Origin of the sequence: Haoranjiania flava, from assembly GCF_025631005.1 — a bacterium.
Lineage (GTDB): Bacteria > Bacteroidota > Bacteroidia > Chitinophagales > Chitinophagaceae > Haoranjiania > Haoranjiania flava.
In genome coordinates, this window is record NZ_JAOTPL010000001.1 from 173,014 (window position 1) to 288,356 (window position 115,343).

At 41.8% G+C, this 115,343-nt stretch carries 96 protein-coding genes, 1 tRNA gene and 1 pseudogene (2 of these 98 only partly in view); 37 read left to right on the forward strand and 61 right to left on the reverse strand.

From position 1 onward, the window contains the following. From OD355_RS00805 to OD355_RS00875, 15 genes are all read right to left on the reverse strand, one after another. A protein-coding gene (locus OD355_RS00805; RefSeq protein ID WP_263036536.1) for a hypothetical protein crosses the window boundary here: on the reverse strand, positions 1-55 show its start. 191 nt of this gene lie to the left of the window's left edge; the window shows 55 of its 246 coding nt (coding positions 1-55); its start codon is at positions 53-55; its stop codon lies beyond the left edge, outside the window. Positions 56-94: 39 nt separating this feature from the next. Then, complete coding sequence (locus tag OD355_RS00810; protein WP_263036537.1) at positions 95-1,381, reverse strand: MFS transporter; 1,287 nt, start codon at positions 1,379-1,381, stop codon at positions 95-97. Positions 1,382-1,665: 284 nt separating this feature from the next. Continuing rightward, positions 1,666-2,664: a BT_3987 domain-containing protein gene (locus OD355_RS00815; protein WP_263036538.1), complete on the reverse strand. Its 999-nt coding sequence runs from the start codon at positions 2,662-2,664 to the stop codon at positions 1,666-1,668. A gap of 37 nt (positions 2,665-2,701) precedes the next feature. Beyond that, a complete protein-coding gene (locus OD355_RS00820) occupies positions 2,702-3,877 on the reverse strand; it encodes a DUF1735 and LamG domain-containing protein (protein WP_263036539.1) in 1,176 nt (391 codons plus the stop codon). 25 nt (positions 3,878-3,902) lie between these two features. Next, on the reverse strand, positions 3,903-5,000 hold the full coding sequence (locus OD355_RS00825) for a glycoside hydrolase family 18 (RefSeq protein WP_263036540.1): 1,098 nt from the start codon (positions 4,998-5,000) through the stop codon (positions 3,903-3,905). 19 nt (positions 5,001-5,019) lie between these two features. Then, entirely contained in the window at positions 5,020-6,642 is a 1,623-nt protein-coding gene (locus OD355_RS00830) for a RagB/SusD family nutrient uptake outer membrane protein (RefSeq protein WP_263036541.1), read from the reverse strand. A 16-nt stretch (positions 6,643-6,658) separates the two neighbouring features. Beyond that, positions 6,659-9,715, reverse strand: coding sequence for a SusC/RagA family TonB-linked outer membrane protein (locus tag OD355_RS00835; RefSeq protein WP_263036542.1), 3,057 nt, complete (start codon positions 9,713-9,715; stop codon positions 6,659-6,661). 209 nt (positions 9,716-9,924) lie between these two features. After that, positions 9,925-10,968: a FecR family protein gene (locus OD355_RS00840; protein WP_263036543.1), complete on the reverse strand. Its 1,044-nt coding sequence runs from the start codon at positions 10,966-10,968 to the stop codon at positions 9,925-9,927. 87 nt (positions 10,969-11,055) lie between these two features. Beyond that, positions 11,056-11,589 carry an RNA polymerase sigma factor gene (locus tag OD355_RS00845; protein WP_263036544.1) on the reverse strand — a complete coding sequence of 178 codons (534 nt, stop codon included), beginning with the start codon at positions 11,587-11,589 and terminating at the stop codon, positions 11,056-11,058. A gap of 309 nt (positions 11,590-11,898) precedes the next feature. Further along, entirely contained in the window at positions 11,899-13,119 is a 1,221-nt protein-coding gene (locus OD355_RS00850; RefSeq protein ID WP_263036545.1) for a quinol:cytochrome C oxidoreductase, read from the reverse strand. Between the two features lie 49 nt (positions 13,120-13,168). Beyond that, a complete protein-coding gene (locus OD355_RS00855) occupies positions 13,169-13,840 on the reverse strand; it encodes a c-type cytochrome (RefSeq protein WP_263036546.1) in 672 nt (223 codons plus the stop codon). Positions 13,841-13,998: 158 nt separating this feature from the next. Next, positions 13,999-14,607, reverse strand: coding sequence for a DUF3341 domain-containing protein (locus tag OD355_RS00860; RefSeq protein ID WP_263036547.1), 609 nt, complete (start codon positions 14,605-14,607; stop codon positions 13,999-14,001). 20 nt (positions 14,608-14,627) lie between these two features. Continuing rightward, positions 14,628-16,073 carry an NrfD/PsrC family molybdoenzyme membrane anchor subunit gene (gene nrfD, locus OD355_RS00865; protein WP_263036548.1) on the reverse strand — a complete coding sequence of 482 codons (1,446 nt, stop codon included), beginning with the start codon at positions 16,071-16,073 and terminating at the stop codon, positions 14,628-14,630. Positions 16,074-16,110: 37 nt separating this feature from the next. Continuing rightward, positions 16,111-19,335: a TAT-variant-translocated molybdopterin oxidoreductase gene (locus OD355_RS00870; RefSeq protein WP_263036549.1), complete on the reverse strand. Its 3,225-nt coding sequence runs from the start codon at positions 19,333-19,335 to the stop codon at positions 16,111-16,113. Positions 19,336-19,379: 44 nt separating this feature from the next. Beyond that, a complete protein-coding gene (locus tag OD355_RS00875) occupies positions 19,380-20,636 on the reverse strand; it encodes a c-type cytochrome (protein ID WP_263036550.1) in 1,257 nt (418 codons plus the stop codon). Between the two features lie 510 nt (positions 20,637-21,146). Here OD355_RS00875 and purN point away from each other — a divergent pair. Then, a complete protein-coding gene (purN, locus tag OD355_RS00880) occupies positions 21,147-21,731 on the forward strand; it encodes a phosphoribosylglycinamide formyltransferase (RefSeq protein WP_263036551.1) in 585 nt (194 codons plus the stop codon). Here purN and OD355_RS00885 read toward each other — a convergent pair. Beyond that, entirely contained in the window at positions 21,715-22,374 is a 660-nt protein-coding gene (locus tag OD355_RS00885) for a phosphatidylserine decarboxylase family protein (protein WP_263036552.1), read from the reverse strand. The two genes, purN and OD355_RS00885, sit on opposite strands and share 17 nt — an antisense overlap. A 177-nt stretch (positions 22,375-22,551) precedes the next feature. On the opposite strand from OD355_RS00885, the gene lpxD reads away from it, so the two are divergent. The 6 genes from lpxD to OD355_RS00915 all read left to right on the forward strand — a co-directional run bounded on the left by lpxD (position 22,552) and on the right by OD355_RS00915 (position 28,935). Beyond that, entirely contained in the window at positions 22,552-23,589 is a 1,038-nt protein-coding gene (lpxD, locus tag OD355_RS00890) for a UDP-3-O-(3-hydroxymyristoyl)glucosamine N-acyltransferase (RefSeq protein ID WP_263036553.1), read from the forward strand. A gap of 64 nt (positions 23,590-23,653) precedes the next feature. Further along, positions 23,654-25,060 carry a bifunctional UDP-3-O-[3-hydroxymyristoyl] N-acetylglucosamine deacetylase/3-hydroxyacyl-ACP dehydratase gene (locus OD355_RS00895; RefSeq protein ID WP_263036554.1) on the forward strand — a complete coding sequence of 469 codons (1,407 nt, stop codon included), beginning with the start codon at positions 23,654-23,656 and terminating at the stop codon, positions 25,058-25,060. A 52-nt stretch (positions 25,061-25,112) separates the two neighbouring features. Continuing rightward, entirely contained in the window at positions 25,113-26,006 is an 894-nt protein-coding gene (locus OD355_RS00900; RefSeq protein WP_263036555.1) for a helix-turn-helix domain-containing protein, read from the forward strand. Positions 26,007-26,234: 228 nt separating this feature from the next. Next, a complete protein-coding gene (locus OD355_RS00905; protein ID WP_263036556.1) occupies positions 26,235-26,687 on the forward strand; it encodes an Hsp20/alpha crystallin family protein in 453 nt (150 codons plus the stop codon). A 441-nt stretch (positions 26,688-27,128) separates the two neighbouring features. Next, positions 27,129-28,631 carry a F0F1 ATP synthase subunit beta gene (gene atpD, locus OD355_RS00910; protein WP_263036557.1) on the forward strand — a complete coding sequence of 501 codons (1,503 nt, stop codon included), beginning with the start codon at positions 27,129-27,131 and terminating at the stop codon, positions 28,629-28,631. Positions 28,632-28,686: 55 nt separating this feature from the next. Continuing rightward, on the forward strand, positions 28,687-28,935 hold the full coding sequence (locus OD355_RS00915) for a F0F1 ATP synthase subunit epsilon (RefSeq protein ID WP_263036558.1): 249 nt from the start codon (positions 28,687-28,689) through the stop codon (positions 28,933-28,935). A 651-nt stretch (positions 28,936-29,586) separates the two neighbouring features. Here the strand turns inward: OD355_RS00915 and OD355_RS00920 are convergent. Next, positions 29,587-29,658 (reverse strand) — tRNA-Met (locus OD355_RS00920). 150 nt (positions 29,659-29,808) lie between these two features. On the opposite strand from OD355_RS00920, the gene OD355_RS00925 reads away from it, so the two are divergent. Further along, a complete protein-coding gene (locus tag OD355_RS00925; RefSeq protein ID WP_263036559.1) occupies positions 29,809-30,546 on the forward strand; it encodes a lysophospholipid acyltransferase family protein in 738 nt (245 codons plus the stop codon). Here OD355_RS00925 and OD355_RS00930 read toward each other — a convergent pair. The 3 genes from OD355_RS00930 to queA all read right to left on the reverse strand — a co-directional run bounded on the left by OD355_RS00930 (position 30,543) and on the right by queA (position 33,666). After that, positions 30,543-30,923 (reverse strand): GtrA family protein, encoded by a 381-nt coding sequence (locus tag OD355_RS00930; protein ID WP_263036560.1) that lies wholly within the window; start codon positions 30,921-30,923, stop codon positions 30,543-30,545. The genes OD355_RS00925 and OD355_RS00930 overlap by 4 nt on opposite strands. 29 nt (positions 30,924-30,952) lie before the next feature. After that, on the reverse strand, positions 30,953-32,533 hold the full coding sequence (locus OD355_RS00935; RefSeq protein WP_263036561.1) for a glycosyltransferase family 39 protein: 1,581 nt from the start codon (positions 32,531-32,533) through the stop codon (positions 30,953-30,955). An 83-nt stretch (positions 32,534-32,616) separates the two neighbouring features. Continuing rightward, the gene (gene queA / locus OD355_RS00940; RefSeq protein WP_263036562.1) at positions 32,617-33,666 is read right to left on the reverse strand and encodes a tRNA preQ1(34) S-adenosylmethionine ribosyltransferase-isomerase QueA; all 1,050 of its coding nucleotides are present in this window, start codon (positions 33,664-33,666) and stop codon (positions 32,617-32,619) included. A gap of 210 nt (positions 33,667-33,876) precedes the next feature. Between queA and OD355_RS00945 the strand changes: the two genes are divergently transcribed. After that, a complete protein-coding gene (locus tag OD355_RS00945; protein ID WP_263036563.1) occupies positions 33,877-34,374 on the forward strand; it encodes a copper resistance protein NlpE in 498 nt (165 codons plus the stop codon). On the opposite strand, the gene OD355_RS00950 is transcribed toward OD355_RS00945, so the two are convergent. The 11 genes from OD355_RS00950 to OD355_RS01000 all read right to left on the reverse strand — a co-directional run bounded on the left by OD355_RS00950 (position 34,371) and on the right by OD355_RS01000 (position 49,077). Further along, positions 34,371-36,035, reverse strand: a complete 1,665-nt coding sequence (locus OD355_RS00950; protein ID WP_263036564.1) for an ABC transporter ATP-binding protein — start codon at positions 36,033-36,035, stop codon at positions 34,371-34,373. The genes OD355_RS00945 and OD355_RS00950 overlap by 4 nt on opposite strands. A gap of 31 nt (positions 36,036-36,066) precedes the next feature. Beyond that, the gene (locus OD355_RS00955; RefSeq protein ID WP_263036565.1) at positions 36,067-37,914 is read right to left on the reverse strand and encodes an ABC transporter ATP-binding protein; all 1,848 of its coding nucleotides are present in this window, start codon (positions 37,912-37,914) and stop codon (positions 36,067-36,069) included. A gap of 93 nt (positions 37,915-38,007) precedes the next feature. Beyond that, on the reverse strand, positions 38,008-39,669 hold the full coding sequence (locus OD355_RS00960; protein WP_263036566.1) for a L,D-transpeptidase family protein: 1,662 nt from the start codon (positions 39,667-39,669) through the stop codon (positions 38,008-38,010). Between the two features lie 119 nt (positions 39,670-39,788). Then, a complete protein-coding gene (locus OD355_RS00965) occupies positions 39,789-40,490 on the reverse strand; it encodes an RsmE family RNA methyltransferase (RefSeq protein ID WP_263036567.1) in 702 nt (233 codons plus the stop codon). Between the two features lie 233 nt (positions 40,491-40,723). After that, entirely contained in the window at positions 40,724-41,494 is a 771-nt protein-coding gene (locus tag OD355_RS00970; RefSeq protein ID WP_263036568.1) for an OmpA/MotB family protein, read from the reverse strand. 57 nt (positions 41,495-41,551) lie between these two features. Continuing rightward, positions 41,552-42,535, reverse strand: a complete 984-nt coding sequence (gene fbp / locus OD355_RS00975) for a class 1 fructose-bisphosphatase (RefSeq protein ID WP_263036569.1) — start codon at positions 42,533-42,535, stop codon at positions 41,552-41,554. A gap of 15 nt (positions 42,536-42,550) precedes the next feature. After that, entirely contained in the window at positions 42,551-45,061 is a 2,511-nt protein-coding gene (locus OD355_RS00980; protein WP_263036570.1) for a DNA gyrase/topoisomerase IV subunit A, read from the reverse strand. After that, a complete protein-coding gene (locus OD355_RS00985) occupies positions 45,062-45,973 on the reverse strand; it encodes a DUF1835 domain-containing protein (protein ID WP_263036571.1) in 912 nt (303 codons plus the stop codon). A gap of 43 nt (positions 45,974-46,016) precedes the next feature. Beyond that, the gene (locus tag OD355_RS00990) at positions 46,017-46,535 is read right to left on the reverse strand and encodes an ORF6N domain-containing protein (protein ID WP_263036572.1); all 519 of its coding nucleotides are present in this window, start codon (positions 46,533-46,535) and stop codon (positions 46,017-46,019) included. 35 nt (positions 46,536-46,570) lie between these two features. Further along, the gene (locus OD355_RS00995; RefSeq protein WP_263036573.1) at positions 46,571-48,445 is read right to left on the reverse strand and encodes a DNA topoisomerase IV subunit B; all 1,875 of its coding nucleotides are present in this window, start codon (positions 48,443-48,445) and stop codon (positions 46,571-46,573) included. Positions 48,446-48,558: 113 nt separating this feature from the next. After that, on the reverse strand, positions 48,559-49,077 hold the full coding sequence (locus OD355_RS01000; RefSeq protein WP_263036574.1) for a hypothetical protein: 519 nt from the start codon (positions 49,075-49,077) through the stop codon (positions 48,559-48,561). 86 nt (positions 49,078-49,163) lie between these two features. Between OD355_RS01000 and OD355_RS01005 the strand changes: the two genes are divergently transcribed. Next, on the forward strand, positions 49,164-49,568 hold the full coding sequence (locus OD355_RS01005; RefSeq protein WP_263036575.1) for an RrF2 family transcriptional regulator: 405 nt from the start codon (positions 49,164-49,166) through the stop codon (positions 49,566-49,568). Positions 49,569-49,571: 3 nt separating this feature from the next. Here the strand turns inward: OD355_RS01005 and OD355_RS01010 are convergent, their stop codons facing one another. Next, on the reverse strand, positions 49,572-50,723 hold the full coding sequence (locus tag OD355_RS01010; RefSeq protein WP_263036576.1) for an esterase-like activity of phytase family protein: 1,152 nt from the start codon (positions 50,721-50,723) through the stop codon (positions 49,572-49,574). 78 nt (positions 50,724-50,801) lie between these two features. After that, positions 50,802-53,660, reverse strand: a complete 2,859-nt coding sequence (gene gcvP / locus OD355_RS01015; protein ID WP_263036577.1) for an aminomethyl-transferring glycine dehydrogenase — start codon at positions 53,658-53,660, stop codon at positions 50,802-50,804. A 173-nt stretch (positions 53,661-53,833) separates the two neighbouring features. Between gcvP and OD355_RS01020 the strand changes: the two genes are divergently transcribed. Beyond that, entirely contained in the window at positions 53,834-54,505 is a 672-nt protein-coding gene (locus OD355_RS01020) for a hypothetical protein (protein ID WP_263036578.1), read from the forward strand. Between the two features lie 2 nt (positions 54,506-54,507). Here the strand turns inward: OD355_RS01020 and serA are convergent, their stop codons facing one another. Continuing rightward, positions 54,508-55,728, reverse strand: coding sequence for a phosphoglycerate dehydrogenase (serA, locus tag OD355_RS01025; protein ID WP_263036579.1), 1,221 nt, complete (start codon positions 55,726-55,728; stop codon positions 54,508-54,510). Positions 55,729-56,266: 538 nt separating this feature from the next. Here serA and OD355_RS01030 point away from each other — a divergent pair. The 7 genes from OD355_RS01030 to OD355_RS01060 all read left to right on the forward strand — a co-directional run bounded on the left by OD355_RS01030 (position 56,267) and on the right by OD355_RS01060 (position 66,394). Beyond that, positions 56,267-57,496: a 6-bladed beta-propeller gene (locus OD355_RS01030; RefSeq protein ID WP_263036580.1), complete on the forward strand. Its 1,230-nt coding sequence runs from the start codon at positions 56,267-56,269 to the stop codon at positions 57,494-57,496. 25 nt (positions 57,497-57,521) lie between these two features. Further along, positions 57,522-58,727, forward strand: coding sequence for a 6-bladed beta-propeller (locus OD355_RS01035; protein ID WP_263036581.1), 1,206 nt, complete (start codon positions 57,522-57,524; stop codon positions 58,725-58,727). A gap of 73 nt (positions 58,728-58,800) precedes the next feature. Further along, on the forward strand, positions 58,801-59,241 hold the full coding sequence (locus OD355_RS01040) for a hypothetical protein (protein ID WP_263036582.1): 441 nt from the start codon (positions 58,801-58,803) through the stop codon (positions 59,239-59,241). 89 nt (positions 59,242-59,330) lie between these two features. Next, positions 59,331-60,560, forward strand: coding sequence for a 6-bladed beta-propeller (locus OD355_RS01045; protein WP_263036583.1), 1,230 nt, complete (start codon positions 59,331-59,333; stop codon positions 60,558-60,560). A gap of 68 nt (positions 60,561-60,628) precedes the next feature. After that, a complete protein-coding gene (locus tag OD355_RS01050; RefSeq protein ID WP_263036584.1) occupies positions 60,629-61,093 on the forward strand; it encodes a hypothetical protein in 465 nt (154 codons plus the stop codon). A gap of 92 nt (positions 61,094-61,185) precedes the next feature. Further along, positions 61,186-64,011: an outer membrane beta-barrel protein gene (locus tag OD355_RS01055; protein WP_263036585.1), complete on the forward strand. Its 2,826-nt coding sequence runs from the start codon at positions 61,186-61,188 to the stop codon at positions 64,009-64,011. 196 nt (positions 64,012-64,207) lie between these two features. Beyond that, positions 64,208-66,394, forward strand: coding sequence for a hypothetical protein (locus tag OD355_RS01060; RefSeq protein ID WP_263036586.1), 2,187 nt, complete (start codon positions 64,208-64,210; stop codon positions 66,392-66,394). Positions 66,395-66,399: 5 nt separating this feature from the next. Here the strand turns inward: OD355_RS01060 and tilS are convergent, their stop codons facing one another. The 8 genes from tilS to OD355_RS01095 all read right to left on the reverse strand — a co-directional run bounded on the left by tilS (position 66,400) and on the right by OD355_RS01095 (position 74,371). Then, positions 66,400-67,746 (reverse strand): tRNA lysidine(34) synthetase TilS, encoded by a 1,347-nt coding sequence (gene tilS / locus OD355_RS01065; RefSeq protein ID WP_263036587.1) that lies wholly within the window; start codon positions 67,744-67,746, stop codon positions 66,400-66,402. Positions 67,747-67,757: 11 nt separating this feature from the next. Continuing rightward, entirely contained in the window at positions 67,758-69,419 is a 1,662-nt protein-coding gene (locus OD355_RS01070) for a glutamine--tRNA ligase/YqeY domain fusion protein (RefSeq protein WP_263036588.1), read from the reverse strand. Between the two features lie 186 nt (positions 69,420-69,605). After that, positions 69,606-69,953: a TolC family protein gene (locus OD355_RS01075; RefSeq protein ID WP_263036589.1), complete on the reverse strand. Its 348-nt coding sequence runs from the start codon at positions 69,951-69,953 to the stop codon at positions 69,606-69,608. Positions 69,954-69,991: 38 nt separating this feature from the next. Continuing rightward, complete coding sequence (locus OD355_RS01080; protein WP_263036590.1) at positions 69,992-70,129, reverse strand: hypothetical protein; 138 nt, start codon at positions 70,127-70,129, stop codon at positions 69,992-69,994. 7 nt (positions 70,130-70,136) lie between these two features. Further along, the gene (locus OD355_RS13910) at positions 70,137-70,724 is read right to left on the reverse strand and encodes a CPBP family glutamic-type intramembrane protease (protein WP_396327190.1); all 588 of its coding nucleotides are present in this window, start codon (positions 70,722-70,724) and stop codon (positions 70,137-70,139) included. Positions 70,725-70,780: 56 nt separating this feature from the next. Beyond that, the gene (locus tag OD355_RS01085; RefSeq protein WP_263036591.1) at positions 70,781-72,211 is read right to left on the reverse strand and encodes a type III PLP-dependent enzyme domain-containing protein; all 1,431 of its coding nucleotides are present in this window, start codon (positions 72,209-72,211) and stop codon (positions 70,781-70,783) included. A gap of 143 nt (positions 72,212-72,354) precedes the next feature. Beyond that, complete coding sequence (tig, locus tag OD355_RS01090; protein WP_263036592.1) at positions 72,355-73,728, reverse strand: trigger factor; 1,374 nt, start codon at positions 73,726-73,728, stop codon at positions 72,355-72,357. A gap of 268 nt (positions 73,729-73,996) precedes the next feature. Continuing rightward, positions 73,997-74,371, reverse strand: a complete 375-nt coding sequence (locus OD355_RS01095) for a hypothetical protein (RefSeq protein WP_263036593.1) — start codon at positions 74,369-74,371, stop codon at positions 73,997-73,999. A 295-nt stretch (positions 74,372-74,666) separates the two neighbouring features. On the opposite strand from OD355_RS01095, the gene rny reads away from it, so the two are divergent. From rny to OD355_RS01120, 5 genes are all read left to right on the forward strand, one after another. Beyond that, positions 74,667-76,232, forward strand: a complete 1,566-nt coding sequence (gene rny, locus OD355_RS01100; RefSeq protein ID WP_263036594.1) for a ribonuclease Y — start codon at positions 74,667-74,669, stop codon at positions 76,230-76,232. A 79-nt stretch (positions 76,233-76,311) separates the two neighbouring features. Continuing rightward, positions 76,312-76,668 (forward strand): 50S ribosomal protein L19, encoded by a 357-nt coding sequence (rplS, locus tag OD355_RS01105; RefSeq protein WP_263036595.1) that lies wholly within the window; start codon positions 76,312-76,314, stop codon positions 76,666-76,668. Between the two features lie 164 nt (positions 76,669-76,832). Further along, positions 76,833-77,051: a Sec-independent protein translocase subunit TatA/TatB gene (locus OD355_RS01110; protein WP_263036596.1), complete on the forward strand. Its 219-nt coding sequence runs from the start codon at positions 76,833-76,835 to the stop codon at positions 77,049-77,051. 176 nt (positions 77,052-77,227) lie between these two features. Further along, on the forward strand, positions 77,228-78,253 hold the full coding sequence (locus tag OD355_RS01115) for a lytic transglycosylase domain-containing protein (RefSeq protein WP_263036597.1): 1,026 nt from the start codon (positions 77,228-77,230) through the stop codon (positions 78,251-78,253). A gap of 448 nt (positions 78,254-78,701) precedes the next feature. Then, complete coding sequence (locus OD355_RS01120; RefSeq protein WP_263036598.1) at positions 78,702-79,355, forward strand: hypothetical protein; 654 nt, start codon at positions 78,702-78,704, stop codon at positions 79,353-79,355. A 335-nt stretch (positions 79,356-79,690) separates the two neighbouring features. Here the strand turns inward: OD355_RS01120 and OD355_RS01125 are convergent, their stop codons facing one another. From OD355_RS01125 to OD355_RS01145, 5 genes are all read right to left on the reverse strand, one after another. Beyond that, complete coding sequence (locus OD355_RS01125; protein ID WP_263036599.1) at positions 79,691-81,073, reverse strand: alpha/beta hydrolase family protein; 1,383 nt, start codon at positions 81,071-81,073, stop codon at positions 79,691-79,693. Positions 81,074-81,083: 10 nt separating this feature from the next. Further along, a complete protein-coding gene (locus tag OD355_RS01130; RefSeq protein WP_263036600.1) occupies positions 81,084-81,635 on the reverse strand; it encodes a hypothetical protein in 552 nt (183 codons plus the stop codon). A 3-nt stretch (positions 81,636-81,638) separates the two neighbouring features. Further along, positions 81,639-81,938: a DUF2089 domain-containing protein gene (locus OD355_RS01135; protein ID WP_263036601.1), complete on the reverse strand. Its 300-nt coding sequence runs from the start codon at positions 81,936-81,938 to the stop codon at positions 81,639-81,641. Positions 81,939-82,068: 130 nt separating this feature from the next. Then, positions 82,069-84,477, reverse strand: a complete 2,409-nt coding sequence (locus OD355_RS01140) for a glycoside hydrolase family 2 TIM barrel-domain containing protein (protein ID WP_263036602.1) — start codon at positions 84,475-84,477, stop codon at positions 82,069-82,071. A gap of 5 nt (positions 84,478-84,482) precedes the next feature. After that, complete coding sequence (locus OD355_RS01145; protein ID WP_263036603.1) at positions 84,483-85,478, reverse strand: acyl-CoA reductase; 996 nt, start codon at positions 85,476-85,478, stop codon at positions 84,483-84,485. Positions 85,479-85,525: 47 nt separating this feature from the next. Between OD355_RS01145 and OD355_RS01150 the strand changes: the two genes are divergently transcribed. Beyond that, complete coding sequence (locus tag OD355_RS01150) at positions 85,526-85,873, forward strand: 4Fe-4S dicluster domain-containing protein (protein WP_263036604.1); 348 nt, start codon at positions 85,526-85,528, stop codon at positions 85,871-85,873. A 206-nt stretch (positions 85,874-86,079) separates the two neighbouring features. Here OD355_RS01150 and OD355_RS01155 read toward each other — a convergent pair whose 3' ends face one another. Together OD355_RS01155 and OD355_RS01160 are read right to left on the reverse strand one after the other, a co-directional pair. Then, positions 86,080-87,072, reverse strand: coding sequence for an aspartate-semialdehyde dehydrogenase (locus OD355_RS01155; protein WP_263036605.1), 993 nt, complete (start codon positions 87,070-87,072; stop codon positions 86,080-86,082). 264 nt (positions 87,073-87,336) lie between these two features. After that, positions 87,337-88,080, reverse strand: coding sequence for a DNA-formamidopyrimidine glycosylase family protein (locus OD355_RS01160; RefSeq protein ID WP_263036606.1), 744 nt, complete (start codon positions 88,078-88,080; stop codon positions 87,337-87,339). A gap of 209 nt (positions 88,081-88,289) precedes the next feature. Between OD355_RS01160 and OD355_RS01165 the strand changes: the two genes are divergently transcribed. Then, positions 88,290-89,147 (forward strand): SDR family oxidoreductase, encoded by an 858-nt coding sequence (locus OD355_RS01165; protein WP_263036607.1) that lies wholly within the window; start codon positions 88,290-88,292, stop codon positions 89,145-89,147. 44 nt (positions 89,148-89,191) lie between these two features. Here the strand turns inward: OD355_RS01165 and OD355_RS01170 are convergent, their stop codons facing one another. After that, the gene (locus tag OD355_RS01170) at positions 89,192-90,706 is read right to left on the reverse strand and encodes an NAD(P)H-dependent oxidoreductase (RefSeq protein ID WP_263036608.1); all 1,515 of its coding nucleotides are present in this window, start codon (positions 90,704-90,706) and stop codon (positions 89,192-89,194) included. A 389-nt stretch (positions 90,707-91,095) separates the two neighbouring features. On the opposite strand from OD355_RS01170, the gene OD355_RS01175 reads away from it, so the two are divergent. From OD355_RS01175 to lysS, 5 genes are all read left to right on the forward strand, one after another. Further along, the gene (locus tag OD355_RS01175; protein WP_263036609.1) at positions 91,096-91,815 is read left to right on the forward strand and encodes a DUF72 domain-containing protein; all 720 of its coding nucleotides are present in this window, start codon (positions 91,096-91,098) and stop codon (positions 91,813-91,815) included. Positions 91,816-91,880: 65 nt separating this feature from the next. Next, entirely contained in the window at positions 91,881-92,507 is a 627-nt protein-coding gene (locus OD355_RS01180) for a hypothetical protein (RefSeq protein WP_263036610.1), read from the forward strand. Positions 92,508-92,520: 13 nt separating this feature from the next. Next, positions 92,521-92,814, forward strand: a complete 294-nt coding sequence (locus OD355_RS01185) for a winged helix-turn-helix domain-containing protein (RefSeq protein WP_263036611.1) — start codon at positions 92,521-92,523, stop codon at positions 92,812-92,814. 55 nt (positions 92,815-92,869) lie between these two features. Next, entirely contained in the window at positions 92,870-94,282 is a 1,413-nt protein-coding gene (locus OD355_RS01190; RefSeq protein ID WP_263036612.1) for a DUF4173 domain-containing protein, read from the forward strand. Between the two features lie 41 nt (positions 94,283-94,323). Continuing rightward, complete coding sequence (gene lysS, locus OD355_RS01195) at positions 94,324-95,838, forward strand: lysine--tRNA ligase (protein WP_263036613.1); 1,515 nt, start codon at positions 94,324-94,326, stop codon at positions 95,836-95,838. 254 nt (positions 95,839-96,092) lie between these two features. Here lysS and OD355_RS13875 read toward each other — a convergent pair. From OD355_RS13875 to OD355_RS01220, 4 genes and pseudogenes are all read right to left on the reverse strand, one after another. After that, positions 96,093-96,988, reverse strand: a pseudogene (locus OD355_RS13875) (alpha/beta hydrolase fold domain-containing protein). A 97-nt stretch (positions 96,989-97,085) separates the two neighbouring features. Beyond that, positions 97,086-97,358 (reverse strand): 50S ribosomal protein L27, encoded by a 273-nt coding sequence (rpmA, locus tag OD355_RS01210; protein ID WP_263036616.1) that lies wholly within the window; start codon positions 97,356-97,358, stop codon positions 97,086-97,088. Positions 97,359-97,398: 40 nt separating this feature from the next. Next, positions 97,399-97,704, reverse strand: coding sequence for a 50S ribosomal protein L21 (gene rplU, locus OD355_RS01215; RefSeq protein WP_263036617.1), 306 nt, complete (start codon positions 97,702-97,704; stop codon positions 97,399-97,401). 85 nt (positions 97,705-97,789) lie between these two features. After that, positions 97,790-98,218 carry a hypothetical protein gene (locus tag OD355_RS01220; protein ID WP_263036618.1) on the reverse strand — a complete coding sequence of 143 codons (429 nt, stop codon included), beginning with the start codon at positions 98,216-98,218 and terminating at the stop codon, positions 97,790-97,792. A 116-nt stretch (positions 98,219-98,334) separates the two neighbouring features. On the opposite strand from OD355_RS01220, the gene OD355_RS01225 reads away from it, so the two are divergent. Further along, entirely contained in the window at positions 98,335-99,828 is a 1,494-nt protein-coding gene (locus OD355_RS01225) for a GH3 auxin-responsive promoter family protein (RefSeq protein ID WP_263036619.1), read from the forward strand. 62 nt (positions 99,829-99,890) lie between these two features. Here OD355_RS01225 and OD355_RS01230 read toward each other — a convergent pair whose 3' ends face one another. Next, positions 99,891-100,430, reverse strand: a complete 540-nt coding sequence (locus OD355_RS01230; RefSeq protein ID WP_263036620.1) for a hypothetical protein — start codon at positions 100,428-100,430, stop codon at positions 99,891-99,893. A gap of 158 nt (positions 100,431-100,588) precedes the next feature. Between OD355_RS01230 and OD355_RS01235 the strand changes: the two genes are divergently transcribed. Genes OD355_RS01235 through OD355_RS01250 form a run of 4 tightly spaced genes read left to right on the forward strand, consistent with a single transcriptional unit; the run spans position 100,589 to position 103,947 of the window. Continuing rightward, complete coding sequence (locus OD355_RS01235; RefSeq protein WP_263036621.1) at positions 100,589-101,746, forward strand: 1-deoxy-D-xylulose-5-phosphate reductoisomerase; 1,158 nt, start codon at positions 100,589-100,591, stop codon at positions 101,744-101,746. 41 nt (positions 101,747-101,787) lie between these two features. Continuing rightward, positions 101,788-103,143, forward strand: a complete 1,356-nt coding sequence (rseP, locus tag OD355_RS01240; RefSeq protein WP_263036622.1) for an RIP metalloprotease RseP — start codon at positions 101,788-101,790, stop codon at positions 103,141-103,143. Between the two features lie 24 nt (positions 103,144-103,167). Continuing rightward, on the forward strand, positions 103,168-103,719 hold the full coding sequence (locus OD355_RS01245) for an inorganic diphosphatase (RefSeq protein ID WP_263036623.1): 552 nt from the start codon (positions 103,168-103,170) through the stop codon (positions 103,717-103,719). A gap of 42 nt (positions 103,720-103,761) precedes the next feature. Further along, positions 103,762-103,947 carry a hypothetical protein gene (locus tag OD355_RS01250; RefSeq protein WP_263036624.1) on the forward strand — a complete coding sequence of 62 codons (186 nt, stop codon included), beginning with the start codon at positions 103,762-103,764 and terminating at the stop codon, positions 103,945-103,947. Positions 103,948-104,226: 279 nt separating this feature from the next. Here OD355_RS01250 and OD355_RS01255 read toward each other — a convergent pair whose 3' ends face one another. From OD355_RS01255 to OD355_RS01280, 6 genes are all read right to left on the reverse strand, one after another. Next, the gene (locus OD355_RS01255) at positions 104,227-104,820 is read right to left on the reverse strand and encodes an HmuY family protein (protein ID WP_263036625.1); all 594 of its coding nucleotides are present in this window, start codon (positions 104,818-104,820) and stop codon (positions 104,227-104,229) included. A 32-nt stretch (positions 104,821-104,852) separates the two neighbouring features. After that, complete coding sequence (locus OD355_RS01260) at positions 104,853-107,129, reverse strand: TonB-dependent receptor (protein ID WP_263036626.1); 2,277 nt, start codon at positions 107,127-107,129, stop codon at positions 104,853-104,855. Between the two features lie 51 nt (positions 107,130-107,180). Beyond that, positions 107,181-108,284 carry a PepSY-associated TM helix domain-containing protein gene (locus OD355_RS01265; RefSeq protein WP_263036627.1) on the reverse strand — a complete coding sequence of 368 codons (1,104 nt, stop codon included), beginning with the start codon at positions 108,282-108,284 and terminating at the stop codon, positions 107,181-107,183. Positions 108,285-108,703: 419 nt separating this feature from the next. Beyond that, the gene (locus OD355_RS01270; RefSeq protein WP_263036628.1) at positions 108,704-109,294 is read right to left on the reverse strand and encodes a protein-S-isoprenylcysteine O-methyltransferase; all 591 of its coding nucleotides are present in this window, start codon (positions 109,292-109,294) and stop codon (positions 108,704-108,706) included. Positions 109,295-109,308: 14 nt separating this feature from the next. Beyond that, positions 109,309-109,749 carry a hypothetical protein gene (locus OD355_RS01275; RefSeq protein ID WP_263036629.1) on the reverse strand — a complete coding sequence of 147 codons (441 nt, stop codon included), beginning with the start codon at positions 109,747-109,749 and terminating at the stop codon, positions 109,309-109,311. Between the two features lie 27 nt (positions 109,750-109,776). Continuing rightward, the gene (locus tag OD355_RS01280) at positions 109,777-110,595 is read right to left on the reverse strand and encodes a ZIP family metal transporter (protein ID WP_263036630.1); all 819 of its coding nucleotides are present in this window, start codon (positions 110,593-110,595) and stop codon (positions 109,777-109,779) included. A gap of 297 nt (positions 110,596-110,892) precedes the next feature. Between OD355_RS01280 and OD355_RS01285 the strand changes: the two genes are divergently transcribed. Both OD355_RS01285 and tyrS read left to right on the forward strand, forming a co-directional pair. Continuing rightward, entirely contained in the window at positions 110,893-114,636 is a 3,744-nt protein-coding gene (locus OD355_RS01285) for a DEAD/DEAH box helicase (protein ID WP_263036631.1), read from the forward strand. Positions 114,637-114,777: 141 nt separating this feature from the next. Next, a protein-coding gene (gene tyrS / locus OD355_RS01290; RefSeq protein WP_263036632.1) for a tyrosine--tRNA ligase crosses the window boundary here: on the forward strand, positions 114,778-115,343 show its start. 712 nt of this gene lie beyond the right edge of the window; the window shows 566 of its 1,278 coding nt (coding positions 1-566); its start codon is at positions 114,778-114,780; its stop codon lies beyond the right edge, outside the window.

Consider the following 115,343-nt stretch of genomic DNA (forward strand, 5'->3'; position numbering starts at 1 on the left):
GCTGCAATAAACGCAGGGGCTTTTTATTACAATATTTTATTATTAATTCAGGCATAGGCAAACAAAGTTACAATAAATTATACCATCTGCTTTTTCAGACAGTATCGGCAGTTTTCTCCTTATCCTCATGCGTAAAAGGCACCAGCCTGGTAATGATCAGGGCGGGAATAGTCATGACCATGACTATCATAAAGAATGCTTTATAGCCTAACCAATCGCTCAGGTAGCCACTGATCATGCCTGGAACCATTACGCCTAAATTCATCAGGCTGTTGGCAAAAGCGTAGTGTGCCATCTGGTGTTTGCCGGGGGCAATCTGCTGCATCATAAATAATATTAAACCTACAAAGCCAAAGCCATAACCAAAATATTCACCGACAATACCGGCTGTAATAATTTTAATATCGGCCGGTTGGAATACTGCAAACAACAGGAAAACAATAAAAGGTATGTTGAACGCGCAGGCTAATGAAAACAACACTTTCTTTAGCCCGAAACGAGATATGTAATAGCCCGCAAGGATGGAGCCCACAATAAATGCCACCGTACCAAATGTGCCATAAGCCAGGCCATACTGCTCTTTGGAAAGGCCTATGCCTCCCTTGGCCCTATCGGCCACTAAAAACAAAGGCGCAATTTTCATTGCAAGGCCTTCTGCAAAACGGTACAGGAAGATAAACAACAGGTAAAACCAGATATATTTCTTTTGAAAAAAACTAATCAACACCTGCCAGAGTTCTTTCTTTTTATCTGCAAAACTCTCGTCAGCAACACGTTCCTTTCCTTTGGGCAAAACCATTAAATGATACAAGGCCAGGCCCAGCATGATCGCCGCGCAGATGCCGACAATGATCTGCCAGGATTGTATCTTGTTCATTTGGTAGTGCGTGGTAAGCCAGCCCGCGAGAAATACCAGCCCACCGTTTGTGAGCACTTTGGCCAGGTTGTAAAAAGCGCCCTGCCAGCCTGAATAAACGCTTTGTGTCTGTGTATCTAACTGCTCCATGTAAGTGCCATCGCCGGCTATATCATGCACAGAACCACTGATAGCAATGATACCCATCAGCGCCAGTGCAATGGCAAAAGCATTGGGCAAAGGCAATACAAAAACTATGATGCCAAACATAATGGCCGTAACCATCTCGCTGATGACCACATATTGTTTCTTGGCGCCGTACGCCTCCATAAACAAACTGAATATCGGCTTTAATGACCAGGGCAATATCAGGAACGATGTCCACAAAGCAATTTGTTTATCGTCGGCGCCAAGGTCTTTGAATATCAGCACGGAAACCAGCGATAACGCTACGAATGGCAAACCCATTGCAAAATATACGGACGGCACCCACTTGAGGGGGTTGGAAATTTTATTTGTTTGCATAATCAAGAATGTATATCGTATCAATCAGTCCGCACAAATATCTTCAACATTGGATTAGCAGCCTAATTTTTAAATTTTTTATTTATGTATTTCGCAAAAAAACAGAGGGATGGTTGGAAGAATTTATTGATCAAGATATATTAAATCCATATCGTTATATAACGACAATTAGTTCAATGTTATTTATATTTAAGGTTGTATCTGCTTTTTACTAAAGTAAACAAGAGGCTTAAAAACAAATCTCTGATTGTTAAAGATCAGAGATTTGCAAAAGAACTTTTAAATTATCTCACCAACCTTAATTCTGTAATGTCTGGATCGGGACTTGATTTATTTAGACTATAAAAGTCAGTAAACCGGATCGATTTGGTGGTGACAGGTTTCTTAAATTTAATGTATAAAATAGTGGTGCGTTCTGTAGTAACAAACTCACCATGACCAATAAAAGCTCCATTTTCCTCAACAGATACTTTTACAGATCCGACCTGATAATGAGTATTTACTGTATTAATCACAATTCCTTTTATTGTTTCTTCTTGAGGCAGTTTTGCAGTTAAGTAAATAGAAGCATTATTGGGGTACCAGGTGCTAGCAAATAAACCATCTTTAAGATATTGCAACCCTGAAGATTTATTGGATTCAAAAGTAATAATATCATTAAACAAAGTACCAGCAAAAGGTATATTAGTTGACTCAATATTATCAAATGCGATATTTATTTTGACAAATACAGCATAAGCTATACTACCTGACACTTTCAAACCTTCTACAGGATCTACCAGATCCAATCTCAAAGGCACTAAATATCCAGGAGGTGCATTCAAAGTATTTATACTTTTGAGTGTAAATTTCAAATCCGCTTCTGTACTTCCGGGTGTAATTTCTGCTTCTGAAATAGAAAAATTATCGGCAGGCAACTCTTTGTAATTGGTTTTTACACCTGTATATTCACTAAGTAAAGTATTATCTGCTACTAATTTAACTTTAACTGTTTTATCCAAAGCACGCTTCATTTTAACTTTAAACGGAAAAGAAGTTACATTATCAGTAATAATAGTGGTCTGACCATCAGTTCTTCCATTTAGTGTTATATTCGTTTGCCCCGACAAATACACAATATTAGAAGGGTCAAATTTAAAAGTATCAGGCAAATCTACTTTAAAGTATTGCGCATTGAGCTGATAAGTACTGTCCTGAGTAACTATTTCCACATTGTTCTTTTTACATGAAATAATGCTAATAAGAAACAGCGAAAATAAAAATATAGGGATTAATCTTTTCATTTTATTTTTTTTATTAATAATTAATTTTTTCCAAATATTATTGCTTTATTTCTAATTTAGAAGCAGGAAAAATGACATTATCCACAAAACTTATCCGGGATGCTGATGGAATGGTAACATTCCATTTGTTTGTAAGTTCCGTAAGACCGGCTTCTTTAGTGAAAGGCATGTACATCAACAATCCCGGAGTGGCAGGATCCTGCGGCAGGTACAGTTTATCCATAATTTCAGCTTGGGTAAGGGCTCTGTTCCAAAATCGCACTTCCCTTATATAATCATTATTTTTATAATTACTATTACCTATTGACCAGCCACTTTGCTCGGTATTGCCAAGATATAACGGGGTTGTTTCAAAAGTCTTTTGTAGTTCCCCGTTGACATATACGGACACTTTACTATCTTTATATACATATGAAATATGCAACCAGACATTTGGCGAAAGAGCTTTTTGAGTCCAGGTATCGTCTCCATCTCTTCCATTCTTGATTTGTATGCCGTTAGATGCTGAAATACGGGTGTAAAATTCGCCGCCTCCGCCGCTTGACATAAACGCCGTTGTTAAATTTGATCTGCTAAGATTGCTATATATCATACTCATTTGAAAAGTCCATTCGCTCATGGGCTCGGAATAGGGCGTTTTAGGCTTTAGCTCAATACTACCTGTTAAATTGTTGATCAATGCTATAGAAGTTCTTAATTGCCTGTTTAGCTGTACAATTGTCCATTGCGGTGAGCTTAGCAATCTGTAACCATTAACTTTTTTAATAATCACAGGTATGGCCAGGCGCTTGCTGTAAGGATATTTAGTGGTGTTGATAGAGTCTATTTTGATTTGCACGCTAGATTCAAAGCTTCCCGGAGGTATGGTTACTGTAGCTTCCCCGTGTGTAGTATCCCCATTGCCGGTAATGAACTTAAAGTCTTCCGCAGCCATAGGTTGCAGTTCCAGATTATTTTTTTGATTGTAGTTGCTTAATGTTTTTTCGCCTATTCCAACCGTTATAGTTACTGGCTTATCGGCAAGGTTGGCGAGGCGCGGAGTCACTACTGCTGATCCTCCGACATCAGTTACAGTGATTGAAACCACTCCGGAACTACTCGTGTTGCCCATATAAACAGCATTATCCGGATGAATGTCTAATACATCTTTTTTCTTGCAAGCAGACAATGCGCTTAAAATCATTGCCAGCATTATTATTATATTTTTTTTCATTAATAGCATCTTAAATGTTAATTTATTATTTTATTGGGGGATTCATGGCAGATATAGCTTTGCGAACATTCATATAATTACTAGTGGTAACAGCATCTTCGTTAATATGATAAACCCCTATTCCACCCGCTTCTCCATTTAAATTATTTACAACATATGTTGAATACCTTGAGAAAGAATTTCTGTTGCTGCTATTATTTTCAAAGGTTTCCGTATAAATAATCCTGTCTCTGGTAACGCCTGCGCTAGATAAACGGTTCATCACCCGGTTGGTCCAGGAAGCGTATGTACCATTATAAGACTGTACAGTAAAATAATTAAAATATTTCGCTGACGCAGGGTCCAGCCAGTCAATAGATCCGTTGATATTCAAAATCTTATCATTGCCCAGCATTTCGCGCAAAGTTTTGAAGAACAAATTTTCCAGTTCTTTATTAGAGTTTTGCTGGCAGGAGATCAAAGCTTTATTGGTTGCCCAAGGCGTACTCCAGTCGCCGCAATGATTGCCGGGTTTAAATGGAGAGGCATAAGAAGGTTCATAGTCAATATCGAAGCCGTCGTAGCCATATTTATTTACAGAATCAGTGATGGCTTTAGCGTAGGCCTTTACTGCTTCCTGCTGATCATTGGGCCAGTGGGTTTTATCCCAATCTATCTGATCACCTATATTTTCTATAATCCAGCCTATCACTACTTTTGTACCTTTTGACTGTACTTCCTTTAGTTGCTGCTTCTTTTTCTCGCTCAAATTAAAAGGCCCTCCCCAGATAGAAACTATGTCCATGCTGTCAGGGAGAAGGTTTAGTTGGGAATAAGGTCCTGGAGCGTCGGGATTCCAGCTATTAAACCAGCCGAACATGATGGGATGCTTAGATTTTTTATATGCTTTTAAATCCTCAATGTATAACGCGTAGAGGCGCGCGTTTTCGTTGGCCAGATTGATGGAATCCTGAATATTCTTTTTTCTAATTGAGTCTTCTTTAGCCCATTTTAAAGAATCGCGGCCTGAATACAGCCCTTTTAAGGCGTCATCCTCAATATTTATATTTTCCACTTTAGTACAGGAGTGCACTGCAGCTATGACAAGTATTGCAACAGACACCAATATGCTTATTTTTTTCATATTATATTTTTTATATTTTTTAGTTTTTAGGCTTTTTATCCCACCATAGGTTTGTGGCAGCGTTATCTGTACCGGTCAAATATTTTTGTACAGCGCTTTGCACATTCGCGGTGTTTTGGTCATATTCTGATTGCGGATAAGGCATACGTCTTATTCCGTTTTTGTATCCGTCACTCAATATTACGCCTGAGTTGGTATAGTTAACTGCCGGCGGAACTTGTCTCGGATATCCGGTGCGGCGCCATTCTGACCAGGCTTCTTGTCCATCGGGGTAGATAGCCAGATATTTTTGTGTGATGATTTTTTCTAATTTTCTTTCTTCAGTATCCTTATCATCCCAAGCAACGGTAACAGTACTTGGCGCCCCAGCGCTGTACAAAGCGGTAGATGCAGGGTCTGCGTAAGCTGCCGGCTGCGAAGTATTTGAAAGATAGCTGCCTATTGCCTGAGCATTTTCAGCAAAAGACATTGTAATGCCTTGTTCGTAAAAGTATTTTGGAGTAGCTCCCATATTATATCCTGCCAACGCTCCTTCGGCTTTTAGGAAAAAAACTTCTGAAGCTTTCATCCAATAAGTGGGATCATATTCTCCCGCTATAGGCTTTGATGCTGATTCATACAGATCTGCCGTAGAGGGAATTCCGATACGTACAGCTTTACTTCCGTTGTTATCAAAATAAACGTTTACTCTTGGGTCATTATATCCTTTTAAATAGCACCAAATTGTTGCGCCCATGCGTGTGTCGTTATATTCATCTTTTATCACCTTGAGGGAATTTTTCATTGTCAGGTTAGCCCCGGTAGCCATTTTTGCTATATCAGCCTGGGTATCTATAAGGCCTACAGAATGAGCAACAGCTTTTTCTGCATATTGTTTTGCAAGATTATTATCAGCAAAGCGCACCCGAATGGCTAATCTTAACATTAGTGAATTGGCGAACTTTATCCATTTACGCACATCGCCATTGTAAAGTACATCAGCTGCATTAGGCACTGTAGTGTTTCCCCTGTTAAGAAAATCTGCCAACACCGCTATGGCCTCATCCAGCTCAGCAAAGAATGATTTGTATACATCTTCCTGGGAATCGTATTCCACTTTAAAAGAGCCACTGCCCACTTTGGAATATGGTATAGGACCAAACATATCGGTTGTTCTGTGCAAAGCAGCAATTTTTGTTATTTGCGCTAATGCAAACATTTCTTTATTGGGATTGGTACCGGCTGTATTGATATTCTTGAGTTGTATCCAAGGCGCGAACACATCGGTTATTCTCCAGGAGAAACTATTATTTACCCAGCTTTGAATAAAGAAGCCGGTGGTAAAGTTTTGCCCAGCGTTAAACTTATTATCACGTGGCGACATATACCCTGCCCAGCCGTCGCCGGCCAGGTTTACTACAATCTGGTATTTATTTACATAATTTGTAGCGTCTGAAGCAGCCCCTACGGGTATCACATTTTTTTGCAAAGTAGGCATGTAGGCGCCGTTTAATACACCATCCATTTGCTCCATTTCCTTATCAGGATTTAATGGATTTTTATTAATATTTTCAAAATCTCGAGTACATGAAGCCTGAGCCAATAAAAAGGCGATCGTACCGGTAATGGCTATAGATTTTATTTTTATTTTATAACTTTTCATTTTAATTGTTTTATGGTTACAAAGATACTTTTAAGCTAAAGCCTAAGCTGCGCAAGCTGGGCGGCATGAAATAATCTCCGCGATTGTATGTTCCGGTAGAAGATGTCATTTCAGGATCGTAAGGCGCTTTTCTATAGAAAATAAACAAATTTCGGCCTATTAATCCCACACTTGCATTAGTGAATATATTGCCTAGCCATTTTTTGGGAAGAGAGTAAGAAAGAGACAACTCTTGTAATTTAACAATGGTTGCATCATAGACATAATAGCCGCCAAGCGATTGTCCTCCTACTGTATTATAATAGCGTTCCGGGTTGTATTTAACGCCGTTTATTTCCACACCTCCGTTGTCTCGCGCATCTGCAGATACCTTAGAAACTCCATACGCATCCATGAAAGCTTGAGTTTGCGAAGTAACTACTCCTCCAAATCGACCCGTTACCAGAGCCCCTAATGATACATTTTTAAATGAAAGGTCATTGCGCCATCCCAGAGAAAAATCAGGGTCTACTGAACCTACTTTAATGCGTTGACTACGATCTACTTTGAAACCATTGCCTTCAGGTATTAGATGACCATCCCTGCCTCGTTCCAGTATTCCCTGAACAAAGATATCCGACATACTATAACCCTCTCTTATATAAACTCCGCCAGCTTCCTGTAAAGTGAGCTCGGTAAAAGTTACCAATGAACTATCAATAGGATTTCTGAAATTGTGCACCATTTCAATAATCTTATTCAGGTTCTTTGTGAATGTAAAATTTGTACTATATTCAAAGCCTCCGAAATTATCCTTATAACCTAATGCCATTTCTACCCCGCGGTTCCGTACATTACCTGCCTGTACATAGAAACCCGAATAACCGGAAGCTGCAGACATGCTAGCCAGGAAGGTTTGATTGTATGTATTTGACTGATACAGAGTAGCGTCGAAGCTGATTTTATTGTTTAGGAAACGAGAGTTAATACCAAACTCGTAAGATTTAGTTCTTTCGGGCTTAAAATCAGGATAAGGATAGGTGGAAATGGGTGTGATAGTACCCCCACTCATAGGATCTGTAACGGTGCCGGGTGTAATGCCCACTTGTGATATTGGAGAACCGACTTCGGTGTAAGAACCACGAGCTTTAAGATATGATATAAAATCAGGCATATCAATCATATCGGAAAGTATGCCTGACAGACCAATAGAAGGATAAAAGATAGGCGTAGTTTTTCCATTGCTTACTAACTGTGAGGCCCAGTCTGTTCGTCCGGTCGTAGTTAAGAATAGTCTGTTTTTCCAGCCCAATTCAGCACTGGCAAAAGCTGCTATATTGCGCGTTCTCAGGTATGTTTCCCCGGCTCCCGGTTGAGACGGGTCAAAGTTATTGGCAGAAAATAAGTTGGGTACTGTAAATAATCTTCCGCCAATATTTACGCCTGTGGTGTAGTGATCTTCAAAGCTGCTGCCCACGTTTGCCGTTAATGAAATTCCCCCGGTAAATCTTTTATTGATATTGAGCATAACATCCGCATAGGTCTGTTTATAAGTTTCATCAGTCTTATGATAACTTCCCTTCGAAGAGTTGGTAAACAACTGAAGAGTAGAAGCATACAACTTTCTTTGGATTACAGAATTCGTGTTATCTACCCTGACGCGTCCGGCTATATTCATCCAGCTAAGTATATCGTATTGAGCCCTGGCATGGAGCATATAACGTGTTTTATCACTTATAAACATTTCCCTGTTCACCGTCCAGTAAGGGTTTTCGAAACTCAAACCTTGGTCCCCATATGGCCAGTACTGAACCGGAAATCTTCTTTCGGCATCATAGCGTTCAAATATTTTTACATTTTCAAAATCTTCGCCGCGAGGAAATAAATACAAAGGCAGTAACGGGTTGAAGTACCGGCCCTGCGATAACATATTTTGATCTCCCTGCAATATATAACTTGCCCCAAAGTCGGTATGTAATTTATCATTAAGCATAGTAGCCGTATTCCTTATGGTGAAATTGTATCTGTAATATTCATTGTTTGGAATAATGCCTTGGGAATTCGTAGAAGCTACTGAAAAAAAAGTTTGATTGGTTGTAGTGCCAGTAGACAAATTCAACGAGTTAATAGTATTGTAACCTCTTCGGAAAAAGTCTTTTGGATTAAAAGAAGATGGAGTAACTAAACTGTCGCCCCAGCTTCTGTACTCGCCTGCCCTGTTTCCGTATTTATTTTGAAACTCTGGCATAATGAGAGGGCTGAGGAATTCATTATTACTTGAAAAATTTACTCTTAATCTGCCTTCTGCACCTCTTCTTGTATTTATAAGCATAACTCCATTAGCCGCCGCGGCGCCATATAAAGCTGCTGCGGAAGGTCCTGTAAGCACAGAAATGCTTTCTATATCTTCGGGGTTGAGGTCAGAAATACCTTCACCGCCCGCCGGACCGGAAAACTCGCTACTTACATCCCCTCTAGATGAATTACCTACAGGCATCCCATCTATTACATACAATACATTGTTATTACCAACAATAGACTTTGTTCCTCTCATTACCACTTTTGTAGCGCCGCCAATACCCGATGAGCTACGGTTAATGGTTACCCCTGCCACCTTACCGTTCAGGCTGTTTACGAAGTTCGCATCCTTCACCGTTGTAAGTTCATCCTGCTTTATCTGTTGAACATTGTAACTCAGCGCCTTTTCAGATCTTTTTATCCCTAATGCAGTAACAACAATATCGCCGAGTGCAGAACTTGCGTCCGGCCGCATTCTTATCAACAATGCACTGTTCTCTGTTTGAGAAAATGAAAGATTCATCAAGGAATCCTTCTCGTAACCCACATGCTCAAAAAACAGGTTGTATTTCTGGCTCGGGACCAATCCGCCAATTGTAAAAACACCTATAGAATCAGAAATTGTGTGTGTGACCGCACCTGTATTTACATTCACAACCGTGATTGTAGTACTTTCAAGCTGTGTTCCGTCTTCTGACAGCACCTTGCCTGTTGTGCTTACCCTTTGCTGGGCATAGAGGCTTCCTGTTGAAAAAAGTATCAACAAGACAGCCATAAATTGCGTACATTTCTTCATTTGCATATATTTTATTTTACGTTTATTGTTGTGGCGATTATTTTCTGCTGGTATGTTTAAGTTGTATCTGCCTACCTGTAAGTGCCTTACTACATAAAGAATTACAATGTGCTGCTATAAGCAATAGTATTCCTTGCAGCCGGAATAAAAATTATTTTGGCTGCTATAAAAAGCATATCTAATACAAAATGCGGTAAAGTACTGTTAGATTATTTTGTCATGAAAATGGTATCATTCCGTTTTTCATAGTTCAAATTATTAATATCACAAATTGATTTTATAATCACGTCCAGAGAATCAGAATAAAGTATTTTACCGGTAATGGTAGCACGATTGATGATCTGCTGATCTACTACTATGGTTACGTTGTACCGGTTCTCTAATTTACGCAGCACATTATCCAGCTTTGCCTTAGAAAGTTGCAGGTTATTGTTTGTCCACAATACGGTGTTATCAGGCTGTTCTGCTTTTTCTTCTTTATCGATGGTAATTGTTTTTGCGGTTTTCATCTTTTGCTCTACCACCTTTACATGTCCTGTGCGCTTATCGATCCAACATTCCTGGGAAGGCTTCAGGTATACGGAGTCCATCGTAAACTTTTTATCTGTAGACACTACGGCAACTTTACCTGAAGCAAGCTTTACTTTTATGGAGCTTACCGACAGATCATTCTCTACCCAGAACTCAGTTCCTAAAGCAGTAGTCTTAATGCCGTTGGCAAATACATTGAAAGGGCGTAGCGTATCTCTGGCAACAATAAAATAGGCATTACCGCTATCGAGGTGCACACTTCTTATACTGGCAAAATCATTCTGGTAAGTTATTGCGGCCATAGGATCCAATATAAGCTTTGAGCCGTCCGGCAATAATACAAGCATCGTGTCAGTACCTTTATTTGCAATATTTTTGAGTAATACAGCATAAGACTGCTCTTCTTTATCGGTAGATTTATTGTTTGAGTTGTAAGTGAAAAATATGCCCAGCATGGCTGCAATAATGCAGGCTGCGGCAAGGGCTCTTTTCCATATACTAATTCGCCTGGTATTATTTGGCGAGATCTTGTTGTAAATTCTATGCTTAAGCGCGGGAGATAATACAGTTATTTCCTTTTCTCCTGCATCACCAAAAACATCCAGCCTGTCCAGCTCTTCAATATGCGCTTTCAGGTAAGCCGCTATCTCTTCAGCCTCAACATAACTGCACTCGTTCGCCAGAAACTTCTCTATCTTTTCTATGTCAATGGATTTATCCATACACTTATTAGTACGTTTACATTTAAATAATTACCTACTCGCTAAAAAATAAATTTTTATTTTTTTTGACAAAAAATTAATACGTACTTAACTTAACTGGGAGATATAAGTAATTATAACATAAAAAGCAAGTAGTTTTCTTAACTGGTTGAGCGCTTTCAGCACATGGGCATCAACCGTCTTGGTAGAAATGTTAAGTTGATCAGCTATCTCCTTGTGTGAGTAGCCATCGATGTAAGCGAGGGAAAACACTTTTTTTCGCATGGCAGGCAATTGCTCAATGGCAATCTTAAGCGTGTCTGTCAGTTCAAATTTGGTGGAGTGCATTTTTTCCGAGATCTGCTTCATCTCATCCATGATTTTTCGCTGATGCGCTTCCTTGCGCAGCCAGTCTATAAATACCAGCTTTGCTTTGCGAAACAATTGTATTTCGGTAGAGAGCTCAAAAGTATAGGTAGAACGGTACTCCCAGAATTTTAGAAACGTAAGCTGTGTCAGGTCCTGTGCAACATTTGTATCAGTCACTTTCCTTCGAAAGGCAGAAAATATTTTATCAAAGTAAGTATCAAATACTTCTTTAAAAAAAACTTCATCAAATCCCTGACCTTGCATATTTGTCATTCTGCTGCAAATTACAAAAATATTCCTTAGTCAATTCAGCTTAAGCTATTGGGGTAAATCGTAAAGTGTTAAGATTACATTATTTGCTCTATCAACGAACGTACACAAATATACAATATTATAAAATTTGCGGAATATTCATGCCCGCACATCATTTCACCGCCCGTTAAAAACAAAAGAGCATCTACACTACTGTAACGCTGAATTATAAGAAATAAGCAGTATTGGTATCTTTGAGCAATAGAAAATCTCCATCGCTGCCTGATATACAATACTGCTTAGTTTACATCAAAAACTTTATCGCTATGCTTAAGTATGGTGTATAATACTTTCTTTAAGGAAAGGATGATACTTTGGCACCAGCGGCTTCACTGCCAGGAACCTGCTTACAAAGAATATCATTACACCCACAAAAATGGATGCTATTCCAAAATCCCACCAACCAAGTGTTACATGCTCTTTAGATATACTTGCCATCACCATCTGGTAAAAATCTATCCAGTGGCCGAAGATGATCAGCACTGCCATAAAGGTCATAATGGTATAATTCCTTTTTGAATCTCTTGTCATTAAAATAAGGATCGGCGCCACGAAATTGATAATCAGGTTCAGGTAGAATATGCCCCTGTACGGCCCTTGTACCCTGTGCTTGAAGTAGACAGTTTCCTCAGGAATATTGGCATACCAGATCAGCATGTATTGAGAAAACCAAACGTAGGTCCAGAAAATGGAGAAGGCAAACATAAACTTACCCAGGTCATGCAGGTGCTCCTGGTTGGTCAGTTCCAGGTAACCTTTATTTTTCAGGTAAATTACAAATAAAACTATCAGCGCTATACCTGCCACAAAGCTGCTTGCAAAAGTATACCAGCTATACATGGTGCTGTACCAGTGCGCATCAATGCTCATGAGCCACAACCAGGGAGTAACCGAGCCTGCCGTAAGGGCAAACCACACCAGGAAAAGCGAGGCATTTACCGTACTTTTAAAAATATATTTTTTACCGCTTTCCTTGGTTTTCATGCCATTGTCGTTTTCGCCGAGCGTCTTCCTCATTCTTGCTCCCAAGAACCACCATAAAACCACCGTGAGAATAGACCAGATCACGAAGAATGTAGGATTTAAGAATCCTTCTTTGTGCTGTAAAATTTTATCAGAAGCTACTGCTGCAGGGTCGTTCCAGTGGTAAATATGGCTGCCTGAAAATATCAGGTAAAGCAATACAGCTAACAACACGGTACCGAATATAGGCACCATGCGGGAAATAGCTTCTGCCACGCGCACAAACGCGATCTGCCAGGCACCCATTGCCAGCGTAGTGACACAGATAAAGAACATGGCGGCATTACAGATGAGTGTAAAGAATATGCTGTTGTACAAAAGCGTACCCCAGAAATTATCCATGCCGTGTGCATCGCCCGAATGAGTTAAAAACCCGATGACCGTTAATAAAATACCTAAACCAATGACCCCAAAAGACCAGGTTTTAATTTTTGCAGGAACTTCAAATTGTGTTTTTATGGATGCCATTTTTCTACGAAGTTGAAAGTTGAGATATAACTTTTATTTTTTAATCTTACTATTTTGCCGCTATGGCTGCCGAATCTGCTGCCGGTGTAGACGAACTGCTGCCGGTGCCTTTCTGTACCATTTTAATATAATGAATTAACTGCCAGCGCTGTTTAGTGGTAAGCTGAGATGCATAGCTGCCCATGGTATTTTTACCATAGGTAACTGAATAGAACATCTGGCCGTCGGGCATTGCTATCATAGCAGGATCGCCTGCCAGGTTTTTAGGCGCCGCAATGAAAGGCCCGTTACCGCCATTGTACAGCGGGCCGTTACCGTCTAATTTTGCTCCGTGGCAAATGCCGCAATTGATCAGGTACAAGCGGTGCATCTGGTCATATTCTGCCTGGGTAAGCGGAGGCTCCGGATTTTGTACAGCTTTGGAAGCCACGTAGTTGGTACTATCCCCTATAGCATCTTTCGGAATAGGAAAAATGTACTCTCCGGCCCTGGATACTGTGCCTCTTACAGGCAGGTTGTTGTAAAATATTTTTCTCCCCGCCTGGTTGGAATCTGTTGTAAATAAGGTAGAATCCATTTCGACATAGGTCTCGTACGCACGGCTGTAAAACATATCGGGCATATACACTTTTCCGGGATTGCGTTTTATTCCGTTTCCGCATCCGGCAAGTATGGTAATGCCTGAAATGATAAGAACCGCTATGACTGATAATTTTTTCATCCGTATATCTTTAATATTTTCCAATTGCCGGTTGTAACTGTGCATGAGGTAATCCTTCATGCTTCGTTATAGCCGTATATTTTCGCCGTTGCCCGGTTTATTGTTTATTACCGGTAAAATATTTTAATGTAGAATGTTTTAGCATTCTTTCTTGCAAACTAATTTTCCAGGGATGCCCACTCTTTAGGAACTTTAGGCTCTTTAATGATTTGCTGTTCCTTATCATAGCGGCCCCACCACCATCCGGGATTGGCTTCCTGCACTTCCACTTCCACTGTGCCGCTGTTTTTCATTTTTTCTACCAATTCATTTTCTGTAGCTGCATCAGGCGCTTCTAATACCATTACAAAAAGATCATCTGTAGCGCGTGGGTGAAAATGATGTTTTTTCACAAACGGAGCCAACTGGCACAACCAGCAATAGGTAAGTACCATACCTACAGCAGAGAAAAGTACCGTTAATTCAAATGTAATGGGGATGAATGCCGGTAAAGCAAAGTGCGGCTTACCGCCGTATACTTGCGGCCAGTCTTTTACAAATATCCAGCTCATGCCGGCCAGTGCGGTAATCGTTCCGGCAATACCGTAAATAAACCCGGCAGTATGCAGGCTTGTTTGCCTCAGGCCCATAGCATAATCAAGGCCGTGCACAGGATACGGTGTATACACATCGTGCAGCTTATATCCTTCACTGCGTACATTCTTCACCGCTTCAAACAACGGAGCTTCATCATCAAAACAAGCCACTACAAATTTCTTATTTGCCATATGATTGATCTTTCAAAAAATTAATGATGTGCGTATTCGTGAATAAATTTTTCAGGTTCAATTGCTTCTACATGGTTTACATCCAGTTTATGGTTGTCTCCTGAGGTTTTTACGATAGCTTTGATCTCCGCTATTGCAATTACCGGGAAGTATTTTGCAAATAAGAAGAAGCAGGTAAAGAATAAACCAAAGGTGCCTAAATAGAAACCTATTTCCCAAATAGTGGGGCTGTAGTATACAGACCAGGAAGATGGTAAATAATCCCTGTAAATAGAAGTAACGATGATCACGAAACGCTCAAACCACATACCCACATTTACAATAACGCTCATGAAGAAAGTAAACCAGATATTTCTTCTGAGCTTTCTTGACCAGAACAATTGCGGGCTTACCACGTTACAGAACATCATGCCCCAATAGCTCCAGCCGTAAGGGCTGAATAAGTTAGCACGGCTGTAGAAGAATGCATAACCTTCGTACTTATTTGCGCTGTACCATGCCATGAACAATTCCGTGAGATAGGCTACGCCTACGATGGAGCCGGTAAGAACTATTACCTTATTCATAGCTTCAATATGTCCTATGGTAATGTAATCCTGCAGGTTCATCACCTTCCTTACGATAATCAGCAGCGTTTGCACCATAGCAAACCCGGAGAATACCGCACCTGCCACAAAGTACGGCGGGAAAATGGTAGTATGCCAGCCGGGAATTACAGAGGTAGCAAAGTCAAAGGATACAATGGTGTGCACCGAAAGTACCAGCGGGGTAGACAAGCCGGCCAGCACTAACGCAAGGGCTTCATTGCGCTGCCAGTGTTTGGTAGAACCTGTCCAGCCAAAAGCTGTAATACCGTAAAATAATTTTCTCAACTTGGTTTTTGCCCTGTCCCGCACAGTAGCCAGATCGGGAATTAAACCTGTATACCAGAATAATAAAGAAACAGTCAGGTAAGTACTGATTGCAAACACGTCCCACAACAGCGGTGAGTCAAAGTTTGGCCATAGCGGACCTCTTGTGTTGGGGTAAGGCAATGTATAAAATGCCAGCCATACACGGCCCATGTGCCAGATAGGGAACTGGCCCGCACACATTACCGCGAAAATGGTCATAGCCTCAGCGGCACGGTTTACCGCCGTTCTCCAGCCCTGGCGGAAAAGCAGGAGGATAGCTGAAATAAGCGTACCGGCGTGGCCGATACCTACCCACCATACGAAGTTGGTAATATCCCAACCCCATCCTACAGTTTTATTCAGGTTCCACTGTCCTGTACCATAGATCACCTCCACAGTAACGCTTACTACCCCGAAGAGCAGCAAAGCCAGGGAGATAAAGAAACCAATGTACCACAGTTTAGTTGGCTTGGTCTCAATAGGCCTTACAATATCCTCCGTAATTTGAGCATACGTTTTATCACCTCTTACCAGTGGTTCTCTTAGCTCCGATTCGTACTTAAATAATGACATTGAGTATTTTTTATTACCTAATTAATTATTTTTCTTTTTAATGATGAGCTGCCGGCGCCGGTGTTTCATCTTTTTCTACTTCATCTGTGTTTCTCACCTTGGCCAGGTAGTTCACATTGGGCAATACGTGCAATTGCTCCAGTGAATAGAATAAACGCAGGCGGTTCTCCTTTCTCACTTTTGCAATGGAGCTCTGTGTATCGTTGATATTCCCAAAAACGATCGCGTCGCCCGGGCAGGCTTGCTGGCAGGCAGTTTTTACATCGGCTTTTTCCATGTCTGCGCCGGTGTCCAGTTTTCTGCCCTCTTTTTTAGCTTTTAATTTTCCTTCCTGCAGGCGTTGCACACAGAAAGTACATTTTTCCATTACTCCTCTTGAACGTACTGTAACATCGGGGTTCAATACCATTCTTGTTAGGCTGTCATTCATATCAAGCACAGGAGCATCTAATACACCCACTAATTTCTGGTCCTGGTTGTTTTTAAAACTATCTGCACCGTTATAATCTGCCCAATTGAAACGGCGTACTTTGTACGGGCAGTTGTTTGCGCAATACCTGGTACCTATACAACGGTTATAAGCCATCTGGTTCAAACCTTCAGAGTTGTGGTTGGTAGCATTTACCGGGCATACGTTCTCACAGGGAGCGTTATCGCAATGCTGGCACATCAATGGCTGGAACACTACTTTCGGGTTGTCGATATCACCGCTGTAATACCTGTCTATACGCAGCCAGTGCATATCATGGAACCGGGCAACCTCGCTTTTACCTACAATGGGTACGTTGTTTTCAATATTGCACGCTACTACGCAGGCGCCGCAACCGGTACAGGAGTTGGTATCTACGCTCATTCCCCAGTGGATACCGGGTTTATCGTAGTACGGGTATAGCGTACCTTGTTTTTCAAAATTTTCCAGGCCGCCCCAGGGCGCCAGTTCGTGCGCTCTTTCGTTCAATATTTTTTCAGGGCTGTGCTTAAAGGTAGCCAGCGAAAGCTCTTTCATGATCTCTCTTCTCTCGCCGCCCACTTTAGGATCGTAGCGGTCATGTGTCTGTACCTGGGCTACCTGGTAAGTTTTCCCTGTTCTTTCAATTTTTACATCGGGCTGAAGATAAGAAACCGTATTGCCTGTAAAAGAAGCCAGCGGGAAGGCATTCTTTCCATAACCGTCAGCGGCCTTACCCACATGCTTGGTTCTGCCGTAACCAACGGCTATACCTACCACATTCGGGTGAGTGCCCGGCACAATGATGAATGGCAACTCTATTGATTTTCCGTTTACGGTAAGCTTTAAAACTTCTTTTTCCGGGTTTACTTCGTAGGAGTCGGCCTGTCCTTCCTTGCTGATGTCGATATTTAGTTTTCTCCTGGCAAAATCAGGAGAAACAATGATATAGTTGTCCCATGTTGCGCGCGTGATCGGGTCTGGCATTTCCTGTAAAAAAGGATTGCTTGCTCCGCTTCCGTCGCCGATAGCTACAGACTGGTAAAGTAGAAGTTCGGTATCACCACCTTTTTTAGCCGTGCTCAATACACCTGCTGCGGTTACTGCAGAGCCACTGTTGTAGGTAGCAGGCGCAGTTCTTGTGGATGTGAATGCTGCAAGCACTGCACTTGCGGTATCTGAGTTTTTGCCATTTGCTGAAGAGTCGCTTCTGACAAGCGAAGAAGCTGTTGCTCTTCCGCCCGGGTTCAGTACACCTTCCTGTAACAGTTTGTTCCAGCCTGCATCGCCGCCTGCCCTTGCTGACCAGGTAGCTTTTACAAGGTCTGCGTAGGTAGTAGCTTCGCCGGCCCATTTCAACAGGCTGTCCTGCCACTGCCGGGTTTTGAACAATGGGTTGATGGTAGGCTGTATAAAAGAGATATGCCCTGTTTTAGGTTCGGCATCTCCCCAGCTTTCCAGGTAATTATGTGCAGGCACTACAAACTTACAAAGTTGTGTAGTCTCATCATTTTTTTCATTTAGTGCAATGGTGTTCGGCACTTTGGCAAATGCTGCTTTTACGGCTTTCTCATCATGCCACGCATAAGCAGGGTTGGCACCGTGTACAATTAAAGTTTTTACCGCGCCGGCATTCATATCGTTCAGCAACTGAACAAAATCTGCGTCAACACCTTTCTTGGTATTGTTGGTAGCGCTCCAGTCGATTGTAGAGCCGTTGGCGCCTATAGCTTCGTTGATGGCATTTACCACCAATTGCAAATTAGCATCGTTGCTGCCGCAAACAACCAATGCACGGCCTCTGTTTTCGCTCAACGCCTTAGCAGCTTTGGCAATGCCTGCACTCAATGCAGCATCTGAAATACCTGCGGCTGACTGGCCTCCGACTGCACCAAGCAATGCCTGGGCAATGGCTCCCCATTCGGAAGGACGGCAGAGAAAACGTTCGTCTGCGCTGGCGCCTGTTGTGGTTAACACACTCTCAAACTGGAAATGTTTGCTCATGGAAGGATTCTTTTCATCGATCTTCCTGTTGCGGGTGTATTGCCTGGTAAATTCTACGGGAGATATCCAGGTGCCGAGAAAATCAGCGCCTATGCTTACGATTACGTTAGCATTATCAAAACGGTAAGATGGCAATGCCCTTCTTCCGTAAGAAGCTTCATTGGCCATGAGCAGGCCGCTGTAAGAAACCGCATCGTACGTTACGTGGCGGCTGCCGGGATATTTTGCCAGGAACCTGTTGATCACTTCCTGAGAAGTAGGTGAAACGATCGTTGAGGTTAGAATGACTGCCGGTGAGGCTATTGCGCCCTGGATTGATTCGTCTATTTTAGAAAGCGTTACTTCTTTACCGCTGATGGTAGGGAAACGAAGGCGTGCTGTATTGTACAGATCCAATACGGAAGCCTGAGCCCTTGCAGAAGTGCCTCCTTTTGTAATAGGGCATAAAGTATTGCCCTCGATTTTTATGGGCCTGCCGTCGCGCACTTTGGCTACCACGCTCTCTGCATAGCCATCCTGCACAAAGGTTGTGGCATAATACATTGCTTCGCCCGGGTGCACATTCTCTGGCTTAACAGCGAAAGGGATAGCACGGTTTACAGGCGTCTCACAACTTGCGGCTATGGCGGCTGCGGCTGTGCTGAATCCTAAATATTTTAAAAAGTCTCTTCTGGGAGTAGGCGTATCCAGGATACCTTTGCTGTTGTCTTCAAAAGGCAGCTCTTCGCGAAATTCATTTTTAGCCGATTCCCTGTAAGCCTCCGAGTTATTAAACTCTCCAAAACTTTGCCAGTACTTTTTATTATCCATTTATTCGGAATTTGAAACTTTAGATTTAATTGACAATTACTTTTTTAGTAGTGACATTTCTGACATTCTATACCACCGACCATTTCCACTGTCACGCCTTTTGTTGTATCTATTTGTCCGTTCTTTAATTGTTCGTGGTATTTCTCGTACATGCTGTAGTAAGCATTTCCTTTGAAATTAACTTCTGTAGTCCTGTGGCAGTTGATACACCAGCCCATATTCAGGGTGGCAAACTGCTTCACTTCATCCATCTTATTGATCTCGCCGTGGCAGGTCTGACACTGTACGTTGCCCACCATCACGTGTTGTGAGTGGTTGAAATATACGTGGTCAGGAAGTTTGTGTATCCTTACCCAGGGGATTGGTTTTGCTTTGCTTGCATCCCAGGGCTGGCCCGGTGTGTAGCCTGCATATTGATATAATTTTTGTATCTCCTGTGTGCCGTTTACCGTATCGCCATCAGCATTATATAATTTTTCGCCCGTATATTCTGTAATGGCCAGGTGGCAGTTCATACATACATTTACAGAAGGTATCATGGCGCTCTTGCCATCCTGTGTATTGGTATGGCAGAACATACAGTTTACCTGGTTAATGCCTGCGTGCACTTTGTGTGAGAAGAAAATAGGCTGTTCGGGCTGGTAATCTTTCTTTTCCCCCAGGTTAATTGCTCCCTGCACTACCCAGAATCCGCCCAGTATGAACAGCAATATGGTAGCTAAAGCTATAAAGGATTTTTTCCTGTAGAAAGGGATATGTGATACGGGATCGCCTTCTTTGTGCTCGGCAATAACCCTGAGCTTTTTATTGAGCAGCAATAAAACAAAACCTACAATTGCCAGGAGTATGGTGATGATACCATATAATAAGGTATGGTTTGTTTCGGGTTCGGGTGCAGCAGCAGCGGCAGGTGCAGCGGCGGCAGCGGCGGGTGCAGCTTCTTCTTCCTTAATGAAGGCCAGAATGGCATCTATTTCTTCTGTAGAAAGTATACCCTGGAACGCCGTCATCGGTATTTTGTTCCATTTATTGAACATTTCTACGGCATAAGGATCTCCTTTCTGAATTACAGCAGCGCTGTTAAGTATCCAGTCGTGCAGCAGTTGCTTGTCTGCCCACCGGCTTTCAACACCTGCCAGAGCAGGGCCCGTCATGTCTTTGTGTACGTTGTGGCACGCGGCACAGTGCGTCTGGAACAGTGCCTTGCCATCCTGTGCAAATGTCCCTGTGGATATTGTTAATGCGAAAATCAGATGGAATGCTAAGAATAATTTGTTAGCAATTGTTTTATAATTACTCATACTATTTTTCAGTGTTATTTCCGGATAACGAGTTAGCTTGAATGGCAACAAAAGTATGACACTGACTTGACAAAAAGAAAAAATTTGAATAATTTTTTAACAACCGTTATTTATCATTGGAATTAGCGCTGAAAATTTAGAAAAACAGCTGTGCGAATGGGCTAATAATTGTCGTATTACGTATAGCAATGGACGGAAGGCTCTACCGGCAAGATCTAATATATTTGATAGTGATTGCGGAGAAGCAATTTCCATTGAGCGGCAATTGCTTCCAGCTCAGAGCTTTGGGCGTAGGTCGCCTTCAGGCAGGGTGGAATTTGATTTTTTCTGTGGCAATGGCAAAAGAAGCACAAATAAATTGAATCCGGAACTCACCATTCCCATTTGCCATTTATCATTTACCATTCCCTTCTTACTCACCATACACATCACCTTACAACATCCTGCCTGCTAATAAAATATTTTTCCTTGCTGTTTTAATTTCTCAAATTTGCACCAATATTTTATTGCATGCAAACCAACCTGACCATATTTGCCTCCGGAACCGGGAGCAACGCCCAAAAAATAATTGAGTATTTCAAAGCACACCCAAGCATCAGCGTGGGTTTGATTGTCTGCAACAACCCTGCTGCCGGCGTACTGGATATTGCGCGTGACAATAATATTGACACCCTTATAATAGAAAGAAACAGGTTTTTCCAAGGCGATGCATACCTGCCGGAGCTGAAAGATACAGACATCATTATTCTTGCAGGCTTCCTCTGGAAGATACCCGGCGCCCTTATCCGTGCTTTTCCGGATAAGATCATCAATATACACCCTGCTTTATTGCCAAAATACGGAGGCAAAGGCATGTATGGAAGTAATGTACATAAGGCTGTGCTGGAAAACCAGGAAAAAGAAAGTGGTATCACCATACACCTGGTAGATGAGGAGTACGACCATGGCAGGCACTTATTCCAGGCAAAATGTGCAGTGAACCGGGAAGATTGTGCAGACCGTTTAGCGCAAAGAATACACCTCCTGGAGCATAAGCATTTTGCAAAAGTAATTGAAGACTATGTAAAAGAGTTGCAGGCTACCAGCTTGCAATAACGGTAACGCCGCCCTGCACCATATCTCCAAGGCCTACTTGCAATTTGGCATCCAACGGCATCAGCAGGTCTACACGGCTGCCGAATTTTATAAAACCCATTTCCGCGGTTTGCTCTGCTTTTTTTCCAACGCCGGCATAGTTGCATATCCGCCTTGCCACAGCCCCCGCGATCTGTTTCACCAATATTTCACCGTGCCCCTCTTTTCTGATCACAATGCTATGCCGTTCATTGTCTGTGGAAGATTTCGGATCCCAGGCTACCAGGTATTTTCCTTTATGATATTGATTATAAACTACCTCGCCAGACACAGGATACCTGTTTACATGTACATTGAACGGGCTCATAAAAATACTTACCTGCAACCGCTTCGTTTTAAAATACTCATTATCCACTGCTTCTTCAATTACTACCACTTTACCATCTGCCGGCGCTATGATGTTATTTTCACCAGGTGTATGGGTTCTTTTAGGTATCCTGAAAAAAGATACAGTGAACAGGAAAAAGAAAAAAGACAGCGCAGCTACTGCCATATTAACCAGCCACAAGGTTTTTGGCAGGAAGAAAAACAATACGCCGTTGAGGATCAATAAAGCTGTAAATACTACAAAAATGGTAGTGGTTCCCTCTCTGTGAATTTTCATTTTTATATCATTGATTGATTCAGCTTACGCATAAAATTTGTTTAGGAGAAATCTTACTAAGAATTCTGATGCAAAGATACTTAGTAAAATATGGATTTGCACGAAAGTTGATAGATATTTGCTTAAAATACAACTTAAATAAAAAATAAATTCGTTACTTGCATAAAAAAATATCAGATGTTTACAGCCGAACAAATAGCTTCTATCATCAATGCCCGTATTGAGGGCGATGCGAACGCTTCGGTGAGATCTTTCAGCAGAATTGAAGATGCCAAACCCGGGGATTTGAGTTTTTTGGCCAACCCTAAATACGAAGAGTTTTTATATACGTCCAAAGCCTCGGTGATTATCATCAATCAGAATTTTGAATTGAAACAACCTGTGCCAGCTACCTTGTTAAGGGCAGCAGATCCGTATAGCTCTTTTGCCACTCTGCTTAAACTTTACCAGGAACACAAAAATAGCTTGACAATAGGGATTGAAGAAAACGCTTATGTTTCAGAAAAAGCCGAGATAGGGGAAAATGTGTATATAGGCGCTTTTGCCTACATCAGCGATGGCGTGAAAATCGGTAAAAATGCGAAAATATTTCCAGGTGTTTTCCTGGGAAAACAGGTAGAGGTAGGAGAAAATACAGAATTATTCCCCAATGTGGTAATTTATAATGAATGTAAAATAGGCAATAACTGTACAGTACATTCCGGCACCGTTATCGGTGCAGATGGGTTTGGCTTTGCTCCCCAGCAGGACGGTACATTCCAGAAAGTACCGCAGATAGGCAACGTATTGATTGAAGATAACGTGGAAATAGGCGCCAATACTACCATCGACAGGGCTACCATCGGCTCCACCACAATTAAAAGCGGCGCTAAAATAGACAACCTGGTACAGATAGCACACAACGCAGAGATCGGGCCGAATACGGTAATTGCAGCACAGGCAGGCATCAGCGGAAGCACAAAATTAGGCCGCAACATCATGATCGGCGGACAGGCAGGACTGGTAGGCCACATTCATATTGCTGATTTTGTGCGCATCAATGCACAAAGCGGAGTCTCTAAATCCATACTGGAACAGAAAAAAGCCGTAACAGGCACGCCTGCTTTTGATTACAGCGCGGCGCTCAGAAGCCAGTCTGTAGCCAGGAGGCTTCCTGAACTCGAGCAAAGAATTATAGAACTTGAAAAACTGGTGAAGTCTTTAAAAAAGCGTTAGGCTTTTTTAAAAAGGACAAATCCTGTAATTTTGCGCTTTATCATTCATTGTTAGAGAAGAAAACATGCAGGAGAATTTCAACCAGGACAAGCAGCACACCATATCATCCAGGGTTTCTATCAGCGGCGCAGGATTGCATACAGGCAAGCCTGTAGACGTAACGCTTATTCCCGCTAACCCGGGCTTTGGCATTAAATTTCAAAGAGTAGACTTGCCTTCTAAACCTGTAATCAATGCAGACTGCGACCTGGTGACAGATACCAGCCGCGGCACTACTCTGCAGGTGGGTGAAGCGCGTGTATCTACAGTAGAACATTTGCTGGCAGCCATTGTAGGTTGCGGTGTTGACAATATTCTGATAGAGATCAACGGCCCCGAAATACCTATCATGGACGGAAGCGCCATGCCATTTGTAGAATTGCTGGAAGAAGCCGGCATTGAAGAACAGGACGCAGCCAAAGTATGGTACCATATTCACGAAAATATTTTCTTTGAAGATAAAGAGAAGCGCGTAGAAATGGTAGCCATGCCCGGAGATAAATATTCCCTTACAGCGCTTATTGATTTCAACAGCCCCGTACTGGGCACCCAATTTTCCCAGATAAAGTCGCTGGATAAATTCAAAGCAGAGATTGCATCCTGCAGAACTTTCTGTTTCCTGCACGAGCTGGAAATGCTGATTGAGCACAACCTCATTAAAGGCGGCGACCTCAACAACGCAATTGTAGTGGTAGACAAACCTGTATCGGCAGATGAAATGGAGCGCCTCAGCAAATTCTTCAACAAAGAAAAAATTGAAGTAAAAAAAGAAGGCTACCTCAACAACCTGGAACTAAGATTTCCTGATGAGCCTGCACGCCATAAATTGCTGGATATGGTGGGCGACCTGGCATTGATAGGCTACCCCGTGAAAACACGCATTCTTGCCCACAGGCCCGGCCACAGCTCCAACGTAGCTTTTGCCAGGAAAATAAAACAGTATATTAAGAAAAACAAGAACATAAAAGAGGTGCCGGTGTATGACCCTACACAGCCGCCGGTCTATACCATTGAACAAATAGAACAGACACTACCGCACAGGTACCCCTTCCTGCTGATAGATAAAGTGATAGAAATGACTGATACCCATATCATCGGCATCAAGAATGTGACCGCAAACGAACAATACTTTCAAGGCCATTTTCCGGGAAACCCGGTAATGCCGGGCGTATTGCAGGTGGAAGCGCTTGCACAAACAGGCGGTATACTTTGCATTAACGCCAGCCCGAAAGGTGAGTATGATACTTATTTCTTGAAAATAGATAACTGCAAATTTAAAACTATGGTGAAGCCAGGCGATACGCTGATCCTGAAAATGGAATTGATGAGCCCGATCCGCCGGGGCATTTGCGAAATGCACGGAACGGCTTATGTCAACGGCAAAATTGCTACGGAAGCAGACATGGTAGCCCAGATTGTAAAAAGATCGTAATAATAAAATTATACTAAAAATTGGCAGATTGTTTTCTGCAATTTTGTATGGAATGGATCTGAACCAAAACTATTTTCTCTCCCAGGAATTGCTTACAGCTCAGGAACAACAAATTCCGGGCTCACTCAACTACAAGCTCATGCGCTACCGGCTGATCAACACAGACCCGGTGCAGGAGAAAGGCAGTATACATTACCATTACGATAAATCCGAAAATGCCGCCCACAAGTTTGAACTAAAATTCTGTGTGACCGGAAACCGATACTGCATTGTGCCTGACTGCAGCAATTGCCGGATAAGCGCCTACCAGGGCTGCTCAGGCGAGACGGACACCATTGATATCTTTCATTTTAATTTTTCCCCGGGTTTCCTGGCCACGTTTGTTCAGCAGCATAATAGCGATAGAAAAAACCGGGTACTCTCATTTCTTCATACAGAATCGTTTTGTGAAGAGCTGCCGGTTTGCGGCAGGAAGAAAAAATTGCTGAATGCATTGCAGGAAACTTCCTATTGCTCTGCCTTACAGAATGTGACTTTTAACTCTATTGTACAGGAACTTTTTCTGTGCTCCTGCGAGGCACTGGATGACAGCAAGCCCGCAATGTTTTCCTGTAAATTCCTGGCTGATCAATCCGGCATTGAAAAAATGTACCTTGCCCGTGAAATCCTGCTGCAGCATATTGATTCGCTGATTTCCATAAAAGAATTGAGCAGGAAAGTGGCCATTAATGAATGTTACCTGAAAAAAGGGTTTAAAGAAGTCTTCGGACTTACCATATATGATTTTTACCTGCAGCAGAAAATGGAGCATGCAAAGTTCCTGCTCTGCGAAGAGGGCATGACCGTTACCGACGTGGCTGCACTGCTGGGCTACTCCTCTATTTCTCACTTCTCCACTGCTTTTAAAAGGCAAACCGGCCTTAAACCCTGCGATTTGCTGAAATAGATTATTATAGTTGAGTTCCCATTACACAGGCTGTATTGCTTACACTTTACTGTTTTGATTCTTATCACAATCTCAAATATTCCCTTGAAAATCTGTCTATTTATCTGTCATTTTTTAAGTCTAACCGACAATTTTTCATTTAAATACCACAGAAAAACGCATGGCATGGAGGTTGATTTATACATAGTGAAAATTTAATTTATTAACCATTAAAAAAGGAGGTAATTTATGACACTTGTAAAAAGAAATGGAGGCTTATTCAATCCATTACCTACTCTTTTTGATGACTTCTTCAGCCGGGATATGTTCAATTGGGGAAATGCCAATTTCTCTGAAACGAACACAACTGTTCCAGCGGTGAACATCAAAGAAACAGGCGACCATTACGAGGTAGAAGTTGCCGCCCCGGGAATGAATAAAGAAGATTTCAAGATTGAGCTTGATGGCAACACACTTACAATCAGCTCTCAGAAAACACACCAGAAAGAGGATAATAGTGATGAAAGATATTCCCGGAGGGAATTTAGCTACCAGTCTTTCCAGAGAACTTTTACTTTGCACAAAGATGTAATGGATGTGGATAAAATAGAAGCCAGGTATGACAACGGCCTGTTGCAACTTCTGATACCTAAAAAAGAAGAAGCTAAACAGAAGCCTCCAAGAATGATTGAAATTTCATAATGAAAATTTATTAAAAAAAACCGCTCTTTCTCCGGAGGGGTTTTTTTGTTTTTAATGCACTCCCGGCTGCGCTTTATTTCTTTGTACAGGTGTTTGATTGCGTCCTTGCAACACTTCAGCGTTCTCTGCATAAAATAACCAAGTCTATATTCAACAGGAATAATTTATGCTAAGGCAAGATGTATCCTTTGAACCATAAACTTACCGGAGCTAAAAAATTGATTCTTTTCAATTGACTTTATGAGATTTTCAACCTTGCGGATATATGGTAGGACCACCTGTGGCATGCAGCTGAATTATCATCAAAAAACAAAATAATATTCTTTAAAAACCTGTCAAAAAAACTTCTTTACCCTTACCTTTGCCAATAGTGAAAAAATAATTGTATTTTTCCGCTTTATTATTCAAACTAAAGATTATCTAAATCAATTTTTTTATTTTATGGCCAACGTTGGTAAGGTAAAACAGGTGATCGGTGCGGTTGTTGACGTTCAGTTCGCCGATGCTAAAAGTCTGCCCGAAATAGCAAACTCATTGGAAATAACCAGACAAGACGGTAGTAAACTGGTGCTGGAAGTACAGCAACATCTTGGAGAAGACAGTGTACGTACAATTGCAATGGATGCCACAGAAGGTTTAGTGCGTGGCAAAGAGGTTGTAGACACCGGAAACCCTATTAAAATGCCAACAGGAGAAGGCATCAACGGCCGCCTGCTGAATGTGACCGGCGATCCCATCGATGGCTTACCTGCCATTGATAAAACAAATGGCCGTGCCATTCATGCATTGCCTCCTAAATTTGAAGACCTCAGCACGGCAACAGAAGTGTTGTTTACAGGCATTAAAGTTATTGACCTGATTGAGCCTTATGCCAAAGGTGGTAAGATCGGATTGTTTGGTGGTGCGGGTGTAGGCAAAACAGTACTTATCCAGGAATTGATCAACAATATCGCCAAAGGACACGGCGGACTTTCGGTTTTTGCAGGTGTGGGAGAGAGAACAAGAGAAGGAAATGACCTCTTGAGAGAAATGCTCGAATCAGGGATTATCACTTACGGTGAAGAATTTATGCATTCCATGGAATCCGGCGGCTGGGATCTTTCCAAAGCCGATATGGAACAAATGAAAGAATCTAAATGTACTTTTGTTTTCGGCCAGATGAATGAACCTCCGGGTGCCAGAGCCAGAGTAGCGCTTTCCGGGCTTACGGTAGCAGAATACTTCCGCGATGGAGATGGTACTGGCAAAGGCCGCGACATCTTATTTTTCGTAGACAACATTTTCCGTTTCACACAAGCCGGTTCTGAAGTATCTGCCCTTTTGGGGCGTATGCCTTCAGCAGTTGGATACCAGCCTACTTTGGCTACAGAAATGGGACTGATGCAGGAACGCATTACCTCTACCAAAAGCGGTTCCATTACCTCCGTACAAGCCGTTTACGTGCCTGCGGATGACCTTACCGACCCTGCGCCGGCAACTACGTTTGCCCACCTGGATGCCACAACGGTATTGTCCCGTAAAATTGCCGACTTAGGCATCTACCCTGCGGTTGACCCGTTGGATTCCACTTCAAGGATCCTGACTCCCGATATTGTTGGTGAAAAACATTACGAGTGTGCCAACCGTGTAAAATCTATGCTGCAGCGCTATAAAGAACTTCAAGATATTATTGCCATCCTGGGTATGGATGAGTTGAGCGATGAGGATAAATTAACGGTATCACGCGCGCGTAAAGTACAGCGTTTCCTTTCACAGCCCTTCCACGTAGCAGAAGCATTTACCGGCCTGAAAGGCGTGTTTGTAAACATTGATGAAACAATTGACGGCTTTAACTCTATCATGAACGGCGAAGTAGACGAATACCCGGAAGCAGCCTTTAACCTGGTAGGCAACCTGGACGATGCTATTGAAAAAGGCAAAAAAATGATGGAGCAGGCTAAGTAATTTAAATTCAAATTCAAACGTACAAACGCAAAATAAAAAGTAATACCACCCCACCATGCAATTGGAAATATTAACACCTGAGAAAAGACTTTACAGCGGAGAGGTATATGGTGTGCAGCTTCCCGGTGTTGACGGCTTGTTTGAACTGTTGGATAAGCACGCTGCTATTGTAAGCGCTTTGGGTGAAGGTGAAATAAAAATCCTGCCCGAAAAAGACAAGAGTGGCGACAGATACCATATTTCCGGCGGTTTCCTGGAAATGATCAACAACAAAGCCACAGTATTGGTAGAGAAAGTGCTATAAAGTTTATTATGAAATTATAAAGAACAGGCTGCCGGCATTTCGGCAGCCTGTTCTTTATACTGGCTGTGTCTCGCTAAGCATGCCATCCGGTTCTGATCTGCAACCATTCAACTATAATCTCTGCATCTACAAAGCACTATTTGAACATCCCATTTTTTTGATTTATATTTTCACTATGGGGATTGTGGGATTGTAGGATTGTGGGACTGTGGGATTGTAGGATTGTGGGATTGTGGGATTGTGGGATTGTGGGATTGTGGGATTGTGGGATTGTGGGATTGTGGGATTGTGGGATTGTGGGATTGTGGGATTGTGGGATTGTGGGATTGTGGGATTGTGGGATTGTGGGAACGCGCCTCAAGGCGCGTTCCTACCATACCCGGTATCGTCAGGCGATCTTACAATTACAATGTTTTCAATTAGGAAACAGGATTTTTAAACCCGAAATAACTTCTGAATTGATTTTCATATGTGTATAATTAATTTTTTCTGTTTGCCACATGGAATAACCAGCTTTTTAGATTCATACTCATTCACGGTTGATATAGATTCCTAATCTTTATGGTTATTTCATGTGGGAACGCGCCCCGAGGCGCGTTCCTACCATACCTGATAAAAAAACCGCCTCAGAAACTGAGACGGCTTGTTGTGTTGCGAGGGATGGGATCGAACCACCGACCTTCGGGTTATGAGCCCGACGAGCTACCGCTGCTCTACCTCGCGATATAATTAGTTGAAATTGTAATCGCTTTGTCCGTAATGGACTGCAAAGATAATAATTTTAAGCTTACCAGACAAATTATTCAAAGAACTATTTTGAAAATAAAATGTTTCTGGCCTAATAAAAGTAAATTCGCCGTTTAAATTTGTGGCGTGAAAAAAATATTTCAGATAGTATACAGCTTGTATGCAATCCTGGTTTTTGTGTTGCTGATGTTGATGGTAATAGTTTTGGTACTGATCGCATCGGTGTTTGGCAAAGACAAGGGAGGCGATATGGTGTATGTGATTTGCCGGGTGTGGGCAGCAGCCTGGTATTTGCTGATCGGGATACGGCATAAGGTTATTTATGCAGTACCCCATGATGCGCGCAGGCAATATATTTTTACAGGCAATCACCAGTCTTACCAGGATATTCCTGCGTTGTTATTAACTGTAAAGCAAAGAATGCGCGTACTTGGCAAAGCAGAGCTGGCCAAAGTGCCTGTGTTTGGGTTTATCTACAACATGGCTGCCGTACTGGTAGACAGGTCAAGCCCGGAAAACCGCGCACAAAGCGTAAAGCAATTAAAGCATGTGATCAGCCATGGCAAATCTGTCTTTATCTTTCCCGAAGGCACTTTTAATGAGAGCGATGAACCGTTGAAATCATTTTACGACGGCGCATTCCGCATAGCCATAGAAACTCAGACCAACATAAAACCGGTAATTTTCCCGGACACCGCCAGGAGAATGCATTGGAGCAGCATTTTCACCATGTCACCGGGAATAAACAGGGGTATTTACCTGCAAGAAATAGATGTACAGGGCCTTACAGCAGATGATATCAAAACACTGAAAGAGAAGGTTTACCGCATCATGGAAGCGGGCCTGTTGAAGTATAAAAACTAACTCCGGAAGGTAACGAGGTAATTGGCAAAGAAGTTCCAGATCACCACTACGCCGATGGCTATCAGCTTGGCTGCATAAAACTTCACATTCATTTTTTCTGTAAGCAAATAAATGATCAGGTTATTGATCAGCAGACCGATGACGGATACCGTGAAGAAAGAAAAAAATTCAAGTGGAATATTATCTTCATGGCTTTTAAAGGTCCACACCCGGTTGAGGATATAGTTGCTGGTTGCGGCCGTTACAAAGCCTATGCTGTTGGCAATGTATTTATTTACTTTGAGTTTTTCCTTGAATATCCAGGTAAAGCCAAAATCTACGATCATGCCTGACATACCAACAATACCGAACTTTATAAACTTAAGCAATAGATCCATGCGTAGATTTTGTGCCCGCAAAGATAACGTTAATCCGCTGATTTTTCAACCACTGGCAGCGTCAGCAGTAATTCCTTCCTGGCATCCAGCAAATGATAAATAAAAAAATACCGGGTGGTTTTACCTCCGCGTTTGGACGCCAGAACTTTGGAAAGTTTTATCCTGGAAAAATCATTGCCATACAATTCCGCCGGATCTATAAAGTAATTGGAAGATGCAATAAAATAAGCATTTTGTCCCTGCTTTATATTTTCCTTCCCCAGATTCAGCCAGGCAAATTTATGTAAGCGGTTAAGCGAACCAACCGACTTAAAAGGAATATTGTTTCCCTTGTTTACATAAAATAAAATGTGGGCTGCCGGGAACCAGTTTTCCAACAAAACAGGCGTGCCGGGCTTTATAATACCGGAACGGAGATCGGCCTTATACACTTCTTCAAAAGCTTTCCCAAAACTTCTCCAGCCGGACATATCCAATGTAAAGTCGTATTGTCCGTGTTTCTTAATGTCTTTGTTGGGATTAAGCGTACCGGGGTAAAAATTGATAGCAGCCACGCCGGCAACTAACGCCACAACAATTACAGCGGCGCTTATTTTCAATCCTGTGAAATAAAAACTTTTCCTGCGTGCAGCCACAGCATCTGCTACATACGCGGTCATTAACATCAGCGCAATAAATCCCGGGCCGCTCCAGTGCGGCAGTGTACTTCTGAATAATGATACACCCGTGGTGACTATAATGATCGGCAACGAAAACCACAGGAGCATATTACGTATGTTAGCAGGCATACCGCTTTTTTTCAAGCCGAAAAAGGCGGCGGCATACAAGATGATGTTGAGGGGGTTATTGTACAATATCTGGCCAAAAAAAGTCTGTAAAAACGAATTGATATCAACCGCAAACTGCTTTACCTCTACCCTTTCGCCATGAAACCTGAACGTAATAAAATCATACCTTATGTTCCAGAAAAGAACCGGCGACACCACAATACAGCTAATTAAAACAGCAACGTACAGGTAGGGGTTTCGCAACCATTTCCTGTCGTGAAGTAAAATATAAGCACCAAAGCCCAGCCATAAAAATATACCGTGGATCTTGCTTATGATCGTGAGCCCTGCCAGTAAGCCGAACAACAATAGCCACCTGTTGGCTCCGGGCGTTTGCGGCATTTTCACCAGTGCCAGGATGCAATACAAAGCGCCAAGCCAGAAGACTACCTGCGGCGAATCCGGCAGTATGAACAAGCCGGCGATAATACCGGTATAAACCGAAAGATTGTAGAGTATAGCTGCCATCCAGCCGGTGCGCTCATTGCGTATAAGCTTACCACAGCAATATATCAGCCAGGTAGCAATGCCTGCGCACACAATAGCTCCCAGCCGCATAGACAACTCTGAAAGCCAGTGCTGGTTTAAAGTAAAGAAGCGTATGAGCAGCCCTACCATTGGCGGGTGATCAAAATGATTCCAGTCGGGCTGCAAGGCGTAGGTATAGTAATAAACCTCGTCATTGCCCAGCTCCACCATAGCCGCAAGGATGCACCTGGCAATGAAAGTGGCGGCTATAAGCCAAAAGACTTTATGTTTATAAGATGAAGCTTGTAGGTTCATAACTTAAAAATACAAAAGGCTGGCATGCCACCAACCTTTATTTAAAAATATTATCATTGTGTTTTAGCCACCGGCAGTAAGCTTTATAAAATCAGCATTGCATCGCCGTAGGTAAAGAAACGGTATTTGTCTTTAATAGCTTTTTTATAAGCTTCCATAGCCAGGTCATAGCCTGCAAAAGCAGAAGCCATGATCAGCAGGCTGGTTTTAGGCAGGTGGAAGTTAGTCACCATGCTGTCTGCAATGTTGAATTCATAAGGCGGATGAATGAAAATATTGGTCCATCCTTCCCCCGGCTTTAGCTGCTGGGTTGCGGTGTAGCTGCTTTCCATGGCGCGCATAGTGGTTGTACCTATAGAACAGATCCTGTGGCCTTCGGCTTTAGCCTTATTTACAATATTGCAGCATTCCTGGGGTATCTGGTAGTATTCCGCATCCATTTTATGTTTGCTGAGGTCTTCTACTTCTATCGGGCGGAAAGTGCCAAGGCTGGTATGTAAAGTAAGCTCAGCAAATCGGATGCCTACGATCTCACAACGTTTGATCAGCTCGCGGCTGAAGTGCAGACCGGCGGTCGGGGCAGCTACTGCACCCTCATGCTTGGCGTATACTGTCTGGTAACGTTCTTTATCATCTTCATCGGGTTTGCGCTTGATGTATTTTGGCAAGGGTGTCTCTCCCATAAACTCCAGCATTTTCCTGAAGCTTTCTTCTGAGTCTTCCCAGAGGAAACGAATGGTACGCCCGCGGGATGTGGTGTTATCGATTACTTCAGCCACCAGTTCATCATTCTCACCAAAGTACAGTTTGTTTCCTACGCGTATTTTACGCGCGGGGTCTACGATCACGTCCCAGAGACGGTTTTGCTTGTTGAGTTCACGCAATAGGAATACCTCGATCTTTGCGCCTGTCTTTTCCTTTCTGCCATACATGCGTGCGGGAAACACTTTGGTATTATTTACTACAAACACATCCTTATCATCAAAATAATCTATGATGTCTTTGAATGTGCGGTTTTCCATATTGCCGGTTTTACGGTCTACAACCATCAGCCGGCTGTCATCACGTTTTTTGGCAGGATTCTGGGCAATAAGATTCAGGGGGAGATCGAAACGGAATTGGGTTAATTTCATTTAAATGTTCGGGGTTTGGTCTATTATAAAATTAATAATAGCCACACATGCAGTCTGTCGACGCCTTACGGGGCGACGGAATGATGTTACGGCATCATTTGAGCGTGCAAAGGTACGAATTTTTTCTGTAATGATAAAACCATCTTAACAAGGCTATATGATTATATGGAATAATATTTGCCTGTTTTAATTAAACTAAAATGTATTCGTATGATTAAAAACATTTTTTGCTTTAGTGCAGCCGCTTTACTTTTTGTAGCTTGCAATAATTCTAATGATGAAAACACTACCGACAGTGTATTGGCAGCTTCTGATACTTCCATGGCGAATGCAATACCAAACGTGGATACTGCCAACCCTGATCCGGCACACAACAGCCAGAACTCAGTTGACTGGGCAGGAACTTATTACGGCGTACTGCCTTGTGCTGATTGCCCCGGCATAGAAACTACAGTTACATTGAAAGACAACCTGACTTACATAAAAGAAACAAGGTACCAGGGAGATAAAGCCAAAGGAATGACACCCGAGAAAGAAGAAGGCAGTTTTATGTGGGATGCAGACGGGCAAAAGATTATCCTGAATGGTATTAAAGATGCCAGCAATCAATATTTTGTGGGGGAAAACGTACTGTACACACTGGATATGAACGGTAAAAGAGTTACAGGGCCCATGGAAAAAAACTATACCCTGAAGAAGAAAAATTAAAAGTTTGGCTGTGGCAATGCGTCCAACAGCATTTTAGTGTACGAAGACCGGGGATGAAAATATACATCTTCGGTCTTTCCTATTTCTTCCATATTTCCTTTGTTCATCACCACGATCCTGTCTGCCACATACTTTACCACTGCCAGGTCGTGTGAAATAAAAATAGCCGTGAAGCCCAGTTCACGCTTCAGGTCATTTAACAAATTGAGTACCTGTGCCTGCACACTTACATCCAGGGCAGACACACTTTCATCGCAGATCACAAAAGAGGGTTGCAGGGCCAGGGCGCGCGCGATCACTATTCTCTGGCGTTGCCCGCCGCTAAACTCATGCGGATAACGGTCGTAAAAAGCCGGGGGCAAGCCCACTTTATACAGCCAGTCTTTGACTACGTTTTTCACGGAAGATTTAGTGTACACTTTATTCAGCAACAAAGGTTCGGCAATAGCATCCCCGATTTTTATGCGCGGGTTTAGAGAAGAATACGGGTCCTGGAAAATGAATTGTATGTCTTTGGAACAGGTTTTTTGTTGTGCAGCAGATTTCTCAAGCAAATTTTCACCGTTAAAAAATATTTCGCCTGTGTATGGCTTTACCAGGCCAATGATAGCGCGGCCCAAGGTAGTTTTTCCGCAACCGGACCCGCCTACCAGGCCAAGAGTTTCGTTTTTGCAGACATCAAATGAGATATTATTTACGGCATTGTTGTACTGCAACACTTTGCCGGTAATACTTTTTTTAACAGGATACCGTACGCTTACATTCCTGACAGATAAAACAACCTCGTCTGATACCGGCAATGGCTGTGCCTGTTTTATATGCACTTCTTGTTCTTCCAAAAAATCTGCTACCACCGGCAGGCGCTGTGTTTTATCGTACAACTGCGGCTGGCATGCAAGCAATGCTTTGGTGTATGCGTGTTGGGGCTGTGTAAAAATATTCTTTGCTGTATCCTGCTCTACAATATTTCCTTTATACAACACGGTGATGTAGTCTGCAATTTCAGCCACCAGGTTCAGATCGTGGGAAATAAATATCACGCTCATGCCATGCGCTTCCTGCAGTTTTTTGATGAGGCTGAGGATCTCTTTCTGCACACTTACATCCAGCGCGGTTGTAGGTTCATCGCAGATAAGCAGGTCGGGATGGCAGCTCATGGCCATGGCAATCATCACACGCTGCTTTTGCCCCCCGCTGATCTCGTGCGGATAACGGTTGTAGAGTTTCTGCGGGTCAGGCAGCCGTACTTCATCAAACAACCGGATGGTGATTTTTTTCGCTGCTGCGCGCGATAATTTTCGATGCAGTATCAGCGCTTCGGCTACCTGTGCACCACAGGTAATTACCGGGTTCAGGCTGGTCATGGGCTCCTGGAAGATCATGGCAATATTATCGCCGCGAAGCTGCTGCAGCTCTTCCTTGCCCAAATCTGTAAGACGAATAATTTTTTGCTTTTTAATAAAATCTATATCACCCTGTACTGTAGCATTGCGCGGCAGCAGTCCAAGCACCGAAAGTGATGTCAGGGATTTTCCCGAGCCAGACTCACCCACTACTGCCACTACTTTGCCTTTCGGTACGTGGATGTTTACGTTGTTCAGCACTTTATTGTCTTTAAAAGAGATGCTGAGGTTTTGTATGTTAAGCAGTGTTTCGGGCATGTTCCGGTAAGATCAAAAATAATATTAAAAACTAAACTTCCGGTTGGTCTTTATTTTTTTTACTGAATACTTTTGCATCGCGGTTTTCAAGCTGCATGGTGTAAAGATTGTAGTACTTACCCTTTAGCTCCATCAGCTCATCGTGAGACCCCATTTCTTTTATTTCTCCTTTATCCAATACAATGATCTTATCCGCTTTCCTGATAGTTGAAAGACGGTGTGCAATTACAATAGATGTGCGGTCGCTGATGAGCTTATCTATGGCATGCTGTACCAGCATTTCACTTTCACTGTCAACGGAGGAAGTGGCTTCATCAAGAATAAGAATAGCGGGATCGAAAAGCAAAGCACGAATGAAAGAGATAAGCTGCCGCTGGCCCATGCTTAAAGTATTGCCTCGCTCGCGTACATTAAAATCATAATTGTCGGGCAACTGCATAATGAAGTCATGGACACCGATGATCTTGGCTACTTCTTCTACCCTTTCACGGGAAATCTTTGGATTGCGCAAAGTAACATTTTCCAGGATAGAGCCGGAGAATAAAAAAACGTCCTGCAATACAACACCCATGTTTTTGCGAAGATTCTTTACATTATAATCTTTGATGTTTACCCCATCTACCAGTATCTCTCCCTCACTGATCTCATACAACCTGTTGAGCAAACTGATGATGGAGCTTTTACCGCTTCCCGTATGGCCTACCAGCGCCACCACTTCTCCCTGCTCAATGTGAAAGCTGATGTCTTTTAAAACATAATTATCATCAACATAAGCAAAAGAAACATGCTTAAAATCAACAACGCCCTTTATTTTATCAGGGGCATAGGCATCCGGTTGCGGTGGCGGCAACGAGTCTTCATTATCCATTACCACAAACACTCTTTCGGCAGCGATCATGCCCATCTGAATGGTATTGAACTTATCGGCTATTACACGCAACGGACGGAATATCTGGTTGATGTATAAAATAAAAGATACCAGCAGGCCGGCTTCCAGTTTTTTATCGGCTACGTACCAAACCACAATGCCCACACTCACGGCGAGAATGATCTCTACCACCGGGAAAAATATTGAGTAAGCCAGGTTGGAGCGAATGTTGGCGTCCCTGTGCACTTTGTTTATATTCCTGAACTTTCTGCCTTCACTATTCTCTGCATCAAACGCCTGCACCACGCTCATGCCGGCTATATGCTCCTGCACAAAAGCATTGAGCGAAGCCACGGCATTACGTACCATGGTAAAACTTTTGTTTACGCTTTCTTTAAAAAAGTAAGTAGCCACTATCAACAAAGGGAATGGGATAAGCGCAATCAATGTAAGCCGCCAGTCAATGTAAAACATTGTAAAGAGTGTAAATACAATTGACAGCATATCGGCAATAATAGGTATAAAGCCATCTGAAAAAATATTGTTGATACTCTCAATATCATTCACAGAGCGGGTGGTAAGCGTGCCGATGGGTGTACGGTCAAACTGCCGCAGGTTTAAAGAGATGATCCTGTCGAAAATATTCTTCCGCAGATCGCGCACTACCGTCTGACCCAGCCAGGAAGTGATAAACGAAAAAGAAAAACGGAGGATAGATTCCAGGATAAGAAAACCCAGCTGAAAGACGGTGATGGTAACCAGGAACTTTGTAACATCCGTCATCTGCTCCTGTGTGAAAAATATTTTTACAAAACCCGGCAGGTCTACCATTTTACCGGTAGCCTTATCAATGGTACGCTGGATAAGTAATGGCCTCACAGGAGCAAAGAAGGCTAAGACAACAGAAAGCAGTACGCTCACGTAAAAATGCATCCTGTATGGCCTTACGTAGCTGAAAAGTCTCCTGACCAGAGAGGCGCTTATTTTTACTTTCGTTCCGTCTTTTCCCATTTGCATGGCAAAGTTAACTGATTAGCGGCTTACAGCAAAAAGACACAGGTTGCGAATATCCTGTGTCTTTTGTTAAAAAATATTTTTACCGGTTTAAATAAACAATTTGGCTTCCATTTCTTTGTCGTGGTTATAAATATCATCGCGCATCATCAGCCTGCCGTCATCTGCCACCCATGAAGTAAAATATACCAGGTATACCGGGAACTGGTATTCTTTGTTTATTTTAATATGCGTCTCCTTGGTATTTTTATGCATCATAGAGTCTATGTAGGCAGCACTGTATTTTTGAGGGTTGTACCTAAGCACCCACTGGGCAAATTTTGCCGGCTGCTCCAGCCTGATGCAGCCGTGGCTCAGGTCCCTGTTTGAGCGGTTAAAAGCCCATTTGCTTGGCGTATCATGGAAATAAATATCATAGGCATTAGGGAAAAGGAACTTTACCAAACCCAGGCTGTTCTTGGGTCCGGGCTTCTGGCGAATGGTTGGGATGCCTCCGCTGTTCCCGGTGATCTCCATATCATTCCTGGCAAGGTAATTACCATTTCTTTGCATAGCAGGCAGTATTTCTTTCTTCACTATACTTGCGGGCACCCCCCAGTAAGGCGCAAAGACCACATACTCCATGATGTCTGTAAAAATCACGGTATTGTTGGCCTGCGAACCTACTACAACGTTCATATCAAAAACTTTATTTTTATTTTCATAAACATTCAGCTTAAACTCGGGTATGTTTACCCATGCGTATGTTGGCGCCATGTCTACAGGCATCCATTTAGCACGCTCCAGGTTTATCACCAGCTTCTTTAAGATAGAATCAACCGGTGTGTTGACAGAGCGGACAAATGCCTTGTCGGGTACGCCGGTCTCATTTAATCCATACCTCTTCTGGTAAGACTTTACTGCCTGTGTAAAGGCAGAGTCATACACATTATCTACATTACCAGTATAATCGCCGAACAAAGAAAGCCTGCGTTTTACCAGCAAAATACTGGTGGAATCTGCCGGCGTCAGTTGCTTGCCTTTACTGATAGTAACGCTATCCCAGGGTTCTTCTTTAAATTTTTTATACCTGATCAGCTGTTCCTGCAGTTTGCCATAAATAGGATTCATAAACAATTTCTCTGCATTCAGGTTCTTTGCTTTCACGGTAGAGTCAAACAGCACATTGATATCAACCTTCTTTTTAGGGATAAACCAGCCAAGTTTTTCTGCATCTATTTTTCCTTCGTAAGTACTTTGTGCAAATTTAAAGAACTGGCCGGTGAGCCTCAGCTCGGCTTCGAGCACATTTTTTTCAGAGCGTTTTGTACTGTCAACATCAATATTTTTCATCTTTTCAAACATGGTGAACAGCTTTTTATCTCTCAGTGTAGAATCTTTGTGCAAGGCTTCGTTGTTGTTAAGCACATTGATAAAATTGCTTGCCTGCTCAATCATGCCGGTACTGTCAAACCAGGCATACTGGAAATTTCTGGTACGGTAAAAAGCGATCATGTCTGAAACGAACGGCTCAACTTCAGGATTATCAAGCATGAACTGCTTTACGTCTGCACTGTCCAGGAACAAAGTGTTGTAAGCTGTTGTGGAATCAATAGAGCGGTCGATCGGGATAGTATCTGCGCCTTTGAATTTATCTTTTATACTTGCAATAATTTCTTCGGGGGTTAATTGCTTATTTTTGTTTTTACAGGATACTATGGAAAATGAAGTTATCACTACCAACAATAAAAACCATACATTTAATTTCCTCATACTTTTTCAAAAACTTTTTATGTGTTAACGCTTATGTTTTGTCACAGCTTATCAGCTATGGAATGAATAAATTGCTTCACAGGATACAGGTTTCATGCAGCCAACGGCTTTACACTTTATTACAAACTCAGCAGCACTGCACTATACATGGCAGCCGTTTCGGTTCTTAATCTTGTTTCGCCTAATGACACCGGCTGAAAACCTGCATTCAATGCGGCATCAATTTCTGCGGGGGAAAAATCTCCTTCAGGTCCTATCAGCATCAGTGCATTTTCTTTTAACGGACAAAACCCATATAACAATTTCTTTGCCGAACTTTCGCAATGAGCGATAAATTTATTTTCGCTACCTGGCTGATTAATAAACGAGTTGAACTGAACCAGATCCGCTAACTGTGCACGGTAAGCCTGCCTGCTCTGGAGCATGGCAGAAATCAAAATATTTTCAAGCCTGTCTTTCCTGAATTGGTGCTTCTCTGTGCGGTCGCAGATCAATGGTGTAATGGTGTGTACGCCGATCTCAGCCGCTTTTTCCAGGAACCACTCAAAGCGGCCGGGATTTTTTAATAAAGAAACAGCAATATGTACCTGCTTTGCTGGGGGCGCCTGCTGCGTGGTTTCCCATACGCTTACCACTGTGTTTTTTTTATTCACCACCTCTAAAACCACGGTGGCTATTAGCCCATACCCGTTCACCAGCTGAATTTTATCGCCCTCCCGCATGCGCAAAACCTGCGCGCAATGGCGGCTGGTGTTTTCAGATAAAATAAATTGTGTACCGGATGCTGTTACGGATGGTTCATAAAAAAATGGTAGCTGCATGATGTGAAAATGATTTGCGGCAAAAATACATTAATGATCAGAATGAGACAGCAAACCACTTTGATCAATAAATGAACAGTTATAAGCGTACAATTATTTGTATTTTTCTTTTTAGAAATGAAGTTAAAGAGCTGGAAAACTCTGGAAAAAAGGGATAAGAATTAGAACATATCGCTTCAATTGGATATCATAAAAAAGCTGCCCGTAATTTTATAAGAGCAGCTTTTGGTTTTTTATTGCTGTAAGAGCTTATAAAGTTCATCAAGATTGGGTGTGAGGATAATTTCCGTTCTACGGTTTAGCGCCCTGCCCTCGTCTGTGCTGTTAGAAGCTACAGGATTGTATTCGCTATGGCCTGAAGCTATTACGCTGCGCGGGTTTACATTGTATTTCTGTGTAAGCACCCTTACGATTGACAAAGCACGCTCGGTGCTGAGCTCCCAGTTGTCTTTGTATCTTTTGCTGATGGGAATAGAATCCGTGTGGCCTTCCACGTCAATGGAGATATCAGGGTTCAGGTTCAACACGGCAGCCAGTTTTGACAATGCATCAACGCCCTTTTGGTTAAGCACCGCGCTGCCTGAAGGGAACAGAAGATTTTCCTGCATACTTACATACACTTTTCCGTTTTTTTGTGTTACCGTCAATTCATCGGAACTAAATCCTGCTAAGGCATCTGTCATTTTTTTGCGTATCTCTTCAGACTTTGCCTTCTGTGCTTCCAGCAAAGCATTCAGCTGTTGCAATCTTTGCTGCTGCGCCAGCAACACTTTCTGAGTGCTTTCCAGCTCGGAAGATTTATCTGCATTATTCATTGATAAAGATCTGACCTGGTTTTGCAGTTCTTCCACCTTCAGCCGAAGATTATTCCTTTCGTCTGTAAGCCTTGAACTGTCTGCTCTTAAATAAGATATCTGCCGTTCAGCTTCTATCAGGTGTCTTTTAGGTACACATCCTGTGTTAGCAAGTACTACAGCTGCCAACAAGAAAACATATTTATACATAAAGTAGGTTTTTAGTTCAACATATTTAAAACAAATAATATACCACTCTGTACGAACTTACTGGTCCTTACCACTACTGATGATCATATCGCGCGAACCTGCAAAAAACGGCGTAGTCTGGTGAATATGCTTTGGCTGAATATCCAGTATGCGCTGGTCGCCGTCAGAAGCCGCACCACCGGCGAGTTCGGTAATAAAAGCCATGGGGTTGCACTCATACATCAGTCTGAGTTTGCCGTGGGGCCTGCCTTTCACATCGGGGTAGAGAAATACGCCCCCTTTAAGCAGGTTACGATGAATATCAGCTACCATACAGCCGGCATAACGGAAGGACAGCGGGCTAGCTGCAAGATCATTATTGCCCTGCAGGCTGTCATCAATATATTTTCTTACAGAATCATTCACTGCATGATAATATTTGAAATCAAATGAAAAGTTTTTCCCCTTTTTAGGTATCCTAATGTTTTTGTGGCTCAGGTAAAATTCCCCGATATCACTATCCAGCGTAAAGCCGTGCACGCCGCGGCGTGTAGCATAAATAAGCATCGTATAAGCGCCGTAAATAATGTAGCCGGCCGCTATCTGTTCAGACCCTCTCTGTAAAAAATCTTTTTTGGTGCATGGAGTTCCGGTTTCAGTTACTCTTTTATAAATACTGAAAATAGTACCGATAGTTACATCAATATTCCCAGATCCATCCAGCGGATCGAACATCACTACATATTTTGAACGGTTGCTCCTGGCGTCATCAAACACCACAATATCATTATTTTCCTCGGAAGCCACGCCGGCGCAGAACACGCCTTTCTGCAAGGCTTTTATAAAAATATCATCAGCGATCATATCCAGCTTTTGCACCTGCTCGCCAAATGTATTGGTAGTGCCAAGCGAACTGTTTACACCCAGCAGCCCCGATTTTCTTACGGCAGCATTTACCATCTTCCCTGCAAGACCTATACACTGCAGCAGCCCTGACAATTCGCCCGTAGCATGCGGCACTTCTCTCAATTGCTGTATAGTAAACTCATCCAGTGTGATCATTGTTGTATTTTTTAATTAGTCGAATAAAGATGGTTGTTCATCTTTTGATTTTTCCAGCCATTCCATTTCAATGGATTTGCTGTAAGCCATAAGCTTGGTGCCTATTGCCTTCCAGCCCATTACTTCTACAAGGTTAGCTATTTTAAATTTCACGCTGCGCACGCTTGAACCCCTGCCTGTTTGCACATGCAGCACAGGCTCTTCATCTGTAGTTACAGTTTCCAGGTAGTTGCCTTCACCATCTTTAATGAATGTAAATTTATTTTTCAATGTGGTGGTTTCAATCCTGAACCGTTTTACATTGAACTGCTGTTTATCATTGTCGAGGTAGACAGCAGTAATAATTTTTTCAGGATCAAATTTTTCTATGAGCAGGATTTTATCACTGTCAAAGCGTTGCATGATCTCGGTATCCGTAAGCTCGTAACTGCCGTCATTGTATATGACCAGTATATGCTCATCTTCAAAACTGCCGAGGTACTGCCCTTTCTCTTCGGCATTTAACCTGCCGAATTTGTCGTCGAACCAAAGTTTTCTGCCTTCAAGCGTTGATTTTCCTTTCTCTTTAAGTTTTACAGAACGCACCGGGTATTTGGTTACCTGGTTGCCGTTGCTGCCCCTGCCCTTGATGTCGAGCTCTGAAAAATCATAATCCAATTCTTTGATCCTTGCATTGCAGTTGGGGCTAAGCAGTATCTTTACCACCTCAGCCTCGCCGTTAGGGTTTGCCGTAAAATAATGTACCTTACTCTTGTCTGTTCCCTTGGTAAGGTCATATTCCTTGTCGCGGGTAATGCCTGTTACATTGAAACGTTTGGCATAGGTTACGCCGGACTTGCCATCAACATACATCATGTTGTAGGTAGTGCGTTCATCATTTTTCTGAAAAACATTGGCGTACAAAATATCTTTGCCGATGAAAGCTTTATCAGACACGCGCACTATTTTCATAATGCCCGATTTGGTGAAGACAATAATATCATCCAGGTCAGAACATTCACACAAGAATTCATCCTTCTTAAGGCTGGTACCTATGAAGCCCTCACTTCGATTGACATACAGCTTGGTATTGGCAATAACCACGTTCTTCGCCTGAATGGTATCAAACGCACGGATCTCTGTTTTGCGTTCCCTGCCCTTTGAAAATTTCTTAATAAGATTTTCAAAATAAGCTATGGCATAATCGGTGAGATGGTTGAGGTGATGTGTTACCTGTGCAATTTCTTCTTCAATATTTTTTATCTGGTCAATAAGCTCATTGATATCTAAACGGTAAATTCTTCTTACCGGTTTCTCGGTAAGTTTAAGTATATCTTCACGAAAAATTTCTCTTTTCAATTTTTTCTTGAATGGCGTGAAAGCCTTATCAATGGCTGCAATTACATCATCCCAGGTTTTATGTTTCTGCTCAAGTTCTTTATATATTTTCTCCTCGAAAAATATTTTTTCCAAAGAAGTATAATGCCACTTCTCTTCTAATTCACCCAGGCGGATCTGTAGTTCTTTTTGCAGCAGCGATTTGGTATTTTCGGTTGAAACGCCCAACAACTCGCGCACACCGAGAAATTCGGGTTTATCGTTTACTATCACACAGCCATTGGGTGAAATACTGATCTCGCAATCTGTAAATGCGTAAAGCGCATCAATAGTGATATCGGGCGATATGCCGGGTGCCAGATCAATGTGTATGGCTACTTCCGCAGCGGTCTCGTCCGTAACTTTCTTTATTTTGATCTTACCATTATCATTTGCTTTGATGATGCTTTCCACCAGAGAGGAAACCGTAACACCGTAAGGTACACTCCTGATGATAAGGGATTTTTTATCTACTTCCTCGATGATGGCGCGCGCTTTTACTCTGCCGCCGCGTTTTCCATCATTATAATTACTTACATCAATATAGCCCCCGGTTTGAAAATCAGGATATAGTTCAAACTTTTTACCCTTAAGGTATTTAATAGAAGCCTCGCATAATTCTGTAAAATTATGCGGCAGTATTTTTGTTGAGAGCCCAACAGCAATGCCTTCGGCACCCTGTGCCAGCACCAGCGGGAACTTCATCGGCAATGTTATTGGCTCATTTTTTCTGCCATCATAACTTATCTGCCATTCGGTGGTTTTATTGTTAAACGCTATTTCCAACGACAGTTTGGAGAGGCGTGCTTCTATATACCTCGGCGCGGCTGCATCATCTCCTGTGCGCACATCGCCCCAGTTTCCCTGTGTTTCTATCAGCAGGTTTTTCTGTCCCATGTTTACCAATGCATCTCCGATACTCTGATCGCCGTGAGGATGATATTGCATGGTTTGCCCGATGATGTTGGCTACTTTATTGAAACGGCCATCGTCCATTTCCTTCATAGCGTGGAGGATCCTTCGCTGTACCGGCTTCAATCCGTCTTCGATAGCCGGCACAGCGCGCTCTAATATTACATATGATGCATAATCTAAAAACCAGGTTTTATATTGTCCACTGATACCGGTATTTAATTCCAGGTCTACTTCTTTCTTAACTTCTTTACTCATCTACTGATCCTTGTTTTGTTGTTCTTCTTCCACTATTCCGAAAAGCTCACCACTGTTGATCTTCAGAACTATATCTTTTTGTTTTTGCCAGTCGCCGGACATCAGCAGGGTATCATTCATCAGCAGATGTTTTATACGCCACATCCAGAAGGCGGCTGGTTTTTGTATTTTTAATTTAGATGATACATTAGCCAGCAACCTTGGCAGCCTGCAGGACTCTTTGCCCAGTACTTTTAATATCTGCTGATCGTAATAGTTGCCTGGTTGAGATACTATTTTCTTTCCTCCCTCCAATGTCCTTACAAAAGCGTCTTCGACACATAACTTTTTCCATTCTTCTGTATCAAGTTCAAACTCAGCTACAGATACTTCGCGGGTAAGCTTTCTTGCTTTTACAAATTCCCTCGGCAGGATCTCCGCGAGGCGTGCCGGATAGAAAATACCGCCTTTCTCGTTAATGAACGGAAGATTATTGAGATACAGCACATGTACTCTTCCGTATAATGCAGCAAGTTGTGAAATAAGCCAGTAATAGCCGCAAACATCCTGCTCATTCTGCCCCATCCATATCCAGAGATGCAGGTCTGGCTTTTGCTGCATATCTTTCAACAGATTGTGTATGCTCAGTTTGTCTTCCGTCATCGCATCGTTCTCTTCCTCTGTAACCGGAATAGCTTCGTCTATATTTTTCCAGAAATTTCTGCGTTTCTGCCAGCCTTCGGCCTCAAATATATCTGCTATATTTCCTACCGAATAATCTTCTTTTAACACAATTACATTGCCTTTGGCACAATCATCCAGCTCAAAACTTTTTTCCAATGCTTCAGCCGCTTCCTGCTGAAACACCAGGTGAACAATATCTCCTTCCCACAGGAAGCCATTTACGGCGGCAGCGCCTGATTTTTTACCCATAATTTTTATAAATAAACGTGCTATAATCTTTTTTAATCATGGCCTACTCTTCCTCTTTCTTAAAGCCTATTCTTTGCCTTTTGGCAGGTTTAACCTCATTTTGTTTTTCCTGTATCAAATAATTCAGCGCTTCATAAATATCTTTAAACTGCTTATCATACCTGGCTTCCAGGCCTTTAATTTTATCAACCAGTTCTTTATGCGTCAACGTATAGTTGCGCAATTCAATAAATGCGCGCATGATAAGTATATTCATTTGGATGGCTTTCCTGCTTCTGAGCACGCTTGAAAGCATTGCTACGCCATGTTCGGTAAATGCAAAAGGCAGGGCTGGAGAAAACTTAACAGTAGCTGAGAGGCTATCACAATTTGTGATAAGCTCTTTCCACTCTTCTCTCCTTAATTCAAACATAAAGTCTTCCGGGAAGCGGTCCATGTTGCGCTTGACCGCCTGCTTCAGTGTACGTGTTTCCACATCAAACAACATTGCAAGATCAAAATCAAGCATTACCCGCTGTTCGCGCAGGGTGAATATTTTATGATGAATCACCGAAAGCTCCATATTGTAAAAATAAATATTTATTTGTACTTTAGTTTTTACGCAACAGCTTCCTCCACCGCATCAACTTCTATCTTCAGGTTGCCGATAATAAACTCCTGGCGTTGTGGCGTATTTTTTCCCATGTAATAGTCCAGCAGCGCATTGATGTGTTCTCCCTGCTCGATCAGCACAGGCACAGCGCGGATATCGTCGCCGATAAATGCAGCAAACTCTTCGGGAGATATCTCTCCCAGACCTTTAAAGCGCGTGATCTCCGGCTTGCCGCCCAGTTTCCTGATCGCTTTTTGCTTCTCGCTTTCGTCGTAGCAATAAATTGTCTCCTGCTTATTCCTTACCCTGAACAAAGGCGTTTCCAAAACATATACATGCTTTTGTTTTACCAGGTCAGGAAAGAATTGCAAAAAGAAAGTCATGATCAGCAAACGGATATGCATGCCATCTACGTCTGCATCCGTTGCAATAACAATGTTTTTATAACGCAGCCCTTCCAGGCCGTCTTCTATATTTAACGCATGCTGCAGCAGGTTGAACTCTTCATTTTCATACACCACTTTTTTAGTGAGGCCGAAGCTGTTCAGCGGTTTACCGCGTAAGCTAAACACAGCCTGGGTTTCAACGTTCCTGCTTTTGGTAATGCTGCCGCTGGCGCTGTCGCCCTCGGTAATAAAAATGGTAGTTTTATTTTGCAGCTCTACATATTCTTCTTTGTTTTTGCCTGTAGGTTCATCGTTGTAGTGAACACGGCAGTCGCGTAACTTTTTATTGTGCAGGTTGGCTTTTTTGGCCCTTTCATTGGCCAGTTTTTTAATGCCTGAAAGCTCCTTTCTTTCCCGCTCGCTCTGCTCAATTCTTTTCTTTAAAATATCTGCAACCGCGGGGTTTTTATGCAGGTAGTTATCCAGTTCTTTCGACAGGAAATCAAGCACAAAGTTCCTGATGGTAGGCCCTTTTTCAAACATATGCTGTGAGCCCAGCTTTGTTTTTGTCTGGCTCTCAAACACAGGCTCCTGCACGCGTACAGCCAAAGCTGCCACAATACTCTGGCGCACGTCGGCCGAGTCATAATCTTTCTTGAAGAAGTCTCTTACCGTTTTTACAAACGCTTCCCTGAACGCCTGCTGGTGCGTACCGCCCTGCGTGGTGTACTGGCCGTTTACAAAGGAATACAGGTCTTCACCATAGTCATTACCGTGAGATATGGCCACTTCTATATCTTCGCCTTTGAGGTGTATTACAGGATACCGGAGTTCTTCTTCATTGGCCTTGCGCTTCAAGAGATCGAGCAACCCATTTTTGCTGTAGTACTTTTTCCCGTTGTAAATGATGGACAAGCCGGCATTGAGGTAGCAATAATTCCACAACAGGTCGTCCAGGAAATCAAGCTTGAAATGGAAATTTTTAAAGATCGTATCGTCGGGTACGAAGACGATCAGGGTGCCGTTAGGTTCTGAAGATCTTTCTTCTTTCGATGCAGTTGTAAGCTCTCCTTTTGAAAACTCTGCCCATACCGTTTTACCGTCTCTGAAACTCTGCACTTTGAAATAATTGCTCAGCGCATTTACCGCTTTTGTACCCACACCATTTAAACCGATAGATTTCTGAAACGCTTTACTGTCGTACTTTCCACCTGTATTCATCTTACTTACAACATCTACAACCTTGCCTAAAGGAATGCCTCTGCCGTAATCGCGTACAGTAACCGTATTGTCTTTGATAGTGACTTCTATCCTGGCGCCGTGACCCATCATGTGTTCGTCAAGGCTGTTATCCATCACCTCTTTTACCAGCACATAGATGCCATCGTCGGGAGAATTTCCGTCGCCAAGCTTGCCAATGTACATGCCCGGACGCAGGCGTATATGTTCTTTCCAGTCGAGGGTGCGTATATTTTCTTCTCTGTAATCAGACATTATTTAAATAGAATAAAACTAATTTTTTTAGTAATAAAATGCACGCAAATATAAATAAAAATGCCTTTATATTTTATAACAAAGGCACCTGTGTTAATAAAACATACTAAAGATTAAAGTCCCAGGCGGAAGCCTGCCTTAAAGCCTATCCAGGAATTTGCCCCGGCGGGGTCTGTTTTTTTCCTGCCGAAAAACTCATAGTCCAGGGAGAGGTCAAATGTGGTAAGCTTAGCCCCCACGCCTACACTGCCTGTAAAGCGCGTACCATCGGTAAGTTTATTCTTTACTGAAGCAGTACCAAAATCTGCATGTGCAAATAAAATATTCATCGGCAATAAACCCTGCCTTATACCAAGCCTTACCGGTACGTAATGCAGGTCGCCGGGCTGCTGTGCCAGGTTGGCCTTATCGAAAAAGTAAGTGTAACCCAATGTGCCCGTAGCATATGTTTTATTAATGATCTTAATGCCGGCGCCTATTTCTCCGCCAACGCCACCGGCGTATTGCGTACTCAAAGCCTTACCCGAAGGCTGGGCATAGACTACATGCCCGAAGCCAAAGAAGAGCTTCTGTGCTTGTGCCTGGGTGTATACTAAAAACAAAAAGAACAGGAGCGATAATATTTTTTGCATAACATAGTGTTTTTATAAGCAAGTGATTTCTAAGCTAAGCTACAAAATATTTTTGTTTTAGTCTTATATGATGGTAATTTTGAATCATGCTTTCAAAAAAGACACAATATGCATTTAAAGCATTGGTATACCTGGCACAGCAGCAAAACAACCATCCGGTGTTGATATCGGAAATAGCCACAAGAAAAAATATCCCGCTGAAGTTCCTGGAAAATATTTTGCTGGAACTCAAGAACAATGGCATTCTTGCAAGCAAGAAGGGAAAAGGCGGCGGCTATTACCTCAATAAAAGCGCACACGAAATATACCTCTCAAACATACTGCGTCTTGTAGACGGGCCCATAGCATTACTCCCCTGCGTAAGCCTGAACTTCTATAAGAAATGTGAGAACTGCGATGAAGGTAATTGCAAACTACGCGATGTGCTCATTGAAGTGCGCGATGCTACATTAGCTATCTTAGAAAATAAAACAGTGGCAGATATCACTTAGAAATTATTGCATTAGCTGATCCAGGTCTATTTCAAACAACAACAATTGCGTTTTTTGCAATCCTAAAAAATTATTATCAGATACTAAGATTAAAGAACGGCGGCCATTTGGCAATGCTGGGCCCAATGTGATGCCTTCTATATTATCTATTCTTTTTCCGATAACATTTAGGTTGAGCAACAACTTTTTCTTGATAGGATTTTTCCCCTGTTCTTTGAGATAGTCAATATCCTGACTGTTAGCTGCATCGCTCAGTTCAGCTAAATATAATTTTATGGTATTATTTAAATAGCCCATAGAAAAAGAGCGTTCAATCACGATAAGTTTGGTAGGACTTATCGCCAAAATCTCTGAGATGCCGTTTACCGAAAATGCAGAACGCGGTTTAGGTTTTTTGGCTACTTTATCGAGCGGATAAGCATACTGTGCTATCGGCTTCCTTTGCGCATAATCGTATTGCACAATCCTGCACCAGCCTCCGTTTGTGGGCGTAGCCCTTGGGCCATCGTTGTACAAAGGCTCTTCCGTGCTTACAAACAGGGTTTTAAAATTATCGGCGAATGACAAACCTTCGAAAACACCATTGCGGCGAGGCCCGGTTTCTTTCTCCGACATGATGAATTGTTTTGGCACAGGCAATGTCTCTATTTCTTTACCAGACTTATCTGCAATAGTTACCGATGGATTGTACAGGATAGAATTACCTGCCGGATCAACAATTCTCTCGCCTTCACTGCTCCATACAATGCTGCGCTCATCCGGGTTGTAGCGGATACTTTCGGGATCGGGCACATTCATTGCTTTTATTCCGGCATTGGGGTACAGATCACCGTTTTTCATTCTTAAAGAGTCTACTCCAAGAATTTTAAAGTTGGCGATTTTGCTTTGCGTTACATCAAAACTGAAAGTATAAAAACGTGCAGGATTAATATTACTTCTGTCGTCTGAGATCACATAATACACACCCTGCTGCTGATCATAATCAATGCCCGAAAGCCCGCCGACTTTAGTATCCTGAAAAGTGGTTTTGTTCGGGATCACATATTCATCCAGGAAACGGATAGCCGATCGTTGAGCTGCGGGTCTATTCCTTAAAGTGCTACAGGAAGCAAATAGGAGCAATAAGGAGATATATAAAAATTGTTTCGCTTGCATGTTTTCCAATTAAAAAAGAAGCTGTAGCGTGCTTGCAGGATACAGTGCACACATACGGCTTCTTATATACTAAATATGCTATGCCCATTCTTCAGTAGGTGCACAGGTACATACCAGGTTCCTGTCGCCATAAGTATTGTTGATGCGCGATACGGCCGGCCAGAATTTATTTTCCCAAACATAAGGCAGGGGAAAGGCTGCCATCTCGCGTGAGTATGGTTGTTTCCACTCATCTACACAAATTACTTTCTGGGTATGCGGTGCATTTTTCAATACATTGTTTGTGCGGTCATACACATTTTCTTCGATGGTTTTTATTTCCCGGAATATGCTTTCCATAGCATCGCAGAACCGGTCAAGCTCAGCTTTGTCTTCACTTTCGGTTGGCTCAATCATGATGGTACCCGGTACAGGGAAACTCATGGTAGGTGCGTGGAAGCCATAGTCCATCAGCCTTTTGGCAATATCCTCTGCTTCTACGCCCGCAGATTGCTTAAACGGGCGCAGGTCTACAATAAACTCATGCGCACAGTTGCCGTTCCTGCCTGCATACAACACGGGGTAGTTCTTTTCAATCTTCGCTTTCATATAGTTAGCGTTGAGTATAGCGTAGGCTGTAGATTTTTTCAATCCTTCAATGCCCAGCAGCTTAATATATGCATAGCTGATCAGCAGTATGGATGCAGAGCCGTAAGCGGCTGCACTTACTGCATGCGCCTTATTCAAACTGAAATGTCCCGGAAGATGTGGCGCCAGGTGTGCTTTTACGCAAATGGGCCCAACGCCCGGGCCTCCGCCGCCATGTGGAATAGCGAAAGTCTTATGCAGGTTCAGGTGGCAAACATCAGCGCCTATAAAGCCGGGAGAAGTATAGCCTACCTGTGCATTCATATTGGCGCCGTCCATATAAACCTGTCCGCCGTTGTCATGCACTATCCTGCAGATCTCCATAATCTTTTCCTCGAAAATACCGTAGGTGGAAGGATAGGTCACCATCAGGGCCGAAAGGTTTTCTTTGTTTGCTTCGGCCTTCTCACGCAGGTCTTCTACGTCTATCAGGCCTTTTTCATCACTTTTTACTATCACTATCTTCATGCCCGCCATAGCTGCAGATGCAGGGTTGGTGCCGTGTGCAGATACGGGTATCAGTACTACATTACGGTGTTCCTGGTTATTGGCTATATGAAAATTCCTGATGGTCATCAGGCCTGCAAACTCGCCCTGCGCGCCACTGTTGGGCTGCAAGCTGCATGCATCAAAACCCGTGATCACAGAAAGGTATTCGCCCAGTTCTTTGATGATCTTGGCATAGCCCCTCGCCTGCTCTTCCGGCACAAAAGGATGAATGGAAGCAAACTCAGGCCAGCTTAGGGGGATCATTTCAGTAGCTGCATTCAGCTTCATGGTACAACTGCCGAGAGAGATCATACTGGTATTTAAAGCGAGGTCCCTCTTTTCCAGTTTTTTAATGTAGCGCATCATCTGTGTTTCACTGTGGTGTGAATTAAAAACTTCCTGCGTCAGGAATGCTGAAGTTCTTGTTAAGGATTCGGGGATATGATGCAAACTATACTCCTCACTGTCAAACCCAATGGTAGCTTCATCCTGGCCTTTGGCCTCTGCGAATACATATAAAATGTCCAGCGCATCCTGCTGGGTTGTGGTTTCATCTATAGAGATTTGTACAAAACCGTCGTCTGTATACAGGAAATTGATGTTGTTCTTTTCCGCGACCGGCAGTATTACCGCTTTATCAGCTTTTATTCTTATTGTATCAAAGAAAAATTCACTGCCGCTTTCATAGCCAAGCGCTTTCACTTCCTGCAGCACAGTCTGCGCAATCAATGCAATTCGTGCTGCAATATTTTTCAGGCCTTCAGACCCGTGGTATACCGCATACATCGCAGCCATGTTTGCCAGCAACGCCTGCGCAGTGCATATATTTGAAGTGGCTCTTTCTCTTTTAATGTGTTGCTCCCGTGTTTGCAAAGCCATGCGCAAAGCCCTGTTGTTATTGGCGTCTACGCTCACGCCTATGATCCTCCCGGGTATGTCTCTTTTAAAATCATCTCGGGTAGCAAAGAAGCCTGCATGCGGGCCGCCGTAACCCATCGGCACCCCAAGACGCTGGGCAGAGCCTACTGCAACATCTGCACCCAGCTCGCCGGGCGAAGTGAGTAAAGTTAATGCCAAAAGATCTGTAGCCATGATCACGTATGCACCTGATGCATGTACCTTTTCTATAAATGCACGGTAATCTTCCACGGAACCTTTACTGTCTGGATACTGCAACAGTGCCGCAAAGTAGGTGTCATCAATGGTTGCAGCAGCATGATCGCCGTAAACCAGCTCTATACCAAAAGGCTGGCTGCGTGTATTGATCACGTCTTTGGTCTGACGAAAAACATTTTCATCAATAAAGAACTTTGGCTTGCCGGTATGTTTAGGGTTACACTTGTTAAACAGCATGCTCATTGCCTCGGCTGCAGCTGTAGCTTCATCCAACAACGAAGCGTTTGCAAGCGGCAAGCCAGTGAGGTCCGCCACCACCGTCTGATAATTCAATAAACTTTCCAGCCTTCCCTGTGAAATCTCCGCCTGGTAAGGCGTGTAAGATGTATACCAACCGGGGTTTTCAAATACGTTCCTTAAAATCACCGCAGGGGTTATGGTATTGTAGTATCCCTGCCCGATATAGGTTTTATACACCTGGTTCATAGTGGCAGTTTTCCAGATATCCAGCAGGTATTCCTGCTCGCTGATAGAATCCGGCAACCTGAGTTCCTGGTTTAACCTGATCTGGGTAGGAATGGTATTATCAATCAATTCATCAATTGATGCTGCGCCAACGATCTCCAGCATCTGCTTTGTTTCCGCTTCATTTGGCCCGATATGTCTTTTTTGAAATTCTTTAGATTGTGAGAGAAATAAATTCATTTTGAATAAGATTATTATAAATAGGCTGTAAATATACTTTAATTAGAAAATATTTAAAAATTGAAAACTACCCATCCTCCTCACACAACAAAATTGTGCAGGTAAAAATAATTATTTGCAACATTGATGCATTTAATTATTTTTGTAGCAATTAAAAATCAAAATATAGTACTATGAACAAATTAAGCTTATTCATGGCAACAATTGTATTACTGGCAGTATCGTGCAGTAAAAACGATGAGCAACCCGGTCATCCGTTTAAAAAAAATTATATCTCTGGCGCCATCAACGGCAATAAATCTCCTGAAAGGAAGTCGCCGTTTATTGTAGTTTTCAAAGACGCTGTGAAGGCTTCATTTGTGCAGACTACCAAAGATTTTCCGGCTACTTATGCCATTGTGGATGATACCCTGATCGTGAAAACAGATGACAGGGAGAAAATAATAAAGTTCCTGGTAAAAAATCAAACCATAACATTTGCCTCCTATGTAGCGCTGGCCAATGAAGCCAAACCCAATGCGGATTTTACCGTTCATGCTTATCTCGGTAAAGTACCCGGGAAAAATGTGTTTGCCGGCAAAAGTTTTCAAGGCGATCTGTATAAATTTGGTTCAAAAGCTGTGTTTCGGCCGGGCTGCCAGGTAGCATTCAACACGGCAGGAAACAGCTTTGGAGAAAGTGGTGCGGAAAACACGCCAGATGAAAATCAATACAATGCTACCCTATACAACAACGTAGCGTTCCGTTACCAGAAAGGCTCTGTCAGGATCATGGGCGCAATGGTAAAAGATTCGCTGGTGTACTTCAGGGAAAGCGGGCTTTATTATTGGGGTACTTTCCGGTAATACTAATACAGCAGCCTGACCTTAATGGTCTCTTTTACATGCTTTAAGAGATCGAGGGCCTTGTTGGATATCTTTTTATCAATATCCAGCACTACATACCCGATGGTTTCATTGGTCTTTAAATATTGACCTACGATATTAATATCGTGCTTTGATAGTTCAGTGTTGATGGCACTTAACACGCCGGGCATATTTTTATGAATGTGCAATATTCTGTGGGAGTTGGGATGCAATGGCAGGCTTAAAGCCGGTATGGTAATACAGCCGTAAGTTACACCCGATTCTAAAAAGTTAAGCAATTTGCTGCTGACGTCTACACCAATATTGGCCTGTGCTTCTTCGGTGCTGCCGCCTATGTGTGGCGAAAGGAACACGTTTGGCAGCCCCTGCAAAGGCGATGAAAAAGTATCCCCGCTTTTTTCCGGTTCTTCCGGGAAAACGTCCACGGCAGCGCCGCCAACATGGCCTTTCTTTATGGCGTCTGCCAGGGCATCGAGGTCTACAACAGAGCCGCGTGCATAGTTGATCAATATGGCGCCGGGTTTAAAATATTTCAGGTTGCTGCGGTTGATCATGTGTTCGGTATCTTTCTTTTCGGGCACATGCAGCGATACGATGTCTGCTTTTTGCAAAAGCTCTTTCAGCGACTTGCAGGCATTGGCATTGCCTAAGGGCAGTTTGGTCTCAATGTCGTAATAGATCACATGCATGCCTACAGCTTCTGCAAGTACGCTTAACTGTGTGCCGATATTGCCGTAACCTACAATGCCCATAGTTTTCCCGCGCAGCTCATGGCTGTTTTTACTTTCTTTAAGCCATACACCCTCATGCGCCATTTTATTTTTATCTATCAGTCGCCTGATCAGCAGTATAGATGCGCCAATGACCAGTTCTGCCACGCTGCGTGTATTGCTGTAGGGTGCATTAAACACTGCAATCCCTTTTTTCTCAGCAGCCCGCAGATCTACCTGGTTGGTGCCGATACAAAAACACCCGATAGATTGCAGTTTCCTGGCTTCTTTCAATACTTTTTCCGTCAATTGAGTTTTTGAGCGTATGCCTATGATATGTACATTTTGTATGGCTTTCAACAATTCAGCTTCTCCCAAAGCGCCTGTATGCGTTACTACATTGTAACCGTTGTTTTTAAAAGTTTCTACTGCAGTATGACTAAGGTTTTCGAGGAATAAAATATTGATCTTTTCTTTTGGATAACTGGTCATGAAATCTGTGTTAAAAATTTAGGCAAATGTAAGGATTTAAGTTTTTACTTAAGAAGGTTAAGGCTGATGCCCGCATTTGACACAGGCTGTATTAACCAGATAAATAAACCAAACAGGTAAAATTGCAAAGATAATAGCTGAAATAGCAAAGATCCTATTTGTTTTTCCTCTTTAAAAGAAAGAATTTTGTTAATAGCAAACATTCGTTTTAAGTATTTGATAGAATAAACTATTTTAAACTTAAATTTTTTAAATAATACTTATTATGAATCACGCACTTTACGCATCATCTGCTGTTATAATTAAAATGCTATAATGTTCAAAAGATTTTTACCTACTTTATTATTTCTTATAGCCTGTTGTTATATTAACGGGCAAGTTGGAATTAAAGAGATAAGAATAGATCCCAAAGCCGCTCACGGCGGCAACATTTCCGAATATTTCGATTCAATAGAATATATTCCTTTAGAAACGAATAAAGAGAGCCAACCCAAAACACGAAATCAAATCCCGTCATTGTAAAATTGAATTTAAAAGAATGAAGATCATTATCTTTTATTTACTACTGTTGATACCTAGTGCATTTTATGCACAGGAGATACAAAAAATACGCATAGATCCTTCATTAGCTTATGGCGGAAGGGTTTCTGATTATTTTGAAACAGTAGAATTTATTCCATTAGAAACCACGAAGGAGAGTTTGTTTGGAGACAGAGACCAAATGATTGTCACGGACAGTAGTTTCGTAATAAGCGATTTTGACACTAAATCAATATTGTTTTTTACATTGAAAGGAAAATTCTTAGGAAAAAAAAGCTTTCCTAAAAATAAATATCTAAACATACAGGAAGATATACTTTCAAAAAAAATTATTTTACGTATTTACGACCCCGAAGCGTATAAGGCAGAGGCTGAACACTACTCCTTTACAGGCAGGCTTCTCGCTAAAACAAGCATCAAAATGAAAGATTTTCTGGGCACTACTGCATGGGTTCCTTTAGGAAATGATTATTATGCCGTTGGCAGAAACTGTTATATTGAACCAGGCAAAAAACCCCGAGATAGCGCTTTCAACTTAATAGAAATTTATCATCGCGATGTTTTATACAACTCTTTTTTACCTGTTAATCAGTTGAAAAAGATGGGACTGTGTAGGATAAATGGCTTTATAGATATCAGCAAAAGAACGCAACAAGGGTCTGTGTTTGCTGCCACTCCTTTAGAACACGTAATTTATAAGATCAATAAAGATAGTGCCACTCCTATATACAAAATGCTGTTTCCTGCGGATAGAGCGGTTTCAGATAGTATATTATATAGTGTAAATCTGAAGAGAATTGACAGCACAATAAAAAAACTTCAAGATGACCCAAATCTGATAACAAATTTAAGTAATATATTCTTTCATAATAACCTGTTATTCTTCAGAATAAATGCTAATGTATATTTCTCCACTACAAGTTCGGAGAGCGCTGCCCAATATAATTTCTTCTATGATACAGCAAGCAGAAAACTCTCCTCACTCGAAAGAATAAAACCAGACGAGCTAAGTTATTTTTTACCGCTTTCGGACTTTACCACTTCAATGAAAGGGTTCGAATATGACGGTGATTTTGTTTATTCAACCGTTTCGGCGCTGAACATGTTTGCCCAGAGAAAAGCAACAAAAGAAAGAGTATCAAAATTATCTAGCGGACTTGAAAAATTTTTCAATATGGAAAACCGTAAATCTAATTTGATAATTGTAAAAATGAAATTAAAAGAATGAAACTTTCATCTTTTATTTACTACTGTTGACACCTTCTGCTTTCTATGCTCAAGAAGTACAAAAAATTCGTATAGACCCTGCCCAAGCCTTTGGAGGAACAGTGTCAGAATATTTTGATAGCATAGAATACATATTATTGGAAACTACCAAGGAGAGCTTATTTGGCGATATTAATCAAATGGTAATTACTGATAGAAATATTGTAATATATGATATAGATACTAGAACCGTTCTATTCTTTACGATCCATGGAAAATACATTCGTAAAGTTAGTGTAAAAAATGCTGAGTATTTATTTTTATCATATAATAAAGATGGTAATATCAACATTTCTATGGCACTTAAAAACGATAAGGGAAGTAACCTTGTAGAGCATATATATTCAACTAAAGGCTTAAAAATAGAGCAAACAAATTCTTTTAGTTCCAAAGATGGTCTTGTTGAAATAGATAATGATCATTTTTTAGGTTTTAGTAGTTGTAGATTCTCTAAAAGCCAAAACCCCAAAGATAGTACATATTATCTCCTTAATATTTATAAAGGAGACAATATATATAAATCATTTCTACCATACAACCAAAAACGTCAGGCTGGTTTTTGCCGTATTGGAGGGGTAATGAATATGAACCCGAGAAGTTTAAGAATTTTTGATAAGAGTGTTTATATATCAACACCTTATGAGCATCTTGTTTATAAGGTAACTAAGGACACGGCCATAAAAATGTTCCAATTTATTTTTCCTGCTAAAAGAAGTATTTCGAGTGATATATTAAATTCTGATAATCTTCAATTAATAGATAGTGTTGAACAACAAGTAAGTCGTAACGATATTGGAATTATCAATAATGTTATTAATATTGGGTATCATGAAAACAAGCTACTCTTTAAGATAGTGCCTCAAAAATACATTCAAACTCTTGGCTCAACATCTACAAGGCAGTATAATTTTATGTATGACCCAGTATCAACAAAATTGGTTTCCATGGAAAGGCTCACCCCTGATACACAAAATTTTTTTCTGCCAATTATAGGTAACGGAACTATGGTAACATTTGATGGGCTATATTTTTACAAAGGGGTCTTCTATACCCCAATATCATCACTGTCTATGTTTGAAGCTTACGAACAAAATAAATTCCGCAATCCACAATACCCTATATCATTGCAGGAATATTTTAAAACTCAAAATAGTAAGAGTAATCCCGTAATTGTAAAAATGAAATTGAAATAGCAACTCTAATACTCTATTTGAAATTAAGTAGTAATTTGTACAAAAACCAAATAAATTAATAAATACAAGGTATATGAAAAAGTTGTTAACCGTATTTTTCGCTATGTTTTTTATTCAATTATTTGGGCAAAATGTTGTAATAAACTCCAATGGAACGCACTCTACAATTGTTGGCAACGGCAACACAAAGACAATTGTAAATCCAGATGGAACACATTCTACGTTAGTTAATAATATCAATACAAATAAAATAATAAAACAGCCCTTTCAAATAATATCTGCACGCACCATTTCAGTAAACAAAGATTTAAAAATAACGAAGTTCGAAGGGAATGTAACTATTGAAGGTGAAAATTTTTATTTTAAGAATGCGGATAGCATCATTTACCACAGCCAGACTTCTGAGTTTTTGATATACAAGTGTGCGGATTTTGATGCCAGTGGAAGAATCTCAGTAAAAGGCAGCGGGGCATCCAAATTAATAAGATATACCCGCCAAAACGAAGCTCTATAAAGTGTTGGGCACTTGTAATAATTCATTAATCTTGGCATTCCTTAAACCATAAGCCCAATCTCTGTCATCGTAAAAATGAAATTAAAAGAATGAAACTTATCATTTTTTATTTACTACTGTTAACACCTTCTGCTTTCTATGCTCAGGACGTACAAAAAATTTATATAGATCCATCAAAAGCTTACGGCGGCAATGTTTCTGATTACTTTGATAGTGTGGAATATATTCATTTGGAAACAACTAAAGAGAGCACTGTCGGAGATATTTATCAAATGATTGTAACGGATAGTAGCTATGTAATAGCTGACTTAGACACTAAATCCATTTTTTTCTTTTCACTTGATGGAAAATTTATAAAACGAATACCAGATCAATACTCTATTTTTTATGACCAATCTAACAATCAAATTGTCACCTTGAAGTTTTCCGGTGACAAGACAAAGCTTTATTTATCCTATTCATATCTTTCCGGCAAAAAAAAGCAGCATGATGCTATAGTTGACATAAAAAATGCTGACTTGCCGATGATCAGATTCTTCATGACACCACTCGAAAATGATTATTTTTTAAGCTTGAACCAGCATATTTTCAACGATAAAAAAATTTCACCTTCAGACACTTGTTTTTATCTTTCTGTTTACAAAAACGATTCTTTATATAAGCAACTTGTTCCGGTACCAAAAAACATATTGAGAGCAACGCAAAAAATATCAGGTTATGTTCCTCTGCCACGTGTCGTCGAAAAAGGTACTTTTTATTTTTCAACTCCTTTTGATTTTAATCTCTACAAACTAAACAAAGACACAGCTGTCAGGCTATACCAGTTAGTTTTTCCTAGTAACAGGTCGCTGCCGAAAAACATTATTGAATCAGTTAATGATAAACTACTCGATAGCGTAAAAAACAAGATATACACAAGTCGAACAATGATTATGAATATAGAAAATATATTTTTTTCCGGATCTAAATTATTTTTTAAGCTAAGAATTCCATCTTCCGTGCTCGCATACAATACATCTGTTAATGAATATCAATACAATTTTGCATATGATACTATATCAAAAAAACTGGTATCTGTTGACAGGTTAACGCCGGATAATATTTCCGCATTTCTACCTATAATGGGAGAAACTTCTAAAACGAGAGGTATGGTTCCTTTTAAAAATCATCTCTACAGCTATTTGTCTTCTTTGGTTTTATTTACCGCCAAAGAAGCCACCAAATCTAAAAACCCACAATACCCGCTAGTATTGCAGCAGTACTTTAAAACCCAAAACAGGAAATCAAATCCTGTCATTGTAAAAATGAAACTGAAATAGCAACTGTAGTGTTGTATCTAATAATAAAATTAAATGGCAGTAACCACGAAATGCAATAAACATAATATATGAAAAAGCTCTTGATGATATTTTCAACTATGTTTTTCTTCCAAGTATTTGGGCAAAAGGTTGTAATAAACTCCAATGGAACGCACTCTACAATTGTTGGCAACGGCAACACAAAGACAATTGTAAATCCAGATGGAACACATTCTACGTTAGTTAATAATATCAATACAAATAAAATAATAAAACAGCCCTTTCAAATAATATCTGCAGGCACCATTTCAGTAAACAAAGATTTAAAAATAACGAAGTTCGAAGGGAATGTAACTATTGAAGGTGCAAATTTTTATTTTAAGAATGCGGATAGCATCATTTACCACAGCCAGACTTCTGAGTTTTTGATATACAACTGTGCGGATTTTGATGCCAGTGGAAGAATCTCAGTAAAAGGCAGTGGCCCATCCAGCTTTATCCGGTACATCATTACTCGTGAGGCACTATCAAATAAGCCTGATGATAGCTGGTGAAAGGGGGAAATATTTTTTTATAGAATTTTCAAACCCAAAACAGGAAATCAAATCCCGTCATTGTAAAAATGAAACTGAAAGAATTATAAATAATGCAGTCCCGGATACTTTTTACCCTACTTTTTGCTCTGCTTGTTTCAGGCATTTACGCACAAAGCAATACAGGCGCCATAAAAGGCAGGGTAAAAGACTCCACCTATAAGCATGTTTTAAGCAGCGCTACCGTTGCTGTTTATAAAGCTAAGAACAGCGCCCTTTTACAGTTTCGTATCCCGGACAATTTCGGGGAATTTATCATTGATAAGCTTCCGCTCAACGACACGCTGCAGGTACAGATTACACATGTTGGCTACAAAACTTTTAAAAAGAAATTCATTATCCAGCCGGCAAATAATCCGCTTGACTTCGATTGGATCTACATGCACCAGCTGGAAGAAGATGAGAAAGACGTGGTGGTTACTACCTATGCACCTGTACGCATGAATGGCGACACGCTGGAGTTTAACCCGCGCGCGTTTAAGATGGATGAGAATGCTACGGCAGAAGACCTGATGCGCCGGCTGCCCGGCTTTGTGATCTGGAGTGATGGCGACATTACCTTTAACGGCAAAAAGATCTCAGCGCTGTTTGTAGACGGCAAACCTTTCCTCGGCGGCACGGATGTAACCGTGGCTACACAAAACCTGCCCAAAGATGCGCTGGATAAGGTACAGGTATACCAGCAAAGAGATGAAAAAAACCCGCTGGATTCTACGCTGATGGCCAACCTGAAACTGAAAGAAGATAAAAAGATGGGCTACTTCGGGAAAGCCGGTGGCGGGTACGGAACCAAAGAACGCTACGCCGCAGACGCGATGCTCACCGGCTTCAATAAGAAGCTGCAGGTAAGCGCCACTGCAGCCGCAAACAACATCAATAAGATAGCACGAAACGTAGATGAGCTGATCCGCTACAGCTCTTATAAAGGTGAAGGCACTAATATTGATTACCAGCCCGACTTCAACATGGCCGGGCTGAACAAGCCCGTCACCGGCGGCATAAAATTTCAGTACGACTTTATCCCAGATGTGGATTACTGGAAAAGCAACCGCTTAAATGCTGATTATTTCATCAGTCATAACGACCGCTTAACTGACCGGAACACCACAACCCGCACCTTGTTGAAACCAGACAGCATCCTCACCAGGCGGTCGCAAAGCAGGAATGCCAACACGTATACCAACCAGAATTTTAATAGCGTATATAAGAAGAGGGATAAAAACTATGATTTGGGCATCAGCGCAAGAGGCAGCATCCGGTATAATGAATCATCAGGAAGCAGCACAGATGAGCAGGAACGCACCGGAGAAGGTATTGTGAGTAACGGGCAATCGCAAGTTCAGAATAAGAGCCTGGCAAGGTCGGGCATTTTTGCCGCTGAATTCACGAAAGGGCAGGATTATTTTTATACAGGAAGGGAACGCCAGCGCATTCCCACCAACTTTACGATCCGTTATTCCCTCAGCATTTCGGATGAGGAAGGCAGCGGGCACAACAGATCGCTTTACACTTTCTACAAAAATCCAGGTGCCAACAAAGAGTTTGACCGGGTATATGAGCGGATCAGCAGCCGGGATCAAACGCATCATATTTCTGCCTCGTATCCTTTTTTAAAAGAATTGATTTTTGGGAGAAAACGGCTGGGAGACATCAATATACGTTTAGGAGGTAATTTTATTTTTAATAACAATGATCACATCAACGATGTTTTAGATTTAGATACGGCATCAAGGCAATATAAGCAAAACAGCTATCTTACCAATAAGCGGCATGGAGGTTTTAGGGATTTATCACCGGAACTTACTTTTTCAAAGCTTTATACTAAGTCGCTGACCAACCGTTATCACAAAACCTTCAGTGCATCGCTTAGCGCAAGAAAGCAATATTATACGAAATTTCATGAGGCTTCACAGGCAGCGCAGAATTTCAGGTATTACTATGATGAATTTGTACCGCAGGCCTCTATACAGTACACCAACCATCAGTACGGCAGCTATGAAGCAAGGTATAGCCTTGATTTTCAAACCAATATCAATTATCCAACACTTAACCAGATAGCCCCATTGGTTGACAGCAGCAATCTTTACTATATCCCTAAAGGAAACACGGATATACGGCCGGAGCATAATAGAAAGCTTTTATTGCGCTACACCATCGAAAGCCGTAAGTCCAAAAACCCCGCAGGCTTTGAAGTTAATACTGATTATAACCAGGTAAAAGATAAAATATCTGACAGCTCTTTTTATGACGATGCCGGCAGAAGGTTAGTATATAATATAAACGTAACAGGCTTCGAGAACTGGCACCTGGGCTCGAGCTTTAGAAAAGCATACAGCCCTAACAAAAACAACACGTTTGAGTTAACCGCTTGGTATAATATTTACCGGTATATTTCACCCCAGTACATCAACAAGCTGCTGAATGTTTCAAAAACATTTAATCATCAGATTGATTTGCAGCTTGGCTATACTTTTAAAGATATTGTAGCGCTGAAAGCGCAACAGCTAATTTCTTTTTACAATTCCGTTCAGAATGAGGGAGCTGAAAAGTTTAAAAGCAATAACGAATTCACAAGATTAGCGGGTACATTGCAGTTTCCCAAAAACCTTACGTGGAGCACCAACATCACCTACAACAGAAGTGTATCTAACAATCAGCCGGCGGTAGAATACACCATCTGGAATGCCAGCCTTACGTATCGTTTTCTTCAAGGCAACCGCGGTGAGGTAAAGCTTGCCGCTTTAGACCTGCTGCGCCAGAACAAAAGTGTTATCAATAGAATTGACGGCAACGTGCAGGTATTTGGCTATGAAAACGTGCTGCAGCAATATTTTATGCTGAGCCTGGCGTATTATCCGAGGAAGTTTGGAAAGAAATAATTTATAAAAAGTCTGCCGGTTAATTAAATATTTCCATAACTGATGCACAACACAATTTTTTTAAATAAATTCTATGAAACGATCATGAAGAATTTTATACACAAGGAATATAATTAAACGTTCTCCCGATCGCGAAAAGATCGCACTTGAACAAAAATCATCCTCAGCGTCTAAAAATAAACTTTTACGAATGAAAATGAATAATATTTTAAATAGATTTAAAATCTTTACATGCTTTATACTTTTGCTTGTGTCTGCTATTGCTCGCTCTCAAAATGCAAAGTATAATAATCCTGAATATAATCAGGTAGTTAACACGTTCAAACAGGCAAATGAAAATCGCAAAGAATTAGAAAGGGTTTTAACTCATTATAATCAGAATCCCAAAGACTCTCTGAAATTGAGGGCAGCCTATTTCCTGATAAAGAACATGTACTGGGGATACACTGCGACAAGAACTATTAAAACTAATAAAGCCGCAGCAGAAAGAATTGTGCGTTTGACCGATTCATTGTATTACATTCTCGTTAAGGGAAAAAATGAAGAAGACCCTAAAGAGCTTGCTTCTGATGCTGTTGTCAAGGGTATTGGCCAAATTAAAAAAGTTGTGCAGCAAGAGAAGAAAAAACTAAATTTTGAACCTGCTCCTCAAATCATTGAAGAAAAACCCGATGCTGAAGTTATCACTGCTGCTTTTTTAATAGAGCAAATTGATAATGCTTTTTACCAGAAAGAAAACAGTCCGCTGGTGAAAAAGATGAGCTTTGAAGATTTCTGTGAATATACCCTTCCTTACAGATTTATTCCTGGATTTCCTATGCTTAAATCAGGAAAGTTCTTGTTCGGCTTTTTCTCAAAATACATCGGGAAAGTAGAAGACAACCCCGTAAGTATCAGAGATTGTATAAGGAGATACAATGCTACTGTAAGAAATTTCAAGACAATTATCGGTGGCTTTCATTACAGCGAATACGGCTTTGAAGAGATGTTTTTCTTTAACAGCTGGAGTAATTGGGATTGTTTTGACCAGTCAAACTTTGCGGCTGTTATTTTGAATGCTTGCGGCATTCCAGTTGCGGTTGAGAATAATGTGGCTTATAAAAAGTTTTTGAATCATCACGCGAATATATATTTTCATCCGAATGTTCAACTAACATCATTTAGCCCTGAAAATGAATATCCACAAATATCACAGTTCCCAGTGTTCAAAGAAGACGTATTAAATTTTTACAGGTATCATTTTTCTGTTCAGCCCCAAACGCCCTTTTTTCTTAAAAGCAAAAATGAGTATGTGCCGGATGAATTATTGAGCCCCATCATTGAAGATATAAGTAAGAGAACTTTAAAAATTACCTCTATAAAATTAAATTTCTCCCAACAGACAAAAAACAACCTGGCTTATTTAGCTACGTTTAATAGTCAAAATAAATTTGTGGCTACTACTTGGGGGATAATCAACCATAATGAAGAATCAGTTGTTTTCGAAAATGCAGTACTTAATACTATGTATTTCCCTATATACTTTGAAGACACAAACATACAACTTTTTGGTAATCCCTTTTATTTAGCAGAAGATAGTACCAAAGAGGAATCAACGACTAAAATAATTGAGTTGGTTAAAAATAAATTTGTGTTGTTAGATACAACTTATTTACTTCGCAAATTTCCTATTAAGGATAGATCGATAGAAGTTTCTAATAGCCTCATAGGAACAACTATATTAGGGGGCAATGATTCAACTTTTTCGAAGGTTGATACATTGTACATTTTAAATTATGCCCCTCCACCTTATTTTCAGGATATTCACTTAAACGGAAATAAAGCATACAAATATTTTAAGATACAGACCCCCCAGAAAAATCTTAACATGTATTTTGCGGAGGTAGAATATCTTACAGATAAAAAACATCAATACGAAAACACATCATCCCCAACCCCGCTCCCTGTTTTTAATTACGATGAATTAAACAATCATAGGCCTGATAGTTTACTAAAAATCTGGGATGAAAATATAATTGAAACACTTCCTCAATATGATGGCAATGTTGAAACGTGTCCTAAAAATGTCAATGCCATAACTCTATCACTTGCTGAACCGAGAAGAGTAGAAGTAATTAGATTCGCACCTCAAAACGAAAATAATGGGATTATTAAATTCAATGAGTATGTTCTTTTTGAGTGGGAAGAAAATGATTGGATAGAAATCGGACGACAAAATCCCGAATATGAATTTCTTCTTTTCAAAAATTTAAAGACTAACAAACTTTATTGGTTAAAGAACTTGTCTGCAGGAACAGAAGAAATGCCGTTTATTATTAATGACAAAAGAGAGCAAGTGTTTATTTATAGCCATGAATTTAAAGAGTATTTAAAAACTCTTTAACCGATCTATTTTGTACAGAGAATATACGAAATTTTTAAAATCGTACGGGTAGAAGACAGCACCTTCACCCGCTCGTCAATTCTCATGCCCACTATCCATACAATTTTCTTATCCGATTCAATAACATAAATATTTTCTTTGCAGGTAAGCGAAAGTTTATTATCTATAAAAAATCTGGAGAGCTTCTTTTTTTTCTTCATTCCCAACGGATAAAAGTAATCGCCGGGTTTCCATTTTCTCAAGATCAAAGGGAACTTGATGCGGGAGGCGTCAAGCAAGGCTATATTTTTATCAGTCAGAATCCTGTTGTCATTGGCATAATAGGAGAACTTTAATTTACCGCCTGCAAATTTTATTTCAGTATCGTGCTCTTCTACCAATATTATGCCCGCGTTCTGCGTATTCAGCTCGCTTATTACCAGGTGATTCCTGTTCCTGAATATCCTGTGCGATGCTGATGACAGGTAGCTGCCGTTATCGGCCGTAAACAATTTCGCTACTTCTGCAACTTGCCCGGAAGTAAAATGATAGTTCCTGATCACCTCCCACAAGAGCGTAGTATTTGCGGGTGTTTTTTGCCATTTCAATATGGGGAGAAACAATTCTTTGCCACGCACTTCCACCAGCTTTTTTTTGTGCCGCTCAACTGCCTGGGTATACAGTAAATTTATGTCACTGAAGCGTGAAATATTTTGCAGCAGGTTATTTTCCACATTGGGAAAATGTTTTTGGATTGCCGGCAGAATGGTTAACCGGAAAGCATTACGTGTATAATCATCGGAAATATTGGTGATATCTTCTCTCCACGCGAGGCCCTGCTGCTGTGCATAGTTTGTAATTTCTTTTCTCCCCGCAAAAAGCAGCGGCCTTATTATGCGGTTATTTTTTACAGGGATTCCTGTAAGCCCGGCGATGCCTGTGCCACGAAAGAAATTGATCAGCAGGGTTTCAATGTTGTCATTGGCATGATGTGCTGTGGCCAACAATGCAAGGCTGCCATTCGCTTTCATCAACGATGCAAACCAGTCATAGCGCAGGTTGCGCGCGGTTTCTTCAATGCCTGTTTTACGTTCCCTGGCAACTGCATTGGTATCGAATGTGGCAGTATACAGATATTTTTTGTAGCGCGCAGCAAGCTCTGATACAAATACTGCGTCCTTATCGCTGTCTTCTGCACGCAGCTGAAAGTTGCAATGTGCCATTTCAAAATCAATATCAGAACGAAACAACAGATCGGCAAGCGCTACACTGTCTACACCCCCGCTTATTGCCAGCAGGATCTTTTTTTCTTTTGGCAATAAGGAAGCAAATTGCTCCTTCCAGCTTTGCTGAAACTTTTGAAGTAACGACATATGTACGCCCGTTATTTTTTATTTTCCTTTGCCCAGGAATCTTTTAATCCTACCGCCCGGTTAAATACCAGGTGATCGGCATCACCATCTTTATCCAAAGCAAAATAGCCTTTGCGCAGAAACTGGTATCCTTCTCCGAGCTTAGCTTCTTTCAGAGCCGGCTCTGCATAAGCGTTTGGTATGATCTTCAAGGAATCCGGGTTCAGGTAGTCAGTATACTCTCCCGGCACATTGTCCATATCTTCTTCTGTAAACAACCGGTCGTACATGCGCAGCTCTGCACTTACAGCATGCGCTATGCTCACCCAGTGCAGCGTACCTTTGGGCCGCACGCCGGATGTGTCGGCGCCGCTTTTGCTCTCGGGGAGGTAAGAACAATGTATCTCTTTTATTGCTCCCTGTTCATCTTTTACAATGCTATCGCATTGTATTATGTAAGCATATTTTAAACGTACCATCTGCCCGGGCGCCAACCTGAAATATTTTTTAGGCGGGTTTTCCATGAAATCTTCTCTCTCAATGTACAACTCTTTACAGAAGGGCACTTCGCGGTAAGTAATTGTTTCTTCTTCTGGGTTGTTTTCTGCCTGCAGCATCTCAACTTCCCCATCGGGATAATTGCTGATCACTACTTTCACGGGATCAAAAACAACCATTCTGCGGACTGCAGTTTTATTAAGGTCTTCACGTACAAAGTGCTCCAGCAAGCCCAGGTCAACAGAGTTATCTCTTTTTCCAATACCTATCCTGTCGCAAAAATCTCTTATACTTTTGGGTGTATAGCCGCGGCGGCGCATGCCCGAAATGGTGGGCATCCGGGGATCGTCCCAGCCGGCCACGATTTTATTATTCACCAGTTGCAATAATTTTCTTTTGCTCATCACCGTGTAGGTAAGGTTGCGCCTGGCAAACTCGTATTGCCGGGAAGGAAATATCTCTAATTTTTCTATGAGCCAGTCATACACCTCCCTGTGCGGCACAAACTCCATGGTACAGATAGAATGTGTAATGCCCTCAATGGAATCACTTTGCCCGTGAGCAAAATCGTACATGGGGTAAATGCACCATTTGTCTCCCGTGCGGTGATGATGCACGTGCCTGATGCGGTAGAGCAACGGATCGCGCATAAGCATGTTACTGGATTCCATATCTATTTTGGCACGCAGTACTTTTTCGCCGTCTTTATATTTACCGGCACGCATTTCTTCAAAAAGCTGCAGGTTTTCTTCTATGCTTCTTTCCGCAAACCGGTTTCTTCTGCCGGGTTGTGTAGGTGTACCTTTTTGTTCTGCAATCTCTTCGCTGGTGCTGTCATCTACATAGGCAAGCCCTTTGTTTATCAGCCTTACAGCGTATTGGTACAAAGTTTCAAAGTAATCAGAAGCATACAACTCTTTCTCCCACTGGAAGCCGAGCCATTGTATATCTTCTTTAATGCTGTCTACATATTCTGTATCTTCCGTTACGGGGTTTGTATCGTCGAAGCGCAGGTTGGTTTTGCCGCCATATTTTTTAGCTACACCAAAATTCAGGCAAATGCTGGAGGCGTGCCCCATATGCAGGTAGCCGTTCGGCTCCGGCGGAAAACGGGTAAGTATAGATGTATGCCTGCCCTTGGCCAAATCCTGCTCTATAATCTCTTCGATAAAATTTAATGATCTCTCTTCTGACATGAATCTATGTATTAGTAAAATTTCAAATTGCAAATTGCAAATTGCAAATTGCAGATTGCAAAAATATATTGTTTGCCTGCAAATGTAGTGAATAAAAAAATTGCAGATTGCAAATTACAAATTGCAAATTGCAGATTGCAGATTGCAGAAAATTTGTGACAGGCAATTTTAGAAGCAGGCTATGAGTTATTTTGATTCTTTAGAATATATCTCTAATAATTTCTGATAAAACACCCAATTATATTTAGCTTGCAGCATAGCACTTTTTGCTGCTATTAAATTATTTCTTGAATTAGTTACATCGTAAATACTACTTTTGCCTGCTTCATAACTTTTTTGAGCAAATAATGCAGCTATGCCAGCACTTTTAACGGCTTCTGAAGAGGCCAAATAATTTTCATAGCTGCTTTCTATATCAAAAAATAATTTTTCTAAATCCTGTCGTACTATCTGCTTATAAATATTTAATTCATTCTTAGCTAACTCTTCTGCCATTTTAGACTTATACAAAAGAGTATGTTTTGTACTTTTCATAATTCCTTACTTATCGTAAAGGACTAAGGCTAACATAGCTAAGCTTTCGGTACGTCTACTAAAAAACTCCTTAACACTACACCACGCACAGTGGGTTTTCGCACCAAGCTCACAAACCCATCTCCCTCTGAAATTTCTTTCATTTCCTGGTTAGCTAAAATCTCTACTTGTTTCATAATTTTTTTAGGTGCTAGAAAAAAGTGCGAGAGATAAAAAAATCAGATTATAGCTTGCATGATAAATCACTACAGTAGAATATTTTTCATACATTCTTATATAAGTCAGGATTATACCTAATACAAGCTGTGGAACGAACAATAAAAAAGTAGCTAATAACGATAATTGCTTTATTTCATCAATGTTGTAATTTGAAATATGAAAAACAACAAAGAGAATTATGTACACCAAAATAACATAAGGAGGTAATTTCTTCTTTCTATAAAAAAAATATAATACAAAAGAATAAATACTTATTGCTATGGTGAGTAAAAGAATGTACAAAGATACCTGTGAAATAACTGCATCCAATATAAATAAAACTAACGATAGATATACATACCTCTCTCTTACAAGAGGGTATCTAAAAATAAATTCTTCAACAATAGGAGCGAAAATTACCACTAAAAAAAACAACTCCCAAGGTTTAGAAATATATTTCGTTAACGAAGAGATAGGCGAAGCTACATTAAAATAACTTTTTATTAATTCGATAAATATCATTAATACAATGTGTATTAAAAATATTTTAAGTAACTGATGAATATTCATCATTTAATTTTCTCGCATTTATAGCAACTAAAAAAGACAGTTTTCGCTGTTTTGCGCTTTTACTGGTAACCCAGTATCTTCAGCATACTTTGTGCTGTCTGTTCTTTAGCGTAAACCCATTCCGTAAGCTTGCCATTCTTGTCGTATTCAATGATTACATGCTTAGGCGATGGTATCAGGCAATGCTTAATGCCGCCGTATCCGCTGATCTGATCCTGGTATGCACCTGTATGAAAAAAACCTACATACAAAGGCTCTTTATTTTCCGGGTCAGCCTGATCGTCATTTTTTATTTTGGGGAGGAACACTTCATTGATGTGCTCTTCTGAATCGTAATAATCATGCCCGTCGCAGGTAATGCCGCCTAAGACCACACGCCTGTACTCGTTGCTCCATTTATTGATGGGCAGCATTAAAAACTTCTCACCAATACCCCAGGTATCCGGCAATGTAGTGATGAAAGAAGAATCTATCATGTACCAGGTCTCGCGGTCATTCTGTTCTTTCTCACCGATTACGCTGTAGATATGTGCCATGCTCTCTCCTACCGTAAAGCTTCCGAATTCTGTAAATATGTTCGGCATCGGCACTTTGGCTTTTTTGCAGGCAGATTTTATATTGCCTACAATTTCATTGATCATGAACTGGTAATCGTATTCAAACGCCAGGGAGTGCTTGATGGGAAATCCGCCGCCGATGTTGATAGAATCCAATTCGGGGCAGATCTTTTTTAACTGGCAATAAAGTGTGATGCTTTTCCTCAATTCAGACCAATAGTAAATATCATCCTTGATGCCTTTGTTTAAAAAGATGTGCAGCATTTTTAAGTGATACTTATTTTCATTGCCTTTCAGTTCATTTACATAGAACTCCAGCACATCTTTTGCGCGGATACCGAGGCGCGATGTATAGAAAGGGAAGCTTGGTTCTTCCTCGGCTGCAATGCGAATGCCTATTTTAAAAGGCTCTTTAATCTTTATACTGCGCTTATACATAGCCAGCTCTTCCTTATTGTCCAGGATAGGGATCACATTTTTGAAGCCCGAATTGATAAGCCTGGCAATCCTTGATGTGTAAGATTTTTGCTTAAATCCGTTGCAGATAACATATATGTCTTTGGTGATCTTTCTTTTTTTATACAACTGGTTGATGATCTCGATGTCGTACGCATAAGAAGTTTCCAGGTGTATGTTGTGCTTTAGCGCTTCCTCCACTACAAAAGAAAAATGGGAGCTTTTGGTGCAATAACAATAAAAATACTTGCCTTCGTATTTATGCTTTTTAAAAGCCTTATCGAAGTAGGTTTTTGCACGATTGATATTGATTCCAATCTTCGGCAGAAATGTGAGCTTTAAAGGTGTGCCGTGTTTTTCAATGATCGGCTTGAGGTCCAGCCCGTTAAATTCTAAAAAACCATTCTTGTTAAGATCAACGCCTTCCTGGGGGAAGTGAAAGGTCTGTTTAACCAGATCGGTGTAGGTATTATTCATTTCTGCAAAATGATGAATTTGATTTTAAAAATATTTTGGGTGCAAAAATAAATAAATATCTAATGTAAACAGTGTTTTTACAGGTTAAGCCCAAAATAAAAGGAGCGGCGTTGCGCTCCTTGGTTATAATCTTCTTTTTTTAATTAATGGTGGTGATGGCCTTTCAGCTTTTCTGTGAATGCTTCTTCAGTAATATTTTCCTCTTTTGTTTTCACCTCTCCTTCAAGTGCCTGGAACAGTTTGTTGATCCTGATCTGTCCGTGAGCATCTTCAATAAACTTCCTGTCGTTGAGCATCCTGTCGGCGTAATCGTTTACCCAGTCTGAATTGGCATCAGCAGACAGCTGGCCGCCGAGGTATTGCATGAGTTGATTTTTAGCAAAATCTTTCAGCTCTTCAGGCTCTACCTGTATGTTGTTGTCCGCGCTCAGCTTGCTGGAGATCAGCGCCCACTGGAGTTGTTTTACGAAAGCAGGATATTCTTTCTCTACTTCCTCATCGGTCTTTGGCTTCTCAGCGTTCACCTTAAGCCAGCGTTTCAGGAATGCCTCGGGGAAGTCAAGTTTTGTGTGGTCTACCAGTTCATGGTAGATCTGGTCCTGCACCTGCGCACGCGACTGTCCTGCGAAGTATGCTTCTATATCTTTTTTCAGCTCAGCTTTGAAATCATCTTCATTGCTGATTTCCCTGCCGGGAAAAGTTTGCCTGAAAAGCTCTTCGTTCAGTTCCGCCTTTTCCAGTAACCCTATTTTGGTGATCTTACATGATACATAAGTTTTCTTGAGCTCCAGGTCTTCTTCATCCAAACCCAGATCGTGGTATACCCTGTCTAAAATCTCTGGACTGGCGAATGCATCGCTTAATTTTACAACTACGGTATCTTCAACTTTTTTACCCTTAAACAGCTTGGCTGCTTTGGGAGAAAGATCTTTGAAAGTAACCGAGCTATTCCCTTTGTTGGCATCTTCTCCCACATTGCCTTCTTTATCTGCAATAGCCGTCTCCAGGTTCAGGATAGCATCTTCATCTTCTATGGTTTCAGGATTGGTATAGTTGCCTGCTTTGCGCTGCACATTTTCTACTTCCTCATTCAATGTTTTATCTGAAACCTCAATGTTGTAGCGCGTTACAGTAAGGCTGGACGGGTCAACATCTATGGCTGGCTGCAAACCAACCTCGAAATTAAATACATAATCTTCGGGATTGTTTACATCGAAAGTAAAATTAGTGTCTTCCAACGGCAACGGCTGGCCAATGATCTCCAGTTTGTTTTCCCTGATATAATCATTTACTGCCTTGTCTACTGCGGCAAAGATCTGCTCGCTGAAAATGCCCTGGCCGTGCATTTTTTTGATAACGCCTACCGGTACCATACCTTTTCTGAATCCGGGTATGGTAGCATTTTTTGCATATTTCTTCAGGCTTTTTTCAAATTCCGGAAGATAATCTTCTTTGGTAATGGTCACTACCAGTTTATCGTTTAGCGGAGCTATATTTTCTCTCGTTATAGTTGCCATAAAACTCATATCTCAGCCCTTCCTGAGCATTTTTCTGTTTAGTAATACCTTATTTGAGGGTAAATAAGACGGTTTAACCCAAAAAATTGAGTGTGCAAAATTAAGTCAATTATTTAATTTAATAAAATAATCCTGTTTTATATAATTGTAGATTGCAGATTACAAATTCGGAATTATAGACTACAGCTGGCAAACACAAAATAAAAAAACTGCCCGCGGGTGTAGGCAGTAAGTTTTTCACTATAATATTATCTTGTACAATTAATATTTATCTTGTACAGTCGGCTGTCCAAACGTTACCGTTTTTCAGGAATAATATTTTCAAGGTGCTTGCAGTGATCCTGATGTAGTTAGTCTGGCTAGAGCCTATGCTCACCATAGTTTCTCCGTCTTTCTGAAATTCAACGCCAGTAAGATCAGGAATGCCATCAGAAAAAAAGAAGTTATAATTGTTACCGACTTTTAGAACGGTAACTGCTCCCGTAGTTGTAGAAACCTTTTTATCCTGGCCGTCATAGGATATCTTACCATTATACTTACCTGCAAAAACATCACGTTCAGAAGGTGATGTATCTTTGCTGCAGGATGCCAATACAAATACAGATAAAAGTACTACACTCAAAATTTGAATTGTTTTTTTCATATTCTTCAATGTTTTATTGTTTATAAATGCCGCAAATTTGTTTAAAAGATCACCGGTAATCGTCCAAAACAATTGCATTTGCTCATCTTATTAAAACAATTCTTGTACCAATTTTAATTTATGTTGATACAGTTGATGGTGGTATGCGCAATGTATACATAACCAGTAAGCACGGATAATTTTTTGTTTTCTTTTCAAACTTTCTGCAATTTATTTATCTTCGTGCATTAATATCCTCTAAGGATATGCGTTATATTATATATTTATTAATAGAATAAAAAACAATGATTAATTTATGATAACCACAACAGTTGCCGTTATAATAGCGGTTGTTTGTGTTGGTTTAGGTATTGTTTTAGGTAAATTTATTTTTGCAAAAGATACAAAACAACAAATACTCGAAGCGGAAAACCAGGCAAAAACTATAGTAAAAGAAGCAGAACTTACCGCTGAAACAATTAAAAAAGAGAAATTATTAGAAGCAAAAGAAAAATTTGTACAACTTAAATCAGAGCACGACAGGGAAATAAACGACCGCAACCGCAAGATCGGAGACCTCGAAAACAGGGCAAAACAGAGAGAAAGCAACCTTGCTCAAAAAGAATCTACCCTCGATAAGCAGTTGAAAGAAAATGAAACGATTAAAGACAACCTCAAAAAGCAAATTGAGATTGTAAACCAAAAACGTTCTGAACTAGAGAAGCACCAGGAAGAGCACATCAAGCGGCTGGAGAAAATCTCCAACATGTCGCAGGAAGAGGCTAAGGGCCAGCTGATTGAAAGCCTTCAGCAGGAAGCCCGCACACAGGCGCTGGCGCTGCAACAGGAAATTGTGGAAGAGGCTAAGGTGAAAGCCAACAAAGAAGCGCGTAAGATCATTATACAATCTATTCAACGTACGGCAGCAGAGCAGACCATAGAAAATACCGTTACGGTATTTAACCTGGAAACAGATGAGATCAAAGGACAGATCATCGGCCGCGAAGGCCGCAACATCCGTGCAATTGAGGCCGCTACCGGGGTAGACCTGATCGTAGACGACACGCCTGAAGCCATTGTACTATCCTCCTTCGACCCCTTGAGAAGGGAGATCGCCCGCCTTTCACTGCAAAGACTGGTGGCAGACGGACGAATACACCCGGCAAGGATCGAAGAAGTGGTGGACAAAACCCGCAGGCAACTTGAAGAGCAGATCATGGAGATCGGCGAACGGACGGTGATAGAGCTGGGCATCCACGGATTGCACAAGGAACTGGTAAGGATTGTGGGTAAAATGCGGTTCCGGTCGTCTTACGGCCAGAACCTGCTGATGCACAGCCGCGAAGTGGCTAATCTCTGCGCTATTATGGCTTCTGAACTGGGGCTGAACCCCAAGCTGGCAAAGAGAGCCGGGCTGCTGCACGATATAGGCAAAGTGCCGGATGAAGAAACCGAGCTGAGCCATGCATTGCTTGGAGCTAAGCTGGCCGAAAAATACGGCGAAAACCCTGCAGTTGTGAATGCCATAGGTGCGCACCACGATGAAATGGAAATGCAATACGTAATATCCCCCATCATCCAGACCTGCGATGCCATCAGCGGCGCGCGGCCGGGTGCAAGAAGAGAGATCATGCAGCAATACATACAGCGTATCAAAGACCTGGAAGCGCTGGCACAGGGCTACGGCGGCGTGGAAAAAGCTTATGCCATCCAGGCGGGCCGTGAATTACGGGTGATTGTTGAAGCCGACAAAGTTACTGACGGAGACAGCGACAAATTAAGCTTTGACATTGCCCAGAAAATACAGACCGAAATGACGTACCCCGGGCAGATAAAAGTGACAGTGATCCGTGAAAAAAGAGCGGTGAACGTAGCGCGATAATCCTGATAAAAGTTTTTTTAATGATTTATTTTGATAATTTCATTTAAACAAGTACCTTTGCAATCCAAAATTTTGAGATATGAATTTAGCAGCTAAATATGTCCACGAACAGTTAACACCCGCCAAAGAATTGCCAAAATTCAAAGCAGGAGACAATGTTACTGTCAATTATAAAATTGTAGAAGGCGGAAAAGAGCGTATCCAGAGCTTCCGTGGCGATGTGATCAAAATCCAGGGACATGGCGCAACTTCTACCTTTACCGTTCGGAAAATATCTAATGGTATAGGCGTGGAAAGGGCATTTCCTTTCTCTTCTCCTAACGTAGATTCTGTAGAATTGAACAAATCAGGTAAAGTACGCCGGGCTAAATTGTACTTTCTGCGCGAAAGAAGCGGTAAGAGTGCGAGAATTAAAGAAAAACGCTTCTCTCAATAAGCTTACGCCAATTTTCATAGTTTTTAATAATATGTTACGGGAAGAAATGTTAATTTTCTTCCCGTTTTTTATTTGTTTTGATAAATGAGACAAAGTATTTACCTTTACCATGCAGTTCTGTGCAACAAGCAGATTTATTTATAAACCAATTTAAATTTTAGATTATGCCAAATATAGGTGGTATGGAGTGGGTCCTGATTATTCTTGCAATATTGATTCTTTTCGGCGGACGTAAAATTCCTGAATTTATGCGTGGCCTGGGCCGCGGCATCCGTGAGTTCAACGATGCCAAGGACAATGTAAAAAATGAAATTGAAAGCGGGATACACGAAAAAGACAACAAAAAAACTACAGTAACAACTACTACTACCGGCGAAGTGTAACCTGGTATCTAAGAGCGCACGCATGCTCAACCTCATTTATATTTAAACTTCATGGTAAGCTATACTGCTCCGGCCATGAAGTTTTTTTGGCTGATACTCCCTGCTGCAAACGCTTAAACCTCCGGGGAAGCATTTCGTCTAAACAAAGCTGTTTTTTACTAAATTGCTATGCCCTTTTGAACGCAAAAAAGACCATATTATTTTTATCCTTGCTTGTCTGCGGTTTCTGCTCCTTTGCAGGCCCCGGCGATGAACTGAATCTTCCTAAGAAAGACAAGAAAGAAACACCAAAGGGTAAAGAGGGCTTTGTATCGCTTCTGCCTGAAACAGGTATGGAAAACTCCATGCGCAACAAAGGCATGGCCATGAATGTGCATGACGCCGATGTAAGCGCCCACCTGAAAGACTATACCAAACAATACCTCGCCCGCAGGGGCAAATGGTATCACACCATCAAAAATACGCCGCGCTACCAGAACATTTTTGACCTGTACGACAGGATCCTGGGGAAATACGGCATTCCCAAAGAAATAAAATATTTATCCGTTATTGAGAGCGACCTTCAGTCCAATGCAGTGTCTGTTGCCGGCGCTACCGGTCCCTGGCAGATCATGTATGATGAGGCGCGCAGTTATAACCTTATCCGCGGCGGCCGCGACCTCAGAACAGATTACGAGGCCAGCACACATGCTGCCGCCAAACTCATCCGCACGCTTTATAAGCGCTATGGCGACTGGTTGCTGGTGCTCAGCGCCTACAACGCCGGCATGGGCAGGGTGGACAAATCTATCCGGCAGGCTGGTTCTAAAGACTTCTGGCAGGTGCAACGATTTTTGCCCAATGAAACCCGCCACCATGTACGCCGTTTCATTGCCACACACTATTTTTTCGAAGGCAGCGGCGGCATCACCACAGTATCTGCATCCGATGCCCAAAAACTGAAAAGCATAGCCGACAGAAAGACCGGAAAGCTGCCTGCCGGCATGAGCATCCTGCGCATTAAAGGTATTTACCACGGAGGCACTGTGGCCGGTTTCCTGGACATCGACGAAAAGACCTTTAACCAGCACAATCCCGACTTTAACAACATACTCGGTAGCGGCTCGGAATACGATATGCGTATACCCACCGAAAAAGTCCGGCTCTTTACAGAGAACCGTGAAACCATTCTACAGCAGGGAATTGATGAATTGCTGAAGTAAGCATGCTACGCTTCATATAATTTGATAATTTTAGCTGGAATGCAAAAGATAGCAAGTATGAACTTACTAAAGTTTCTGAAAAAGAATATCAAATTTTACTTCCGATTGAAAAGTTACAGGGCACAAGAAACTTTAGTTTTATAATAAATGATAACTATTTAATTCTTCCGGGTTTTATTGATGAAAATGTGGAGCACCAGCCAAATTACAAATACTTCAAAATCGAATAACACCTTTTACAAAGAAGAGCGCTGTTTAAACCTCGCCAGATCAAATCATTCACAATTCATATTGGCGCATTAGTATCATCAAGTACTTTATTTGTCAACTGGAAATATTAATTTATAAAAATTTTTATATAAACTTTTTCATACCTTTATGCTTCAAATCATATCTACCGGCAGCAACCCAACGTATCCTGCAACCAACCACACCCAAACCAAACGACATGAACGCGCGGATTTTCCTCTACACCCTGCTCATTTTTGCGGCATCATGTGAAAGAGATATAGTGCAGCCTGAAAAAAAATATACAGCCAGTGCACAAATTACTGGCAACATCAATGGCATTACAAACACCGGCATAATCTCCGATCATGCAATGATAAAAACATTCTTAGGTATCCATAGCGGCTACTTCTGGTCTCACGATTACCATTATGAAGATCACCTGGAAGTGTCGGTCAATGACAACAAAGGCAAGATGATCTTTGAAGACACCACCATACTTTATGATGTTATCAGAAAAAATGGTGTGCTTTATTTTCAATCGAAAGATACCGTCTGCATTGCAGGCGATATTTCAGCGGACAGGTGGAAATACGCGCCGCTGTATTTTAAAAGAGAAACTGTGGCCGGCACCTTAATGGCTAAATTCCTTCCCTGCTATTACTTTATCGAGGCAGGCAATGAACTGCACATGCCCCTGGTAAGCTTTGTGCAAAAAATATATGTAGATTCAAAATATACCAGCCACAGTGCTTTTGGCAACAGCAATAATACATTCGATCCTGGCTATTTCAGCAGGATAAAACCCAGCGGCCATTATGGCGATACCGTCATCTACCAGAATAATACGCTTGTACTCAAGGGTATTAATTAAAATATATTCAGCAAGCTATCAATTAATTGTCCCGGGGGGAATTTCTGTGATCATGTAATCTATTATTTTAACGGTAGATGTTACATAACCGATAGAACGTTGGAAATATGCACATCATTTTTAACGAAACTTCGGGGGAAGGGCTTATCCGCCAGGATATATGCAATTAACGGCCCACAGCAAAGACGCATGTTAAGTTGAATGTAGCCCAAATGCTGCAACATAAGGTTTAACCGGGATCAATGGATGCCGGGTATACAAGCCCATACTTATTACCAGTCATTCTTCGGGAACTTATTTGCAGAAATACCTTGAAAAGAATCCTAAAAAAAAGACTACTTCCTTTTTGGCAAACTCAGGATCCAACTGCTCATGATATCCAATGCAGCAGGCGAAAAAGTTTCTTCAATTGTGCTGTACTCCGTATGAAGCCCTGTGCCGGCGGTTTGAAATAAATGGTTGAGGCCCGGCAGTTCTATGACTTTAAAGTTTTTGTTGCCCGCTTTTTTCAATGCAGCTTCAATAACAGGTAGGTTTTGTTGTGCATCTACCTGCATATCTTTACTGCCGTTGATGGCAAGCACCGGAATGGTGATCTGTTCCAGCCTTGCTTTAGGTTTGTAAGCAATAAAGTACCTGTACCATGCACTCCCACCCATCTTTTCTATCTCATCTTTCAAAAAACTTTTTTCCTGATCCGGCATGGAGAAGTTGAGTTTCTGCCGTAAAGCTTCAAAATATTTATCGCGCGCTTCACGGGAATTACCACCGTACAAAATTGTATGGTTAAGCAGTGTGTTCATGGCTATGGCATTTTGCACCAGGGAGTCAGACAGGCCAGAAGCCGCGGCTATGCGTGCATTCTGGGTTTTTAAAACTTCCAGCATATCCGCTGCGGGAGCAGCCATCAATATCATAAATTTTACGTGTTTGTTCTTAGCAACTACCATCGGCGCTATGATGCCTCCTTCGCTGTGTCCTGCCAGGCCGATGTTTTGAAAACCTTTGTTGTGAAGGAAGTTAACCGCTTCGCTAATATCGCCGGCAAAATTTTCACTGGTTATGCTTTGCCAGTTGCGCCCGAGGGTAGAGTTACCTGCTCCCCTGTCATCAAGGCGCAATACGCCTATCCCTTTCCTGGCAAAGTTGTCTGCAATCACCAAAAAAGGTTTGTGCCCCATCATTTCCCCATCCCGGTTGGTAGTGCCGGAACCGGATATGAGGATCACTACCGGAAAATTTTTCTTGTTCCGCGGCGTGGTGAGCGTGCCTGCGAGCGTTACACTGTCTGTATGGTTTTGTATGATCACTTCTTCTGCGTGGTAATTGTACGGAGGCTTTGGTTCCTGTGGACGTTTATGGCTGCTTTTGTTTTCTGCCTGCTTTAGTACCAAAAGGAACTTTAAGCCGCCCTGCGTAAAAATGCCGTCAATACTGTCTCCCAGCAGTTTACCTTTATAGTTTGCCATAATTTGAGGCAGTTGCAGGCTCAATTCATTTTGCTCAAAAAATGTATGCGCTACCGGTATATTTTCGGCTCCCTGGGAGGGGCTGTCCATGACGCTGCTGAGGCTGTCGCCGGTTTGTTTAATGTGAAATACCAAAGGTATTTCAGTACCCTGTAGACTGATGTTGCCATACCACGAACCGGTTATGTTTTGCGAGAACAACAGCTGGCAATTAACCAATAAAATAATCAGCAAAAATCTGAAATGCATATTAATGATTTTAAAAGTTTACATAAGGAAGTATAAACCTGGATGCTATGTCTGCTAACACAACAGCTATAGCAAACCAGACATAGTGCAACGGCTTTTTAGCATTGGCTGCAACTTTGAAGCCCTGCACCAGTATTACAATTGAGGCCAGCACCAGCAAAAGACTAGTGAAAGAAAAGATAAACATGGAAGCATCGGGTTGCGGCAACTTGCCGGAAGCAATTGTTGCAACCTGCTCTGAAAGGCTGCCGTTGAGGTTGTATAACGCAAGCAAAAACAAAGGTATACGCGAGATCATGGCTGTATTCAATACATCTACCAACCTGGTTTTGTTATTGAATATTTTCGCGGCCAGAAAAAGGAATAAAAACAGCAGCAGGATGATCACCATAGTTTCAGCCAACAATGCTGCAAAACTTTTGTTCAATACCGTCATATGCAATACGGCATCAAAAGAGCATTGCGTGAAACTCAATATCCATGCGCCTGCAAGCATACACACTATTCCTGTTGTCAATAATTGCTTTTCTGAAAACCTGCTAAATAAATTTAAAGTCCTCATTTTTTATTTTTTTGTTTTATCTGAATGTTTCACTTTCTCTATGATGTCGTCCAGCCTGTTGCGCACAGTCGGGTAGCTGACACCCATATGCTGTGCCATTTGTTTTAGGCTGCCGCTTGAGAGAAAAAACTGCATCACAAAATCCTGTTCTTCCTGTGTAAGCTGCAAAAAAACCGGTATATCGTAATTGCCGCTAATACCCGTGCTGCAATGGTTACAGGTAAGCGCGCTTACTGTAAGCGCATGCCTGCAACTCGGGCAGATAACAGGTAATTTAGGTTGTGGAATTTCTGTTGGTTTCATTTTATTCATTTATACTTAAACAAAGTTAATAAATTGATCAATATTATTTAAATAAGATGAATAAAATATACTAAAAAACCGCTCATACATGTATGAACGGTTTTATATACCTGTCTATAGTTATGCAATATTATTTCACATCAATGGTTACGGTTGACGGTTGCAATCCTTCAGAAGACACCTGCAAACTGATTTTTCCTTTTTGGCCGGAAGCCTGTATTATTGCCAGGCCCAGGCCATTGTAAGCCTTCCGGTAAGAGGTGTTGCTGTAAGGCTCCAGGTCAGCCTGGTAGCCGTTGTCCAAAGCCCTTATTTTTCCTGTGCCCTGCACGCGGTATCGCAGGGTATTATTTGCATCAGGCACCAGGTTGCCGTCTTTATCCACAACGGAGATTTTCACAAAGGGCAGGTCTTCGTGATCCGCGTTGATGGTATTTCTGTCCACCGCTGCTACCAGCCTGTAAGCTTTGCCGGCTGTGCGCTTCACTGTTTGCATCACTACGTTGCCATTTTTCCGGGATACAGCTTTCAGCTCACCGGGTTCAAACTTCAAGCCATTGAAGCGAACAAACAGATCATCTGCCTGCTTTGATTTTTTGCCAACGGATTGATTATTCACGAAAAGCTCTACCTCATCTGCATTATTGAAATAGACATGCACATCAATTACCTGCCCGGGCGTCCAGTTCCAATGCGGCAGCACATGCAACACATTTTCTTTGGTAAAAACACTTTTATACAAATAATACGAATCTTTTGGAAAGCCCGCAATATCTACAATACCGAAATAAGAGCTGCGTGCAGGGAAAGGATAAGGCGTAGGCTCGCCCAGGTAATCAAAACCCGTCCACAGATACATGCCGCTGAGATATGGATATTTCAAGAACAGTTTTAAAGCTTCTTCATTGGTAGAAGCCCAGGGCGCTGAAGCATTTTCATAGGCTGACATCGTATAATCAGGATTCCCGGTTTTGGTTATGTCTTTAATGCCTGCCCATCTCCTGATGCTGTCGGAAGGCATATCGTAATGGCCGCGTGTAGCCAGTGCAGAAGTATTTTCTGCGAGGATATATGGCTTATTGCCGGGGAACAAATTTTTTCCCAGGTCTTCCCATTGTTTGTGGTGGTAGTTGATGCCTAAAATGTCAAGCGCGCCGGAGAGGTAAAGATTGTTATCATTTTGAGTGTAATTCATACCGGCAGTCACAGGCCTGTTGTCCAGGCGTTTTACAATGTTTACAAGTGCACGTGTAATATTCCTGCCCACAGTATCTTTGCCGCCTTGCTGTTCGGGTATTTCATTGCCCACGCTCCACATAAATACGGAAGGATGATTGCGGTCGCGCAGAATATGATCGGTTAAATCTTTTTCATGCCATTCTTTAAAATATAAACTATAGTTGTAAGGTGTATTTTCTTTATCCCGGCTCCAGACATCAAAGGTTTCGTTCATTACAATGAAGCCCATTTTATCACACAGATCCAGCAATTCGGGAGCCGGCGGGTTGTGCGATGTGCGGATGCCGTTCAGGCCCATGCCTTTGAGTATCTGCAACTGGCGCTCCATAGCCCTTACGTTTATAGCTGCGCCTAATGCGCCCAGATCGTGATGCATACAGGCGCCGATAATTTTCACGGGTTTATCATTGAGGAAAAATCCTTTTTGCTGATCAAAATAAAAATGGCGTACACCAAAACTGGTCGTATACCTGTGTTGCTCTTTTCCATTCACCAGCACACGGCTCACTGCTGTGTACAGGTTGGGAGTTTCCACGCTCCAAAGATCAGGATTTGCAAGGGTTACCTGTTGCAATACTGACTGTTCTCCGCTGTTTACAGCAAGAGCCTGCACCAGGGTTTTAATGGCTTTGCCATTCTTATCGTAAATAGTGGTTTGCAGCTCTGTCTGTTGATTGTTTGCATCAACGATCTTTGTTTCTATGTTCACCAAAGCACTGTGTCTGCTCACTTGGGGCGTAGAGATGTACGTACCCCAGTTTTTCACAAAAGTATTGCCTCTCCTATCAAGCCATACATTCCGGTAAATGCCGCTGCCGCTGTACCAGCGCGAGTTTGGCTGCTTGTTTTCTGCCCTTACAAGCAGGGTATTTTTCTGCCCGTTGAATTTCAGATGAGGAGTAAGCTCGTATTCAAAAGAGATATAACCGAAGGGCCTGGTACCTAATTTATGGCCGTTGATCCACACCGTGCTGTTCATATACACACCATCAAAAACAATAAAGATACGTTTGTTTTTATCTGCATTGTTCAGGATAAATTCTTTCTGATACATACCCAATCCTCCGCGCAATGCCGCACCACGGTTGCCGCTTGGGCTGTTGCCGTCAAAGGGCTGCTCTATGCTCCAGTCGTGCGGAAGAGCAACCGGACGCCATGGTTTCGCTTGAAGAGCTTTTTCATTGAGGCTGTTGGCTGTATCTGCTTTAAAGAGCCAGCCATCATTAAACTTTGATTTCTGTGCAAAACTGTTTGTTGCACACACAAGAAGGATAAGCGCTAAATAAAATCTGGACATCATAAAAATTAAAGATTAAGTAAGAATTGCATGGTGTCTGTACCATCAGCATAGTCGTTGAGCTGCGGTGTCTGAGAACCACCAAACGGTACTGTATTCCCGCCTACAATACACTGTATACTTTCGTCAGCCCGCAATTGCTCTATGAAATTTTCATTATCATAACGGGAATAATTCAGTACGCCGATGGGCGAAAAAAGGTCACTGCTTTCACGCAGTATCAGCGACCCTGTACTCATATAAGCTACTTTATTCATCAGCATCAAGGCAAGCTGATAATCATAGTTATTTTTATACTTATGCATATCAAAAAAGTAATTGTACTTTTTAAATACATTGATCAGCGGCTCAAAATCATAATCTTCAGGAACAAACAGGTGCGTTACGTTGCGGCATCCCAAGCCGAAATAAGTATGTACATCGTCAGCGAGGGCATTAAGTTGCGCGTCATTTTCTCTGCCTGTAAGTATCGCAACAGAAGTGCGGTTGCAACGGATTATATTCGGATATCTTGAAAAATAATATTCAAAATACCTGCCCGAGTTATTACTGCCTGTAGCTATATATGCATCACAGCCTTTCAGCATTTCATCCAAAGATACAAGAGAATGAATCTGATCATTCCATGCGGCCATTTTATTGACCAGGTGTTTCAGCAACTCCTCATCTTTGGAAGAAAGTTTTATGCGTGCTTTATTGCCGGCAATGAAGGCACAAAGAAAATCGTGAAAACCAACCAACGGAATGTTTCCTGCCATAACAATGCCTACTGTTGCAGACTTCTTATTTTCTTCCGGAACGGCATAACTGTCTGTCCACGCTTTCAGCAGGTGAGGCTGTAGAAATGCCGTAACAATGTTGTTTACGGAAAGGTTAATGAACTCCTGTGTAAACCACGGGTTTTTTCGTTCGGCCAGCATTCTTACATTCAACCAGTCTTCATGATCAGAAACCATATACTCTCCTAATTTTGTCAATAATGCTGCTCTTTGTTGTAAGTTCATCCGGATTGGTGTAATTTTGCACAAAATTAAATAAATAACGTACAAATATGGCCATTAAAATAACTGATGAATGTATAAATTGTGGTGCATGTGAGCCGGAATGCCCGAACAACGCCATTTATGAAGGCGGTGTTGACTGGGCTATTGCCGATGGTACAGGTGTAAAGGGCGATTTTAAAATGATGAACGGTACTGTTGTAGATGCGGACAAACGCTTTCCTCCTATCAGCGATGATATCTATTATATTGTTCCGAATAAATGCACGGAATGCCAGGGCTTTCACGAAGAACCCCAGTGTGCTGCCGTATGCCCGGTAGACTGTTGTGTGCCTGATGAAATGTACCAGGAGACTGTGGAAGAATTATTGGAAAAGAAAGAAAGATTGCACCTGTAAATTTGGAAAACCCGATTTATAGTCTTAACTTTATATCAGAAAAATAGCCGAAAGGTTATTTTAAATTAAGCGGGTGATATTTCCCGTATAGCCTGAAAGCACCTTCTTTCAGGCTTTTTTTTGAATATGCCGCGATTCACTTCGGATGTAAATAAAAAAAGCTACCCTGTAGATAGCTTTTATATAATTTCCTTTTTAGCACCTTCTTATATCAGCCCTTTTTCAGCCAGGTATTCAGCTATCTGGATGGTGTTGGTAGCAGCCCCCTTGCGCAGGTTATCGCTTACGATCCACATATTCAGTGTATTCGGCTGAGACTCATCGCGGCGCAAACGGCCTACAAAAGTATCGTCTTTGTCGTGCGCGTTCAACGGCATCGGGTACACATTGTTCTGAACATCGTCTTCCACCACAATGCCCGGGGCATCGGCCAGGATTTGTCTTAGTTCATCCAGCTCAAAATCATTTTCAAATTCCACATTCACACTTTCACTATGCCCGCCCATTACCGGCACACGCACAGTGGTGGCCGTAACTTTGATGGAATCATCTCCCATGATCTTGCAGGTTTCCTTTACCATTTTCATTTCTTCTTTGGTATAGCCGTTTTCCAGGAAGACATCAATATGCGGCAACGCGTTCATGTCTATCGGGTGTGCGTAAGCTTTTACATCGCTCTCTACTTTATTCCTTTCGTTGGTTAGCTGATCCACACCCTTTTTGCCGGAGCCCGTTACGCTTTGGTAAGTGCTTACAACCACTCTTTTAATAGTATATTTTTTATGTAGCGGCGCCAATGCCACAACAAGTTGAATAGTAGAACAATTTGGATTGGCTATTATCTTATCTTCTGCTGTTAATACATCGGCATTCACTTCAGGCACTACCAGTTTTTTTGTAGGGTCCATACGCCATGCAGAAGAGTTGTCAACCACGGTGATGCCTGCTTCCGCAAACCTGGGCGCCCACTCTGTAGAAGTAGCGCCTCCGGCAGAGAAAATGGCCACATCAGGTTTTATATCAATAGCATCCTGCAAACCAATGACCTTATATTTTTTGCCTTTAAATTCCACTTCCTTTCCTACACTTTTTTCAGATGCTACCGGATATAATTCAGTTACAGGAAAATTTCTCTCTTCCAGAACCTGCAACATTTTTGAGCCTACCAGGCCTGTTGCGCCAACTACTGCTACTTTCATTTTAGTTTTTTATTGTTTTAAGATTAATAAAAAAGCCTTTCTCTTTCGGAAAGGCTTCAGTACTTTTATATATGCATACAAAAAATCCCTTCCTTAAAATGGCCTGGTCTTCTTTATATGTTTTATAATTAAATGCATGTTTATATTACTCTGTATTACCACGTGTGCAAAATTAGCGTGTTTAAACTATTATCCAAATTTTTTATCGATATTTTTAAGGATGGTTGCATTTCTTGAAATTGTGTTTAAGAATTACTTACATCTTTAGACTTTATCTAAAGAATAATTCACCTGGCAATTGTTGCAGTAAAAGGTTCTTCTTTTTGTTTTACCCAGGTATTCTTTCGTGATGGTGCCACCGCAATTCGCGCAGGTTTGCTTTGTGTGCGCCAGCCAATGCTTGCGCAACACAAACTGCTTCTTCCATTTTAAAAAGTCAAAAGCATAGTTTCGTGTCTCTGCTATCATTTCCGCCAACTTCTTTGCCGGCAGGTCGCCGATCTTATTTTTGGGGTGGATACTGGTTCTGAAAAGTACTTCATTTTTAATAATGTTGCCCGATCCGGAAAAAACATTCTGGTCGAGCAGCGCGTCTGTCACTAACATTTCAGGGTGTGCGAGCAGGTATGATTTTGCCTTGTCAGGGTTCCATTTTTCAGACATAACATCTACTTCCTCATCGTAGATATCATCCAGGTTTTCTTCTATAAACTTTATAGAACAACTGTATAAATTTATAAAGCCGTTTTTAAAATCCAGCCGCAGCCTGGGCTTTGCTTCTTTTTCTTCATTTACCAGGTAAGAACCAAACAAAAGGAAATGTATGCGCAGGGAAAAACCATCAAAGCAAATAAAAAATTGTTTACCCCAGCTCCTGAATGCCACTACCTTTTTGTTGAGCATTCTTTCTTTTTCTATTGTGGTGTTTCCGCTGACTGCTGTGATCTTCTTTTTCAAAAAAGGCTGTACGGCTTCTTTTAGAATGATGATGGATGGACCTTCGGGCATATGATATCGTGATGATTTACAAAAGGTTAAATTACAAAAATTCAGCCACATATTTTTTCAATGCTCGCAGAGATGCATTAATTTTAATCATAAACCAAAACACGATTTATTTATCAGCCGGAACATCACCAAATCAACCGGCAAAGCATGTACACATCTAAACGGGTTATTGCAGTCTCGACCATTAAAAAAAATTAAAACATACTATTATGAAATCAAGTCCTAAAAAAATACGGCCGGCGCAAAAGCAGGAACAGCAGCCGGGTGTGGAAGATAAAATGCAACCGAAGCCTGATGCAATTCCTGAAGACAGGCAGCGAAAACTGGAAAACAAAGTAGCTATCATCACAGGCGGCGACAGTGGTATCGGCAAGGCGGTAGCGCTGTTGTTTGCCAAAGAAGGCGCCAACATTGTGCTATCTTACCTCAATGAAGACGTAGATGCTAAAAAAACAATGGAGTTGATAAAACAATATGGCGGAGAGGTTTTAGTTATAAGAGGCGATATTTCTGATGAAGCGCATTGCAAGGATATTGTGGCACAGACAATCAAAAAGTTTAAGCGGCTTGATATTGTTGTCAACAATGCTGCTGTACAGTTCCCGCAGGAATCGCTGGAAAAGATCTCAGCCAAACAGTTGCATAAAACTTTTGAAACAAATATTTACCCTCATTTTTACCTGACAAAAGCTGCGTTGAAGCACCTGAAGCAAGGAGCCAGCATTATCTGCACCACTTCTGTTACTGCGTACAGGGGCAGCCATCACCTGATAGATTATGCATCTACAAAAGGCGCCATTGTTGCATTTGTGCGTTCGCTTTCTGCATCGCTGGCAGAGAAAGGTATTCGTGTGAATGGCGTGGCTCCCGGCCCGATATGGACACCCTTGATCCCTGCAACTTTCGATGCGGAGAAGGTGGCGGAATTCGGCTCTGACACTCCATTGCAGCGCGCAGGCGAGCCTAGTGAAGTAGCCCCGAGCTACCTGTTCCTGGCAAGTGAAGACTCAAGCTATATGACCGGGCAGGTGTTGCACCCCAACGGCGGTGAGATCATCAACAGCTAATATAACATTATGAGGCTGACTTTTCAGGTCAGCCTCATATTTTCCTACATCAATTTGATAAAAGGTATCAATGCGTACCACATAATGTACATGAGCGATACGGCCATAATTGCATCAATACGGTCTGGCTTATCTTTTTTGCGCATAAAAGTGTACAGCATTTTTACAAGCAGCACAGCATGGATGATTGTGAGGTAAATACTATTTCCATAAGCTTCATCCAGGTATCCCGATAGCTTTAGAAATATCGCTGATGATGTTGCCAGCAATACAAAAACAATGGCCAGGCCCGTAGCTTTTGATTTACCAAAACGTACGGCCAGTGTACCTTTCCCGGCTGCTTTATCGGCAAAATAATCGGGCATGCCAGCCATAATGATTGCCGGCACGATAGATAAGAACAGTGGCAGGCTCAGCAACCAGGGGTAGCTGTTGCCCAAGCTTCCGCCCTGGAATACAAACCCGCAGAGGATCATGGCAAAGCTGTGGGTAAAACCTACTACCATCTCTCCCATGCCATTGTAAGAAAATTTTACCGGAGGCACTGTATAGGAAATAGCTATAACGAACAAAATCATTATCAAAGAAATTGATACATAATACGGAGCAGATGAAAGGTATGCCACCAGCGCAGTAATGGCAAAGCATACAGCCAGTACATTCCGGGTAGCCTTTTTGATTGCTTCATCCGAGATCAATCCGTTGACAAGTACCCTTGAACCACCGGTGAAAGGACTGTAAAAACGGTTGAGCCTGTCTGTTTCCTTATCGTGGTATTCATTACTGAAAACAACGGCTACTTCAAAAAGGAACAACAATATATACCCCAGCAGGAATACTGCCATATTAAAAGTATGTCCGAAAAACGCTGCAGCAAAAGCGCCTGCGCTGTAAGCAAAAAAAGTCATGGGGTAAAACTGCAGCCTCACAGCCTGTATCCAGGGGTTTATCCGCTTCATTAATTTTTCCCAGGGTGTTAATACTCCATACTGCAACGCTCTTCCTGTATGATATACTTCTTCGAGCCATTGCTCTTTTTTCTTTCGCGTGGAATGCTTTACAGGGCTTATATGCATTTTTCGCACCGGGCTTACTCCACAGAATTTCAGGGTAGCGTTGGTGAGCGCTTTTGTACCGGGTGAACCGTAAAATAATTTATATACGAACAGTGGCGTATCCATAGTGGTGATCAATTGCGCGGTGCGCGGGCTTAGCTTTTTTTCATACGCGTCGAACTGCAATTCCCTGAATGCAAAACCCGGGATGATGGTACGTTCCAGAAATGCCTTCAGGAGCGATGGCACACTGCCCCACCAGGTGGGATATATAAACACCAGGTGGTTTGCCCATGTTATCAAGTCCTTTGCTTTTAGTATATCCGGTTCTAAAAACTGTTCTTCCGGTGGAGCGGCAAGTACATTCTTTTCAAACTGCATATCGGCTATTAAAATGCGCTTCACATGTGCACCTGCTTCTTCTGCACCACGCGTGTAAGCTTCGGCTAATGCACCACAATAACTTTCTTTGCGCGGATGTCCTAATATCACTAAAACGTTCATGCCTATATTTTATTTAAAAATAGTGATTTTCATGTGTGTATATTTATTTATTTTTTAGTTGCCACATGGAATAACCAGCTTTTTAGATTCAATACTCAGTACCGGTTGGTGTAGATCCCTAATCTTATGGTTATTTCAAGTGTATATAATTTATTTGTTTTTCAGTTGTCACATGGAATAGCTTTTATTCATCAATGCTTACTATGCAACTTTGCTTATGGCTATTTCAAGTGTGTATATTTATTTATTTTTTAGTTGCCACATGGAATAACCAGCTTTTTAGATTCAATACTCAGTACCGGTTGGTGTAGATTCTTAATCTTATGGTTATTTCATGTGAAAAACTTATTTGTTTTGCTAACTTTAACTGTTGAAATCAATAATTTATTATGGACTTTTTTATAGGTTGTTCCGGCTACAGTTACCGTGAATGGAAAAACAGCTTTTACCCGCAGGGCATGCCCTCCAAAGACTGGTTTGCCTTCTATGCTTCTCATTTTTCTATGCTGGAACTGAACAATACTTTTTACAATTTCCCGAAGCTGAAAACCCTGCAATCGTGGTACGATAAGGCCCCGGACGATTTCACATTTGTAGTAAAAGCCCCCAGATCTATTACGCATTTTAAAAAGCTAAAAGAATGCACGGAGCTACTCAATGACTTCTACGCTGTATGCAACGAAGGGCTCCGGGAGAAATTAGGCTGCCTGATCTTCCAGATGCCACCCTCCTACCACTTTACAGAAGACAACCTGGAAAAAATTATCAAAGCTGCAAACAAAAATTTCATCAATGTATTCGAGCTCCGGCATGCCAGCTGGTGGAATACGGCTGTTTACGATGCTTTCACAGAAAACAACATCACATTTTGCAGCGTAAGTTTTCCCGGCCTGCCAGACGATGTAGTGGTAACCACCGATATGTTGTATTACCGATTTCACGGTATTCCCGATCTTTATTTTTCTACTTATGTGGAAGATGAATTAAAAATTATTGCTGATAAAATAAAACAGGAACAAATAAAAACAGTTTACTGCGCCTTTAACAACACCGGCAACCTTGGCGCTATAGAGAATGCCAAATGGATCAGGAGCTATTTGCATAAATGATTTCAGGAAAAATTATTTGGAAAATATTACAGGCATTTACTAACTTTGTACTTCAAAGTACTTTTATGAAAGACAAACTTCAGCAGGACCTGGCACAAATAAGAAACATGATGGAGCAGTCCACACGGTTCATATCCCTCAGCGGCACGTCTGGTATAAGTGCAGGCATCATAGCATTGGCAGGTGCAGCAGTGGCTTATTACCTGTTTAATAAATCAGGCATCAACTATTTTGACGGGGAAAGAAATATGTATCCACAGGAATTGGTAAAAGAACTTATTATACTCGCACTACTTGTATTGGCATCAGCTTTGGCAGCCGGTATTTATTTTACGGTCAGGAAAAGCAGGAGAAACAAGCTGTCTGTGTGGAATAAAGCAAGCAAAAACCTGGTGACGGCATTATTTATCCCTTTAATCACTGGCGGCATTTTCTGCCTTATTTTATTGTATCATGGTTTGTTTTATCTTATAGCGCCCGCAACTTTGATTTTTTACGGGCTTGCCCTTATTAACGCCGGGAAATATACTTTCGGTGATATTGCCAATCTCGGCTATGTTGAAATATTATTAGGCCTCCTCTCATCTGTGTTTACCGGCTACGGACTGCTATCCTGGGCTGTAGGTTTTGGCGTGCTGCATATTATTTATGGTATAGTAATGTATAGAAAGTATGAAAACACTTATGAATAAATAACCCCAGGACATGAGCATTGTACAATCATTAAATAAAGATTTTGAAAGCAGGGTAAGGCTGGGAATTATGTCTGTACTAATGGTGAACGACTGGGCAGAATTCAATGAGCTAAAAGAATACCTGCAGGTAACTGACGGCAACCTGGCGAGCCATATCTCTGCACTGGAAAAGAAAAAATATATAAAAATAAAAAAAGAGTTCGTTTCACGTAAACCTAAAACATCCTACGCTGTATCGTCATCGGGCCGCAAAGCTTTTGTAGACCACATCAACGCTTTGGAAAAACTAATCAATAACCAATAAAATTTTTTATACCCTTACTTTGTAATACAAAGTACTTTCAAACAAAAATTAAACAATGAAAACAGTAAAAAATCAATTGCTGTTGTTTACAACAGCATCTTTTGTTATCTTATTTTATGGGCAGGGAGTGGGATTAAATCTATCTATTTTTGCAATGATGGTATGGTGCAGTTTACTATTGCTCAGGAAAAAAATTTATAAAGACACAAAGTTTATTTTTTTGAGCTTATGTGTTATAACCTCTGCCGGCGCATTTGCATGGTATGGCGATTTCATTTCATTCGCAGCATTGTATTTGTCACTGATCATAGCAGGCTTCTACACATTATTTTTAAATAAGCTCAATATGCTGAACCTTCTCGTTCTTTTGCCTGCCAACTATGCCAGCTTCCCGTTCAGGATATTTATGCTGAACCAATGGCTGTTCAGTAAAAATAAAATCACCCATATCAGGGCAAGGCTGATTGCCTACTATATCATTCCCGGTTTTTTTGCTGTGATCTTTGTTATTGTTTATAGTAATAGCAGCAGTTTGTTATCCGGGTTTTTCAGCAAATTTGTTACAGACTTTAAAATGCCGGAAATAGTGGTATTAACCGCTCTTGGATTTTTCCTGATGTTTAATTTCTATCATTTCATGATACCCAGAATTGTGATATACAATAATCAGAATCTTGGAGATAATTTTTCCGGAGACAAAAGAGTACAGAAGGCTTCGCTCTATAACTTTGATGTAAACCTGGAAAGAAGAAGCGGAGAAATCACCTTAATATTACTGAATATTCTGCTGTTGCTATTTTTGGTTGTATACAATATAGAACAATTTCAATTCAGCAGTGAGGATACGCTAAGCAGCAACGTTCATGAAAGAATTTATACCATTATTTTCTCCATCCTACTTGCAGTAAGCATTATACTCTTTTATTTTAAAAATACTTTCAACTTTGACCAATCTGCAGGAAGGTTAAAACTATTGGCTTACCTGTGGATCGGGCTTAATCTGTTGTTGATCCTTTCAGCGCTGATAGCTAACAGTATTTATGTACAGGCTTATGCACTTACTTTTAAAAGGATCGGCGTGTATATTTTCCTGTTGCTCTCTATGATCGGCCTTTACTTTACTTATAATAAGATCAGGAAAAAGAAGACAAATATTTACTTGGTAAAAAATATGTTTTGGGCATTTTTTATAACGCTTGTGATAAGCAGTGCAATCAACTGGTCATGGATTGTAACAAAATATACAATCAACTATTCAAAAAAACCGGACTTGTACTACCTATTTTACAACACAGAATTCAACAGAGAAATATTTTATAGACATTATAAAAATGAATTTACCAAAGGCTGGCAAGGCCAAACAGGAGATGAAAGATATAAAGATCTCCTTGAAGCGGGGGTTGATTATGAGAAGCACAAAAAACTCTTATCCCGGAAATTATACTACCATTTCCTTGAATTAAAATGATAGCTTAATTATTTCTTATCTTTGCGCCTCAAAATTGTATTATGAGTCAGCATTTATCAGATCAGGAGATCATAAGGAGAGAGAAGTTAAAAAACCTGGCAGAAGCCGGTATTGAAGCCTACCCGGCCGCGTTATATCCCGTATCGCATTATTCATCGGAAATAAAATCTGCTTTTAGCGAAGAAACCAAAGAAGCATTTACAGATGTTTGCATTGCCGGGCGCGTAATGAGCATCAACGATAAGGGAAAAGTATTTTTTATAAAAGTACAGGATAGCAAAGGCATAATACAATTGTATGTAAAACGCGATGAGATTTGCCCGGAAGAGGATAAAACTTTCTGGCAACTGGCCATCAAAGGCCTGGACCTGGGAGATTTTATTGGTGTAAAAGGTTTTGTGTTTATAACAAAAACAGGCGAAACTTCTATACACGCTAAAGAGATAACCTTGCTGGCCAAAGCGCTGAAACCATTGCCGGTAGTGAAGCGCGATGAAGACGGCAACCTGCATGATGCAGTTACAGACCCGGAATTCAGGTACCGCCAGCGCTATGCAGACCTGGTGATAAACCCTGATGTGAAGAAAACCTTTACACAACGTACAACCATCATCAATACTATCCGCGATTTCCTCAATGAACGTGGTGCGCTGGAGGTAGATACTCCCGTGCTGCAATCGATTCCCGGCGGCGCTGCTGCCAGGCCGTTTACTACCCACCACAATGCGCTGGACGTACCATTTTACCTGAGGATAGCCAATGAACTTTACCTCAAACGCCTGATTGTAGGCGGCTTTGACTGGGTATACGAATTCAGCCGCAATTTCAGGAACGAAGGCATGGACCGCACACATAACCCGGAATTTACGGTGCTGGAATGGTACACAGCCTACAAAGATTATTTCTGGATGATGGAAATTACCGAACAACTCATGGAGAAGCTGGCTATAGCCGTTCATGGGACCACCGATGTGCAGGTAGGTGATAAAGTGATCAGCTTTAAAGCGCCGTACAAAAGAATTTCCATACTGGATGCTATTAAAGAAAATACGGGCATGGATGTGAGCAGCATGGATGAAGACGAGCTGAGAGAAGTGGCCCGCAAGCTGAATATTCATGCAGATAATACCATGGGCAAAGGAAAACTGATTGACGAATTGTTTGGTGAAACTTCTGAAAGTAAATTCATACAGCCTACTTTTATCATTGATTACCCGGTAGAAATGTCGCCACTAACTAAGAAGCACAGAAGCAAGCAAGGACTGGTAGAGCGTTTTGAACTGATGATCAATGGTAAGGAAATTGCCAATGCATACACCGAGCTGAATGACCCTATTGACCAGAGAGAGCGCTTTGAAGAGCAGGCACAGTTAATGGAGAGGGGCGATGACGAGGCCATGTTTATAGACCAGGATTTTCTCCGCGCACTGGAATACGGTATGCCACCTACAAGCGGCATAGGTATTGGCATTGACAGGCTGGTGATGTTGCTCACCAATCAACCTTCCATACAGGATGTATTGTTTTTCCCGCAGATGAGGCCGGAGAAGGGATAGTTGTATGAAGTGATGTGGGGTCATTGACTGTTTATTTGTTTAGTTGTGGAGATGTGGAGATGCGGAGATGCGGAGTGTTTGGTTATGAAGTAATCAAGTTAAGAAGTTATGCGTGGCGTCATCGCCACGCATTTCTTTTCTATCGCCTCCGGCGATGTTATTACAATTTTCCTGATAAACTATTAGGAAATCCATTGCTGCAATAACCCTGCTGTTTTGTTGTGTTGTTTAATTGTTGAGTTGCTGTTTCAGCATTATATATTTACCGTCACAGATAAGAAAGTTTTTAGCTTGGAAAAAATATCTGACATATACGTACCGCCAATTTCATGGCCGCCGTTGTACAGGTGAGACTCATGTTTTACTTTAAAATCATTCAGCTTCTGATCAAGTATTGTTTTCTGCGAAACAGGAACCAGCAGATCCAGGTTTCCAAAGAAGGAAATGGTAGGCGCAGATGAAGCAGATACCCAGGTAATCGGGCTGGCATACACCGGCGCAGTCATGCCTGCAGGCAGCGCTGAAGCATCGGTGATATGCTGTACAGATACGGCATACTGCGGATTGGAACTGTAATAGGTATCGGCCAGGTTAGTTGGCCCTACGATGTTGGCAACAGCCTTTACACGGTGCGCTGCATCAAACTTATAGGCATACAACATAGAAAGATGCCCGCCGGCGCTTACACCGCATAGAACAAATTCAGGCTTTATGGCCAGCTCGCCGGCATTTTGCACAAAATAATTTATACTGCGTGGATATCATCTGTCTGGTTAGGCAGCATTTTATTGTTCTGATCAACCAGTCTGTAGTTCATATTTACAATGGCATGGCCAGTTAAATGCTGTTGTACGGCAGCTATCGCAGGAGTAAAATCTTTTTTATCACCACCGGTCCAGCCGCCGCCGTGGATGAGTATTATTACCCGCGTTTGAGCCGTGCTCCTGTTGGCAGGAAGGTACATATCAAAAGTTTGGTGTGTATTGCTCCCGTAGGAAACATTTAATTGTGTTTTGGCTTCAGCCACCACAATTTCTTTATCTTTTTTATCACAGGATATCATAAACAGCATTAAACAAACAGAGATCATATATTTCATAAGCAAAGTTTTTATTGGCCCAGTGTAAAGAGTGTGTTTTGTAGAATACATCAAAAACTTTACCGAAACTGCTGTGTGCCCTGCCTACTACAAACAAAAATAGCTGCCGTAAAATACGACAGCTAAAATATTTTAAAACAGTTAGTGTTTATTGCGCAACCAGCACTTCCTGCTCTACTACAGAAACAACTGATTTATTATCTTTCGTTTTTCTGAATTCTACAACGCCGTCGGTTAATGCAAACAATGTGAAGTCTTTACCCACGCCCACATTTTTACCGGGATGATATGTAGTACCACGCTGGCGCACGATAATATTACCTGAAATTGCAGGCTGACCGCCATAGATCTTTACACCAAGACGTTTGCTTCTGGAGTCGCGACCGTTTTTTACGCTACCTTCACCTTTCTTATGTGCCATTTCTTATAAAATTAATACGTTTAATGAATAGTTTGCAAAGTTACGCAATTCCGCTGATTTTGATTTGCGTATACTGTGTTCTGTGTCCGTGTTTTTTACGGAAGCCTTTTCTTCTTTTGTGTTTGAAAGCAATTACTTTATCTCCCTGCACTTTATCGGCTACAACTTCGGCAGATACTACTGCTTTCACAGCATCGCCCAGAGTAACGTTACCGCCATCGCCGGTCATCAATACTTCATTGAACTCAATTTGATCTCCTTGCTTTGCAGACAAATGCGGTACATACAAGGTATCGCCTTCCTGTACTCTGAATTGCTGGCCTGCTATCTTTACAACTGCGAACATAGTTTTTAAAAATTAGGACTGCAAAGGTATGCTTTTTTTCTATAAAAGCAACAAATTATTCATTTAATTTAAAAAAGTCATTTGCTTAAGGCATTTGTGTCAATGAAATATTATCTGCTGCATTACCAACATTGGCTTTGAAGCTCAATTTACGAGGAGAAGAATTAGTATTGGCGCTTATAGAAATTTTTATTTGCTGCTCATCTATCTTTTCCACAGTGAACCATTCCCCTTCGAATTTATAAATATACCATAGTATATTTTGTGCTCCTTCAGGCGCATTTTTAGTATAGTATTTAATAGAACCGTCATGAAAATCAAGTGGTTTTCCATTTACTACAAGTTCGCTAAACCACCATTCAACCTTATTTTTAGCAATTAATACCGTATCTTTTGTTGAATTGGAAAAAATGTGCTGATTGTTATCAAATCCCGGCCTCTTAGCAAATCCTGCATTTTTATCGCATGCAAAAAACAGCAATGACATTAATATTATCCAAGAAAAATTTTTCATAATTGTTATTATTTTATTAATTAGCGCCTCTGCAAAGATAACATTTCTTACAGATGCAAAATTAAAACGGATTCATCATAACTTATAGTATTTTTGTTTGGATAAAAAGCAATAGCGTGAGTATAGTATCTTATTTAGCAAAGGCGGCGGCCGGCATATTTTACAACAAACAGAAAAAAGTGATGCGCAATGCGGTGGCTGACCAGGAAAAGACCATGCGCGAACTGGTGCAGAAGGCCAGGAATACCCGCTTCGGACACGACCATCATTTCGGGAACATTCATTCGTATGAAGATTTTAAAAAGCACGTGCCCATCCGCGATTACGAAGGCATAAAGCACTACATAGAACTGATTAAAAAAGGTGAAAAAGATATTCTCTGGCCCGGAAAACCGGCTTATTTTGCCAAAACCAGCGGCACAACCAGCGGCACCAAGTATATTCCCATCACCAAAGAATCCATGCAGAACCATATAAGGTCTACTGCAAAATCCCTGCTCACGTATATTGCCACAACCGGCAACAGCGATTTTATCAACGGCAAAATGATCTTCCTGAGCGGATCACCCACATTAGACGAGGTTGGCGGCATCCCCACAGGACGGCTTAGCGGCATCTCTAACCACCATGTGCCGGGATTTTTAAGAAAACGCCAGGTACCCAGCTACGAAACAAACTGCATTGAAGACTGGGAAACCAAGCTGGATAAAATTGTGGAAGAAACCATAGATAAAGACATGACGCTGATAGGCGGCATCCCGCCCTGGATACAGATGTATTTTGACAAGCTCTATGAAAAGACCGGCAAAAAAGTAATTGAACTGTTCCCGAATTTTTCTGTGCTGGTGTATGGCGGCGTGAATTTTGAACCCTATAAACAAAAATTATTTGAATCCATAGGGAAAGAAGTGGATTCTATAGAATTGTTTCCTGCTTCGGAAGGCTCCTTTGCCTACCAGGATGTGCAGGGCCAAAAAGGCATGTTGCTCACAAGCAATGAAGGTATTTTTTATGAATTTGTACCAGCCGAAGAAATTCATGATGAAAATCCTACCAGGCTTTCTCTCAGAGATGTGGAGCCCGGCAAAAACTATGCGCTCATTATCAATAACAATGCAGGCTTGTGGGGATACAATATCGGCGATACGGTAAAGTTTGTAAGCATTGACCCTTACAGGCTGATCGTATCAGGCAGGACCAAACATTATATTTCTGCATTTGGCGAGCATGTGATTGGCGAAGAAGTGGAAGCGGCCTTGTCTGAAACTCTGAAAAAATACCCTGCACAAATTACTGAATTCACGGTAGCGCCACTTGTAGCACAGGAAGAAGGCAAAAGCCACCACCAGTGGTTTATAGAATTTGAAAAAAAGCCCGATGACCTTGAAGCTTTTGCAGAAGAATTAGATATGCATTTACGAAAAAAGAATGCTTACTACGACGATCTTATAGCCGGCAATATTTTGCAGAGGCTGCAGATCATCTCTGTGAAAAGAGACGCTTTTATCAATTACATGAAGTCCATCGGAAAGCTGGGCGGCCAGAACAAACTGCCGCGCCTGAGCAATGACAGGAAGATTGCAGATGTGTTGGAGAAGGAGCGGTTATGATAAAAAGGTTTTTTCTAAGTTAAGTTCCGTACGATATGCATGGAACTTGGTATTTATTTTTCTTAGAATGCGTAGCCAAAAGAAAGATAGGGCAGTGGCATAAAGTTTTTGGAATCGAATACCGGTGCCAATCCTGTCCTGAACAAAAAGCCTCCATATAAAGGTTGCCTTCTGTAACCAAAATTCAGCGTTCCGTAAATAGAATTATCAGTGCCAAACAAACCAGTATTAGAAAATACAGCGCCGGCGCCGATCTCAAAATATTTTCCATTTTTACCCAGCAGATAATTCATTAAAACTGGCACTGTAAGTACCGATTCTCCTTCTGAACTTACATACCCGATTCCTATTCTTGCGCCCAGGCCATTTAGCTTTTTTTCAAAACGCATATCTCCATTTATAGAGAAGATCATGCTGCTTCCTCCTAATTCAACAAATATATTGCTTGCTCTTAAATTAGATTGTTCAAGAGTAGCTTGCTTTACATCAGCACCTGTCTTCTTAAAGTAGGGCAATGTATCTGTAGAGAAATCAGTATTATTTTGCGCAAAAGAAAGACCACCTATAGTCAGCAAACATATACCAAGGAAAAGCTTTTTCATTACTAAAGTTTTAACAGTTTATATATAATACGTAAAGTTAAAGAGTTTTGTTACATCTAAAAATAAATAATTATTAAGCCCGGCATGTTACTTGCTATTTTTCAGAATTAAATAAATACAATACCTTTACAAATTGTTGTAAATTCTGATCTCTTTTCATGTCAAAAAGACGTATAGCAATATTCGGTTCCACGGGTTCGATAGGCAGGCAAACGCTCGAGGTGATCGAGGCTAACCCCTCTTTATTTTCGGTAGAAATACTCACAGCACAAAACAATGTGGAGCTGCTGGTAAACCAGGCTTTGCGCTATGGCCCAAAGATAGTAGTGATCGGCAATGAAGAAAAATACCAGGAAGTGCTGCAGGCGCTTTCAGGTACAGGCATCAGTGTGGCTTCGGGAGAGCAGGCGCTGGAAGATACGGCCGGCCTGGATATTTACGACACTATGATAGCTGCTATCGTTGGCTTTGCGGGCTTAAGGCCTACATTAAAAGCGATAGAAAACGGTAAGACCATCGGCCTTGCCAACAAAGAAACACTGGTTGTGGCAGGCGATATTGTAATGAAGAAAGCAAAGGAACACCATGTGCACCTTGTGCCTGTAGACAGCGAACACTCAGCCATATTCCAGTGCATGCAGGGAGAAGATTACAAAAAAATAGACCGTATTATTCTCACCGCGAGCGGAGGCCCCTTCCTGGGCAGGAAACCTAATTTCCTGGTAAATGTAAAACGCGAACATGCACTGCAGCATCCCAACTGGAGCATGGGCGCAAAAATTTCCGTTGACTCTGCAACCCTTATGAATAAAGGGCTAGAGATGATTGAAGCCAAATGGCTGTTTGACGTAACGCTTCAGCAGATAAAGGTGGTCATTCACCCGCAGAGCATTATACACAGCATGGTTGAGTTCGAAGACGGCAGCATGAAAGCGCAGATGGGCATGCCCGATATGCGTGTGCCTATCCAGTATGCACTCACCTACCCGGCAAGAACCAGGAGCAATTTTCCCAGGTATAATTTTAAAGATCCCGCGCAACTAACCTTCGACGAGCCGGATATTAAAACCTTCCGCAACCTGTTCCTGGCGCAAAAGGCGCTGGAGACCGGCGGCAACATGCCCTGCATCCTCAATGCGGCCAATGAAATAGCTGTTTATGCATTCCTGAAAAACCGTATAGGCTTCCTGGAGATGACAGAACTGATAGAGCAGGCCATGGAAAAAATACCTTTTATTCAAAACCCCACACTAAACGATTATTTTGAATCTGATGCCGAAGCGCGTACCTTTGCGGCTTCCCTGGTGGAAATATAGCCGGGCAGAATCAAAACTCGAATTAATATTTTACTATACAAATGATATTATTAGCAATCGACTGGCCGATAGTAGGAATAAAAACGCTTCAGTTCCTGTTATCCTTTTCAATACTTGTTGCCTTACATGAACTCGGCCACTTTGTGGCTGCCAAGATCTTCGGATGCCGCGTAGATAAATTCTATCTTTTCTTTGATCCGTGGTTCTCATTGTTTAAAAAGAAAATCGGTGAAACCATCTACGGCATTGGGTGGCTGCCGCTGGGCGGCTACGTAAAAATTGCCGGGATGGTAGACGAGAGCATGGACAAAGAGCAAATGAAGCAACCTCCGAAACCTTACGAATTCAGAAGCAAGCCTGCCTGGCAACGCCTCATCATTATGCTGGCAGGTGTAATTGTAAACCTGTGGCTGGGCTTCTTTATTTACTCCATGATCCTGTGGAACTGGGGCGATCAATACCTGCCAACGAGCGAAGTAAAATATGGTATTGCCACAGACTCGGTGGCCAAAAGCATCGGCTTCAAGGATGGCGATAAGATTGTTTCCATTGACGGGAAGCAATACGAAAAGTTCAGGGACATTAATAAACACCTGCTTTTAAGAAAAACCCACCATGTAACTGTAGACAGGAATGGCGGCCAGGTAAACATACCCATCCCGGACAACATCGCCAAAACACTTATTGCTACCAAAAACGTAAATTTTATTACACCGCGCGTGCCGTTGCTCCCCATTGAAAAAGTATTAGATACAGCCTCTGCAGCTAAAGCGGGAATTAAGAGCGGCGACAAAATCGTTGCAGCAAACGGGCAGACCTTTCAGTACGACAATGAAGTACGCAATTTTATCAAAAGCCATAAAGGCGATACGGCAAGCCTCACCGTTCTTCGTGGCGCCGACACTTTAAACATTAACACACCAATCTCTACAGATGGTACGTTGGGGGTATATTTTTCAGTTCCTGAACTGGAAAAATTCTTTACAATGAAAAAGCTGAGCTACAATTTCTTTGAATCAATCCCTGCCGGCTATACCAAAACCTGGGAAACGCTGGAAGACTACTGGCTGCAGATTAAATTAATCTTCGGCGGCAAAGTTGCGGCCAAAGATTCGGTAGGTTCACTGATCACCATCGGGAGCATTTTCCCGGCAACCTGGGACTGGCAATCTTTCTGGAGCCTTACAGCTTTCTTCTCGCTGGTGCTGGCATTTATGAACCTGCTGCCTATCCCCGCACTGGATGGCGGGCACGCGCTCTTCTGCCTGTATGAAATGATCACCGGCAGAAAACCGTCAGACAAATTTATGGAAGTAGCACAAACCGTTGGCATGATATTGTTGTTTGGTTTGATGATATTTGCTTTGGGTAATGATATTTTAAGGCTATTCAGATAATAAAATCGTTAAAAGAAATTAATTATGTATATCAACGTAAACCACCCCTGGCACAACGTACCGTACGGTGAAAAAGCGCCGGCTATTGTAAATGCCGTAATTGAAATACCGCAGGGATCAAGAGCTAAGTACGAGCTTGACAAGGAATCAGGGCTTTTAAAAATGGACAGGGTGATCTATTCTTCCTTCCACTACCCCAACAACTACGGGTTTATACCCAACTCCCTCGGCGACGACCATGACCCGCTGGATATTATGGTGCTCTCATCTATCAACATTCAACCGCTTTGCATCGTGGAAGCTAAGGTAATCGGTGTAATGCAGATGATAGACAACGGCGAAGGCGATGATAAAATCATTGGCGTAGCCGCAAACGACCAGGCATTTAACCACATCAACAATATTTCAGAATTATCCAACCACTTCTTCCAGGAGCTGAAACACTTTTTTGAAGAATACAAAAGGCTGGAAGACAAGAAAGTAAAAGTAGAAGACTTTGGCAACAAAGAGCTTGCACAAAAGATTATATTAGAAGCTATTGAAAATTACAAAAGAACCTTCGGCAGAATCTTTTAATTTTCAGAAATTTATATACATTTGTAAAAATCAGCATATCCGATGGACAAAGAAAAATCAACTTCAAAATACTGGCTTTGGTTCGCGATCAGCACGGTAGTTATTATCTGCATGCTAATCTGGGTAAGGCCTTATTTCTGGCTCGCATTGCCTTTTGTAGTTACCAGCTTTGCAAAAGCGCTGAACCTTATTGACGATAATAAACCTGAAGACCAGGAAGTATATTGATTTACCAGATGACAGAATATATGAGGTTCTAAAGAGCATTGAAAGTCTGAAAATAGCTCATTGTATTCATTTCACGTCATTTACAAAATAGCAGAAGCTGCCTCTAACTTTTCGAGGCAGCTTTTTTTTATCCGGCAAGGCGGTGGACAAAGTTTTGTATAAGTGATCTCAACGCTTTCATTATTTTTGATACATCTTTTAGAAGTATCCGTAGTGCAGCTGACAGTTATGCCAGGCGCCTGCTCCGGCATAGTTCGTTACAGCTTTGTATTTCCTGTTTTAAAACTTAGTGGTTCCGTTGGGCTGCAATACATAATTAAAGGTATAGTGTTGCTTAGGCCACTTCTCTCCCCGTGTGGCTATGTCAGCAAAATCTGCCGTTGTAACGTCGGGATTGCCTTTGTAATAGCTTATCATTTCTATTTTGGCAAATTTCCCTTTCCCGGTTTTTATGATGATTAGCACACCCGGTTTCATCAATATGGCATGCTGCGGCACATTGTACAATGTATTAATGTAATAAGAACCGCTTCCGGTGATGCCCGAGGTACTGTAGCCGCTTTCGGGAGCAGTCTTATAGGAAGCCATAATACCTTCTGCCAGCCGGCCGCTCGCTCCATTGCCAAAACTGATAGTTGTTCCGGATATCTTTATGTCCCAGTCCGGAGAACTTTCTGCCACTTCCCGGTTATGCTCCAGACTAAAACACACATGTCCTTTTGCAAACCCGTTAAGATCTTTAACAGTAGTCACCTCCAGCGCCATATTGCCTCCTTCCGGAGCTGAGCCACCATCTTTACTGCATGAAGTAAAAAACAGACCGGACGCAAGAGCAAATAAACCCGCTTTTTGAAAAATGTAATTTTTAACCATTGTTTTGTTGTTTTATATATTTATTGAATAAATTACTGTACTTTATAAGATGCTCCTATGAAGAGCATTCTGCCCGGCATGGTGGCAACACCTGTATGCCTGATATTGCCTAAGTTTTCTGCAGATAGCGATATGGAAAAACGTTTCCTGAAATATGATTTTACAACAGAGGCATTGAAGAGTGAATAGCCGGGAGCGTACTCTTCGTCGAGGTTCACGATGCCGTTGCCGTCTATATCACGAATCCCGAAACGGCTGCGGTATGCCCACCGGAATGTAAGATCCACGCCGGGCTTCGCCCAATTGTAGGTAATGCTGGTATTGGCTGTATACCGGGAACGGTTGAACAAACCGCCGTATTCGCTTTTCCTCACTAACCGACTGCTTCCTGTAACTGCATCGCGGGTGTAATAGCCTTTGCCGTTCTGTAGGGCATCCAATACATCTTTATTGGCAGTAAACAGGTATTGTCCTGCTGTTTTAATATGCAGCTTATGCCATTTATAGCCTGCATGGGCTTCAGCGCCTTGTATGATTACATGCTCCTGGTTGGAATAGGTGTATACAGACTTGCCGTTGGTCTTAGTTGCTATCACAAAGGTTTCAATAAGATTGCTGACGTGGTTGCGGAAGACACTTGCGCCGCCATCAAAGCCTGCTCCCGGATGCAGTTTCACCCCGGCCTGGTAGTTCCATGAGCGTTCGGCATCCAGGGCTTTTATCCTGGCAGGATCGTACAATACTTCGGCAATCTCTCCGGCTTTCACCAGTTGGCTAAGCTTGTCTGCCGCTTCTGCTGCTCCAAACACGCTATAACCCTGTGTGGGATTTGTCCAGTTGAGGTACAGCTCCCTGAAATCCGGCGCTTTGAAACCGCTCCCGATAGTACCGTATATGGCAAGCCATGAAAGAGCTTTGTACTGCGCCGCCAGCTTCGGGCTGAACTGCGAAGCATAAACATTGTGTGCATCAAAACGGCCCCCGGCTATGAAGTTCAGGCGCCCGGAAATACGCACATCGGCCTGTGCATAGCCAAACGCGGCAACAAATTCTTTTTGATCATCGTAGCGCACTGCCTTTAACCACTCATCTGTGATACCTGCACCTGCCGTAAACTTTATGTTTTCATTGACTTTATAATCGTGCTGCAATTCCGCCCTTGAAAAATTCTGGTCAAAATAATCGCGGCTGTAAGGCCTTCCGTCTGCTGCTATATCAATTCTTGTATCCGTTTTGTAAAAGGATTTGTTGAGCCTCAAAAAAGTAATGTGCTTATCGGAATGGCGGTATACTATCCCGGGCGTAATGGCGATATCCCTTCTGAGGGATCGGGAATTTACCTCCTGCTCAGTGTCTGTGCCCTTATTAGTTTTATATTGGTCATGCGCATATTCGTCGTTGTATTTAATACCGAGTTTCAGTTCCAGTTTCGCTGTTGGTTTATAATCTACTTTTACATTACCGGTATATCCGTAAAACGGGGGTACAGTTCGGTCTGTATTATCCCTGCCATAGCTGTAGCCGCTGTTGCTAAAGCGGTTGAATGCCGCGTACACCGAGGTTTTGTTACCTGCAATGCTGCCATCCAGTGAAAGATCAAGCGCATTGTTCGTACCATAGCGTACAGCTGTTGCCATACGGCGGCCTTTTGGCGGTTTTTTGGTAATGATGTTGACTACGCCTGCCATTGCTTCCGAGCCATACAGTGAAGACGACGGCCCTTTCAAAATCTCTACCCGTTCCACATTGGCCATGGTAATGCGCGACAAATTCAGTGTTCCCGATGAGCGGCCGATGACCGGCTCTCCATCTATAAGTATCAGGGTATATTTTGCCTCAAAGCCTTGCAACTGTATACCTGTTCCGTGATCTTCTACGAGGACGATCCCGGGCTGTTCGGCCAGGACTTCATTAAGGCGCACCAGGGCCTTCTGTTGCATTTCGTCTTTGCCTACAATGGTTACAGCCAGAGGAATATCATCAACATGCTTCTCGGTGCGGGTTGCGGTAACAACTATCTCATCCAGGCTAACAGTTTGTTCTTCGAGCGAGAACTCCGGGAGCCTGTCTTGACCGAAAAGAGCTTCAAAGGTTTTACTTGCGCACCCCATCGTGCTGATGCGGACGCTATAAATACCTGCGGGAACTGCAAAATGGAATATGCCGCTTTCGTCAGTTTGTGCATGCTGGTTTGGCCCGATAAGCTCAACCATAGCCCCTGCAACGGCTTGTTTGTCTGCATCAGTAACTTTGCCCCGTATCACAGCCGCTTTTTGGCTGTACAAATGGCTGCTAAAAAATAATAACATTATGAGTGATAATAAAGACTGCTTTGTTTTAAAGACTGACATAAAAAATGATTATACTTTATTTGAATGATGAACCTTCGATTTGGACCTGGCGTTCCGGTGAAACCACATGATCGAACCGCTGACCGCGAGATAAGCGGCAAATAAGGTGGCAAGAAAAGCAATGATCCTGCCGGGCAAACCGCCCACCTGGCCCGAATGGATATTGTAGTTAACTGCCTTTAGCCTGTCGGCGATACTATTGTCAGCATCATAGCTTCCATGAAGCAATTCACCGTCACCGGGACTGAAGTAGAGCACCTCACGCCGCCCCAAACGGTCATCGTACTTGGCAATGAACATAAAAACCCTGTCGTATGAACTCGGAAAGAAAATATTGATTTCCTTCACTTGGGGAAACTTGCGGAAGGTGTAGTCAACGGATTTCTGTATTGTTCCCTGTTGCCGGGCGGTCTGCGCAGGCTTAGGCATGACCCGTTGGGTGGGTGGAGAGCCTGTCAGCCAATAAACGGTGTTCTCAAACCACTTAAAGGACATGACCATTCCGCTCAGGCAGATGAACAACAGAAACACGGAAGCATAAAAACCACCGTTCTTATGCCATTGAAAATTTACCGGCTTCCATCTTCCTTTAAAGGGCAACCTAAAGGCTTTTTTCCAGGAATTGCGGGCTACCGGCCACCAAAGCCATAACCCGGTAAGTATTAAAGGCACGCAGGCAAACGTGGCCCAACCTACGATTTTGCCGCCGGCCTTGCCTAATCCCAGCTGCGTATGTAGCGACCAGGCCAGCAAAAAGGGATCTTTCCTGGTGCTTTTTAATCCCAAAACCTCACCGGTGTAGGGATGCATATAGAGCAGGTGTTCACCTTTCATATATACTTTTACCGATTTTTCGGGATCATGGCTCACCACTATTTCCCTTATCCCGGTTTTGGTATGATACGAAGCCGCAATGGAAGCTATACTATCCACTGATAATCTTGTTGCGTTTTCGGGAATGCTGATTTTTAAAAGATGCGGGTACAGTACGCTTCTGATTTCGCGCTGAAAAGTATATACACAGCCGCTCAGCGCTACAATGATAATGACTATACCTACCACCAAGCCTGTTATCCCGTGGACTTCTCTTATTATTCTCTTTAATCTGCACATTCTTTTACCGGTTTATCAAAACAATTAATTTAGACCAAATTGACTCTGCAATCGGCCGTTTACATGAGTTCTTATCTTTTTAAGTTTTTATCCCTGAGCTTCCTGGATGTTTAGTCTTTGCTAAAGCTTTCACACAAGCGCGTCCTGTTGAGCGCTGAACAGGTATTGTTGCAAGCATGCTCAGGCATCCTTTCACCACTGAGGTGGATATTATCCAAGGCTCTCGCTAATATATTTTAGTGACTTTCGATAATTTGACAATATTCATCTTATCCGTCAAAAACATATGTAAAGGTTCTCCGGCGGCAACTTTTACAGTATTACTGGGAAATAAGTTGTTGCATAATCAATGTATGCCTTGCATGCGCAGCAATAAGCACACGTAAAGCTTTCGCCATTGCCGGGGAAAGCACCCCTGTTTAATAAATAAAAGGTATCAACCGTTTTGCCTGTTTCACATAAGTTTTGTACTGCTCGCCAAATTCCTCTAACATTAGTTTCTCTTCATCAGGGATGCGAACAACGAAGAGAATCGCAAGTCCGGCAGAAATGGAGCAGGCATAAAGCCAGTTGGCGCTAATCAATGTAAAAGATACCAGCCATAGTAACATAGCGGAATACATCGGGTGCCTTACCCATTTGTAAGGCCCGGAAATGACAAGCTCGTGCTCTGGCCTTATTTCCAAAACAGGGCTCCAGTTATCACCCAATATCTTGTGGACATACCCGAATAATAGCATCGAGCATATCCCTATCACAAAACCGAGGATACGTACACTATCGGGCAAGTCAAACTGCGCGAAAGACAACCAGTCGGTAAACAGCCACATGATTCCCGGAACGGCTAATGAAAAGAACATGAGCCATTGCATTAATTTTTCACGCGATTGATGCTTTTGCCGCGTTGTTAAGGCATGTGTGGCCTTATATCTTTTTTGATAATATCTTCTGATTACATTCATAGACAAAACCAAAATCACCAGTAGGATCTTATAAATTAATTCATTCATCGCTTATTGAATTTTTAATTAGCATGTTTTCCAAAAACTTCTTCTTTCAATACCCTGAGCAGCTGCTTCTGTTTTGCGTTGCCATCATTTACCTTTTCTACGAAACGCATATAGTTTATAGTTGCTCTTTTCAATTCTGACTGTATTTCATCCTTATCGAGGTCTTTATTTGCAGTCAAATGCAACAGGTAATAAACAACCCTTTTGAACATAAGCCCCGCTTCTTCGATCTGTCCTGATGCTTCGTATGTATGTGCCAGATTGTTGCAGGAAATGATATATACCTGTATAAACGGAATTTTCAAGCGAAGGCAATCTGAAATATGTTCGTTCAGCACTTCTGCGCTATGCAGGGCTTCCTTATATCCTGAAAGGGCCTGGCCAAATTCCTTTTTCCGGAAGAGCTCATTACACAATACAGTGTGTCTTTTCCAATACGCTTCAATATGTTTCATACATGTCTCTCGCATATTTCTTATCTTTTATCCTAAAGCCACATCTAATGTCATCATGACAATAAATCCAAGAATAAATCCCAGGGTAGCAATATCAGAACCTTTGTTTTGTTGCGCTTCTGGGATAACCTCTTCCACTACAACGAAAATCATGGCGCCTGCCGCAAAAGCCAATGCATAAGGCAGCATGGGCGTGAAAGTAGCAACTGCAACTGCCCCAAGCACTCCCGCAACCGGCTCTACAATGGCGGATAATTGTCCATAGAAGAAGCTTTTACGCGTGCTCAAGCCGATTCTTCGTAAAGGCATGGAAACAGCGATGCCCTCCGGGAAGTTTTGCAGGCCGATGCCCAAAGCCAATGCTACCGCTCCGCCTATGCTCGCTTCGGGAATGCCTGCGGCTTCACCACCAAATAATACCCCTACGGCCAAACCCTCGGGTATGTTGTGCAGTGTAATGGCCAATACCAGCAATGTGGTTTTTTGCCAGGGCGTCTTCAGGCCCTCTACCTTTTTAAAGTTGGCATGCAGGTGCGGCAATACTTTATCGATACTAAAAAGAAAGGCTACGCCGGTCAGGAAGCCAACAACAGATGGTACTACCCGGATAAACCCTTCCCCTGCGCTCATGTCGATAGCCGGTATCAGCAGGCTCCATACACTGGCTGCTACCATAACGCCTCCTGTAAAGCCCAGCATCCCGTCCATGACGTGTTTGTTGATCCCCCTGAAAAGGAAAACAAACGCCGCCCCCAGCGCTGTAACAAACCAGGTGAACAAAGTTGCATACAATGCAGCCTGTACCGGGTTTATCTGTTCTAAATATTGGATTACGTTATTAAGCATCTTTGTGTATTTAAAGCAAAAGCTTTTTTTGATAAAACAGTTTTAAAAACATTTCTAAATACTTCAACAAATATTGAAGGGAGAATAATCCAGCTGATCTTGAATTAGGCAAGCAAAAATAATAAGTTAGCACACACTAACAAAATTATTCAAATAAAAACTTTTGAATTGGTCAAAGACTGTATGTTTTTAAAAATATAAAGGCACGGGGCTGCTCTTTAAATAAATAATTAAAAGAATCAGCGCATTTTTCATTAAATTTGCAGCTTGCTTTTTTTTAAAAAGAGAGGTTAAAAATTGTCGTTACCCCATCTCATAAAATACATATACAGCAACGGGTCAGACGAGGTGATCAGGCGCGGGAAGAAAATATACGCTACGGGTTATATAGAAATTATCCGCCAGGATGATGCTTCCGACACGCTAACCTGCCGCGTGAAAGATGACCTGTATGGTACGTGGTATAAAGTTTACGTATCAAAGTTTTCAGACCAGGAAGAAATTTCATTACGCTGCACTTGCCCCTACAACATTGGAGATATCTGCCGCCACGAAACAGCCGCTCTTTTTTATCTGCAGGACCTGCTTGAAATATCCAATGCCAGGCAGCACAATGGCGTATATGATCAGCAACATACCGTGGTGAATATGCGCAATATTGACCTGAGGCAGATCAGGAATTTTGCATCTCCTCAAACAATTACAGATGCGGAAGAGTATTTGCGCAGCAAAACTGCCAACATCCTGGAAGCAGCAAAAGAAAAAGTTGTGGCAGAGATAACGCAGAATGGCGAAAAGTATACAGTATCCATTGCGCGTAATGACCAAAAAAGCTTTGAAACTTCCTGCAACTGCCGTACGGAAAACAAATACCCGCTTTGCCTGCACAAAACCATATTGCTGATACAGTTGCTGCACAACTCCGGCGCCAATTACTTTGACAGCATCCGCAACTGGGACAGGGAAAAGAACAAACTGCTGGCGCTGTACGGCTATTCCCTAAACGATGACCTTGACGGGAAATTTGAATTTACTTATAAAAACGGCAAGCCCTTTCTGCGGGTGCTTGATCCGGGCATAGCAAGGGTTGAACAACAACAAAAACTGCCGGAAGTATTGCCGCAACAGCCAAAACCTGAAAAAGAAGATACAGCAGAACAGCAAAATTATAAGCTGGGTGTAGTGATCAGCAACAATCCTGCGCTCTACCCTTTCCTGCAATTAAGTTTGTTGAAAGGCCTAGTGAATGAAGATGAATCTGCATTCGTGGATCGCGTGGAAAAGTTAGACCTTACCAAATACACAGACATATCCGCGCTTGACGACCATGACAGGCAACTGGTGCAACAGGTAAGAAAAATACTGCCTTCTGAAGTTACTAAATTCCTCAACCGCAACTCTCCGTTCAGCGGCATCTGGGAAAACATTATTCATCACCATGATAGCGACCTGCCGGAAGAAACCAGGAAACTGATCGTGGAATACCTGCTGCCGAAGTACAAGAAAATATTTTCACATACCTCGCACAGCTACCTCACCTTTTACCTTCCGGTCGGCAAACCTATCAACAGCAAAACAATTGAGCTGGCCAATTATTCAGTAAATTTTGTAAAGCCGTCTTTCCGCGTAAAAGCTTCAGATGATGGCTACGAACTTGTCTGTGAAGTGGAGACACCGCTGGATACTTACCTGCTTGCCGATAATGAATCTCAACACCGGTTTATGTTTCACGTAGAAAACCAGTTCTTTTTATGGAAATCGGTCGATGATGTTTTGCTCGTGGAAAAATTCCCTGCCTCGGGAAATATCTTTTTCTCTGCTGAAGATTGGGAGAAAGAGTTGAATGATTTTATACTGCCGCTCTCTCAGCATTATAAAATAGATTTTTCTGAGTTTCCTACTGAAGAGTTGTTTGATGTAGAGCCCGAAGCGAGGATCAACCTGAAGGAAAGCGGCGACTACCTTGTATTTGAGCCGCAGTTTATCTACCAGAATGAGGTGGTAAATTCCAACCGCAAAGACAAAATTATAGTTACCAAAGATGGAAAATTAAAAATAATACACCGCAACAAATTAGCGGAAGACAACTTCATCGGTAAGATAGCTTCGCTGCATACTTCTTTTGTACGCTTTGAAAAAAATAATAACCTGGCGCTGAAAGGCGCTGAAGTGCTCAAAGACAATTGGTTTTTCCTGTTTCTGGATCTTGCAAAACAAATGAAGGTGCCGGTATATGGTTTTGAAGGGTTGAAAAAATACAAGTTCAACAGGGACAAGGTAAGCACAAAAATCTTTATCAGCAGTCATACAGACTGGTTCGATGCAAAAGTGGATGTAAGCTTTGGAGATCAGCATGTAACTATAGAAGAGATCAAGAAAGCGCTGGCCAACAACCAGACACTGATACCCTTACAGGACGGCACTTTGGGCGTGCTGCCCGAAGACTGGATGAAAAAGTATTCACTCCTTTTCCAGGTGGGCAACGGCTCGCAGCAGGAGCTTAAAATAAATAAATATCATTTCAGCTTAATTGATGAGCTATATGCGCTCAGGAATGATGAAGATATAAACTTTGAGCTGGAAGAAAAGTTTGAGCGCATAAAAGAGAACCATACCATTGCAGATGCAACGCCGCCTGCACATCTCAGTAATATCCTGCGGCCTTACCAGGCATTTGGTTTTAACTGGCTCAACTATTTAAACGGTATTGGCTGGGGAGGCATACTGGCAGACGATATGGGTCTGGGAAAGACCATTCAGGCCTTGTCTTTTTTGTATCATTTAAAAACAGAAAACGGTACGCTGAAAGCGCTGGTCGTATGCCCTACAACGCTTATGTACAACTGGGAAAATGAAATAAAAAAATTTGCACCTGAAATCAAATACCACATTCATCATGGCACAAACCGGCACACCGGCAGGCTTATAGACGAAAGGGTCGAGCTGATCATTACCACTTACGGCACCGTGCGCAGCGATATTAAACATCTTTCAGAAGTAAAGTTCGATTATATAATTTTAGATGAAAGCCAGGCAATAAAAAACCCGGCAAGCAAAATAGCAAAGGCCGCAAGCCTGCTAAAAGCAAACAACCGCCTGTGCCTCAGCGGTACCCCGCTACAGAATAATACTTTTGACATCTATGCGCAAATGAATTTCCTGAACCCCGGCCTGCTCGGATCGGCAGAATGGTTCAGGCAAAACTTTGCCATACCCATTGATAAACTCGGCGAGGCAGATAAGAAGGATAACCTCAGGAAGCTCATCTACCCGTTTATCCTGAGGAGAACCAAGGAGCAGGTGGCCAAAGACCTGCCTGAAAAAACAGAGAGCATCCTGTACCTGGAAATGGATAAAAAGCAAAGAAAAATTTATGATGCTTACCGCAACGATTACCGCGACAGGATACTCGGGATGATTGAAGGGCAAGGCATACAACGCTCACAGCTCACCGTGCTGCAGGGGCTGATGAAGCTGCGCCAGATATGCGACAGCCCCGCTATTTTAAAGGAAGAAAACTACCCGAACTATTCTGTAAAAATTGAAGAGTTAAGCAAAGAGATAGAAGAAAATGTGGGCGACCACAAAGTGCTGATCTTTTCCCAGTTCCTGGGCATGCTGGCTTTGATCAGAGAAAAGCTGAAAAGCCTGGATATAAAATTTGAATACTTCGACGGCGGCACCTCTGTAAACGACCGGGAGAAAGCCATTCAGAGTTTTCAAAACGATGAGGCCTGCCGGGTATTCCTTATCTCACTCAAAGCCGGGGGCGTGGGCCTGAACCTGACGGCTGCAGACTATGTATACATCGTAGATCCGTGGTGGAACCCGGCTGTAGAACAACAGGCCATTGACCGTACACACCGCATCGGTCAGACGAAAAACATTTTTGCTTACCGCATGATCTGTAAAGATACCGTGGAAGATAAAATACTTCAATTGCAGGATAAGAAGCGCGCACTGGCTACCGAACTCATCTCCAATGAAAGCGGCTTTGTCAAGAGCCTTAGTAAGGAAGATATTGAATATTTGTTTAGTTAATTGCAGATTGCAAATTACAGATTGTAAATTAATAATTGCAAACTGATAGCCACATCTCACATCTCACCATCTCACCAATCATACATCAAAAATCAAAATCAACTGCCCTCTTTTTGTTACCTTTGCAAAAATTTTTGGAAAATGAACCTGATAGAAGAATTACGTTGGAGAGGTATGTTGCAGGATATGATCCCCGGCACTGAAGAGCAACTTGCAAAAGAACAAACATCGGCCTACATTGGCTTTGACCCTACCGCAGAAAGCTTACATATTGGCAGCCTTGTTCCCATTTTATTGTTGGTGCACCTTCAGAAAGCAGGGCATAAGCCCTATGCGCTTGTTGGCGGCGCTACCGGTATGATCGGCGACCCCAGCATGAAGAGTGCGGAGCGTGTGTTGTTGAATGAAGAACAGTTAGCCAGGAATGTTGCAGGCATACAGGCACAACTGGAAAAATATATCGACTTCACTTCAGATGCACCGAACGCAGCAGTGATGGTGAACAACTACGACTGGTTCAAAAACATTTCTTTCATCGACTTCCTGCGCGATGCAGGCAAGCACATCACGGTGAATTATATGATGGCAAAAGACAGCGTAAAGAAAAGGATCGAGGGAGATACGGGTATCTCGTATACCGAGTTTGCTTACCAGCTGATGCAGGGATACGACTTCTATCATTTATACAAAACCAAAAATGTAAAGCT

Bases quoted from the DNA above. Each gene is read 5' to 3' on its own strand.
- tilS (WP_263036587.1), bottom strand. From the start codon at position 67,746: ATGTCGTTACTTCAAAAGTTTCAGCAAAGCTGGAAGGAGCAATTTGCT.
- OD355_RS01230 (WP_263036620.1), bottom strand. From the start codon at position 100,430: ATGAAAAAGCTTTTCCTTGGTATATGTTTGCTGACTATAGGTGGTCTT.
- OD355_RS00955 (WP_263036565.1), bottom strand. From the start codon at position 37,914: ATGGGAAAAGACGGAACGAAAGTAAAAATAAGCGCCTCTCTGGTCAGG.
- OD355_RS01190 (WP_263036612.1), top strand. From the start codon at position 92,870: ATGAAAACAGTAAAAAATCAATTGCTGTTGTTTACAACAGCATCTTTT.
- OD355_RS00935 (WP_263036561.1), bottom strand. From the start codon at position 32,533: ATGAACCTACAAGCTTCATCTTATAAACATAAAGTCTTTTGGCTTATA.
- OD355_RS01155 (WP_263036605.1), bottom strand. From the start codon at position 87,072: ATGAAAGTAGCAGTAGTTGGCGCAACAGGCCTGGTAGGCTCAAAAATG.
- OD355_RS01260 (WP_263036626.1), bottom strand. From the start codon at position 107,129: ATGTTATTATTTTTTAGCAGCCATTTGTACAGCCAAAAAGCGGCTGTG.
- OD355_RS01030 (WP_263036580.1), top strand. From the start codon at position 56,267: ATGAAGATCATTATCTTTTATTTACTACTGTTGATACCTAGTGCATTT.
- OD355_RS01060 (WP_263036586.1), top strand. From the start codon at position 64,208: ATGAATAATATTTTAAATAGATTTAAAATCTTTACATGCTTTATACTT.
- OD355_RS00995 (WP_263036573.1), bottom strand. From the start codon at position 48,445: ATGTCTGATTACAGAGAAGAAAATATACGCACCCTCGACTGGAAAGAA.
- OD355_RS00895 (WP_263036554.1), top strand. From the start codon at position 23,654: ATGCAGGAGAATTTCAACCAGGACAAGCAGCACACCATATCATCCAGG.
- OD355_RS01010 (WP_263036576.1), bottom strand. From the start codon at position 50,723: ATGCAAGCGAAACAATTTTTATATATCTCCTTATTGCTCCTATTTGCT.
- OD355_RS01165 (WP_263036607.1), top strand. From the start codon at position 88,290: ATGAAATCAAGTCCTAAAAAAATACGGCCGGCGCAAAAGCAGGAACAG.
- OD355_RS00825 (WP_263036540.1), bottom strand. From the start codon at position 5,000: ATGAAAAAAATAAGCATATTGGTGTCTGTTGCAATACTTGTCATAGCT.
- OD355_RS00885 (WP_263036552.1), bottom strand. From the start codon at position 22,374: ATGAAAATTCACAGAGAGGGAACCACTACCATTTTTGTAGTATTTACA.
- OD355_RS00835 (WP_263036542.1), bottom strand. From the start codon at position 9,715: ATGAAGAAATGTACGCAATTTATGGCTGTCTTGTTGATACTTTTTTCA.
- OD355_RS13910 (WP_396327190.1), bottom strand. From the start codon at position 70,724: ATGATGAATATTCATCAGTTACTTAAAATATTTTTAATACACATTGTA.
- OD355_RS00855 (WP_263036546.1), bottom strand. From the start codon at position 13,840: ATGAAAAAATTATCAGTCATAGCGGTTCTTATCATTTCAGGCATTACC.
- OD355_RS01185 (WP_263036611.1), top strand. From the start codon at position 92,521: ATGAGCATTGTACAATCATTAAATAAAGATTTTGAAAGCAGGGTAAGG.
- OD355_RS01255 (WP_263036625.1), bottom strand. From the start codon at position 104,820: ATGGTTAAAAATTACATTTTTCAAAAAGCGGGTTTATTTGCTCTTGCG.
- OD355_RS00985 (WP_263036571.1), bottom strand. From the start codon at position 45,973: ATGGGTAAAAAATCAGGCGCTGCCGCCGTAAATGGCTTCCTGTGGGAA.
- OD355_RS00930 (WP_263036560.1), bottom strand. From the start codon at position 30,923: ATGGATCTATTGCTTAAGTTTATAAAGTTCGGTATTGTTGGTATGTCA.
- OD355_RS00875 (WP_263036550.1), bottom strand. From the start codon at position 20,636: ATGAGTAATTATAAAACAATTGCTAACAAATTATTCTTAGCATTCCAT.
- OD355_RS01135 (WP_263036601.1), bottom strand. From the start codon at position 81,938: ATGAAACCAACAGAAATTCCACAACCTAAATTACCTGTTATCTGCCCG.
- OD355_RS01220 (WP_263036618.1), bottom strand. From the start codon at position 98,218: ATGAAAAATTTTTCTTGGATAATATTAATGTCATTGCTGTTTTTTGCA.
- OD355_RS00815 (WP_263036538.1), bottom strand. From the start codon at position 2,664: ATGAAAAGATTAATCCCTATATTTTTATTTTCGCTGTTTCTTATTAGC.
- OD355_RS01265 (WP_263036627.1), bottom strand. From the start codon at position 108,284: ATGTGCAGATTAAAGAGAATAATAAGAGAAGTCCACGGGATAACAGGC.
- OD355_RS00870 (WP_263036549.1), bottom strand. From the start codon at position 19,335: ATGGATAATAAAAAGTACTGGCAAAGTTTTGGAGAGTTTAATAACTCG.
- OD355_RS00830 (WP_263036541.1), bottom strand. From the start codon at position 6,642: ATGAAAAGTTATAAAATAAAAATAAAATCTATAGCCATTACCGGTACG.
- OD355_RS01270 (WP_263036628.1), bottom strand. From the start codon at position 109,294: ATGAATGAATTAATTTATAAGATCCTACTGGTGATTTTGGTTTTGTCT.
- OD355_RS00945 (WP_263036563.1), top strand. From the start codon at position 33,877: ATGATTAAAAACATTTTTTGCTTTAGTGCAGCCGCTTTACTTTTTGTA.
- OD355_RS00915 (WP_263036558.1), top strand. From the start codon at position 28,687: ATGCAATTGGAAATATTAACACCTGAGAAAAGACTTTACAGCGGAGAG.
- OD355_RS01020 (WP_263036578.1), top strand. From the start codon at position 53,834: ATGAACAAATTAAGCTTATTCATGGCAACAATTGTATTACTGGCAGTA.
- OD355_RS00850 (WP_263036545.1), bottom strand. From the start codon at position 13,119: ATGGCATCCATAAAAACACAATTTGAAGTTCCTGCAAAAATTAAAACC.
- OD355_RS01110 (WP_263036596.1), top strand. From the start codon at position 76,833: ATGCCAAATATAGGTGGTATGGAGTGGGTCCTGATTATTCTTGCAATA.
- OD355_RS00820 (WP_263036539.1), bottom strand. From the start codon at position 3,877: ATGAAAAAAAATATAATAATAATGCTGGCAATGATTTTAAGCGCATTG.
- OD355_RS00860 (WP_263036547.1), bottom strand. From the start codon at position 14,607: ATGGCAAATAAGAAATTTGTAGTGGCTTGTTTTGATGATGAAGCTCCG.
- rpmA (WP_263036616.1), bottom strand. From the start codon at position 97,358: ATGGCACATAAGAAAGGTGAAGGTAGCGTAAAAAACGGTCGCGACTCC.
- rplS (WP_263036595.1), top strand. From the start codon at position 76,312: ATGAATTTAGCAGCTAAATATGTCCACGAACAGTTAACACCCGCCAAA.
- OD355_RS01180 (WP_263036610.1), top strand. From the start codon at position 91,881: ATGAAAGACAAACTTCAGCAGGACCTGGCACAAATAAGAAACATGATG.
- OD355_RS01140 (WP_263036602.1), bottom strand. From the start codon at position 84,477: ATGATGTCCAGATTTTATTTAGCGCTTATCCTTCTTGTGTGTGCAACA.
- OD355_RS01125 (WP_263036599.1), bottom strand. From the start codon at position 81,073: ATGCATTTCAGATTTTTGCTGATTATTTTATTGGTTAATTGCCAGCTG.
- gcvP (WP_263036577.1), bottom strand. From the start codon at position 53,660: ATGAATTTATTTCTCTCACAATCTAAAGAATTTCAAAAAAGACATATC.
- OD355_RS01130 (WP_263036600.1), bottom strand. From the start codon at position 81,635: ATGAGGACTTTAAATTTATTTAGCAGGTTTTCAGAAAAGCAATTATTG.
- OD355_RS00905 (WP_263036556.1), top strand. From the start codon at position 26,235: ATGACACTTGTAAAAAGAAATGGAGGCTTATTCAATCCATTACCTACT.
- serA (WP_263036579.1), bottom strand. From the start codon at position 55,728: ATGACCAGTTATCCAAAAGAAAAGATCAATATTTTATTCCTCGAAAAC.
- OD355_RS01150 (WP_263036604.1), top strand. From the start codon at position 85,526: ATGGCCATTAAAATAACTGATGAATGTATAAATTGTGGTGCATGTGAG.
- OD355_RS01050 (WP_263036584.1), top strand. From the start codon at position 60,629: ATGAAAAAGCTCTTGATGATATTTTCAACTATGTTTTTCTTCCAAGTA.
- nrfD (WP_263036548.1), bottom strand. From the start codon at position 16,073: ATGTCATTATTTAAGTACGAATCGGAGCTAAGAGAACCACTGGTAAGA.
- OD355_RS01145 (WP_263036603.1), bottom strand. From the start codon at position 85,478: ATGAACTTACAACAAAGAGCAGCATTATTGACAAAATTAGGAGAGTAT.
- OD355_RS01045 (WP_263036583.1), top strand. From the start codon at position 59,331: ATGAAACTTATCATTTTTTATTTACTACTGTTAACACCTTCTGCTTTC.
- OD355_RS01055 (WP_263036585.1), top strand. From the start codon at position 61,186: ATGCAGTCCCGGATACTTTTTACCCTACTTTTTGCTCTGCTTGTTTCA.
- OD355_RS00960 (WP_263036566.1), bottom strand. From the start codon at position 39,669: ATGAGGAAATTAAATGTATGGTTTTTATTGTTGGTAGTGATAACTTCA.
- OD355_RS01235 (WP_263036621.1), top strand. From the start codon at position 100,589: ATGTCAAAAAGACGTATAGCAATATTCGGTTCCACGGGTTCGATAGGC.
- OD355_RS01085 (WP_263036591.1), bottom strand. From the start codon at position 72,211: ATGAATAATACCTACACCGATCTGGTTAAACAGACCTTTCACTTCCCC.
- atpD (WP_263036557.1), top strand. From the start codon at position 27,129: ATGGCCAACGTTGGTAAGGTAAAACAGGTGATCGGTGCGGTTGTTGAC.
- OD355_RS00845 (WP_263036544.1), bottom strand. From the start codon at position 11,589: ATGACAAATATGCAAGGTCAGGGATTTGATGAAGTTTTTTTTAAAGAA.
- OD355_RS01170 (WP_263036608.1), bottom strand. From the start codon at position 90,706: ATGAACGTTTTAGTGATATTAGGACATCCGCGCAAAGAAAGTTATTGT.
- OD355_RS01245 (WP_263036623.1), top strand. From the start codon at position 103,168: ATGTATATCAACGTAAACCACCCCTGGCACAACGTACCGTACGGTGAA.
- OD355_RS01175 (WP_263036609.1), top strand. From the start codon at position 91,096: ATGGACTTTTTTATAGGTTGTTCCGGCTACAGTTACCGTGAATGGAAA.
- OD355_RS01280 (WP_263036630.1), bottom strand. From the start codon at position 110,595: ATGCTTAATAACGTAATCCAATATTTAGAACAGATAAACCCGGTACAG.
- OD355_RS01160 (WP_263036606.1), bottom strand. From the start codon at position 88,080: ATGCCCGAAGGTCCATCCATCATCATTCTAAAAGAAGCCGTACAGCCT.
- OD355_RS01095 (WP_263036593.1), bottom strand. From the start codon at position 74,371: ATGAAAAAAACAATTCAAATTTTGAGTGTAGTACTTTTATCTGTATTT.
- OD355_RS01000 (WP_263036574.1), bottom strand. From the start codon at position 49,077: ATGCAAAAAATATTATCGCTCCTGTTCTTTTTGTTTTTAGTATACACC.
- OD355_RS01075 (WP_263036589.1), bottom strand. From the start codon at position 69,953: ATGAAAAGTACAAAACATACTCTTTTGTATAAGTCTAAAATGGCAGAA.
- lysS (WP_263036613.1), top strand. From the start codon at position 94,324: ATGAGTCAGCATTTATCAGATCAGGAGATCATAAGGAGAGAGAAGTTA.
- OD355_RS01005 (WP_263036575.1), top strand. From the start codon at position 49,164: ATGCTTTCAAAAAAGACACAATATGCATTTAAAGCATTGGTATACCTG.
- purN (WP_263036551.1), top strand. From the start codon at position 21,147: ATGCAAACCAACCTGACCATATTTGCCTCCGGAACCGGGAGCAACGCC.
- OD355_RS00980 (WP_263036570.1), bottom strand. From the start codon at position 45,061: ATGAGTAAAGAAGTTAAGAAAGAAGTAGACCTGGAATTAAATACCGGT.
- OD355_RS00900 (WP_263036555.1), top strand. From the start codon at position 25,113: ATGGATCTGAACCAAAACTATTTTCTCTCCCAGGAATTGCTTACAGCT.
- OD355_RS01080 (WP_263036590.1), bottom strand. From the start codon at position 70,129: ATGAAACAAGTAGAGATTTTAGCTAACCAGGAAATGAAAGAAATTTCA.
- OD355_RS00840 (WP_263036543.1), bottom strand. From the start codon at position 10,968: ATGGATAAATCCATTGACATAGAAAAGATAGAGAAGTTTCTGGCGAAC.
- OD355_RS01120 (WP_263036598.1), top strand. From the start codon at position 78,702: ATGAACGCGCGGATTTTCCTCTACACCCTGCTCATTTTTGCGGCATCA.
- OD355_RS01250 (WP_263036624.1), top strand. From the start codon at position 103,762: ATGGACAAAGAAAAATCAACTTCAAAATACTGGCTTTGGTTCGCGATC.
- OD355_RS00990 (WP_263036572.1), bottom strand. From the start codon at position 46,535: ATGGAGCTTTCGGTGATTCATCATAAAATATTCACCCTGCGCGAACAG.
- lpxD (WP_263036553.1), top strand. From the start codon at position 22,552: ATGTTTACAGCCGAACAAATAGCTTCTATCATCAATGCCCGTATTGAG.
- OD355_RS00970 (WP_263036568.1), bottom strand. From the start codon at position 41,494: ATGTATAAATATGTTTTCTTGTTGGCAGCTGTAGTACTTGCTAACACA.
- OD355_RS00950 (WP_263036564.1), bottom strand. From the start codon at position 36,035: ATGCCCGAAACACTGCTTAACATACAAAACCTCAGCATCTCTTTTAAA.
- OD355_RS00965 (WP_263036567.1), bottom strand. From the start codon at position 40,490: ATGCAGCTACCATTTTTTTATGAACCATCCGTAACAGCATCCGGTACA.
- tig (WP_263036592.1), bottom strand. From the start codon at position 73,728: ATGGCAACTATAACGAGAGAAAATATAGCTCCGCTAAACGATAAACTG.
- OD355_RS01040 (WP_263036582.1), top strand. From the start codon at position 58,801: ATGAAAAAGTTGTTAACCGTATTTTTCGCTATGTTTTTTATTCAATTA.
- rseP (WP_263036622.1), top strand. From the start codon at position 101,788: ATGATATTATTAGCAATCGACTGGCCGATAGTAGGAATAAAAACGCTT.
- OD355_RS01275 (WP_263036629.1), bottom strand. From the start codon at position 109,749: ATGAAACATATTGAAGCGTATTGGAAAAGACACACTGTATTGTGTAAT.
- rplU (WP_263036617.1), bottom strand. From the start codon at position 97,704: ATGTTCGCAGTTGTAAAGATAGCAGGCCAGCAATTCAGAGTACAGGAA.
- queA (WP_263036562.1), bottom strand. From the start codon at position 33,666: ATGAAATTAACCCAATTCCGTTTCGATCTCCCCCTGAATCTTATTGCC.
- OD355_RS00810 (WP_263036537.1), bottom strand. From the start codon at position 1,381: ATGCAAACAAATAAAATTTCCAACCCCCTCAAGTGGGTGCCGTCCGTA.
- fbp (WP_263036569.1), bottom strand. From the start codon at position 42,535: ATGATCACACTGGATGAGTTTACTATACAGCAATTGAGAGAAGTGCCG.
- OD355_RS01070 (WP_263036588.1), bottom strand. From the start codon at position 69,419: ATGTCAGAAGAGAGATCATTAAATTTTATCGAAGAGATTATAGAGCAG.
- rny (WP_263036594.1), top strand. From the start codon at position 74,667: ATGATAACCACAACAGTTGCCGTTATAATAGCGGTTGTTTGTGTTGGT.